The organism is Nonomuraea guangzhouensis (assembly GCF_019396345.1).
Lineage (GTDB): Bacteria > Actinomycetota > Actinomycetes > Streptosporangiales > Streptosporangiaceae > Nonomuraea > Nonomuraea guangzhouensis.
The window spans coordinates 1-115,343 of sequence record NZ_JAHKRM010000001.1 but is presented as its reverse complement, the minus strand read 5'-3'; the positions used below and the strand labels follow the sequence as shown (position 1 = coordinate 115,343).

General features: G+C 69.5%; 101 protein-coding genes and 1 pseudogene. 64 read left to right on the top strand and 38 right to left on the bottom strand.

Annotation, left to right across the window (positions count from 1 at the left end; genetic code table 11):
* Positions 1–50 precede the first annotated feature (50 nt).
* From KME78_RS00505 to KME78_RS00480, 6 genes are all read left to right on the top strand, one after another.
* On the top strand, positions 51–1,334 hold the full coding sequence (locus tag KME78_RS00505; RefSeq protein ID WP_219526681.1) for a glycosyltransferase: 1,284 nt from the start codon (positions 51–53) through the stop codon (positions 1,332–1,334).
* On the top strand, positions 1,327–2,724 hold the full coding sequence (locus KME78_RS00500) for an aminobutyraldehyde dehydrogenase (protein ID WP_219526680.1): 1,398 nt from the start codon (positions 1,327–1,329) through the stop codon (positions 2,722–2,724). The genes KME78_RS00505 and KME78_RS00500 overlap by 8 nt, the downstream gene beginning before the upstream one ends.
* A 174-nt stretch (positions 2,725–2,898) precedes the next feature.
* Entirely contained in the window at positions 2,899–6,198 is a 3,300-nt protein-coding gene (locus KME78_RS00495; RefSeq protein ID WP_219526679.1) for a sensor histidine kinase, read from the top strand.
* Complete coding sequence (locus KME78_RS00490; protein WP_246650111.1) at positions 6,195–6,617, top strand: roadblock/LC7 domain-containing protein; 423 nt, start codon at positions 6,195–6,197, stop codon at positions 6,615–6,617. Before KME78_RS00495 ends, KME78_RS00490 begins: the two co-directional genes overlap by 4 nt.
* 26 nt (positions 6,618–6,643) lie before the next feature.
* On the top strand, positions 6,644–7,045 hold the full coding sequence (locus tag KME78_RS00485) for a DUF742 domain-containing protein (RefSeq protein WP_219527172.1): 402 nt from the start codon (positions 6,644–6,646) through the stop codon (positions 7,043–7,045).
* Positions 7,026–7,601: a GTP-binding protein gene (locus KME78_RS00480; RefSeq protein ID WP_219526678.1), complete on the top strand. Its 576-nt coding sequence runs from the start codon at positions 7,026–7,028 to the stop codon at positions 7,599–7,601. The genes KME78_RS00485 and KME78_RS00480 overlap by 20 nt, the downstream gene beginning before the upstream one ends.
* 94 nt (positions 7,602–7,695) lie before the next feature.
* Here KME78_RS00480 and KME78_RS00475 read toward each other — a convergent pair whose 3' ends face one another.
* From KME78_RS00475 to KME78_RS00455, 5 genes are read right to left on the bottom strand one after another with little or no spacing between them, the layout of a single operon-like run.
* Complete coding sequence (locus KME78_RS00475; RefSeq protein ID WP_219526677.1) at positions 7,696–8,463, bottom strand: ABC transporter ATP-binding protein; 768 nt, start codon at positions 8,461–8,463, stop codon at positions 7,696–7,698.
* Positions 8,464–8,485: 22 nt separating this feature from the next.
* Positions 8,486–9,943 (bottom strand): dihydroorotase, encoded by a 1,458-nt coding sequence (locus KME78_RS00470; protein ID WP_219526676.1) that lies wholly within the window; start codon positions 9,941–9,943, stop codon positions 8,486–8,488.
* Positions 9,944–9,952: 9 nt separating this feature from the next.
* Positions 9,953–10,729 (bottom strand): ABC transporter permease, encoded by a 777-nt coding sequence (locus KME78_RS00465; RefSeq protein ID WP_246650110.1) that lies wholly within the window; start codon positions 10,727–10,729, stop codon positions 9,953–9,955.
* The gene (locus tag KME78_RS00460; protein ID WP_219526675.1) at positions 10,726–11,535 is read right to left on the bottom strand and encodes an ABC transporter permease; all 810 of its coding nucleotides are present in this window, start codon (positions 11,533–11,535) and stop codon (positions 10,726–10,728) included. The genes KME78_RS00465 and KME78_RS00460 overlap by 4 nt, the downstream gene beginning before the upstream one ends.
* Positions 11,532–12,521 (bottom strand): ABC transporter substrate-binding protein, encoded by a 990-nt coding sequence (locus tag KME78_RS00455; RefSeq protein WP_281428573.1) that lies wholly within the window; start codon positions 12,519–12,521, stop codon positions 11,532–11,534. Before KME78_RS00455 ends, KME78_RS00460 begins: the two co-directional genes overlap by 4 nt.
* Positions 12,522–13,041: 520 nt before the next feature.
* Between KME78_RS00455 and KME78_RS00450 the strand changes: the two genes are divergently transcribed.
* From KME78_RS00450 to KME78_RS00380, 15 genes are all read left to right on the top strand, one after another.
* A complete protein-coding gene (locus KME78_RS00450) occupies positions 13,042–15,801 on the top strand; it encodes a sensor histidine kinase (protein ID WP_219526673.1) in 2,760 nt (919 codons plus the stop codon).
* Positions 15,798–16,220: a roadblock/LC7 domain-containing protein gene (locus KME78_RS00445; protein WP_214641568.1), complete on the top strand. Its 423-nt coding sequence runs from the start codon at positions 15,798–15,800 to the stop codon at positions 16,218–16,220. Before KME78_RS00450 ends, KME78_RS00445 begins: the two co-directional genes overlap by 4 nt.
* 65 nt (positions 16,221–16,285) lie before the next feature.
* Positions 16,286–16,633 (top strand): DUF742 domain-containing protein, encoded by a 348-nt coding sequence (locus KME78_RS00440; protein WP_214641717.1) that lies wholly within the window; start codon positions 16,286–16,288, stop codon positions 16,631–16,633.
* The gene (locus tag KME78_RS00435; RefSeq protein WP_214641567.1) at positions 16,614–17,204 is read left to right on the top strand and encodes a GTP-binding protein; all 591 of its coding nucleotides are present in this window, start codon (positions 16,614–16,616) and stop codon (positions 17,202–17,204) included. The genes KME78_RS00440 and KME78_RS00435 overlap by 20 nt, the downstream gene beginning before the upstream one ends.
* A gap of 149 nt (positions 17,205–17,353) precedes the next feature.
* Positions 17,354–18,901 carry a signal recognition particle protein gene (gene ffh / locus KME78_RS00430; RefSeq protein ID WP_219526672.1) on the top strand — a complete coding sequence of 516 codons (1,548 nt, stop codon included), beginning with the start codon at positions 17,354–17,356 and terminating at the stop codon, positions 18,899–18,901.
* A gap of 219 nt (positions 18,902–19,120) precedes the next feature.
* A complete protein-coding gene (rpsP, locus tag KME78_RS00425) occupies positions 19,121–19,567 on the top strand; it encodes a 30S ribosomal protein S16 (protein ID WP_219526671.1) in 447 nt (148 codons plus the stop codon).
* A gap of 2 nt (positions 19,568–19,569) precedes the next feature.
* A complete protein-coding gene (locus KME78_RS00420; RefSeq protein WP_020546537.1) occupies positions 19,570–19,815 on the top strand; it encodes an RNA-binding protein in 246 nt (81 codons plus the stop codon).
* A gap of 68 nt (positions 19,816–19,883) precedes the next feature.
* Positions 19,884–20,384: a ribosome maturation factor RimM gene (rimM, locus tag KME78_RS00415; protein ID WP_219526670.1), complete on the top strand. Its 501-nt coding sequence runs from the start codon at positions 19,884–19,886 to the stop codon at positions 20,382–20,384.
* Positions 20,384–21,163 (top strand): tRNA (guanosine(37)-N1)-methyltransferase TrmD, encoded by a 780-nt coding sequence (gene trmD, locus KME78_RS00410; RefSeq protein ID WP_219526669.1) that lies wholly within the window; start codon positions 20,384–20,386, stop codon positions 21,161–21,163. Before rimM ends, trmD begins: the two co-directional genes overlap by 1 nt.
* 137 nt (positions 21,164–21,300) lie before the next feature.
* Positions 21,301–21,663: a 50S ribosomal protein L19 gene (gene rplS / locus KME78_RS00405; protein ID WP_214641562.1), complete on the top strand. Its 363-nt coding sequence runs from the start codon at positions 21,301–21,303 to the stop codon at positions 21,661–21,663.
* Between the two features lie 141 nt (positions 21,664–21,804).
* Positions 21,805–22,665, top strand: coding sequence for a signal peptidase I (lepB, locus tag KME78_RS00400; protein ID WP_219526668.1), 861 nt, complete (start codon positions 21,805–21,807; stop codon positions 22,663–22,665).
* On the top strand, positions 22,665–23,255 hold the full coding sequence (gene lepB / locus KME78_RS00395; RefSeq protein ID WP_219526667.1) for a signal peptidase I: 591 nt from the start codon (positions 22,665–22,667) through the stop codon (positions 23,253–23,255). The genes lepB (KME78_RS00400) and lepB (KME78_RS00395) overlap by 1 nt, the downstream gene beginning before the upstream one ends.
* A 53-nt stretch (positions 23,256–23,308) precedes the next feature.
* On the top strand, positions 23,309–23,977 hold the full coding sequence (locus KME78_RS00390) for a ribonuclease HII (RefSeq protein ID WP_219526666.1): 669 nt from the start codon (positions 23,309–23,311) through the stop codon (positions 23,975–23,977).
* Between the two features lie 39 nt (positions 23,978–24,016).
* Positions 24,017–24,340, top strand: a complete 324-nt coding sequence (locus tag KME78_RS00385) for a DUF2469 domain-containing protein (RefSeq protein WP_026215037.1) — start codon at positions 24,017–24,019, stop codon at positions 24,338–24,340.
* An 869-nt stretch (positions 24,341–25,209) separates the two neighbouring features.
* A complete protein-coding gene (locus KME78_RS00380) occupies positions 25,210–25,326 on the top strand; it encodes a YraN family protein (RefSeq protein ID WP_219526665.1) in 117 nt (38 codons plus the stop codon).
* Positions 25,327–25,398: 72 nt separating this feature from the next.
* Here KME78_RS00380 and KME78_RS00375 read toward each other — a convergent pair whose 3' ends face one another.
* On the bottom strand, positions 25,399–26,145 hold the full coding sequence (locus tag KME78_RS00375) for a hypothetical protein (RefSeq protein WP_219526664.1): 747 nt from the start codon (positions 26,143–26,145) through the stop codon (positions 25,399–25,401).
* Between the two features lie 492 nt (positions 26,146–26,637).
* Here KME78_RS00375 and KME78_RS00370 point away from each other — a divergent pair, with 492 nt between their 5' ends.
* Positions 26,638–26,916, top strand: coding sequence for a hypothetical protein (locus tag KME78_RS00370; protein WP_219526663.1), 279 nt, complete (start codon positions 26,638–26,640; stop codon positions 26,914–26,916).
* 38 nt (positions 26,917–26,954) lie between these two features.
* Here the strand turns inward: KME78_RS00370 and KME78_RS00365 are convergent, their stop codons facing one another.
* From KME78_RS00365 to KME78_RS00350, 4 genes are all read right to left on the bottom strand, one after another.
* A complete protein-coding gene (locus tag KME78_RS00365) occupies positions 26,955–27,440 on the bottom strand; it encodes a hypothetical protein (RefSeq protein WP_219526662.1) in 486 nt (161 codons plus the stop codon).
* On the bottom strand, positions 27,437–29,581 hold the full coding sequence (locus tag KME78_RS00360) for a hypothetical protein (protein WP_219526661.1): 2,145 nt from the start codon (positions 29,579–29,581) through the stop codon (positions 27,437–27,439). The genes KME78_RS00365 and KME78_RS00360 overlap by 4 nt, the downstream gene beginning before the upstream one ends.
* On the bottom strand, positions 29,578–31,281 hold the full coding sequence (locus KME78_RS00355; protein WP_219526660.1) for a hypothetical protein: 1,704 nt from the start codon (positions 31,279–31,281) through the stop codon (positions 29,578–29,580). The genes KME78_RS00360 and KME78_RS00355 overlap by 4 nt, the downstream gene beginning before the upstream one ends.
* A gap of 113 nt (positions 31,282–31,394) precedes the next feature.
* On the bottom strand, positions 31,395–32,900 hold the full coding sequence (locus KME78_RS00350) for a tyrosine-type recombinase/integrase (protein WP_219526659.1): 1,506 nt from the start codon (positions 32,898–32,900) through the stop codon (positions 31,395–31,397).
* A 23-nt stretch (positions 32,901–32,923) separates the two neighbouring features.
* Here KME78_RS00350 and KME78_RS00345 point away from each other — a divergent pair, with 23 nt between their 5' ends.
* From KME78_RS00345 to KME78_RS63750, 5 genes are all read left to right on the top strand, one after another.
* Complete coding sequence (locus tag KME78_RS00345) at positions 32,924–33,229, top strand: YraN family protein (RefSeq protein ID WP_308126749.1); 306 nt, start codon at positions 32,924–32,926, stop codon at positions 33,227–33,229.
* Position 33,230: 1 nt separating this feature from the next.
* Positions 33,231–34,766, top strand: coding sequence for a YifB family Mg chelatase-like AAA ATPase (locus tag KME78_RS00340; RefSeq protein WP_219526657.1), 1,536 nt, complete (start codon positions 33,231–33,233; stop codon positions 34,764–34,766).
* Between the two features lie 658 nt (positions 34,767–35,424).
* Positions 35,425–36,459: a DNA-processing protein DprA gene (dprA, locus tag KME78_RS00335; RefSeq protein WP_308126748.1), complete on the top strand. Its 1,035-nt coding sequence runs from the start codon at positions 35,425–35,427 to the stop codon at positions 36,457–36,459.
* A gap of 975 nt (positions 36,460–37,434) precedes the next feature.
* Complete coding sequence (locus KME78_RS00330; protein ID WP_219527169.1) at positions 37,435–38,301, top strand: tyrosine recombinase XerC; 867 nt, start codon at positions 37,435–37,437, stop codon at positions 38,299–38,301.
* A 467-nt stretch (positions 38,302–38,768) separates the two neighbouring features.
* A complete protein-coding gene (locus tag KME78_RS63750; RefSeq protein ID WP_246650108.1) occupies positions 38,769–39,047 on the top strand; it encodes a hypothetical protein in 279 nt (92 codons plus the stop codon).
* Positions 39,048–39,785: 738 nt separating this feature from the next.
* Here the strand turns inward: KME78_RS63750 and KME78_RS67805 are convergent.
* Positions 39,786–40,631 (bottom strand): annotated as a pseudogene (locus tag KME78_RS67805) (M23 family metallopeptidase); the annotation flags it as partial.
* 133 nt (positions 40,632–40,764) lie between these two features.
* Here KME78_RS67805 and KME78_RS00320 point away from each other — a divergent pair.
* On the top strand, positions 40,765–41,238 hold the full coding sequence (locus tag KME78_RS00320) for a GNAT family N-acetyltransferase (protein WP_372454863.1): 474 nt from the start codon (positions 40,765–40,767) through the stop codon (positions 41,236–41,238).
* A gap of 80 nt (positions 41,239–41,318) precedes the next feature.
* On the opposite strand, the gene KME78_RS00315 is transcribed toward KME78_RS00320, so the two are convergent.
* Positions 41,319–42,800: an MFS transporter gene (locus KME78_RS00315; RefSeq protein WP_308126747.1), complete on the bottom strand. Its 1,482-nt coding sequence runs from the start codon at positions 42,798–42,800 to the stop codon at positions 41,319–41,321.
* Positions 42,801–42,902: 102 nt separating this feature from the next.
* Between KME78_RS00315 and KME78_RS00310 the strand changes: the two genes are divergently transcribed.
* From KME78_RS00310 to KME78_RS00285, 6 genes are all read left to right on the top strand, one after another.
* Positions 42,903–43,517 (top strand): helix-turn-helix domain-containing protein, encoded by a 615-nt coding sequence (locus KME78_RS00310; RefSeq protein ID WP_219526654.1) that lies wholly within the window; start codon positions 42,903–42,905, stop codon positions 43,515–43,517.
* Positions 43,518–43,736: 219 nt separating this feature from the next.
* On the top strand, positions 43,737–44,666 hold the full coding sequence (rpsB, locus tag KME78_RS00305; RefSeq protein ID WP_219526653.1) for a 30S ribosomal protein S2: 930 nt from the start codon (positions 43,737–43,739) through the stop codon (positions 44,664–44,666).
* A gap of 267 nt (positions 44,667–44,933) precedes the next feature.
* A complete protein-coding gene (tsf, locus tag KME78_RS00300; protein ID WP_219526652.1) occupies positions 44,934–45,767 on the top strand; it encodes a translation elongation factor Ts in 834 nt (277 codons plus the stop codon).
* 123 nt (positions 45,768–45,890) lie between these two features.
* Positions 45,891–46,589 (top strand): UMP kinase, encoded by a 699-nt coding sequence (gene pyrH / locus KME78_RS00295; RefSeq protein WP_246650107.1) that lies wholly within the window; start codon positions 45,891–45,893, stop codon positions 46,587–46,589.
* Between the two features lie 43 nt (positions 46,590–46,632).
* On the top strand, positions 46,633–47,190 hold the full coding sequence (gene frr / locus KME78_RS00290) for a ribosome recycling factor (RefSeq protein WP_219526650.1): 558 nt from the start codon (positions 46,633–46,635) through the stop codon (positions 47,188–47,190).
* A gap of 70 nt (positions 47,191–47,260) precedes the next feature.
* Positions 47,261–48,100 (top strand): phosphatidate cytidylyltransferase, encoded by an 840-nt coding sequence (locus KME78_RS00285; protein WP_308126746.1) that lies wholly within the window; start codon positions 47,261–47,263, stop codon positions 48,098–48,100.
* Between the two features lie 421 nt (positions 48,101–48,521).
* Here the strand turns inward: KME78_RS00285 and KME78_RS00280 are convergent, their stop codons facing one another.
* Entirely contained in the window at positions 48,522–49,544 is a 1,023-nt protein-coding gene (locus KME78_RS00280) for a suppressor of fused domain protein (protein ID WP_219526648.1), read from the bottom strand.
* Positions 49,545–49,676: 132 nt separating this feature from the next.
* Between KME78_RS00280 and rlmN the strand changes: the two genes are divergently transcribed.
* Positions 49,677–50,777, top strand: a complete 1,101-nt coding sequence (gene rlmN / locus KME78_RS00275; RefSeq protein ID WP_219526647.1) for a dual-specificity RNA methyltransferase RlmN — start codon at positions 49,677–49,679, stop codon at positions 50,775–50,777.
* Positions 50,778–50,812: 35 nt separating this feature from the next.
* Here rlmN and KME78_RS00270 read toward each other — a convergent pair whose 3' ends face one another.
* From KME78_RS00270 to KME78_RS00260, 3 genes are all read right to left on the bottom strand, one after another.
* A complete protein-coding gene (locus tag KME78_RS00270; RefSeq protein WP_219526646.1) occupies positions 50,813–51,514 on the bottom strand; it encodes an SGNH/GDSL hydrolase family protein in 702 nt (233 codons plus the stop codon).
* Between the two features lie 80 nt (positions 51,515–51,594).
* The gene (locus KME78_RS00265; RefSeq protein WP_219526645.1) at positions 51,595–52,266 is read right to left on the bottom strand and encodes a hypothetical protein; all 672 of its coding nucleotides are present in this window, start codon (positions 52,264–52,266) and stop codon (positions 51,595–51,597) included.
* The gene (locus tag KME78_RS00260; protein WP_308126745.1) at positions 52,263–52,916 is read right to left on the bottom strand and encodes an ABC transporter ATP-binding protein; all 654 of its coding nucleotides are present in this window, start codon (positions 52,914–52,916) and stop codon (positions 52,263–52,265) included. Before KME78_RS00260 ends, KME78_RS00265 begins: the two co-directional genes overlap by 4 nt.
* 149 nt (positions 52,917–53,065) lie before the next feature.
* Between KME78_RS00260 and KME78_RS00255 the strand changes: the two genes are divergently transcribed.
* The gene (locus KME78_RS00255; RefSeq protein ID WP_219526643.1) at positions 53,066–53,614 is read left to right on the top strand and encodes a DivIVA domain-containing protein; all 549 of its coding nucleotides are present in this window, start codon (positions 53,066–53,068) and stop codon (positions 53,612–53,614) included.
* A gap of 43 nt (positions 53,615–53,657) precedes the next feature.
* Here the strand turns inward: KME78_RS00255 and KME78_RS00250 are convergent, their stop codons facing one another.
* The 5 genes from KME78_RS00250 to iolC are packed head-to-tail and all read right to left on the bottom strand — an operon-like array spanning position 53,658 to position 58,865.
* A complete protein-coding gene (locus KME78_RS00250) occupies positions 53,658–54,311 on the bottom strand; it encodes an HAD-IA family hydrolase (RefSeq protein ID WP_219526642.1) in 654 nt (217 codons plus the stop codon).
* A 39-nt stretch (positions 54,312–54,350) separates the two neighbouring features.
* The gene (gene iolD, locus KME78_RS00245) at positions 54,351–56,207 is read right to left on the bottom strand and encodes a 3D-(3,5/4)-trihydroxycyclohexane-1,2-dione acylhydrolase (decyclizing) (RefSeq protein WP_219526641.1); all 1,857 of its coding nucleotides are present in this window, start codon (positions 56,205–56,207) and stop codon (positions 54,351–54,353) included.
* The gene (iolB, locus tag KME78_RS00240; RefSeq protein WP_219526640.1) at positions 56,204–57,043 is read right to left on the bottom strand and encodes a 5-deoxy-glucuronate isomerase; all 840 of its coding nucleotides are present in this window, start codon (positions 57,041–57,043) and stop codon (positions 56,204–56,206) included. Before iolB ends, iolD begins: the two co-directional genes overlap by 4 nt.
* Positions 57,040–57,945, bottom strand: coding sequence for a Cgl0159 family (beta/alpha)8-fold protein (locus tag KME78_RS00235; RefSeq protein WP_246650106.1), 906 nt, complete (start codon positions 57,943–57,945; stop codon positions 57,040–57,042). The genes iolB and KME78_RS00235 overlap by 4 nt, the downstream gene beginning before the upstream one ends.
* Positions 57,942–58,865 (bottom strand): 5-dehydro-2-deoxygluconokinase, encoded by a 924-nt coding sequence (iolC, locus tag KME78_RS00230; RefSeq protein WP_219526639.1) that lies wholly within the window; start codon positions 58,863–58,865, stop codon positions 57,942–57,944. The genes KME78_RS00235 and iolC overlap by 4 nt, the downstream gene beginning before the upstream one ends.
* Positions 58,866–59,138: 273 nt before the next feature.
* Between iolC and KME78_RS00225 the strand changes: the two genes are divergently transcribed.
* From KME78_RS00225 to KME78_RS00185, 9 genes are read left to right on the top strand one after another with little or no spacing between them, the layout of a single operon-like run.
* Positions 59,139–60,506, top strand: coding sequence for an extracellular solute-binding protein (locus tag KME78_RS00225; protein WP_246650105.1), 1,368 nt, complete (start codon positions 59,139–59,141; stop codon positions 60,504–60,506).
* Positions 60,481–61,407 carry a carbohydrate ABC transporter permease gene (locus KME78_RS00220; RefSeq protein WP_219526638.1) on the top strand — a complete coding sequence of 309 codons (927 nt, stop codon included), beginning with the start codon at positions 60,481–60,483 and terminating at the stop codon, positions 61,405–61,407. The genes KME78_RS00225 and KME78_RS00220 overlap by 26 nt, the downstream gene beginning before the upstream one ends.
* Entirely contained in the window at positions 61,404–62,222 is an 819-nt protein-coding gene (locus KME78_RS00215) for a carbohydrate ABC transporter permease (RefSeq protein WP_219526637.1), read from the top strand. The genes KME78_RS00220 and KME78_RS00215 overlap by 4 nt, the downstream gene beginning before the upstream one ends.
* On the top strand, positions 62,222–63,292 hold the full coding sequence (locus KME78_RS00210) for an ABC transporter ATP-binding protein (RefSeq protein ID WP_219526636.1): 1,071 nt from the start codon (positions 62,222–62,224) through the stop codon (positions 63,290–63,292). Before KME78_RS00215 ends, KME78_RS00210 begins: the two co-directional genes overlap by 1 nt.
* Positions 63,289–64,473: a CehA/McbA family metallohydrolase gene (locus KME78_RS00205; protein WP_246650104.1), complete on the top strand. Its 1,185-nt coding sequence runs from the start codon at positions 63,289–63,291 to the stop codon at positions 64,471–64,473. The genes KME78_RS00210 and KME78_RS00205 overlap by 4 nt, the downstream gene beginning before the upstream one ends.
* Positions 64,464–65,357 (top strand): TIM barrel protein, encoded by an 894-nt coding sequence (locus KME78_RS00200; protein ID WP_246650103.1) that lies wholly within the window; start codon positions 64,464–64,466, stop codon positions 65,355–65,357. The genes KME78_RS00205 and KME78_RS00200 overlap by 10 nt, the downstream gene beginning before the upstream one ends.
* A 34-nt stretch (positions 65,358–65,391) precedes the next feature.
* Positions 65,392–66,480 carry a Gfo/Idh/MocA family protein gene (locus tag KME78_RS00195; protein ID WP_219526635.1) on the top strand — a complete coding sequence of 363 codons (1,089 nt, stop codon included), beginning with the start codon at positions 65,392–65,394 and terminating at the stop codon, positions 66,478–66,480.
* The gene (locus tag KME78_RS66955; RefSeq protein WP_219526634.1) at positions 66,477–69,161 is read left to right on the top strand and encodes a glycoside hydrolase family 38 N-terminal domain-containing protein; all 2,685 of its coding nucleotides are present in this window, start codon (positions 66,477–66,479) and stop codon (positions 69,159–69,161) included. Before KME78_RS00195 ends, KME78_RS66955 begins: the two co-directional genes overlap by 4 nt.
* A 37-nt stretch (positions 69,162–69,198) precedes the next feature.
* Positions 69,199–70,056 (top strand): hypothetical protein, encoded by an 858-nt coding sequence (locus KME78_RS00185; RefSeq protein WP_219526633.1) that lies wholly within the window; start codon positions 69,199–69,201, stop codon positions 70,054–70,056.
* Positions 70,057–70,109: 53 nt separating this feature from the next.
* Here KME78_RS00185 and KME78_RS00180 read toward each other — a convergent pair whose 3' ends face one another.
* Entirely contained in the window at positions 70,110–70,604 is a 495-nt protein-coding gene (locus KME78_RS00180) for an Lrp/AsnC family transcriptional regulator (RefSeq protein ID WP_219526632.1), read from the bottom strand.
* Positions 70,605–70,805: 201 nt separating this feature from the next.
* Between KME78_RS00180 and KME78_RS00175 the strand changes: the two genes are divergently transcribed.
* From KME78_RS00175 to KME78_RS00140, 8 genes are all read left to right on the top strand, one after another.
* A complete protein-coding gene (locus KME78_RS00175) occupies positions 70,806–72,239 on the top strand; it encodes a gamma-aminobutyraldehyde dehydrogenase (protein ID WP_219526631.1) in 1,434 nt (477 codons plus the stop codon).
* A 17-nt stretch (positions 72,240–72,256) separates the two neighbouring features.
* The gene (locus KME78_RS00170) at positions 72,257–73,324 is read left to right on the top strand and encodes an ABC transporter ATP-binding protein (RefSeq protein ID WP_219526630.1); all 1,068 of its coding nucleotides are present in this window, start codon (positions 72,257–72,259) and stop codon (positions 73,322–73,324) included.
* A gap of 3 nt (positions 73,325–73,327) precedes the next feature.
* Positions 73,328–74,557 (top strand): polyamine ABC transporter substrate-binding protein, encoded by a 1,230-nt coding sequence (locus tag KME78_RS00165; RefSeq protein WP_219526629.1) that lies wholly within the window; start codon positions 73,328–73,330, stop codon positions 74,555–74,557.
* Between the two features lie 3 nt (positions 74,558–74,560).
* Positions 74,561–75,412: an ABC transporter permease gene (locus KME78_RS00160; protein ID WP_219526628.1), complete on the top strand. Its 852-nt coding sequence runs from the start codon at positions 74,561–74,563 to the stop codon at positions 75,410–75,412.
* Positions 75,409–76,191 carry an ABC transporter permease gene (locus KME78_RS00155; RefSeq protein ID WP_219526627.1) on the top strand — a complete coding sequence of 261 codons (783 nt, stop codon included), beginning with the start codon at positions 75,409–75,411 and terminating at the stop codon, positions 76,189–76,191. The genes KME78_RS00160 and KME78_RS00155 overlap by 4 nt, the downstream gene beginning before the upstream one ends.
* Before the next feature lie 22 nt (positions 76,192–76,213).
* Positions 76,214–77,608 carry an NAD(P)/FAD-dependent oxidoreductase gene (locus KME78_RS00150; RefSeq protein ID WP_219526626.1) on the top strand — a complete coding sequence of 465 codons (1,395 nt, stop codon included), beginning with the start codon at positions 76,214–76,216 and terminating at the stop codon, positions 77,606–77,608.
* 25 nt (positions 77,609–77,633) lie between these two features.
* A complete protein-coding gene (locus KME78_RS00145; RefSeq protein WP_219526625.1) occupies positions 77,634–78,506 on the top strand; it encodes an alpha/beta hydrolase in 873 nt (290 codons plus the stop codon).
* Positions 78,507–78,577: 71 nt separating this feature from the next.
* Positions 78,578–79,489, top strand: coding sequence for a serine hydrolase (locus KME78_RS00140; protein WP_219526624.1), 912 nt, complete (start codon positions 78,578–78,580; stop codon positions 79,487–79,489).
* Between the two features lie 9 nt (positions 79,490–79,498).
* Here KME78_RS00140 and KME78_RS00135 read toward each other — a convergent pair whose 3' ends face one another.
* The 8 genes from KME78_RS00135 to KME78_RS00100 all read right to left on the bottom strand — a co-directional run bounded on the left by KME78_RS00135 (position 79,499) and on the right by KME78_RS00100 (position 88,952).
* A complete protein-coding gene (locus tag KME78_RS00135) occupies positions 79,499–81,007 on the bottom strand; it encodes an MFS transporter (protein WP_219526623.1) in 1,509 nt (502 codons plus the stop codon).
* Positions 81,008–81,042: 35 nt separating this feature from the next.
* Complete coding sequence (locus KME78_RS00130; protein ID WP_219526622.1) at positions 81,043–83,853, bottom strand: AfsR/SARP family transcriptional regulator; 2,811 nt, start codon at positions 83,851–83,853, stop codon at positions 81,043–81,045.
* 60 nt (positions 83,854–83,913) lie between these two features.
* A complete protein-coding gene (locus KME78_RS00125; protein ID WP_219526621.1) occupies positions 83,914–84,666 on the bottom strand; it encodes an isocitrate lyase/PEP mutase family protein in 753 nt (250 codons plus the stop codon).
* Positions 84,663–85,448, bottom strand: coding sequence for a cytochrome P450 family protein (locus tag KME78_RS00120; protein WP_219526620.1), 786 nt, complete (start codon positions 85,446–85,448; stop codon positions 84,663–84,665). The genes KME78_RS00125 and KME78_RS00120 overlap by 4 nt, the downstream gene beginning before the upstream one ends.
* Positions 85,449–85,499: 51 nt before the next feature.
* Positions 85,500–86,198, bottom strand: coding sequence for a DUF998 domain-containing protein (locus tag KME78_RS00115; RefSeq protein WP_219526619.1), 699 nt, complete (start codon positions 86,196–86,198; stop codon positions 85,500–85,502).
* Positions 86,195–87,406 carry a glycosyltransferase gene (locus KME78_RS00110; protein ID WP_372454858.1) on the bottom strand — a complete coding sequence of 404 codons (1,212 nt, stop codon included), beginning with the start codon at positions 87,404–87,406 and terminating at the stop codon, positions 86,195–86,197. The genes KME78_RS00115 and KME78_RS00110 overlap by 4 nt, the downstream gene beginning before the upstream one ends.
* Positions 87,407–87,494: 88 nt before the next feature.
* Entirely contained in the window at positions 87,495–88,298 is an 804-nt protein-coding gene (locus tag KME78_RS00105; protein ID WP_219526618.1) for a DMT family transporter, read from the bottom strand.
* A 36-nt stretch (positions 88,299–88,334) separates the two neighbouring features.
* Positions 88,335–88,952: a DedA family protein gene (locus KME78_RS00100; protein WP_219526617.1), complete on the bottom strand. Its 618-nt coding sequence runs from the start codon at positions 88,950–88,952 to the stop codon at positions 88,335–88,337.
* A 435-nt stretch (positions 88,953–89,387) separates the two neighbouring features.
* Between KME78_RS00100 and KME78_RS00095 the strand changes: the two genes are divergently transcribed.
* The gene (locus KME78_RS00095; protein ID WP_219526616.1) at positions 89,388–90,359 is read left to right on the top strand and encodes a hypothetical protein; all 972 of its coding nucleotides are present in this window, start codon (positions 89,388–89,390) and stop codon (positions 90,357–90,359) included.
* On the opposite strand, the gene KME78_RS00090 is transcribed toward KME78_RS00095, so the two are convergent.
* The 3 genes from KME78_RS00090 to KME78_RS00080 form a co-directional block, all read right to left on the bottom strand.
* Positions 90,267–90,896 carry a VC0807 family protein gene (locus KME78_RS00090; protein ID WP_219526615.1) on the bottom strand — a complete coding sequence of 210 codons (630 nt, stop codon included), beginning with the start codon at positions 90,894–90,896 and terminating at the stop codon, positions 90,267–90,269. The two genes, KME78_RS00095 and KME78_RS00090, sit on opposite strands and share 93 nt — an antisense overlap.
* Before the next feature lie 261 nt (positions 90,897–91,157).
* A complete protein-coding gene (gene leuE, locus KME78_RS00085) occupies positions 91,158–91,820 on the bottom strand; it encodes a leucine efflux protein LeuE (RefSeq protein ID WP_219526614.1) in 663 nt (220 codons plus the stop codon).
* Between the two features lie 46 nt (positions 91,821–91,866).
* Positions 91,867–93,072 carry a serine hydrolase domain-containing protein gene (locus tag KME78_RS00080; RefSeq protein WP_219526613.1) on the bottom strand — a complete coding sequence of 402 codons (1,206 nt, stop codon included), beginning with the start codon at positions 93,070–93,072 and terminating at the stop codon, positions 91,867–91,869.
* A 197-nt stretch (positions 93,073–93,269) separates the two neighbouring features.
* Between KME78_RS00080 and KME78_RS00075 the strand changes: the two genes are divergently transcribed.
* Entirely contained in the window at positions 93,270–94,364 is a 1,095-nt protein-coding gene (locus tag KME78_RS00075; RefSeq protein WP_219526612.1) for a YeiH family protein, read from the top strand.
* 88 nt (positions 94,365–94,452) lie between these two features.
* Entirely contained in the window at positions 94,453–98,049 is a 3,597-nt protein-coding gene (locus tag KME78_RS00070; RefSeq protein WP_219526611.1) for an AfsR/SARP family transcriptional regulator, read from the top strand.
* Here the strand turns inward: KME78_RS00070 and KME78_RS00065 are convergent.
* The 3 genes from KME78_RS00065 to KME78_RS00055 are packed head-to-tail and all read right to left on the bottom strand — an operon-like array spanning position 98,022 to position 101,259.
* Positions 98,022–99,593 carry a CocE/NonD family hydrolase gene (locus KME78_RS00065; protein WP_219526610.1) on the bottom strand — a complete coding sequence of 524 codons (1,572 nt, stop codon included), beginning with the start codon at positions 99,591–99,593 and terminating at the stop codon, positions 98,022–98,024. The genes KME78_RS00070 and KME78_RS00065 overlap by 28 nt on opposite strands.
* Positions 99,590–100,351, bottom strand: coding sequence for an ABC transporter permease (locus KME78_RS00060; RefSeq protein WP_219526609.1), 762 nt, complete (start codon positions 100,349–100,351; stop codon positions 99,590–99,592). The genes KME78_RS00065 and KME78_RS00060 overlap by 4 nt, the downstream gene beginning before the upstream one ends.
* A complete protein-coding gene (locus KME78_RS00055) occupies positions 100,348–101,259 on the bottom strand; it encodes an ATP-binding cassette domain-containing protein (protein WP_219526608.1) in 912 nt (303 codons plus the stop codon). The genes KME78_RS00060 and KME78_RS00055 overlap by 4 nt, the downstream gene beginning before the upstream one ends.
* A 192-nt stretch (positions 101,260–101,451) precedes the next feature.
* Between KME78_RS00055 and KME78_RS00050 the strand changes: the two genes are divergently transcribed.
* The 3 genes from KME78_RS00050 to KME78_RS00040 all read left to right on the top strand — a co-directional run bounded on the left by KME78_RS00050 (position 101,452) and on the right by KME78_RS00040 (position 107,082).
* A complete protein-coding gene (locus KME78_RS00050) occupies positions 101,452–103,284 on the top strand; it encodes a M14 family metallopeptidase (protein WP_219526607.1) in 1,833 nt (610 codons plus the stop codon).
* Between the two features lie 383 nt (positions 103,285–103,667).
* Positions 103,668–105,353 (top strand): fibronectin type III domain-containing protein, encoded by a 1,686-nt coding sequence (locus KME78_RS65855; protein ID WP_219526606.1) that lies wholly within the window; start codon positions 103,668–103,670, stop codon positions 105,351–105,353.
* A 76-nt stretch (positions 105,354–105,429) separates the two neighbouring features.
* Positions 105,430–107,082, top strand: a complete 1,653-nt coding sequence (locus KME78_RS00040; RefSeq protein ID WP_219526605.1) for a carbohydrate binding domain-containing protein — start codon at positions 105,430–105,432, stop codon at positions 107,080–107,082.
* A 3-nt stretch (positions 107,083–107,085) separates the two neighbouring features.
* On the opposite strand, the gene KME78_RS00035 is transcribed toward KME78_RS00040, so the two are convergent.
* A complete protein-coding gene (locus KME78_RS00035) occupies positions 107,086–108,669 on the bottom strand; it encodes a molybdopterin-dependent oxidoreductase (protein ID WP_219526604.1) in 1,584 nt (527 codons plus the stop codon).
* Positions 108,670–108,786: 117 nt separating this feature from the next.
* Between KME78_RS00035 and KME78_RS00030 the strand changes: the two genes are divergently transcribed.
* A complete protein-coding gene (locus KME78_RS00030; protein WP_219526603.1) occupies positions 108,787–110,178 on the top strand; it encodes a putative hexosyltransferase in 1,392 nt (463 codons plus the stop codon).
* Here KME78_RS00030 and erm read toward each other — a convergent pair.
* Positions 110,167–110,988 (bottom strand): ErmE/ErmH/ErmO/ErmR family 23S rRNA (adenine(2058)-N(6))-methyltransferase, encoded by an 822-nt coding sequence (gene erm, locus KME78_RS00025; RefSeq protein ID WP_219526602.1) that lies wholly within the window; start codon positions 110,986–110,988, stop codon positions 110,167–110,169. The genes KME78_RS00030 and erm overlap by 12 nt on opposite strands.
* A gap of 228 nt (positions 110,989–111,216) precedes the next feature.
* Between erm and KME78_RS66950 the strand changes: the two genes are divergently transcribed.
* From KME78_RS66950 to KME78_RS00005, 4 genes are all read left to right on the top strand, one after another.
* Entirely contained in the window at positions 111,217–112,473 is a 1,257-nt protein-coding gene (locus tag KME78_RS66950; protein ID WP_308126744.1) for a DUF2201 family putative metallopeptidase, read from the top strand.
* A 110-nt stretch (positions 112,474–112,583) separates the two neighbouring features.
* Entirely contained in the window at positions 112,584–113,264 is a 681-nt protein-coding gene (locus KME78_RS00015; protein WP_219526600.1) for a response regulator transcription factor, read from the top strand.
* Positions 113,261–114,649 (top strand): sensor histidine kinase, encoded by a 1,389-nt coding sequence (locus tag KME78_RS63720; protein WP_219526599.1) that lies wholly within the window; start codon positions 113,261–113,263, stop codon positions 114,647–114,649. Before KME78_RS00015 ends, KME78_RS63720 begins: the two co-directional genes overlap by 4 nt.
* A gap of 44 nt (positions 114,650–114,693) precedes the next feature.
* Positions 114,694–115,221, top strand: a complete 528-nt coding sequence (locus tag KME78_RS00005) for a hypothetical protein (protein ID WP_219526598.1) — start codon at positions 114,694–114,696, stop codon at positions 115,219–115,221.
* Positions 115,222–115,343 lie beyond the last annotated feature (122 nt).

Here is a 115,343-nt window from a genome sequence, read left to right as displayed (position 1 = left end):
GATGAGTATTTGAATTCCTCTTCAATTGCTAGTCCACCTCGGAGTCTGCGATGTCCCTCACCATCCTGTTCATGCCGGAAAGCGCCTACGGGCCCACGAACAACAGCATCGGTATTGGCGACATCCTGCGTCGCCGCGGTCACCGCGTCGTCTTCGCCGCAGAGTCGTCGTGGAAGGGCAAGCTCGAAGCGCTCGGTTTCGAGGAGGACCTGGTCGACCTGGCGCCGCCGGCCGAAGGGGCCGAGGAGCAGGACGCGGGGCAGTTCTGGAAGGATTTCATCCGGGAGACCGCCCCCGAATACCGCAAGAGCACGCTGGAGCAGCTCGAGACGGTGACCAAGCCCATCTGGGACTCGCTCATCGACGGCGTCAAGTACTGCGAGCCGCAGCTCAAGGCCATCATCGAGCGGGTCCAGCCGGACGTCATCGTCGAGGACAACGTCATCACCTTCCCGGCGCTGCTCACGACCGGCAAGAAGTTCGTCCGCATCGTGTCCTGCAACCCGCTGGAGGTGCGCGGCGACGACATCGCCCCGGTGTTCTCGGGGCTGCCCGCCGACCACCGCGGTGAGTGGGACGCCTTCCGCGCCGAGTACGACCGCACCCACCGTGAGGTCTGGGCGGCCTTCAACGAGTGGTGCGTCGAGCAGGGCACCGAACCGCTGCCCGACCTCGACTTCATCCACGAGGGCGACCTGAACCTCTACGTGTTCCCGGAGATCCTCGACTACACCGACGCCCGGCCGCTCGGCCCCAGCTGGCACCGGCTCGACTCCTCGGTCCGTGAGACCGACGAGGACTTCCAGCTGCCGTTCCAGCGCAACAACGGCGCGCTGGTCTACTTCTCGCTCGGCTCGCTCGGCTCCTCCGACGTGGAGCTGATGCAGCGGGTGATCGACGTGCTGGCCACCACCCCGCACCAGTTCATCGTCTCCAAGGGCCCGCTGCACGAGGAGATCAAGCTGGCCGACAACATGTGGGGCGCCGAGTTCCTGCCGCAGACGAAGATCATCCCGCTCTGCGACCTGGTCATCACGCACGGCGGCAACAACACCACCACCGAGGCGCTGCACTTCGGCAAGCCGATGATCCTGCTGCCGCTGTTCTGGGACCAGTACGACAACGCCCAGCGCGTGGACGAGCTCGGCTACGGCGTGCGGCTGTCGACCTACACCTTCACCGACGAGGAGCTGACGGGTGCGCTCGACCGCCTGCTCGGCGACTCGGAGCTGCGCGCCAGGCTGGCCGCCGCGGGCGAGGAGATCCGCGGCCGCGACGGTCTGCGCAAGGCCGCCGACCTGATCGAGACCCTGGGCCTGAAGTCCGATGCGTGAGCTGATCAACCCGGCGACCGGGCTCGTCTGCGACCTGGTCCCCGACACCCCGGTGGAAGACGTGGCGGGGGCGGTGCGGACGGCGCGCACCGCCTTCGAGGAGTGGTCGCAGGCCACCCCGGGAGAGCGCGCGCGGGTGCTGCTGCGGCTGGCCGACCTGGTCGAGGCCGACGCCGAGGAGCTGACCCGGCTGGAGGTCGAGGAGACGGGCAAGCCCGCGGCCGTCTTCAGGGACGGCGAGCTGCCGTTCGCGGTCGACAACCTGCGCTTCTTCGCCGGGGCCGCCCGTTCGCTCGACGGGTCGGGCGCCGGGGTGTTCAGCCGCGGCTACACCTCGGTCATGCTGCGTCGCCCGCTCGGTGTGGTCGGCTCGATCGCGCCGTGGAACTTCCCGTTCGTGATGGCCGTGTGGAAGCTCGGCCCGGCCGTCGCCGCGGGCAACGCGGTGGTCATCAAGCCCGCCCCGCAGACGCCGCGCAGCACGCTGCGCCTGGCCGAGCTGTTCGTCCAGGCGGGCGCGCCGGCGGGCCTGGTGCGGGTGGTCACCGGCGGCGCCGAGGTTGGCGAGGCGCTGGTCACCGATCCGGGTGTGGACATGGTCAGCGTCACCGGTTCGACGGAGACCGGCAGGGCCGTCATGACGGGCGCGGCCAAGACGCTCAAGCGGGTGCACCTGGAGCTCGGCGGCAAGGCGCCCGCGCTGGTCTTCGAGGACGCCGACCTGGAGGAGACGGCCCGCGGGGTGGCCATGGGCGCCACCTACAACACCGGTCAGGACTGCACCGCCGCCACCCGCGTCTACGTGGCCCGGCAGGTGTACGACGACACGGTGGAGGCCATCAGGCAGACCCTCGCCGGCATCACCGTGGGCGACCCGTGGGACCCCGCCACCGACGTCGGCCCGCTGATCTCGGCGGCGCACCGCGACCGGGTGCACGGCTTCGTCTCCGGCTCCGGCGGCCACGTCGTGCAGGGTGGCATCCCGGTCGAAGGGCCCGGTTCGTATTACCTACCCACACTTGTTAACGAAGTGTCACAGAACAGCGATATCGTCCAGGGTGAACTCTTCGGCCCCGTCCTCGTGGTCCTGCCGTTCGACACCGAGGACGAGGCCGTGATGCTGGCCAACGACACGCGTTACGGTCTGGCCTCGTCCGTGTGGTCTCGGGACGTGGCCAGGGCGATGCGGGTCTCGCACCGCCTCGACGTGGGTGTGACCTGGATTAATGATCATCTGCCGATCGCCAGCGAGGCCCCGCACGGTGGGGTCAAGGGCAGTGGTTTCGGCAAGGACATGAGCCAGGAGGCGGTGCAGGAGTACTCGGTGACTCGTCACCTGATGGTCAAGCACGCGGCGCCGGTGGAGCGCGACTCCTTCCGGCCCGCCTGAAAACACGCACGGCGATATGCGACCTCGAAGGCACGTTTGGTCGCATTTGATGGGATATGTTCGGTTGGCCGATCTGGTACGGGTTGTGTTCCAATTACCCGGCCCGCAGAAATCCCATGCGCCCCAAGCGTGTCAGATTTTCGAGCACGTAACGGCGAGAGGTTGCGAGAGTCAGTGAGGACGGATAACCCCAGGCACACCAGGTCCGGGGAGCACACAGGCGGACGGTTCCGGCTGGCGAACTGGCGCGTGCGCTCCAGGCTGGTGGCGCTGATCCTCATCCCCACCATCGTGGGTGTGCTGCTCGCCGGGGTCCAGCTGGCGAACGCCATCGGCACCAGCTCCGAGTACCGCCGGCTGACCACGGTCGCCGAGCTGGTCCAGCGCGTCGGCGCACTGTCGCACGAGCTCGCCAAGGAACGCACGCTCACCGCGTGGTACATGGCCGACCGCCGGCGCCCCAGCCGGCTGAGTCAGCTCAAGGCGCAGCGCCAGGCCTCCGATGCCGCCAAGCAGCGGGTGCTCGCCGGCATGACGGCCATCGACGCCACCTACACCGCCCGCGTCATCGAAGAGGTGTCGGAGATCCGCCGATGGCTCACCGGCCTCGACGGCCTGCGCAAGTCGATCGCGGGTGAGGCGAGCGTGCCGCCCCGAGCCGCGCTCCGCACCTACTCCTCCATGATCGACGTGCTCGAGAACCTCCAGGGCGACCTGGGTGACGGCATCAGCGACGACCGCCTGCAGGGCGACGTGGCCGCGCTGACCGCCCTCGACCGGACCAAGGAAGAGGTCTCGCGTCAGCAGGGCATCCTGATCGTGGCGCTGATCGAACGCCGGCTCGACTACGACGACCTCTCCGACTTCCTCGGTTCGTGGAACAACCAGCAGGCCGAGCAGGCCACCTTCGAGGCGGAAGCCACCCGCCCGGATCTCCAGGCGTTTCAGAAGGGCGTACGAGGTCAGCAGATCGACCGCGCGGACGCGATGCGTCAGCGCGCCCTGGCCCAGCTGCGAGAGTTCCAGACCATCAAGGACCTGGACATCACCACTCGCCGTGACATCCAGCTCTGGTACGAGAGCACCACGCTGGCCGCCAACGCCATGCGCAAGGTCGAGGACGGCCTGGCCACCAGGATCGTGGCCACCACCCGCGACCTGAGCGACACCGAGCAGCGCAGCGCCATCATCTCCGGCGCGACCATCCTGGTCCTGCTGCTCCTCGTCCTGGTGATCACCACCCGGGTGGCCGGTTCGCTGGTCCGCCCGCTGCGCCGGCTGCGTGCCGAGGCGCTCCAGGTGGCCACCACCCGGCTGCCCGAGACCGTCCGCCTGCTGCGCGAGTCCGGCGACAGCGCGGAGGTGCCCGACGTGCCCTCCGTCGGTGTCAACACCCGCGACGAGATCGGGGAAGTGGCCCGGGCCTTCGACGAGGTCCACCGCGAGGCGATCCGGCTGGCCGGCGACGAGGCCAAGCTGCGTGCCAACGTCAACTCGATGTTCGTCAACCTCTCCCGGCGCAGCCAGACGCTCGTCGAGCGGCAGCTGCAGCTCATCGAGGGACTGGAGCAGGGCGAGGAGGACGAGAACCGGCTGGCGAACCTGTTCCGGCTCGACCACCTGGCCACCCGCATGCGCCGCAACAGCGAGAACCTCCTGGTCCTCGCCGGCCAGGAGGCCGCCCGCAAGTGGAGCGAGCCGGTGCCGCTGGTCGACATCGCCCGCGCCTCGCTGTCCGAGGTCGAGAACTACGAGCGGGTCCAGATCCAGATCCCGTCCGGCATCGAGATCGCCGGCCCGGCCGTCACCGACGCCGTGCACCTGCTCGCCGAGCTGATCGAGAACGCCATCTCCTTCTCCCCGCGCGAGAGCAAGGTCCAGGTCACCAGCACGCCCATCGAGGGCGGGATCCAGGTGATGATCAGCGACCTGGGCATCGGCATGTCGGCCGACGAGCTGGCCGAGGCCAACTGGCGGCTGGCCAACCCGCCGGTCGTGGACGTGGCCGTCTCGCGCCGCATGGGCCTGTTCGTGGTCGGCCGCCTGGCGCTGCGCCACGGCATCAGGGTCCAGCTCGGGATGAAGGAGCCCGGCGGCCTCGCCGCGCTCGTCATGCTGCCCGACATGCTCATCGCCGGTCCCCAGGGCGCGGTGCCGCAGCAGCGCGGCAGCCAGTACGAAGCCTTCACCACCTTCGACCCGAGCATGATCGAGCCGTCCTCGACGAACGGCTCGGGCGTCTACGGCGGGCCGAAGACCGACACCCCCGACATCCGCACGTCGGACGACGCGCCGGTCGACACGCAGTGGCCGGGCTCGCTGCCGCTGCCGGGTGGCGGCGGCAACTGGCCGCCGTTCGGCGAGGAGCAGCCGCCGCGGCAGCAGCCCGACGAGCAGCGCTGGCCGTCCTTCGCCGAAGAGCCGCCCGCGGCCGCCGCGCCGGAGCAGCGCTGGCCGTCGTTCGCCGAGGAGCCGCCGCGGCAGGACGAGCAGCGCTGGCCCTCCTTCGCCACCGAACCGCCACCGCCCGCGCAGGACGAGCCCCGCTGGCCGTCCTTCGCCACGGAGCCGCCCCCGCCGGTGCCGGCGCAGGAGTCGAACTGGCCGCCCTACGGGTCGGTGGAGGAGCAGCCGCCCAGGTCGCCGTTCGTCGAGCAGCCCAAGTCGCCCTACGGTGGCGACTCGCAGCCGGGCTTCGGGTTCGAGGAGCACCGCTGGCCGTCGTTCGCCGACTCGCCCATCCCGCCCGTCGAGCCGTTCACGCACAACGGGCGCGGCGCGTTCAACCCGTTCGGCCCCGGCGAGTACTCCTCGAAGGATCTGACCGGCCCGCTCCCGGTGGTGCGCAACTCGCCGATGGAGCAGAGCGACGACTTCCTGCCGATCTTCTCGTCGGTCGGCTCCGACTGGTTCCGCCGGCCGGAGCCCGAGCAGGTCAAGCCGTACCAGGAGCCGATCTCCGAATCCTCCGCGCAGGAGGAGACGCAGATCGGCGGGATCCCGGCCGTGCCGCCCGCCGGCCCGCTCACCACGCCGCACGCGGCCCAGCCCTTCGCGCAGCCGCCCGCTCAGCCGTACGCGCAGCCCTATGCCCAGCCCGCCGCGGCGCCCCCGCCGGCGGCGACGCCGGCCGCCGCGTCCGCCGCGACGACGGACAAGCCGGCGCTGCCGCAACGCGTGCCGGGCGGGTCCGGCGTGAGCGCGTCGTGGTCCTCGCCCGCCGACACCGGCTGGCAGGCCGCGCAGGCCGCCGCCGAGCCGGCCAAGGGCGGTACGACGGCTTCCGGCCTGCCGCGGCGGGTGCCGAAGGCCAACCTGGTGCCCGGTACGGCCAGCCTGGCGGAACCGCAGGCGACGTCACCGGCACCGCAGATCTCCCCCGATCGCCTGCGGAGCCGGCTGTCCAGCTTCCAGCAGGGGGTTCGGCAAGGCCGCGCGTTCACCCGCGGAGATGACAATGAGGAGGAGCAATGAGAGAACTGAGCCAGGGAGCGCGTGGCATCAGCTGGCTGATCACCGACTTCGTCAACAACGTGCCCGGTGTCGCGCACACCGTGGTGGTGTCGTCTGACGGCTTGCCACTGGCCTTCTCCGAGGGTTTTCCCAAGGACCGGGCCGACCAGTTGGCCGCGGTCGCCTCGGGTGTGATCAGCCTGACGCAAGGCGCGGCTCGTGTGTTCGAAGGCGGTATGGTCACCCAGACCGTCATCGAGATGCAGCGCGGACTTCTGATGATCATGTCCATCAGCGATGGCTCCTGCCTCGCTGTGCTCGCCGCGCCCGATTGTGACATGGGCCTGGTCGCGTACCAGATGACGCTGCTCGTGGAGCGGGCGGGCCAAGTGCTCACCCCGGCCGTACGCGCCGAGCTGCAGGCGTCCCGTCCGCGTTAGCCGGACGGTGACAGGAGAAGAACATGATGTCAGGTCAGGGTTGGGCTGGTGATAGCACTCCGCCGCATCCGTCGGCTCCCCGTCCGCAGAAGCCGAGTTCCCTTGTCCGGCCGTATGCCGTGACAGGGGGCCGTACGGCCCCGCGGATGAAGTTCGCCATGGAGGCGCTCGTGTCCTCCGTGACCTCGGAATATCAAGACATTTCACTTCTAAGTCCGGAGTATCAGGCGATCATTCAGCTCACCCGGAACGTCAGGTCGGTTGCCGAGATCTCCGCCCTTTTACGGCAGCCTCTTGGGGTGGTCCGGGTGCTGATCGCCGACATGGCGTCGGAGGGCCTGATCCGCGTGCACCAGCCTGCGCTGGACGCGGGAAAGCCGGACCTCAACTTGCTCGAAAGGGTGCTCAGTGGACTTCGCAGGCTCTAGCCCCGGCCTCACGTCGACGAAGATCGTCGTCGCGGGCGGGTTCGGCGTCGGCAAGACGACGTTCGTGGGGGCGGTGTCCGAGATCCTGCCGCTCACCACGGAAGCGGTGATGACGGACGCGTCGGCGGGTGTCGACGACGTGTCTCTCACGCCCAACAAGACGACCACGACCGTGGCGATGGACTTCGGCCGGGTCTCGCTCGACCGTGACCTGATCCTCTATCTGTTCGGTACGCCCGGACAGCACCGGTTCTGGTTCATGTGGGATGACCTGGTGCGCGGCGCGATCGGCGCGGTGGTGCTGGTGGACACGCGCCGGCTGGCCGACAGCTTCCCGGCCATCGACTACTTCGAAGAGGCCAAACTGCCCTTCGTCATCGGCATCAACGGCTGGGACGGGAGCTTCCAGCACCAGGAGGAGGAGATCCGGGAGGCGTTGTCGCTCAACCCGCACATCCCGATCGTCCGCCTCGACGCCCGAGTCCGGGACTCGGTGAAGGGCACCCTGATCACTCTGGTCGAACACGCCCTGACCCGCCACTCCGCGCCGGCCTGACTTCCTCTGCACCAGTGCCGCCGGGCGAGACGCCCGGCGGCACTGGTGATTCCGGCTTCGACCGCCGTGCGGGAAGCGGTTGGCGAAGGCGCGCTCAGACGGACGCCACGCCGCGCACCAGGCGTCCCACCTCGGCGCGGAGATGGACGAAGTCCGGGTGCTCGCGGGTGGTGATCTGGTCGCGGGGGCTGGGGAGCGCCACCTTCAGGTCGCCCACGACGTGTGCGGGCGCCTTGGACAGCACGACGACCCGGTCGCCGACGTACACGCTCTCGTCGATGTCGTGCGTGATGAGCACGATGGTCATCTGGTGATGCCCGCGTACCTTCAGCACGAGGTCCTCGAGGTCCTCACGCGTCTGCGCGTCGACCGAGCCGAACGGCTCGTCCATGAGCATCAGCGCCGGCCGGTAGGCCAGCGCCCGGGCGATCGCCACGCGCTGCTGCATGCCGCCTGACAACTGGAAGGGGTACTTGCGCCCGGCGGCGGCCAGCCCCACCGACTCCAGGGCCTCGTGCGCGGCCTCGCGGCGCTGCTCCTTGGTCATGTCCTTGCGGCGCAGCGGCAGCGCGACGTTGTCGGCCACCGACATCCACGGGAACAGCGAGCGGCTGTAGTCCTGGAAGACGACGGCCAGATTGGCGGGCGTCTGGCGGACCAGCTCGCCCTCGACCCGGATCTGTCCGCCCGTTGGCTTGATCAGGCCGGCGATGGAGCGCAGCAGGGTCGATTTACCGCACCCGGAGGGCCCGACGATGCACAGCAGCTCGCCTTCGGCGACGCTCAGGTTCAGTCCGTCGATGGCGTGGTGGCGTGTCGGCCCGTCGCCGTAGACGTGCGTGAGGTTGTCTATCTCAAGCAAGAGGTTTCCTTGGGGGAGAAGGTCAGCCCAGCGGTCTGGAGATGTACTGGCCCACCGGACGGCCCACGATCTTGCCCGCGTCGAGGACGTGATTGCCTCTGACGAACGTATCGGTGACCTTCGCGGTCAGTTCGAAGCCCTCGAAGGGGGTGTACTCCTGCGTCGACTCCGACTCGGAGGCGCGCACGGTCCACGTGCTCCCGGGGTCGACCAGGCAGATGTCGGCGTCGAAACCGGGCGCGATCGTGCCCTTGGTCCGCAGGCCGTACCTGCGGGCGGGGTTCCACGCGGTGAGGGCGGCGATGCGCCCGTAGGGCAGGCCGCGGCGGCGGCCCTCGGTGATCAGGCCGGGCAGCAGGTATTCGGCGCCGCCGAATCCGGCCTTGGCCACGAAGACGTCGTCGGCCGGAGTGCCGAACTTGAGCTCCTCCCGGCAGCAGGCATGGTCGCTGACGACCCAGTCGACGGTGCCGTCGAGCACGTACTCCCACAGCGCCTCGACGTCCTCGCGCGGCCGGATGGGCGGGTTCACCTTCGCACCGATCCCGTTGGCCGTCTCGATGTCGGCGAGAAGATGTCCGATCGTGACCTCGCGGCGGAAGTCGATGTGCGGGAAGGTCTTGGCCATCCGCACGGCCGCGTCGAGCGCCTTGCGGGACGACAGGTGCAGCAGGTTGATGTTGGCCAGGCCGGTCTCGTGGGCGAGGTAGGAGGCGATGAAGACCGCCAGCCCCTCGGAGTGCGGCGGCCGGGAGGCGCTGTAGGCGGCGAGCCCGCTCAGGTCACCGGCCTCCTCCACCAGCTTGGTGTAGGCGGTCATGATCTCGGCGGTCTCGCAGTGCAGCGACAGCGAGATCTCGTCGGCCAGCTCGGGGAAGCGTTCCCTGGCCTCCTGCACGCCGCGCATCACGAACTCGAAGTGCCCGTAGTCGTAGCGCTCGCCCTCGGGCAGCATCAGGAACTTGCTCTGGTCGGCCGAGCGGCCGTGCAGCCCGTGGCCGCCGTAGAACATGAAGATCTTGAACGAGGAGACCCCGAACTTCTCGATCAGGTCGGGCAGCTCGCCGATGTGCGTGCTCGACATGGGCGCGAGGTGGAAGCCGTAGTCGATATACGCCTGCCCCTCCGCCTGCTCGCGCACCTGGGGGAAGAACTCCGCGTAGGGACCGCCCTTGTTGAGGTAGTACTGGCCGGTCCGCATGTAGGTGAGTGCCGTGGTGACGCCACCCTGGGCGCTGGCCATGCTCTCCGAGGCGGCATCGGCGGGCAGCGGGTTGTAGATGCCCCAGTGCTGGTGGGCGTCCACGACGCCGGGGAAGGCCAGCTTCCCGTCGCCGTCGAGCACCTCCGCCACACCCTCGGCGGACAGGCCGGGCCCGACCTGCTCGATGCGCCCGCCGGTCACGGCGATGTCCGCGACGACCGGTTCGTCCCGGTCGTGGGTAACAACTCGCACGTTCTTCAGCAACAGGTCAGTCACATCCGCCTCCTACGCGGTACGGCGAGCGCCACGGTGCCATGTGAGCATCGGGCGTTCGACCATGAGGAACAGGGCGTTGAGTACGTAACCGAGCACACCGAGCACGACCACTCCTCCCCAGAGGGCCGGCATGTCGGAGTGGGCGCTCGCGTCGGACAGCAGGTAGCCGATACCGTCGGTGCTGCCTTTGAGCTCGGACACGATCATGAGGATCAGCGCCAGCGAGACGCTCAGCCGCAGCCCCGCGAAGATCTTCGGTGAGGCGGCGGGCAGGATGATCCTGAACAGGCGCAGTCTCGCCGGGACGCCGAAGACGCTCGCGGTCTCGATCTGGAGACGATCCACGTTACGCGCGCCATCGATTGAATTCAGCAGGATCGGCCAGATGATGCCGAAGACGATGGTGGCCACCTGGAGCTGCGTGCCCATGCTGAAGAGCACCAGGAATACGGAGAACATCACAGGTGGCGGCACCGCCCGGCCGAACTCCACCAGCGGGTCGATGTAGTCGGCCAGCCAGGCGGCCCTGCCGATCGCGACACCGAGTGCTACCCCGACGGCTACAGCCAGGCTCCACGAGCCGATCAGCCTGATGATGCTGGGGACGAAGTTGTTCACCGCCTCGTCGGTGAGAATGAGCGGTCCGGAGAACCACATCTCGTACATCCGCGCCACGATGACCGTGGGCTGGGGAAAGTACGGGCTCGCCACCGACTTGGTGATCAGCTCCCACGCGACGAGGACCACCGGCACCAGCCAGAGGCGTTTGACCAGGGTCTTGATCATGCGTTCCGCCACTTGAAGAGCCGCCGCTCGGCACGCAGCAGCAGGGTGTTGACGATCAGCCCGATGACGCCCGACCACAGCAGCACCGCGATCACGTCGATCATCGCCTGGTCGCCCAGGCCGGTGCCCGCCTCGATGAGGAAGGCGCCGATCCCGCCGGAGCCGCCGATGACGTACTCCACGCTGATGGCGAGGATGAGTGTGATCGAGGCGGCCAGCCGGATGCCGGTGAAGATGAACGGGGCGGCGCTCGGCAGCGACACCCGCCAGACAACTGCCGCCGAGCCGAAGCTGAACGAGCGCAGTGTCTCTGCGGCCAGGGGGTCGACGTCACGCACGCCGTAGAGGGTGTTGATGAGGATCGGCCAGGACGCGGCGTAGACGATGAGCGCGACCTTGGCGTTGATCTCGGGCTGGAAGATGAACAGCGCCAGCGGGATCAGCGCCACCGAGGGGATCGGCCGCAGGAACTCGACGATCGCGCGGGTCATCTCCTCGACGACGGGGACGGTGCCGAGCAGCAGGCCCACCGGGACGGCGATCAGGATGGCGAGCGGCAGACCGATCACGGCGGCGAGCAGCGTGGAGGACAGGTCCGCGAGATACTCCGGATCGAACGCCAGGCTCACCACCCTGGCCAGGCAGGCCGAGGCCGGCGGCAGCCACTTGAACAGCCCGGTCCTGCTGGCGAGCTCCCAGACAAGCAGAAAAACCGCCACGCCGATGGCGTGGCGGACGAGTTTTCCGACCCTGGCGCGGGCGAGCGGGGAACGCCCGCCGCGCGTCAGTGTTGTGGCAGCGGTCATCCCTGCGAGGTAACGATCATCGAGGCGACGTCGATCTTGTTCGGGATGAAGCCGTACTCGACCATCAGGTCCGCGACTCGCTGAATGCGCTGGGCGTTGAGCGAGGTCGGGTAGTTGCCGAGGTTGAGCGTGGCAGCGACGTTCGGCGGGATCTTCGTGTAGGTCGGAAGGATCTTCGTCACGGCACTGCGGTCGGTGGCGGCGATGTTCTGCGCCTTGGCCATGGCCCGCTGGAAGGCGCCCATGGTCTTGGGGTTCTTGCCCACCCACTTCTCCGTCGCGGCCCAGCCGGTGATCGGCAGACCCTCCGTGGGACCGGACATCGTGTCGAGCAGCATGGACGCGCCGAGCTGGCTCTTGGCCTGGCTGACGTACGGGTCGGTCATCCAGACCGCGTCCACGCTGTGCTTGTCCAGTGCCGTGAGCCAGTCAGTGGTCGGCACCTCGACGTACGTGACATCGGTCTTCGGGTCGAGCCCAGCGATCTTCAGGTGGGGGTTCATGGTGAGAACGCCCAGACCGACCTTGGCGTTGACGCCGATCTTCTTGCCCTTGAGGTCGCCGACGCTCTTGATGGGCGAGTTCTTCGCCACCATGATGCCGAAGGCACCGGGGGCTCCCTGGTAGGAGTCCGCGATGTACTTGAACTTCTCCAGGCCGGAGCTCTGGATGGACAGGATGGTGGCGTAGCTGCCCAGCACCACGTCCATGCTGCCGTTGCCGAGCTTGGGCAGCACGGCCTGGGGTGCCTGGATGGCCTCTGTCTTGACGTTGAGGCCCTGCTCCTTGAAGAAGCCACGCTCGATCGCGATGAACAACGGGGCCGAGTCCGCCCCGGGGAACTGCCCGATCAGGAGTTCTGTCTTCTCAAGACCATTGGCATTGGTGGTGCCTCCGGTCTTGCTATCTGAGCTGGAACACCCCGTAATGACAAGGGTGGCCACAAGTCCAATCAGGGCGGTGCGCCCTAGTGCACCGAACCTCATGTCGCGTCTCCTTCGAACGGGGGGTGATCGACGACGGTCGCACCCTAGCGCAGCTAACTCTTGCGCATGGTCCCCCGATTCTGGAAATTAACAATATATATGTGGAAATGATGATCACCATGTAGGTTTGAGATGATTGTCCGAATCGACGGAGTGAGACCCGGGCGTCCACCAGGAACATGTGGGAAATGTCCGGTTTGGTACGTTTTGCGAAGAGATAGGTTGACTGCGACCTTTGCGGTATTGGCCGATCTCCTGTTGTTGTGCTCAAATAAGCTCTCGCCCCATGGGTGCGTCGGCGTCACAGCGGCAAACACAATGCATGACGTGATCCTCTTGCACCAGACCATCAGAGGAGAGGTTGCGGAGGCCAGTGAGGAACGCATTCCCCCCAGCAGGTGGGGATCCCGGCTTAACTGCTGAAGCGCCCGCTCCTGCGGCACTTCACGCCAAGTCAAAGCCCAAAGCACGGGCCGGGCGTGCGAAGAAGACGGGTGGCTTCGCGCTGCGCAACTGGCGTGTGCGTTCGAAGCTGCTCGTCCTGGTCGTCATTCCCACCTTGGCGGCCCTGGTCCTGGGCGGCTTCCGCGTAGCCACCTCGATCAGCAGCGCCACCGAGTACGAGAGAGTCAACGACGTCGCCATCCTGGCGAGCCAGCTCACCGCGCTCGCTCATGAGGTCGAGCTCGAACGCGACCTCACCGCCAGCTATGTCGCCCTCGGCCGCACGGCGGCCGGCAAGGCCAAGGTCAGCGAGCAGTACGGCACCGTCAACAAGCTTCGTGACGAGGTGCGCGCCGGTGTCGACAAGCTCGCCACGTCCGACAGCCCGCAGCGCGCTCAGGCCGTCCGCGTCAAGAACCGTCTTGACGAGATCGACCAGTCGCGTAGGGCGTCGGTGGAATCGCAGCTGAACGTCAGCTCCGTCATCGACCTGTACGACCGGAGCATCTCCGACTTCGTCGCGCTCAATGACAACATCGACCAGGGTGCCGCCGACAAGGAGCTCGCCGACAGCGTCTCCGGCTTCGCCGCTCTGTCCAGGGCCAAGCAGTTCGTCTCCAAGCAGCGCGCGCTCCTCGTGGCCGCTCTGGCCGCCAAGCGGTTCGGCAAGGAGGACCTCGACGCCTTCATCGCCGCCCGCGCCCAGCGCAACAGCGAGCTGGCGACGTTCCGGGCCCAGGTGCCGCTGAACATCCGCCAGGCGTACGACGACATCGTCAGCGGCCAGGCCGTCGACAAGGCCGAGCTGATCCAGGCCCGCGCCCTGTTCCTGCAGGACTCGGGTGCGCTCCTGGTCGACCCGGCCCTCGGTCTCCAGCGCAACGGCGCGGACTGGTTCGACGCCGTCAGCAAGACGATCGACGGCATGCGCAAGGTCGAGCAGCAGGTCTCCGACTCGATCCTGCTGCGCAGCCGGACCCTGCAGGGCCAGGAGCAGCAAGGCGCGATGATCATCGCGATCGCGATCGCCATCCTGCTCATCCTGGTCCTCGTGGTCACCTCGCTCATGGCGCGCTCGCTCAGCGGCCCGCTGCGCCGGCTGCGCAGGGAGGCGCTGTTCATCGCCGGCCGCCGCCTGCCGGAGACGGTCCAGCAGCTGCGCGAGTCCGAGGCGACCGGCCCACCGGAGGTCGAGCCGATCGGCGTCATGTCCGAGGACGAGATCGGGGAAGTCGCGCGGGCGTTCGACGAGGTACACCGCGAAGCCGTACGGCTGGCCGGTGAGGAGTCCAGACTCCGTAGCAACGTCAACGCGATGTTCGTCAACCTGTCCCGCCGAAGCCAGACCCTGGTCGAGCGGCAGATCACCCTCATCGACGGGCTGGAGCAGGGCGAGCAGGACGAGAGCCGGTTGGCGAACCTGTTCAAGCTCGACCACCTGGCCACCCGTATGCGGCGTAACAGCGAGAACCTCCTGGTTCTGGCCGGTCAGGACCCGCCGCGGCGCTGGAGCCAGCCGGTCAAGCTCGTCGACGTGGCCCGCGCCTCCCTGTCGGAGGTCGAGAACTACGAGCGGGTCGTCCTGCAGGTGCCCGACGGCGTGTCCGTCGCCGGTCAGGCCGTCAACGACGTCATCCACCTGCTCGCCGAGCTGGTGGAGAACGCGCTGTCGTTCTCGCCGCGCGAGACCCGCGTGACGGTCTCCGGCAGCCGGATCGACGGCGGCGGCGTCATGCTGTCGATCACCGACTCCGGCATCGGCATGACCGTAGAGGAGCTGGGCCAGGCCAACGACCGCCTGATCGACGCGCCCATCGTGGACGTCTCGGTGTCGCGCCGCATGGGCCTGTTCGTGGTCGCCAGGCTGGCGCACCGGCACGGCATCCGGGTGCAACTGCGCCCGCACGGCTCCGGCGGCCTGACCGCCATGGTGCTGGTGCCCGAGAGCCTGCTCGGCAGCCAGTCCCCGGCCTACGCCGGCACGCAGGGCGGCATGCCCGTGCGCGAGGAGACCTACGCGGCCCCCGCACCGGCTGCTCCCGCCCCTCCCGTCACTCCTCCGCAGTGGCAGGGTGGCGGCTACCAGATGGGCCCGGGACATCCGTCGTACCCGTCCAACCCTCCGGAGTCCGCGGGCGCCTGGCCGTCCATGCCTCAGTGGCCGTCCGACGTCAACGGCTGGCCCGCCGACCCGCGTGCCAGCAGCGGCGGCTACGACACCGCCGACGTCTGGGTGCCGTCGCGAGGCCAGGGCGGTGGCGGCGGTGGCAACTGGTCCGGCGACAACGGTCTGCTGCCGAAGCGGCCGACCGACCAGCCGCCGTTCCAGCCGCCGCAGAACTGGAGCTTCGGCGACAGGCCGGTGGAGTCGAGCCCGCCGCCCAGGCCGAGGTACGACTTCCCGGAGACGGAGTCGGCGGCCACCGGTCCCATCCCGGCGGTGAAGCCGGCGTCCTCGGGTGACGAGTACCTGCCGATCTTCGCCTCGGTGGAGTCGGCCTGGTTCGAGCATGGTGAAGGCGGCGCGAGCTGGGGTTCCTCCAAGGCCGACGCCGGCTGGAGCGCCGCGGAGGCCGTGGTCGAGCCGGTACGTGACGGCGCGACCGCCTCCGGGCTGCCCAAGCGGGTGCCCAAGGCGAACCTCGTTCCGGGTTCCGCCGACACCGCCTCCGCGCCGAAGGGCGTCACCCCGATGCCCTCTGTCTCGCCTGACCGCGTCCGTAGCCGCCTGTCCAGCTTCCAGCAGGGCTTCCGCGCGGCACGTGACGACATCAGCGAGGGCAGGGCGTACCCCGCCGGCTCGAGGCCCGTTGATAGCAGGGAGGAGGGCGCATGAACGATCTGAGCCACGCGGCACGCGGAGTCGACTGGCTGATCACCGACTTCGTCAGTACCGTTCCAGGCGTCGCTCACGCGGTCGTTGTTTCGTCCGATGGTCTGCCGCTCGCGGCCTCCTCGGGCTTCCCCGTAGACCGGGCTGATCAACTGGCCGCGATCGCGTCCGGGCTGGTCAGCCTGACGCAGGGAGCGGCCAGGGTCTTCGAGGGTGGTGCGGTCAATCAGACCATCGTCGAGATGCAACGCGGGCTGATGCTGATCATGTCGATCAGCGACGGCTCCTGCCTGGCGGTGCTGGCGGCTCCCGACTGCGATATGGGGCTGGTCGCGTACCAAATGACGCTCATGGTCGATCGTGCCGGTCAGGTACTTACTCCGGCGGTGCGCGCAGAGCTGCGCGCCAGCCAGACCAGGTGATGTAGGTGACGGACCCAAGGTGGAACAGCGGTGGCTGGGAGCCCCAACCCCATCCCCAGCCGCAGCTGAGTTCAGATCCCGCGTCGCCGGTCCGTCCTTACGCTGTGACGGGAGGACGGACCGCGCCCCGGGTCAAGCTGGCGATGGAGGCCCTGGTCTCGTCCGCGACGGCCGAGCACCGGGAGTTCTCCCACATCACGCCGGAGTATCAGGCGATCAGCCAGCTCTGCCGGCAGGTCCGGTCGGTGGCCGAGGTGTCGGCCCTGTTGCGGATCCCGCTCGGTGTGGTGCGCGTGCTGATCGCCGACATGGCGGCCGAAGGTCTGGTACGCGTACACCAGCCAGCGCTGGAGTCCGGACGACCAGACGTAAACCTGCTCGAAAGGGTGCTCAGTGGACTTCGCAGGCTCTAGCCCCGGCCTCACCTCGACGAAGATCGTGGTGGCCGGTGGCTTCGGGGTGGGCAAGACGACGTTCGTCGGCGCGGTGTCGGAGATCATGCCGCTGACCACCGAGGCCGTCATGACGGACGCCTCGGCGGGCATCGACGACCTCGGTATGACGCCGCTGAAGTCCACCACGACCGTGGCGATGGACTTCGGCCGGGTCTCGCTCGACCGTGACCTGATCCTCTATCTGTTCGGTACGCCCGGACAGCACCGGTTCTGGTTCATGTGGGATGACCTGGTGCGCGGTGCGATCGGCGCCGTGGTGCTGGTGGACACGCGCCGGCTGGCCGACAGCTTCCCCGCGATCGACTACTTCGAAGAGGCGCAACTGCCGTTCGTGGTGGGTGTGAACGGGTGGGACGGCTCGTACCCGCACAGTGACGCGGAGGTGCGCGACGCTCTCACGTTAGCGCCGCACATCCCGCTGGTCCGGCTGGACGCCCGGTCGAAGGACTCGGTGAAGAGCGCGCTCATCAACCTGGTCGAGCACGCGCTGACGGTCCGGATGGCGGTGCCGGGCTGGAGCGGTAGCTGACCTCGCCTGCCGCCTGGCAGGCCGCCGTCCGGGATGTCGCCGTCTGGGGCATGCTGACAGACCGGATGGCCGAGCCAGGCTGGAAGGGCTGCCGGAGCGGATAGGCTGAACCATTAGACCAACATTCGCTTCGAGGACTGGCCTACCACGTGTTCGAGACGCTTTCCGACCGGCTGACATCGGTCTTCTCCTCCCTCCGCTCCAAGGGTCGGCTGTCCGACGCCGACATCGACGCCACCACCCGCGAGATCCGCATCGCGCTGCTTGAGGCCGATGTCGCACTGCCGGTGGTCAAGGCGTTCGTCGCCCAGGTCAAGGAGCGCGCCCGCGGCATCGAGGTCTCCCAGGCGCTCAACCCGGCGCAGCAGGTCGTCAAGATCGTCAACGACGAGCTGATCGAGATCCTCGGCGGCGAGACGCGACGGCTCCGCTACGCCAAGACGCCGCCGACCGTCGTCATGCTCGCGGGCCTGCAGGGCGCCGGTAAGACGACGCTGGCGGGCAAGCTCGCCAAGTGGCTGCGTGAGCAGGGCCACGCGCCCATGCTCGTGGCCGCCGACCTTCAGCGCCCCAACGCCGTGCAGCAGCTCCAGGTCGTGGGTGAGCGCGCGGGGGTGGTCGTCTACGCGCCCGAGCCCGGCAGTGGCGTCGGCGACCCGGTCGCGGTCGCCCGCCGCTCCATCGAGGAGGCCAAGCGCGCCCAGCACGACATCGTCATCATCGACACCGCCGGCCGCCTGGGCATCGACCAGGAGATGATGCGGCAGGCCGCCGACATCCGCGACGCGGTCTCGCCCGACGAGGTCCTGTTCGTGGTCGACGCCATGATCGGCCAGGACGCCGTGACCACGGCCCAGGCGTTCATGGAGGGCGTCGGCTTCGACGGGGTGGTGCTGACCAAGCTCGACGGCGACGCCCGCGGCGGCGCCGCGCTGTCGGTCAGGCACATCACCGGCCGGCCGATCATGTTCGCGTCGACCGGTGAGAAGCTCGAGGACTTCGACGCCTTCCACCCCGACCGGATGGCGTCCCGCATCCTCGACATGGGTGACATCCTCACCCTGATCGAGCAGGCCCAGAAGACGTTCGACGAGGAGCAGGCCGCCAAGATGGCGGGCAAGCTCACCTCGGGCGAGAACTTCACGCTCGAGGACTTCCTCGAGCAGATGATGATGGTCCAGAAGATGGGGCCGATCAAGAACCTGCTCGGCATGATGCCCGGCATGGGGCAGATGCGCGATCAGCTCAACTCCATCGACGACCGCGACCTCGACCGCATCGCGGCCATCATCCGCTCGATGACGCCGGGTGAGCGCCAGGACCCGAAGATCATCAACGGTTCCCGCCGGGCCCGCATCGCCGCCGGCTCCGGTGTGACGGTCAGCGCCGTCAACAACCTGGTGACGCGGTTCTTCGACGCCCAGAAGATGATGAAGCGGATGGCGGGGGGCATGGGCATCCCCGGCATGCCGGGCGGCCGGGGCAAGGCGGTCAAGGCTCAGAAGAAGACCAAGAAGGGGCGGCGCGTGAGCGGCGACCCGCGTAAGGCCGCTCTGGGCAAGCCGGACTCGGCGCCCGCCGAGCCGCAGGCACCCAAGGGCGGTCTGCTCGGCAACCTGGGCGGGAAGCTGCCTCCGGGTATGGAACTCCCGCCGGGCTTCGACCCCAGCAAGTTCAATCTCCCGGGCGATAAGTAGCAACTTTCCGGATATTTCGGGTTTACGAATGCGGCGACCCGCGCGTGCGGGTCGTGTGCAGTGCCGCGCGTCTGGCACAATGACATGTTGGAACACCGTGGCCAGGTGGGTGCCCTCTCACCTCCCGCCGGTCATGCCTGTCCCTGGAGCGGACTCCCATCGTGCCCCACTCGATGAGATGCCGTTCACCCACGCTCGAATGCAGGAGAGACCACACCCGTGGCAGTCAAGATCAAGCTCAAGCGTCTCGGTATGATCCGCAACGCTCAGTACCGCATCGTCATCGCCGACAGCCGCACCAAGCGTGACGGCCGGGCGATCGAAGAGATCGGCGTGTACCGCCCGAAGGAAGACCCTTCGGTTATCCAGGTCAACGCCGAGCGCGCGGCCTACTGGCTCGGCGTCGGCGCGCAGCCGACCGAGCCGGTGCTCAAGCTGCTCAAGCTGACCGGTGACTGGCAGAAGTTCAAGGGCGAGGCCGCCCCTGCGCCGCTGAAGGTCGCCGAGCCGGCGCCCGACCGTCACGCCATCTACGAGGCCGCGGCCAAGGAGGCGCTGTCCGGTGGCGACACCGGCACCGCCGCCACCACGCCGCGTAAGGCTCGCAAGAAGGACGAGGCGACCGAGGCCGCTCCCGCCGAGACCAAGACCGAGGGCGAGGCCTGAAGATGCTCGAGGAGGCTCTCGAGCACCTCGTTAAGGGCATCGTCGAACATCCAGACGATGTCCGGGTCCGCGCACGCCGCATTCGCAGCGGGCGCGTCCTGGAGGTCCGGGTGCACCCCGAGGACCTGGGCAAGGTCATCGGTCGCGGCGGGCGCACCGCCAAGGCGCTGCGCACTGTCGTGAATGCCCTGGCCGACGGGAAGTACGTCCGGGTCGATCTGCTCGACCTGGACGAAGCCGTCCGTTAGCGTCAGGTTCCCGCGCCCTCATCGGTTCTCGCCGATGGGGGCGCTTGCGTTAGAAAAGGTAGGTACAAGTGCAGTTGGTCGTCGGCCGGATAGGCCGCCCGCACGGCGTACGCGGCGACGTGACCGTGGAGGTGCGCACCGACGATCCCGAGCTGCGCTTCGCCGTCGGCGCCACCATCGCCACCGATCCCGCCGACAGGGGGCCGCTCGTCATCGAGAGCCGCCGCTGGCACAAAGGCGCGCTGCTCATCACCTTCGCCGGGATCAAGGCACGCGACGCCGCCGAAGACCTCCGCGGCACGATGCTGGTCATCGACTCCGCCGAGGTGACGCCTTCTGACGACCCCGACGAGTTCCACGACCACCAGCTCATCGGGCTCACGGTCGTGACCGCCTCGGACGAGGCCGTCGGCGAGGTCACCGACGTGCTCCACCACGGCCAGGACCTTCTGGTCGTACGGCGCAGCGGCCAGGACGACGCGCTCATCCCGTTCGTCAGGGCGCTGGTGCCCGAGGTCGACCTCGAAGGCGGCCGGCTCGTCGTCGACCCGCCCGAAGGGCTGCTGTGATGCGGCTCGACATCGTCTCGATCTTCCCTGAATACTTCGCGCCGCTCGACGTCTCCCTCATCGGCAAGGCCCGCGAGCGCGGCACCCTCGACGTACGGGTGCACCAGCTCCGCGACTGGGCCCACGACGTGCACAAGACCGTCGACGACACCCCCTACGGCGGCGGCCCCGGCATGGTCATGAAGCCCGAGGTGTGGGGCGAGGCCATCGACGCGGTGACCGAGGGCGGCTCGCCGCGCCTGATCGTCCCGACGCCGAGCGGACGGCCGTTCACCCAGGAGCTCGCCCAGGAGCTCGCGGCCGAGCCCTGGTTGCTGTTCGCGTGCGGGCGCTACGAGGGCATCGACTCGCGCGTCATGACCGAATACGGCACGCGCCTGCGCGTCGACGAGATCAGCATCGGCGACTACGTGCTGGGCGGCGGCGAGGTCGCGACGCTGGTGATGGTGGAGGCCATCGGCCGGCTGCTGCCCGGTGTGCTGGGCAACGCCCATTCGGCCGTCGACGACTCCTTCGCGCCGGGGGCCATGCGCAACCTCGTCGAAGGGCCCGTCTTCACCAAGCCGCCGGTCTGGCGGGGGCACGAGGTGCCGCCCGTGCTCCTGTCCGGGCATCACGGGAAGGTCGCGCGGTGGCGGCGTGACGAGGCGCTCCGCCGTACCGTCGCCAACCGGCCCGAGCTGGCCTCGGCGCTCGATCCCGAGACGCTCGACAAGCACGACCGGCGGCTGCTGGAGGAGCTCTCGTTTCGCTTCCAGCCGGAAGATATGGCAAACTGAAGCGCTACCGACCATCATGTGGTTGGTCTGCCATGCCCGGGGGACAGTCCCGGGTTCATCGAATCAGCAGGCGCGTCCGCCGCGAGCTCAGGCCGGGTGGACCTCCGCGTGCTCGCGAGGACTTGAGGACAGCTCTCATGCACACGAAGATCCAGGAGCTCGAGAAGGCGACCCTGCGCGGAGACGTGCCGGACTTCCGCCCCGGTGACACGCTCGAGGTTCACGTCCGCGTCGTCGAAGGAAACCGCTCCCGCGTCCAGGTCTTCAAGGGCTTCGTGCTGCGCAGGCAGGGCAGCGGCGCCCGCGAGACCTTCACGGTCCGCAAGGTCAGCTACAGCGTCGGCGTCGAGCGGACCTTCCCCGTGCACAGCCCGATCATCGAGAAGATCGTGCTCGTGACCCGCGGTGACGTGCGTCGCGCCAAGCTCTACTACATGCGCGATCTGCGCGGCAAGGCCGCCCGCATCCGCGAGAAGCGCGAGGCCGTACCCGCCAAGTGACACAGACCTTTCCGAATGGCCCGCGTCCTGCGCGGGCCATTCGGCTTTGCGGGGGCATTTCTTTTATGTGGAGCGACTCGGGCGCGGGTGTAACGTCGGTCGAGACTTGTCGAGCCGATGCATCATCTAGGCTCGTCAGCGATGACTAGCGAGAGCCAGGAGCACGGCGCGCCGCGCCGCCCTGTCAAGGACGAGGTGGACGTGGTCGCCGAAGAGACTGAGAAGCCAGCAAAGGGCGGCAAGAAGGACAAAAAGGGGTCGTTCTGGAAAGAACTTCCCGTCCTGGTCGTCGTGGCGCTGGTGCTGGCCCTGATCATCAAGACGTTCGTGATCCAGGCCTTCTACATCCCGTCGGAATCGATGGAGAACACTCTCCTGAAGAACGACCGGGTCCTGGTCAACAAGATCGTCTACCACACGCGCGACATCGAGCGCGGCGACGTGGTGGTGTTCTCGGGCGTCGACTCGTGGGACGGCGAGTTCGAGATGGAGGAGCCGTCCAACCCGGTCGCGGCGGCCCTGCGCTGGGTCGGCACCGCGTTCGGCGTGGTGCCCGGCGAGAAGGACTACATCAAGCGGGTCATCGGCGTCGGTGGCGACCACGTCAAGTGCTGCGACTCCAAGCAGCGCATCACGGTCAACGGCGTGGCGATCGACGAGGGCGGCTACCTCTATCCGGGCAACGTGCCCTCCGACAAGTTCTTCGACATCACGGTGCCCAAGGGGCGGCTGTGGGTGATGGGCGACCACCGCTCGGTGTCGCTCGACTCGCGCTCGCACACGGGCGATCCGGGTGGCGGCTCGATCCCCGTGGGCCAGGTGGTCGGGCGGGCGTTCGTCATCGTGTGGCCGTTCAACAGGGCGACCACGCTGTCCATCCCCGACACGTTCGGGCAGCCGGCGCTGCAGGCGCTGGGCGACTCCGTCCCGCTGGTCGCCGGGTTCGCGGGAGCCTTCCCCCTGGTGCTGATCCGTCGGCGCCGCCGCAGCCGGAGGCACTGATGTCCTTCACGAAGAAGGCGGCGCCGGTGGAGAAGAAGAAAAAGGGCGGCTTCCGCGAAACGATCCTCCTGCTGATCCTCGGCGTCGGCATCGCGCTGGTGCTGCACACGTTCGTCATCGGCTCGTTCTACATCCCGTCGGAGTCGATGGAGAACACCCTGTTGATCAACGACCGGGTGTTCGTCAACAAGCTCTCGGGCAAGCCCGAGCGCGGCGACATCATCGTGTTCAAGGGCTGGAACGGCGAGGACACCATCAAGCGGGTCATCGGCATCGGTGGCGACAAGGTGGCCTGCTGCGACGCCAAGAAGCGGGTGACGGTCAACGGCACGCCGCTGGACGAGGAGTCCTACCTCTATCCCGACGACTTCCCGTCGGGCGACACGTTCAAGTACACCGTGCCGTCCGGCAAGTTGTGGCTGATGGGCGACCACCGCAGCGCCTCGGCCGACTCGCGCAGCCACGTCGAGGAGCCCGGGGGCGGGTTCATCTCCGAGGACGCGGTGATCGGAAAGGCGGTCATGCGCTACTGGCCGCTGTCGCGCGGGCTGATCTTCATGCGTCCTGACACTTTCGACAAGGTCAAGTAGAGCCGCCTTCCGGTCGCGGTTTGCGGCGATTGGGGCGTACGCTGCCTCTTGTCATGACAGTTGCGTTCCGTCCTCGGCCCAGCGTTGTCCGGCGTGATTCCGGGCTCTATGCCTACGAGCGGGCCCTGGCCCGCCGGGGCCTGACCCCGATCGCCGGGGTCGACGAAGCGGGCCGGGGGGCCTGCGCCGGTCCGCTGGTGGTCGCCGCGGCCATCCTGCGCAGGCCGATCGAGGGGCTGAACGACTCGAAACTGCTGGTGCCGGCCGTACGAGAACGGCTCTATGACCTGATCATGGACTCGGCGCACGTCGGGGTGGTCGTCATCCCCCCGGCCGAGATCGACGCGCGAGGGCTGCACAAGAGCAACGTGGCCGGAATGCGGCGAGCCGTCGCACGGTTGTCCTGTGACCCGGGGTACATCCTCACGGACGGCTTCCCCGTCCCGGGCCTGCCCGCGCCCTCGCTGGCGGTGTGGAAGGGGGACCAGGTGGCCGCGTGCGTGGCCGCGGCCTCGATCGTGGCGAAGGTGACCAGGGACCGCATGATGGTCGCGCTGGACGCGGAGTTCCCGGGCTACGGCTTCGCCGAGCACAAGGGGTACGTCACTCCAGGACACAGACTGGCGCTGGAGACGAACGGCCCTTGCTCCCACCACCGTTACTCCTTCGTCACGGTGGCCAGGGAGATGGGGGAAAATGAAATGGGGGCCGGGGTTGCCTGACCAGGCGAACCGGAAGACCGGTACGACAGGAGGACCGCGATGAGCGCAGAGGATCTCGAAAAGTACGAAACCGAGATGGAGCTGCAGCTTTACCGCGAATACCGCGATGTCGTCGGGCTGTTTACGTATGTCGTGGAGACGGAGCGGCGCTTCTACCTGACCAACTCGGTAGATCTCGACGTCCGGACCGCGGAGAACGGGGACGTGTTCTTCGATGTGAAGATGCAGGATGCTTGGGTTTGGGATATGTACCGGCCTGCACGGTTTGTGAAGAATGTGCGGGTTGTTACGTTCAAGGACGTCAACGTCGAGGAACTGGCCAAGGCCGACCTGGAGATGCCGAAGGAGGGCTTCTCGGGGTAGCTGGTTGAGGGGCGTTGGGGGCTGGCCCTTGGTTTGAGGGGCTGGGGTTGCTGTGGTGGTTGTTGGGTGGGGCGGGTGGTTGCGGTCAGGCGCCACCTGTGAAGGGCCTGGACCCACGGCCATCTACGGGTTTGTCTGGCCGCATGCTTGGCCATCCACTGGCCCGCTTGGTCATCCGCTGCCCTGCTGGCGCGGCTGCCCGCTGTGCTGCCCCACCCCATAGGACCCTTGCCCGGCCCGTCCGCCGGTCCGCCCGCGTAGGACCCCTGACCCCGGCCTGGGCCCACCCGCCGAGTCGCCCACAACGATCCTCGACCCACAGTTCATCCGTCGGGGGCCAAACGCGGGCACCCACCAGAGCCTTTCTCGTAGCCCAGCCCACCGAGCCGCCCACGCGCGATTAACCAGCCGTCATCAGCCGCCATCCCGGACCGCGCCCCTGATCAGGCGCAATACGGCTTCGCAGGATCAGCACCTCGCGTCCGTGGCGGCGTCTCGCGTCAAGTAGCACGGCTCCCTCCCGTCCGGCCCTCCCGTCCGGCCCTCCCGTCCGGCCCTCCCGTCCGGCCCTCCCGTCCGGCCCTCCCGTCCGGCGCACTCAGCAGGGCGGACCCAGCACGGCGGACCCAGAGACGCTCACCCAGCATGGCGCACCCAACACGGCGGACCCAGCACGGCGGCCCCAGCACGGCGCACCCAAGGACCCTCACCCAGCGCAGCGCCGTTCACTCAGCGCGGTGCCGGACACCTGGATCCGCTCCGCACTTATCCACAACCCCGCCCCCACCACCCCGGCCTATCCACAGAACCTCGCTCGGCCCGACCCCCTCCACCCCCGATACGCGAAAGTCAGGGCCCGGAGGTGCCACATGGCCACGAGGAACGACCTCGGCAAACACGGCGAGCAACTCGCCGTCAACTACCTGGAAGCCGAGGGAATGACCATCATCGAACGCAACTGGCGCTGCCGCCACGGCGTTATGTGATCTGTCAAGCTGTCTCGGCCGAGAGTGTCTCAGCCGAGACCAGGCGGGTTCGAGTGTGAGTAACGTCGCGTCTTAGGGGGCTTTGAGGGCCTTCGTGATCGTGGCCGCTGCGGGCTCGTCGAATCCGTCGGGCAGGAGGCGGAACGCGTGCAGCCGGGCTTGTCCGCCTTTGCCGTAGTTCATTACTCTTCCGTCCTCGTGGCGGCTCTCGTCGATATCGACGTCCAGCAGGCCGAAAGCTTCGAGCGTCTTGTGCGCTTCGTAAGCGTCCCGTCCGAGGCCGTAGTGGAGGAGCCGAGTCCCGCTTTCGATCTTGACCCGCTCTTCCGGGTCGGTTCGCTGGGAGGCGTGGGCGACCATCATCAGGAACGCGAGTTCGGTGTCTTCCAGCAGATGGATCCAGCCGTTCGTGAACAGCCCGAGGGGCAGTTCAAAGGTGAGGTCGGTCGCCCTGGGCACGGAATAGTCAGGAACCTCGCCGTCGGCCCTGACGCCCCCTTCGTCGCAAAGCTGAAAACCTTCAAACTTGCCCGACTTCTTGCCCGCCTTGGGCAGGCGGACCAGCTGGACGTCGGGGTCGGAGAGATGGTGGAGAGCCGAGATCACCTGCCGGTGCTTCTTACTTGATGGGCTGGCGCTGAAGTTGCCTGACCGCTGCGGTTTGACGGGCACGGCGATCAGGTCGATCCACCCTGTTTCGTCGCCTCCGGCGATCAGCGGTAGATCGTTGCGGGGCCGGCCACCGGCCTTGGTCCGCATCTGGGCGGCGCAGAGGGCGATCAGGTAGAAGCGAAGAGCGATGCCCCTCGGGCTGAGCATGCGAGTCGCCGGCGGGCGATCCGACGGCGGCGGCAGTCTGCGATCCGAGGCGTCTCCTGGAGCGGGCTGGGACTGGTAGACGAATCGGGACCGCACTCGCACTGTCCTATGCCGTCCCAGGGCCTTCAGCTTGGCTGCCGCCCCCTCGATGAGCGGCTCGGTCACAACCAGTCGGTCGAGACGGCGGGCGAGTCGTGCCCGCTCCTTCGCCGGGAGCGAGAGGAGGAACAAATTTAGTTTGAACAAAATCATGACCTCTTGATCTGAACGTCTTAACCCGCCAGTGACTCACCCTCACAACTTGATATCTGCTGTATCCCTGGCGGGTTAGAGCGTGCTCCCAGCCTACTCGCCATCGCGGTGTTTGCGCCGAATGATGGAGAGCGAGGCGCCGAACCGAGCCCGTTCATTAGGGGGAGCGGTCCCCGGGTGGAAGCCGGGACCCGCTCCGTGTGGTGCCTCATCGCCTGTTCGACTGAGAGGAAACACCGCATGTTCAGAGTACGACCTCCCGCAATACGGCCTGAGAACCCGGCGGAGGCGAACGCCGCGCTGTTCTCCACGCGCACCTTCATGATCGTCGTGTTGTCGATGACGGCGGCGTTGATCATCGGCTTGGGCGCCGGGCTCACCGCCGGGCTCGTGGCGCATGACGCGGGCCCGGCGGCGGCGACGGCCATCGGCTGTGTGGTCGGCCTGGCCGCCGCCATCACGGGGGGCCTGACGGTCATCAGTGTGCTGAACCAGTTAGTGGCCAACAAATCCGATTAACCGGACAGCCGGGACGGCGCCGTCGACACGTGCAGACCTCAGCGGTCCTTCAGCGGGGTGACGTTGTCGGCGGCGCGTTCCAGCCGCTTGCGAAGGAGCCCGTTCTCTTCTTCCAGAGCGGCGTTGCGCAGCGTGAGGACCTGGATGTGGTCGGCGTAGGTGTTCACCGTGTCGGTCAGCTCGCGGAGCTCGGTGGCCTTGTCCGAACGCAGCTTGCGCTCGGCCTTCTTCAACCGGCTGATCTCAGCTCGCAGTTCCTCGACCTCGGGCCGGGCGACCGTCGGGGCCACCATAAGCTCCTTGATCACGGCAGCGACCGGCGAGCGGTAGTAGGAGGCGCGGGACACGCCGGCCTCGACGCAGATGTTGGTGACGGTGACGGTGCCGTCGCTGATCTCGGGCCGGCCGAGCATGAGCCGTTCGAAGCCGTTCATGATCTGCCGGTCGAGGTCGGTGAGAGCGTGTTCGCGGGCCAGGCGCGCGAACGCGGCCTGAACGGTCCGGTCGCTGTCGGTGCCGGTCATAGGCAGGATGCTCCGTCCTCGTGAAGCTCGGCGATGAGCTGGTCGAACCCGGTGACGTAGTCGGTGAGCGCGATCTGCTGCAGAGGCGGCAGCTCGGCCGGAGCGTCGAGGGCGTCCCGGGCCTGATCGCGGGCCGTGACGAGACGGGGCAGGTGAAGTGCGGTCCGCCGGGAGTTGGGGCAGGCGGAACACATGTTGATCATCGGCAGTGGTCGGCCGAGAGGCTTGGCGCGTTTGGCGCAGACGGCGGTGGAGGACTGGAAGAAGCAGTCGTTGAGCGTGCCCGGGTGAAGGATTTTGGTGAGGTGCTGCAACATCGTGCGCAGCCGGGACGGGCTGGCCACGACACCGGGCAGGTCGCCGAGTTCACGCCGGATGCGGTCGAACTCCGCATCGATGCGACGGGCCGCTCCGCCGCTGGAACGGCCGCCGTCGTTCCAGTCGCGATAGAGGTCTTCCAGGTAGTCGAGGTTGGCGACGGCTTCTTCCGCAGCGACCTCGGCGGCGAACCCGGACGCTGAGGTGCCGGCGTATCCCTCGAACATGATCGTTTTGGTGTGGTGGAACTGCCGGGCGCCGGCCACGATCCCGAAGGGTTGGTGGGCGATGTGCCAGGCCAGCGTGCGGCGGAACTGCCGAGTGTTGAAGGTCCAGGCAAGTCCGTCCGGTGGGCGGGCATCGGCGGAGTCAGCGAGGTCGTCGGTGTCTTGAGTGACGGGCGTGTTGGGGATGAACTGGTCGCCGGGCGGGCTGAATAGGTCGTTGACGTGGTCGCGGAATCGGGCGAGTTTGAGGTTGACGGCGCCCAGCAGTCTGTATCCAGCGTTGTCGCCTTTGAGGTGCCCGAACAGATGGGTCGGGTCGTCGTTAAGCTCCAGGAGGATGTCGACAGCTTGGTGCACCACGTCGAGGACAACCCACTCGGCTTCATCGCCGGTGAGCTTGCGCCCTTTGAAAACGCGGCCGCGGAGTTTGTAGCGAGGACGGCCATCGTCCGCGGTGTCGACGAAAGCGCAATCGCGCTGGAGTTCCCGTATTTCGACGTCTCTGGCGCCTGACAGGAAGGCGATCACGATCCAGCAGGCGGTTCGCAGGTAGGTGAGTTCCAGGCGCAGGGTCCAGGGGTCCAGCCAGGTTCGCCATGGGCGACCGGTGTCGGGCCAGATCGACATGGAGGTGTCCAGGCCTCCGGGTTCGTAGCCGAGTTCGTCGCCCGCCTGGCGGAGAAGGTCCCGATAGCGCTTTCCCATCATGAAGGCTCCGACCAGCAGGCCGATCATGCTGTTGTTCGGGCGCTGCACGACTCTGTCGACGATCGCCGCGTCCGGGCAGGTGTGTGCGTGCTCGATGTTCAACGCGGGGATGCCCCGGCCGCTGGCCCGGCGTTCGGCGATGAAGGAGCGGATCAGGGCTTCAGTCCGGCCATGACCTCGCCGGGGGAAACCCGCGCGGGCGACGTGGAGGGCCTGGACCTCGTGACGGGCGGCCAAGAGGTCCTTGCCGGCGTGCTGAACGTAAAACACTGCAGCCTTGATCAATGGGCTGCTGACCTCCTCGGGGATGCGGTCGGTGACGTTCTCTCGGCTCCTCCTTATGCCTGCGACTGCTGTGGCGGAGCGGCCCGGCCAGGGCAAGATGAGCAGGCGGTCCTGGCTGAGGAACGGGCCGTGGGCGGCCAGGTGCTTCAGCTCATTGACGTAGGTCTGCGCCAAATTCGGTGACTTGGCCATCCAGATCATCAAGGCATCCTGCAGATGCTCTGCGGTGACCTCTGACAACCGGTTGGCACCGACTTGCCGCAGCGTCCTCAGGGCAGACTTGATCCTGAACGCCGTGCTAGAAAGCGAAGTGATCTTGAGAGGTCGGCCGACAGACCTGCCCGAGCCGTCAGCCGCAGGACCTCGCCGGATCCTGGAATAGAGAAACTCCCGGAGCGTGCGCTGGGTGACGTCGTCCAGGTCAGCGAAATAGCAGGCGGTCTGCCGCTGTGTGCGGGGAACGAAGGGGCGCAAATCCCAGACCTCGTCGGCAAAGCGGGGGCCGCGGGCTGGCGCGCCTTCAGTGAGTGCCTCGGGCAAGACGTAGGCGTCATCGGGGATCGGCTCGGCAGCGATGGGACCGAGCTGAGGCGCTGTGCTCACGTGATGATCTCCAAGAACTGAACGGGCAGGGCCAGGCTCGGGCCGTTGGCCTCGGCGATGGCCTGGGCGGTGACGATCTGCTGGTCGCTGAACTTGGGCCGGATCCCGTGGACGATCCGTTCCCAGGCCAGCCCGTAGCGGGCCTTCCATTCCTGGATCGAGTACTCCTCCCGCTGCTCTTCCAGGAAGGCCAGGAAGCTCAGGATGCTGGGCAGGTGCCGGGTGGTGAACACCGCGTTGGGGCACTCCAAGCAGCCCCAGACGGCCACCGGGCAGCTTGACCCCTTCTTGAGCGCGTAGGGCGAGGCGTAGAAGTCTTTGCAGGAGGCCAGCCAGACGTCGTTCGCGCCGGACAGAGCCGTGCGAACCTCGTCCGGAGGCAGCGGTTCGCCATCGTCCAGACGGTCACCATCGTCGTCCAGGACGACAGGCGGATCCAACGCCGTCGCCAGAGCCTCCCGAAGCCCGCTCTCCACCGCGTCGTCGTGCAGCTCGCGGTGGGCCTCAATGTCGGCGTAGTGGCGGGCGGCGACCCCCTTGGTATGGCCCTCGGCGAAGTCCTCAAGGACGCCAGATGTTTGCAGGTAGCGGCGCGACTTGTAGGTCTTGCGCAGCCGCCGCATGTCCAGATGGGCAGGACCTCCGTCACGGTCGGTAAGTTCCTCCAGCCCATGCCGCCGCATCCACCCGGTCATGAAAAGGTTCAGCGAACGCCGGTACTCGAACGAGAGCTCTGGGCCGTCGTAGTGAACATGGGTCCAAAGCTTGTCGGTGCCAAGCAGATCGCGGCCGCGCTGGGTGAGCCTCAAGGTGAGCCGGAGCAGCCCGCCCGGGTAGTGCAGGGCGCCGCCGTCGGCCACCCGCATCGTCTTGTGTGTGGCCCCGCGAGCGCGGTTCTTGACGTAGGCGATGCTCACGAACCCGCGGCCGGGGTTGATCAGGCAGTCCGCTCGCAGACTCTTGACGCACTCGGGCTCCAGTCCGGTCTGGCAGATCAGCAGCACCAGAAGCGGCACCAGGTCCGCAGAGATCAAAAACAGCCTGCTGTTCACCCCGCGAATGCCGCCGTGCCGGTTGATCATGCTGCGAAAGTCCGGCCTGTCCAGATCCCCTCTGGTGAGTGGCCCTCGATGGGCGACGTGCCAGAGAATGTTCTCCAGCTGGCGCCAACCACCGACCTCAGGATCCTGACCGGACGCGGCCAGGCGTTCGCCCTCCAGAATGCGGTCACGGATCGCGCGGACGTCCGACGAGGCGGCAGCCTCGATGGCTTCGAAGACCGGGAACGGATAGGAGTCCAACGGGCTGTAGGCCCACCCTGTCGTCGTGGTGGTGAAGTCCAGCCGGACCCGCATCTCCAAGCCGACCTTGTCCGCGTTCGCTTCAGCTGCAAGGCGCAAGAGCTTGATCACCGCGACGACCATGATGTAAGGGGTCGAGCTTTTGTCCCCGTGTCGCGCCAACAAATGGTGTTCGTAGCCCTCCAACAGCTCAGGCGTAAGGTCCTCCAGCCCGAACTCCCCGGCCGTGGCAGGGTTGACCGCGGCGACGAACTGCACGAACGACCGCACTGCGCGCAAGCTGTCTTCCGTGGTGCGATGAGAGCGCTGGCTGCCGGTGTCGCCTGCGATACCGGCCAAAGCCCGTGCCAGGTGCCTGACCAGTCGCGGGCAAGGCAGGTCCGACAGATCGAAGGTCACCTCCCGTCCTTGGAACCGGGCCGAGAAGACGATGGGCCCGATCGCCGGGATCGCGACCGGCTCGGCTGGCATGTTCGCCGCCGTGGGGAAACGAACACGGCCGCGTCGCGGACTCATTCGGCCGCCTCGGCACCGGGCTTGACCGCCTCCAGCGCCGCGATCTGCGCGTCCCATTCGGCCAGCGCGGCCAGCACGATGTCCTGGGCGTCGTCGAGAACGTCCAGGTAGGTGTAGACGGTCGACTCCTGGCTGTGGCCCAGCAGCAGCTGCAGCCTGCGCATCGGATTGCCGATCAGCAGCCGCCGGATCTCAGCCCGCGCGAGGCTGGCGTTCTCCGGCCGGCCGAGCTCCCGCAAGGTCTGCCGCAGCAGCAGCCCGAGCATGTGAACCGCATAGACGTGGCGCAGGGTATGCGGATGGATCTCCGTCGGGATGCCGAACTTGGCGCACCGCTGGTTGGCCCGCCGGAACGCCGACTGCCAGGTCGACGGCTGCAGCGGCTGCCCCTCATCACCCAGCCATAACCACAACGGCCCAGCCGGCACCCCGTCGCTATCCACGCGCAGCAGCCGCTGCCGATCCGCGGCGCCGATCGCGTTGTAAGACCACGCCTTGCTCGTGTCGAGCAGCCGCAGCGCGTGACGCCCGGCCCGCGCCACCAGCAGATCACCCTCGAGCACCGGGTAACCGCCCTGGGACAGCACCCGCTGCACCAGCTCGTCCCGCTCGATCTCGACAAAGTGGTGCAGCGCGCGCAGCACGCGTTTGGGCAGGTAAACCGTCCTGCGCTTGCCGCGCTTGGTCACCGCGGCTGACAGCCTCACATCCCCGACCAGCCGGGCGCCGTGCAACGGCGGCACCTCGCTGATCAGCAGACTCGCGCCCTCGCCCAGCCGCATGCCGGTATGCACCAGTGTGTCGGCGAACATCGCGTTGCGCTCGCCGTGCCGCCCGCGCCAGCTCGGGTCCGGCCGGCCCTCGGGCAGCTCACCGCGTAGGCCGACGTCCCGCCAGAGCAGGTAGTCCTCCATCGACACGAACTCCGGTGGCGCATCTTCCGGGTCGTCCTCATGCTGATCGTTCACCCGGACCTGCTTGAGTCCTTGCGGCGTGAGCACCGTCTTGTCGACGTAGCGGAACGGCTCGCCAGCCAGCAGCCCTTCATAGATCGCCCACTGCACCCACTTGTCCAGCGCGGCGATCGACCGGTTCCAGGTGCCCACCGTCACCTGGTGCGGGCCCGGAGTGCGCAGCCGCACCACCTTGTAGGCGCGCAAGTCGGCGCCGTCGCACTCCCAGATCGACTTGCCGCCGCGTGACTCGTGCAGAAACCGGCAGAACAGCATGATGTCCCGGCTGTAGGCCAGACGGCCGTTCTCCGAGCGCACGCCCCAGCCGTCGAGCTCGCGCAGGCACCGATTGAGCTGAAGGTCGTAGGAGCCGTCGGGCCCCAGGATGAACGGCTGGTCCTCGTCGACGTTGGCACGCCTGAGGACGTCTGCCGCGTCCGGGACGCCAGGAGCATCGCTTGCTCGCGTACGCGACGTACGACGAAGTTGAACAACCGCTTCAAGCGGTTCGGGGGAGGAAGCCGCTGCTTCTGTAGTTGTGGGGGGCACTGCTCATCTCTTTCGTGAGACAGGTGTGCAGCAGACATATCTGCCAGACCTGTGAGACAAGATCAAGTGCCAAGATAAACGGCGAGATCGACGTCATCGCCGAAGACGGCCCCAACCTGGTCGTAGTAGAGGTCAAGACCAGATCCAGCCGATCACACGGCACAGCGTTGGAGTCGGTAGGGCAGGCCAAACTGGCCAGACTCCGCATGCTGGCCGCCAAGTGGCTCACCACCCAACCCCGCACCTTCGACACGGTCAGAGTCGACGTGATCGCCCTGGAGCGTTTCGCCGGCGACTACTCCCTGCGCCACGTACGGGGGGCGATCTGAGATGGCAGTTGCGCGAACCCGCAGCGTGGCCCTGGTCGGCGTCAAAGGCCGCAGCGTCGAGGTGGAAGCCGACGTGGGCAACGGCCTGGCGGGGATCCACCTCATCGGCCTCCCGGACACGGCACTCAGCGAGGCCAGGGAACGGGTCAGGTCGGCGATGGTCAACAGCCATTATCCCTGGCCCGACGCCCGCATCACGGTAAGCCTCTTCCCCGCGAGCCTCCCCAAGCGGGGCAGCCAGTTCGATCTCGCGATAGCCATCGCGATACTTGGCGCAGCCGGCGTGGTTCCCGCTGACCGGGTCGCAGAGCCATTCTTCCTCGGCGAGCTCGGCCTCGACGGACGCCTGAGACCCGTACGAGGCGTTCTCCCGTCGGTGCTGGGCGCGGCCGAGCACGGAGACGTCACGGTGGTCATCCCCGCCGCCAACTCGGCGGAGGCGGCACTGGTGCCCGACGTCAAGGTGGCACCCTTCGCCGACCTGCGCCAGCTCGTCGAGTGGCTACGAAGGGGAGACGATCCGCCAGAGCTGTACATCCACGACATCCCAGAGCCGCAGCCGTCGACCATCCAGCCGACGGTCGACCTGTCCGACGTGGCCGGCCAGCCGGTCGCCCGCCGAGCGCTCGAGATATGCGCCGCCGGAGGCCACAACATCTGGATGCTCGGCCCGCCCGGCACCGGCAAGACCCTGCTCGCCGAACGCCTGCCCACGCTCCTGCCCGACCTGGAGCTCGACCACGCGCTCGAGGTGACGGCCATCCACTCGGTGGCAGGCATTCTGCCGGCCAGCAGCCCGATGCTGAGCAGACCGCCGTTCGTCAGCCCCCATCACACCGCCACGGCGGCGGCCATCGTCGGCGGCGGCAGCACCGCCATACGCCCAGGCGCAGTCTCCCTCGCTCACCGGGGAGTCCTTTTCATGGACGAAGCTCCCGAATTCCCGCGCCACATCCTCGACTCCCTCCGCCAGCCCCTTGAGACCGGTCGCGTCACGGTGTCCAGGTCATCAGGCTCCGTCACCTTCCCGGCCCGCTTCATGCTCGTACTGGCCGCCAACCCATGCCCCTGCGCCCAGCCCCAGGACCAGGGGGAAAACTGCCAGTGCTCCCCGACGATGAGACGCCGCTACCTGGCCAGACTGTCCGGCCCGCTTCTCGACCGCATAGACATGAAGGTCACGGTCGCCCGTACGTCCAGACGCGAACTCATGGCAGACCGCCAGTTCGTCGAACCAAGCAAAACCGTTGCCCAGCGCGTACTGGCAGCCCGCGAACGAGCCGCCAAACGCCTGGCCGGCACCGCCTGGCGTACGAACGCCGAAATCCCGTCCGCCGCCCTCCACGCCGACTACCGCCCTTCAGAGGCCGCCATGAAGTGCATGACGACCGCCCTGGACGCGGGCACCCTCAGCGCCCGCGGCCTCGATCGCGTCCTCCGAGTCGCATGGACCCTTACGGACCTGGCAGGGAAATCCCACCCCGAATACGCGGAAACATCGACGGCACTCGCCTTGTGGCTGGGGGTGAACACGTGACCACCCCATCCACCCCGCAACAGCCACCGCATTCCAGCGCCCACCCCCACCTCCACCTCCGGGGTCCAGAAATCCGCCTTACCCCCATGCGGTGCGCGCCCGTCATGAAGGCGTCCCCACCGCCGTTCACCAAGATTCCCAACCCTCAGGAGCGCCGATGACGAGAGCAGAAGTGGTGGCAAGAGCCGCCCTCATGCGTGCGGCCGACGCCGGCGACCCCACCATGGGCCGTCTCATCGCCTGCTGTGGGATAGAGGCAGCAATCGACGCCGTACGCACGGAGACCCTCCCGCCCGACTTCATCACCCAGGAAACCCAAGACCTACACCTCACAGCCCCCACGCAACGAGAGACAGCAGACCAAAACTGGCAACAAGTCACAGAACTCATTCCGCACCACACCGCAAACCTCAACCAGCGACTCCCAAACCCAAGCCAGCAATGCAACGAGGGCTCCACCCAGGAACGCAAGGAGGGCCCCACCCAGGAACACATCACGAACCCCGGCGAGCAAGGCGGAACGCCCCTCACCCAGCAACGGAGCTCAAAACCCACCCAGCGGCACATAACAGACTCCGGTCATCAACTCGGAGCAACCCTCGCCGAGCGCCGCATTACAGACCTCACCCAGCGACTACGCGCCTGGCACGCCCGCCTGGTGTCCGCCGACCCCATAGCCGACCTCGCCGAGGGCGAACGAAGCGGAGCCAGATTCATCATCCCCGGCAGTCCCGAATGGCCCACCCAACTGGACCAGCTCGGACCCCGCAGCCCCCTCGGCCTGTGGCTCCACGGCTCGGCCGACCTGCGCTTCTCCTGCCTGCGATCGGTCGCCGTCGTCGGCGCACGGGCCGCCACGGCGTACGGCGTGCACGTCGCGGCCCAGTTCGCCGTGGGATTCAGTGACTCAGGCTGGACGGTGGTCTCAGGCGGCGCATTCGGCATAGACGGCGCGGCGCATCGCGGTTCCCTGGCCGCGGACTCTCCCACGGTCGTCGTCCTGGCCTGCGGCGTCGATGTCACCTACCCGACCGGACACCACGACCTGTTCGCCGCCGCCCGCGACCAGGGCGTAGTGGTCAGCGAGTGCCCTCCCGGCGTCCACCCCACCCGAGCGCGCTTCCTCATCAGGAACCGCTTGATCGCCGCCCTGTCCCGAGGCACCGTCGTGGTGGAGGCGGCACTCCGCAGCGGCGCACTCAACACAGCCGGTCACGCCTTGTCACTCCAACGCCACCTGGCGGCTGTACCAGGCCCGATCACCTCCACCATGTCGGCCGGCTGCCACCGCCTGCTTCGCGAACGCAAGGCCGTCTGCGTCACCTCACCCGAAGAAGTGATCGAACTAGTCGGCGCGATAGGAGACGACCTGGCCCCCCAATCACGAGGCCCGGCCGTCCCACGAGACACGCTGAACGAAGCGACCAGCCGCGTCCTCGACGCCATCCCCACACGCGGCGCCGCGGGCCCCGCATCCATCGCGGTAGCGGCAGGAGTCTCCCTGGACGCGGCTTTGAGCGCACTGGGCGGCCTGGCCGCCGCAGGCTACATCGAAAGAGTGGACAAGGGCTGGCGCACCCGCAAAACGCTGTCGAGCACGTACCAGAAGGCCAACGAAACGGCCCCACTACGGCAGTACCCCTCAGACCAAAACGACTATGACGATCTCCCCCCATCCCCCGACGACCCGTGAACTTCCCGAACAGCCCACACCAACGCCCCGCTGAGCCCCACGGCGGTAACCGGGCCGTCCGGCGATCGTCGGAATCGCGACCCCAGCCGGGATCGGTCAGTGCCGTCACTCGCGGAAAGCATTCTTCTCCTACCGGCTGGCCGTCGATCGGTTGGAACTCCCGCCCCGATAGATGACATCCCGCCAAGTGGCGCAATTTCCAAGGCCAAGATCCAAAGCGCCAGCTGATCGTCCCTCAACGCCTCGCCCACGCGGGGGACGTCATCCTCCCGAACAACCGCAGACCGGTGTGCAAAGCTGGAGAAACGAGGCAGAGGCAAGACGAGATACGGGTACAAACCCACACCGTGGCACCGAAAGGGACGAACCCGAAACAGCAGACCGCAGGTACGGCGCGATGAGCGAACCCAGGTAGGTTCGCGCCGCTTGGGCGGGCTGGCAGAAGCCCATGAGGCCGGAGGAGATCGAGCAGATCGGCACATACAGGCCACCGAAGCTCGTCAGAGGACACGAACCGCAGAGACGGATCAGCGGGCAGGACCATCAAGGTCGGCTGGTGGACGCGGCCTATCTGCCGGGTCGGCGGCTGCAGGCTTGTCAGCGAACCCTGAACTATGGCATGACACCCTGACCGCGGCTGGCATCACGCAACACCGCGGACACACCGCTCTGAACGGCCGGCCACCCGCTAGCCGCGTACCCAACCTCACAGGACAAAACACCTAGTGGGTTAGGGGGTCTACCCGCATCAATGGACCAATCGATGGGCACCCGTCGCGCTGGGTTGGCGACGAGGCGTGCGTGGGCTGGTAGCGAAGAAACGTCAGTAGGGCTTGCTTCACGAACACCAGTAGGGCTGCATGAACAGAAGGCAGGGCGCGCTTGACGCCGATCACCTGGTGTGCGGCTCCGGGAGTGGTCGGCGTCTACGAGAGGGAGGCGAATGTGGCCGACGGGCGGCTGGAAGCTGACGAGGTGATAGCCGAGTTCGGCAGATACTTGCGGTTCGAGAGAGACCTGTCTCCGCACACAGTCCGCGCGTACCTCTCCGACGTCACGGCCCTGTTCGACCACCTGAGCAACCGACTCCACGGCCTCGACATCAGTACGTTGCGCGAATGGCTGGCCGAACAGCATGCCGACGGTAAGGCGAGGGCCACGCTGGCGCGCAGGACCGCGTGCATCCGTACTTTCACGGCCTATTGCCATCGCAGAGGCTGGTTGCCGGATGACCCCGGGTTGCTGTTGGGCAGCGCCAAGGCGCCGCGCCCGCTGCCTGCCGTACTCGATCAGCAGCAGGCACAGGCTGTCCTCGAAGCGCCGTCAGCCGGAGAGCCCAAAGAACTGCGAGATCAGGCCATCCTGGAGCTGCTGTACGCCACGGGCGTGCGGGTGAGCGAGCTGTGCGCGTTGGACGTCGATGATGTCGACCGGGACCGGCACGTCATCAGAGTGCTGGGCAAGGGCCGTAAGGAGCGATCGGTCCCATTCGGACTGCCCGCACTCCGGGCTCTGGACAAGTGGTGCGTACACGGACGGCCTCTGTGGATCCGTGCCGGCTCAGGGGCGGCGGTGTTCCTCGGGGTACGAGGCGGTCGGATAGACCCGGGCACGGTACGACGGGTGGTGCACGCTCGGCTGCGCGAGGTCGAGGGAGCGCCGGACATGGGCCCGCACGGGCTGAGACACAGCGCGGCGACGCACCTACTCGAGGGTGGCGCCGACCTCCGCAGCGTCCAGGAACTCCTCGGGCACGCATCCCTGCACACGACCCAGATCTACACGCATGTCTCAATCGAGCGACTCCGCACGGCATACCGCCAGGCACACCCCAGGGCGTGAACGGACACCGGCTCGACGCCCAACCGAGCTACCGGAGCCCGGAGCCCGGAGCCCTGCTCCGCTTGCTCCGCCCTGCTCCGCGCGATCCTCGGATGGCTGACCAACGGCGACTGCATAGTTTGCGCGCGCACCATCGGTTTAACCCACTTCACCCTGATCCGCCTCCGCAACAGGCCAGGTGGGAAGACCGGGGCGGTCCGACGGCGGTGGAGACGGTATGCACAAGCTCTACCTGCGCGCCAACGGGATCCCGTCGAGTGTCGATCGCCTACAGCAGCGGACGATGCGGGTCGTGGGCGTCCATGTGCCGCGCCAGGCCGGGTGGAGGTGTCGATCAGCCGCCGGGTCATCACATCGGTCATTGCCCAGTACACGCGTGTTTCGCACTGATCGGGCGGTGCTCGTAATCGCGCACAAGGCGGCGGTGCAGGGCGAGCGTGCCGTAGGTCTGCTCGACCACCGATTGCTTGGGCTGGGGCACGAAACCCCTGGCCCTGGTCGGCCAGGTTGCGCTGAATGATCTGCGGGTCGATGCCAAGATCGCCTCAACAATGCCGGCTTTCCGCTCCTCGGGCCTACTTTGCGCGTTTCTTACCGACAGCCCTTCTTCGATAGCGCCGCTTACGCTGCTGTTTGCGGTGCTGGCCCCTCGCGGCTCCATGTTGCTGCGTTCGCGTACATCGATTACGGCGGATCAGGGTGAACAGCAGCAATGCGCCGAAGAGCGTGCCCACGCTGATGGCTGAGATGGCAACTGTTGAGACGAAACCTGCCACGAAGCGGAGGGCCGGTTTGAGGACCGCATGCTCGGGGGCTTGGCCCAAAGGGGTGGGGGCGGGAGCAGGGATGGGATCTGACCGAATCGCCGATGTCGAGGGGAGGGCAGTCGAAGATGCTGTCGCTGAGGGAGCTGCGCTGATGGGTGCCTTCTGGAGGTGCGCGGTGCTCGGGAGTGATGGGTGCGTTGAAAGGGTGACCGCGTTCAGATCGCTGGGACCGTCAAGTGCGTAGGGGCCATCCGGGGTCTTCAGAGTGTTAGGACCGTCAAGGTCGTTCAGGGCGTTCGGACCGCCCAGGGTGTTGCGGTCCAAGGTGTTTGGACCGCTTGTGCCGTCCGTGGCGCCGGGCTCGTCTGGACCGCCGGGACTGTCTGGATCGCCGGGCTCGTCTGGACCGCCGGGACTGTCTGGATCGCCGGGGTCGCCGGGACCGCCCGGACTGTCTGGATCGCCGGGGTCGCCGGGACCGCCGGGACCGCCCGGACCGCCGGGGTCGCTGGGGCCGCCCGGACTGCTCGGACCGTCTGGACCGTCTGGATCGCCGGGGTCGCCCGAACCGCCCGGATCGCCCGAATCGCCCGGACCGCCCGAACCGCCCGGACCGTTCGTGCCGTCCGGGGTGTTCAGAGCGTTAGGGGAATTCAGGTGCCAGTACGGGAGTAGGCGGATGTGGGCTTGGCCTAGGAGGAGCAGAGGGTCGAGGTAGTGAGCGCCGCGCAGGAGGCCCCAATGGAGACAGGATTCTTGGCAATGACCCGTTGGGCGTTCGATGAATCCGAGGCGGGTGCCGGGGGATACATGTTGGTTTCGGCGTACTGATGCGTTGACAGGCAGGTACGTCGTGCGTAGGCCGTTCGCGTGTTCGACGGTGACCACGCCCCGGCCGGCGAGAGGGCCGGCGAAGCGGACGATGCCTGGGCCTGCGGCTACGACAGGTGTGGTTGGTGCGGCGGCGAGGTCGATGCCGCGGTGGCCTGACAGCCATGGCTCGGGTGGAGGCGTGAAGTGACGGAGGACTCTGGGGTGTCCGTCCAGTGGCCATCGCCAGGTGGGACGGTCCGCGACAGCGGGGCTTGCGGATGCCAAGGGGATGGCGAAGGCGAAGAGGGCGGCCAGAAGAGTCAGCGGGCCTGAGGGTGCTACTCGCAGAGGGGAGTTCGTTGGCGGGGGATGGGTCGGCGTGCTGCCGCTAGAGGGATATGGGCCGATTGTGGAGTTTTGGTGGGTGGGGGACGGCGGGGAGTTGGGACTGGGGTGGGTGAAGGGAAATGGCGGCGGGGGCTTTGAGTGAGTGCATGGAGGTGACGGCTGGGGCTTTGAGTGAGTGCATGAAGGTGATGGCGGGGGCTTTGAGTGAGCGCACGGGGATGGCGGGTGAATGCGCGGGGATGGCTGCTGGGGCTTTGAGTGAGCGCAAGGAGGTGGTGGCGGGGGCTTTGGGTGAGTGCACAGGGGTGGCGGATCGGGGTTTGGGTGAGTGCACGGAGATCGCGGATTGGGGTTTAGGTGGGTGAAGGGGGATGGGGAATCGGTGGTGGGGGGAGTGGGCATGCGGTGAGTTTGTGGGAGGGCGGGGGGTGTTCGGCGGGGTGAACGTAATTCTGTGGAGGAAGCGCGCGTGAGTCGGTAAGCCTGTGGATAGCCGCCGGCATCGGGGCCGGGGCGGGTTTGGGGAGGCGGCATGATTGAGCTACGCGGATCTCGGGTGGTACTGCGAGGCGTCGTACAGGACGACGAGGCGCGGCTCCGGGAGATTGTTGCGACGCCTGAGGTGGCTCAGTGGTGGGGGCCTGTCGACGAGTTCGACGACATGCTGGCCATAACGGTCGGTGGTGAAGTGATCGGGGCGATCCAGTACGAGGAGGTGGAGGATCCGATGTATCGCAGTTCGGGGATCGATATCTTCCTCGGGCCTCAGTGGCATGGATGCGGATTCGGGCAGGACGCCGTTCGCACGTTGGCACGATGGTTGATTGAGGATCGGGGGCATCACCGGCTGACGATTGATCCTGCTGCGCACAACACGGTCGCCATCAACGCCTACGAGCGCGTGGGATTCAAGCGGGTGGGGATCATGCGGGCTTATGAGCGGGATCCGGTGACTGGGGAGTTTCACGACGGGCTGCTGATGGATCTGTTGGCGGGCGAATTGATCTAGCGCAACGGGCGGTTGTGCCTGGCCGAGTGAGCGTTGCGTCTATACAAGCGGGCGGTTGCGTCTAGACAAGTGGGTCGTGCTCAGCCAAGTGGGTCGCGTTCAGACGAGCGAAAAGGTTGTAGGTCGTCGGGAACTTGAGGGGAGAGTTGGGGCGGCGTCGGACCTGTGGGATCCGACAAGCGGCGGTGACGGCGGGGGCGCAGGGGAGAGGCCCAGATCCAGATCGTGCTGAGCGCGATGCCGGCCGCGGAGGCGATGATGACGGGACGCAGGCCCGCGAGCTCTGCCAGTGCGCCGCCTGCGAGGCCGCCCAGAGCCAGAACCCCCTGTACGGCGAAGGTCAGGGTGGCGTTGACGCGGCCGCGGAGTTCGGGGGCGGTTTCTCGTAGGACGATCGCGCCCATGCAGGTGGCGAACGCGACCACGATGCCGCCCGTGATCGTGCCGGTGAGCGTGAGCAAGGTCAGTTTCCACCAGAGCGGGCCGCTCAGCAGGCCCACGGCCAGGATTTCGATCGGGAAGAAGAGTACGGAGACGAGCAGCACGCGGTTCTCGCCGTAGCGTTTGGCGGCGCGGGTGGTGATCCAGGCGCCAAGGAGGCCGCCGACGCCGCCGAGGGCGATGAGGGCACCGATGAGGCCCCGAGGGATGCCGAGGGTGTTCACCATGTAGAGCATGTACACGGCCGTATAGGCCATGGCGAAGAAGTTGATGGTGACGCCCGCGCCGAGGAGGGCGCGCAGGACGGGGTGGGTGATGCTGGCGCGGAGTCCTTCGGTTACGTCTCGCCACATGCCTCGGGAGGGGGCGGGGTCGTTCTGCTCCGGGGCGCGGATCGAGCGCAGCAGCAGGGCGGAGGCCAGGAACGACAGTGCCTCCGTGAGCACCGCCAGAGGGGCCGTCAGGAGTTGTACGAGGAGTCCGGCCAGGCCGGGGCCGCCTACTGAGGCGACCGAATAGGAGGCGTGGAAGCCTGCCATCGCCTCCGTTCGCTGTTCGGGGGAGACGATCGCGGCCACGTGGGGGAAGTTCGCGGCTTTGAAGAGTACGCCTGCTGAGCCGATGACCAAGGCGACGACGATCAGCCAGAACGCGTTGAGTACGCCCAGGAGCCAGGCGAGGGGGACCGTTAACGCGGCGGCGCAGGAGACGAGTTCGCAGGCGATCATGAGCGGGCGGTGGCGGGAGAGGCGGTCGGCGATCGCGCCTGACTGGAGGCCGAGGAGCAGGGCGGGCAGCGAGGCGGCGGCTGTTAGGAGGCCCATCTCCATGGGGGAGGCGGCGAGGAGAGTGACGGCGGTCAGTGGGACGGCCAGCTTGGACACTTCGGAGCCGGTGATGGAAATGGTGCGGGCCGTCCAGAGCAGGCGGTAGTCGCGCTGCTTGCGGAGCGGGGTGAGGTCTGGCGCTGACAGAGGGTCCTTCGAGGACGCCATGCCGCGGGGCGGGGGAGGGGCTGTCGTGTCCTGCGGCGGTGAAGAGACGGCCGTCCCATGCGGTGAGGTGGCGGCGGACGGCATGGCGGCGGACGGGCTGGAGGTGGACGGGACGGGGGCGGGCACGCGGGGGCTCCTATTCGTGAAGGGAATGCTTCATAACTATGAAAGTAACCCTTCAGAGTTATGAAGGCAATGCTTCACGCCTCTTCCGGGTACCTTTGGGCCATGACGCGGGAGAGGGAGAGCCTCAGCGACCCCAAGGCGATGCGGGCCCTGGCGCACCCGGCCCGGCTGGCGATCCTGAATCGCCTGGGTGTCGAGGGCAGTGCCACCGCCACCGAGGTCGCCGAGGTCGCCGGCATCACTCCGAGTGCGGCCAGCTATCACCTGCGCATGCTGGCCAAGTACGGATTCGTGGAGGACGCGCCGCCGCGCGGTGATGGGCGGGAGCGGGTCTGGAAGCCGGTGAGTACGCCCCTGTCGGTCGGTGTGCAGCCCGGCGATCAGCCGGAGGTGCGTGAGGCCAAGAACCTGCTGATCCAGGCATTTCGCAGGGAAGCAGACGAAGAGGCCCGGCGGGCGCTGGAGAACATCGATCAGGAGCCCGAGGAGTGGCGGGCGGTGACCACCTTCAGCCGCCTGATGCTGCGGCTCGACGCCGAGGAGATGGCGCGGCTCAATGTGGAGGTCGAGAAGCTGTTCGAGCCGTACCTGGCGCGCGGTCGCGATGAAAAGGCGGCGCCTCCCGGTGCGCGGATCGCCGAGGCTCAGGTCAATCTTTTCCCGCATGTGAGGCGGGCGGCGCCGGGGCTGCCCACGGAGGACCACGACGCGGGCTGACCCGCGACGGTCAGGCCGGGGCGGCGTGGGAGGTAGACTTTTGGGTGGCCTGTTATCACAGGCCGACTTCGCATGCCCCATCGCGGACCGCGCCCTCGGTCCGAGCCACGGCTCGGCTGGAGCGGTTTCGGGGCATCAGGGCGGCAGCCACTGGGCTACCGCGGCACAACCGAGAACTGCGCTCGCCCGCACGGGCGCCCAGACCTGGAGGACCATCACATGGCCCCCGTCGTCACCATGCGACAGCTGCTCGAGAGCGGCGTTCACTTCGGGCACCAGACCCGCCGCTGGAACCCGAAGATGAAGCGCTTCATCTTCACCGAGCGCAACGGCATCTACATCATCGACCTGCAGAAGTCGCTGTCCTTCATCGACCGTGCCTACGACTTCGTCAAGGAGACCGTCGCCCACGGCGGCACGATCCTGTTCATCGGCACCAAGAAGCAGGCGCAGGAAGCGATCTCCGAGCAGGCGGCCCGCGTCGGCATGCCGTACGTCAACCAGCGCTGGCTGGGTGGCATGCTCACCAACTTCTCCACCGTGCACAAGAGGCTTCAGCGCCTGAAGGAGCTCGAGGAGCTCGACTTCGACAACGTCGCCGCATCCGGGCTCACCAAGAAGGAGCTCCTCATGCGCCGGCGCGAGAAGGACAAGCTCGAGCGCACGCTCGGCGGCATCCGTGACATGGGCCGCGTGCCCAGCGCGGTGTGGATCGTCGACACCAAGAAGGAGCACATCGCGATCAGCGAGGCCAAGAAGCTTGGCATCCCGGTCGTCGCGATCCTCGACACCAACTGCGACCCCGACGAGGTCGACTACCCGATCCCCGGCAACGACGACGCCATCCGCGCCGTCGGCCTGCTGACCAGGGTCGTCGCCGACGGTGTCGCGGCCGGTCTGATGGCCCGTTCGGGCGCCGCCCGTGGCGACGAGAAGCCCGCTGCCGCCGAGCCGCTGGCCGAGTGGGAGCGCGAGCTCATCGAGCAGGGCGCCGCCGAGCAGGCCGCTCCCGCTGAGGCCGCCGCTCCCGAGGCTGAGGCCGCCGCCCCTGAGGCCGAGACCGTCACCGAGGCTCCGGCCGAGGTCACGGCCGAGGCTGAGGCCGCGCCGGCCGCCGCCGAGGGCGAGACCGAGCAGCAGCAGGCCTGATCGCTCACGCCTCGGGTAAAGCCGAGGCGACGAGCAGCCGCGTGCACAGCCGAACCGCAGAGGCTCAACCCGGCGGCGGGGCGAAAACCCCGCCGCCGGGAAGAGCCGGGCAAGGCCGAAAGAGCCGGGCAAAGGCCGCGAACGGCAGGGCTGCTGCCCGGTAAGAACCGAGCTCCTGTACGGCAGCCGCCGGCCGTACGAACCATAGGGTGGGCGCCGGATCGCCGACACCACCCGATCCACGACGAAATCCCACAAGGAAAAGCAATGGCTTCCGTGAACATGGCCGACGTCAAGCGGCTTCGCGAGATCACCGCTGCCGGCATGATGTCCTGCAAGAAGGCGCTCGAAGAGGCTGAGGGCGACATCGACCGCGCCATCGAGCTGCTGCGCCTCAAGGGCGCCAAGGACGTGGGCAAGCGCGAGGCGCGCACCGCCTCCAACGGCCTGGTCGCGCTTCAGCAGGACGGCGACTCCGCCGCGGCGCTGCTGGAGCTCAACTGCGAGACCGACTTCGTGGCCAAGGCCGAGCGCTTCCAGGAGCTGGCCGGTCAGGTTGTCGCGCACACCCTGGCCACCAAGCCGGCCGATGTGGCGGCGCTGCTCGAGTCCTCCTTCGACGGCAAGAGCGTCAAGGAGCACCTCGACGAGGCCAACGTCGCGCTGGGCGAGAAGATCGAGATCCGCCGCTTCGCGGTGCTGGAGGGCGGCTACGTCGGCGCCTACATGCACCGCACCGACCCGGCGCTGCCGCCGGCCGTCGGCGTGCTGGTCCAGCTGGACAAGCCGAACGCCGAGGTCGCCAAGGACATCGCGCAGCACGCCGCCGCGATGGCCCCCCAGTACCTCAACGCCGCGTCCGTGCCCGCCGACGTCGTCGACAAGGAGCGCAAGCTCTTCGAGGAGATGACGCGCGAGGAGGGCAAGCCCGAGGCCGCCATCGGCAAGATCGTCGAGGGCCGCGTCAACGGCTGGTACAAGGACTTCACCCTGCTCCAGCAGGCGTTCGTCAAGGACAACAAGAAGACCGTCGGCAAGTACGCCGAGGAGAACGGCACCGAGGTGCTGGCCTTCGTTCGCTTCAAGGTCGGCCAGGCTTAGGCTTGAACGAAATTCCAGCCCATCGAACCGCCTAAGAGGGAGGCCGCCGCCGTGCAGGAGAACCAGGAGCCAGCTACGTCGGCGGCTTCTTCATATCAGAGCCCGCTCCGGTGGAAGCGGGTCATGCTGAAGCTGTCAGGTGAGGCGTTCGCCGGTGGCGATCCGCTGGGGATCGACCCGCTGGTGGTCGATCACCTGGCCGACTCGATCGCCGAGGCCGTACGCGAGGGTGTGCAGGTGGCGGTGGTGGTCGGCGGCGGCAACATGTTCCGCGGCGCGGCGCTGTCCGAGCAGGGCATCGACCGCGCCCGCGCCGACTACATGGGCATGCTGGGCACGGTCATCAACTGTCTCGCGCTGCAGGACTTCCTGGAGCGGCGGGGCGTCGAGACCCGCGTGCAGACCGCCATCACCATGCAGCAGGTCGCCGAGCCGTTCCTGCCACGCCGCGCGATCAGGCACCTGGAGAAGCAGCGCGTGGTCATCTTCGGCGCCGGGCTCGGCTCGCCGTTCTTCTCCACCGACACCGCGGCGTCCCAGCGCGCCCTGGAGATCGGCGCCGAGGCGCTGCTCAAGGGTACGCAGGTGGACGGAGTCTACGACTCCGACCCGCGGAAGAATCCCGACGCGGTCAGGTTCGACCACCTCGACTACGGCGAGGTGCTGATCCGCGACCTTCAGGTCATGGACGCCACCGCGATCAGCCTGTGCAAGGACAACGACCTCCCGATCGTCGTCTTCGACTTGATGGGCGAGGGCAACATCCTGCGAGCGGTCCGTGGTGAGAAAATCGGCACGCTGGTGAGTCCCGCAGGCAAATGAGGGAGTGCGCCCGACATCGCCAGCTAGAAGACAGGGAGCCGCTGTGATCGACGAAACCCTCCTCGAAGCCGAGGAAAAGATGGACAAGGCCGTCGCGGTCGCGAAGGATGACTTCGCGAGCATCCGGACGGGCCGGGTCACCCCTTCGATGTTCAACAAGATCAATGCCGAGTACTACGGCACGCCGACCCCGATCCAGCAGTTGGCCTCGTTCCACGTACCCGAGGCTCGCATGGTCATCATCCAGCCCTACGACAAGGGTTCGATGGCCGCGATCGAGAAGGCGATCCGTGACTCCGACCTCGGCGTCAACCCCGGCAACGACGGGGCGGTGATCCGTGTGTCGTTCCCCGAGCTGTCGGAGGAGCGCCGCAAGGAGTACATCAAGGTCGCCAGGAACAAGGGCGAGCACGCCAAGGTGTCCGTGCGCAACATCCGCCGCTCCGCCAAAGAGATCCTCGACAAGATGATCAAGGACGGAGAGGCGGGCGAGGACGAGGTCCGCCGCGCGGAGAAGGAGCTTGACGACATCACCCAGAAGCATGTCGCCAAGATCGACGATCTGCTCAAGAACAAGGAAACCGAACTGCTCGAGGTCTGAGCGGCGCGCCGCACGGCCCTCGCCCCAGGGCGGGGGCCGTGGCACAGGGAAGGCCCAGGGAAGAGACTCTGTGGAAGAACGTACGGCTGGCTCCAGCCCGAGCGGCGGCAGCCGTACCGGACGGAACCTACCTGCCGCGATAGCGGTGGGCGTGGGGTTGGGCGCGCTGGTCATCGGCACGCTCTACACCGTCAAGGAGCTCTTTCTCCTGGTGCTGGTGGGTGCCGTGGGCGTCGGGGTGGTGGAGCTGACCCAGGCGTTCGGCAGCCGTGGCATCAAGGTGCCGACCGTGCCCGTGCTGGGTGGCATGACGGCGATGCTGGCCGGTGCCTACTGGGGTGGGCCCGTCTGGCTGCTCGGCGCGTTCGTGGTGGTCGTCTTCGTGCTGCTGATCTGGCGGATGTTCAGCGACGGCACCGCCGGATATGTGCGTGACGCGACCGCCTCGGTGTTCATCCTGGTTTATCCGCCGTTGCTGGCCGGGTTCGCGGCGCTGCTGCTGGCGCCCGGTGATGGCCGGGAGCGGGTGGTCATCTTCATCGCGGTGACCGTGGCCAGTGATATCGGCGGCTACATCGCGGGTGTGCTGTTCGGCAAGCACCAGATGACCGTCATCAGCCCCAAGAAGACCTGGGAGGGGCTGGCCGGGTCCGTCATCGCGTGCGTCGTGGTGGGAGCCTGGCTGGTGAGCTGGCTCATGGGCGGGCAGTTCTGGCAGGGGGCCCTGATCGGTGCGCTCGCGGCGCTGCTGGCGACCGTCGGGGACCTGATCGAGTCGATGATCAAGCGCGATCTCGGCATCAAGGACCTGGGCTCGATCCTGCCGGGTCACGGCGGACTCATGGACCGGCTCGACTCGCTGGTGACCACACTGGTGCCGGTCTGGCTGCTGATGACGCTGTTCTTCTGACATACCCCGCCCGCCGAGCCCCGCTGGTGACGCGAACGCGCCCGCCTGAGACACACGCGCTCGCCCGTTACGCGACCGTGTCCGCCTGGCTCTGGTCCCGTATTCCGCACGTCATCACAACTGACCCATGTTTCCGCACTCCCCGCCACACCTCGGCTGAGGTCCTTCTGGGGAGCAGGAGCGGTGATCGCTGAGGTTCTGTGGGGGAGGGGAGCGGTGATCGCTGGAGGGCCTTTTGGGGAGCGGGAGTGGTGATCGCTGGGGTCCGTCTGCGGAGCGGGAGTGGTGATAGCTGGTGTCCGTTTGCGGAACGGGAGCGGTGATCGCTGGGGTTCTGTCGGGGAGGGGAGCGGTGATCGCTCGGGGCCTTCTGGGGAGCGGAAGCGACGCTGATGACGAAGCGGTACGTCTGGAAACGCGGCTAGTGGCGGTGTTCGTCCATCGCCTCGATGGTGACCGGCTGGAGCCAGAGCCAGCGGACGGGCTCGCCCCCGAAGGCGAATCCTGACAAATCGGGCATGGCGGGTGGGTCGGCCATCATCACCACCCCCGCGTACTGCGGGCCCAGCGGGAACGTGGCCGGCTCGTGATACCACTTGGCCGTGTGCCCGTGCCCCAGCCACGTGACCGAGTGCCACGGATACTGCGACAGCCACACGAGCAGCAGCGCCGCCTCGCGCGGATCCTCGCGGGTCGCCACGGCCAGCTCGATCCGGGCGTAAGCGCCCGGCCGGTCGATCCACTGCTCCACGGTGGGCATCCGCTGGCAGCTCATCCCGACCGTTGACAGCACCGTGAACTCCCGATGCCCGTACGGCGGCCGCTCGGTGATGCCGACGGTCGGCATCCGCTCCCCGCTCGCGTCCCAGTAGCGACCCGCAGGTCCGAGCGCCCGCTCCAGGTGCCCCATGACGAACTGCTGGAACGACGCCCACGACCCATCCCCATGCCGCCACCGCCAGTACGATCTGGCGTTGGCGATACGCGGCCGCAGCCCTTCGAGCGCCTCGGACAGCGCCCAGGCGAATGGCGTCTCGCCGACGGCGTCACGGGCGTAGCCGGGCATGCCCCTGCTCATGTCGGCCCATCCGGGGATGACCGCCAGCAGATCGTCGTCCTCGTACACCGCGACCCCGTCGCCCTCCTCGAACCACAGCGCGGTGAGCTGCCCGAGCGGCCGGCGCCCGGTCGGGTGGGTGGTGTTGGCCCTGGGCATGAGCGGCGGCAGCCCGGAGTTGAGCCGGGCCAGATCGACGACCGGGGGCGCGGGACGGTGGTTGGCCAGCCAGACGGCGCCGTGCACGGCGCCGTCGGGCGAGCACAGGTAAGCTACCGAGGCGTCCTCGTCCCGCTCGACCACGAGCGTCCGGCTGCCATACGGGTTGCCGGCGGTGAGGACGACCTCGGTCTGCCCCTCGCCAGACGCCGACCGGAAAATCGCCATACGAGATGCACTCTAGATCGGCCCCCACCCTCATGCGAGGGCTACCGCCACCGGGAGCTCCCTCATGGAATGTCACTTGGGAGCCGAGCGTTCACTACCCTGGTCGGTAACCACCCAAGCAAAGGCAGAAACGTGTCCCAGCAGCCAGGTCAGCTCACCTTCGTCGCGCCGCGCAGGGCCAAGCCGGCTCGGCACCTGGCGGACCTGTCCATGCCTGACCGGCGTGCCGCGGTGGCCGAGCTCGGCGAGAAGGCGTTCCGCGCCGACCAGCTGTCCCGCCACTACTTCGAGCGCCTGAACGCCGACGTGCACGCGATGACCGACCTGCCCGCGGCGGCCCGTGACAAGCTGTCGGTGCTGCTGCCGTCGCTGCTCACCCCGGTCAAGGAGCTGACCACCGACGGCGGCACGACCCGCAAGACGCTCTGGCGGCTCTTCGACGGCGCGCTGGTCGAGTCGGTGCTCATGCGTTATCCCGACCGGGCGACGATGTGCGTGTCGTCGCAGGCCGGCTGTGGCATGAACTGCCCGTTCTGCGCGACGGGCCAGGCCGGGCTGACCCGCAACATGTCCACCGCCGAGATCGTCGAGCAGGTGGTCTCCGGTGCCCGCGCGCTGGCGGCGGGCGATGTGCCCGGCGGCCCGGGCCGGGTGAACAACGTGGTCTTCATGGGCATGGGCGAGCCGCTGGCCAACTACAAGCAGGTCATCGGGGCCGTGCGCCGCATGGTGGAGCCCGCCCCGCACGGTCTCGGCATCTCGGCGCGCGGTGTCACGGTCTCCACGGTCGGCCTGGTGCCCGCCATCGCCAAGCTGGCCGACGAGGGCCTGCCGGTGACGCTCGCGCTGTCCCTGCACGCGCCCGACGACGAGCTGCGCGACACGCTGGTGCCGATCAACACGCGCTGGAAGGTGTCGGAGGTGCTCGACGCCGCCTGGGCGTACGCGGCCAAGACCAAGCGCCGGGTCTCGATCGAGTACGCGCTGATCAAGGACATCAACGACCAGGAGTGGCGGGCCGACCTGCTCGGCAAGCTCGTACGCAACAAGCTGGTGCACGTCAACCTGATCCCGCTCAACCCGACGCCCGGCTCCAAGTGGACCGCCTCCCGGCCGGAGGACGAGCGGGCGTTCGTGCGCCGGCTCGAATTCCACGGCGTGCCGGTGACCGTCCGCGACACCCGCGGCCGCGAGATCGACGGCGCCTGCGGCCAGCTCGCCGCCACCGAATAGCCGCAAAATAGCCGCCGAGAGGCTGCCGAGTAGCCTCAGGAAGCGCGCACGAACCCCTCGATCAGGTCCGCGATCATCCCGGCGCCCCGGCTGTTCAGGTGGACGGTGTCGGTGGTCAGCAGCAGGCCGCGGCTCTTGGCGATCGAGTCGAAGCCGCGCCCGAGAAAGAAGTGCTGCATCGCGGCCGTAGGCGCCAGCAGGCTGTCCGGCCGGTAGTGGACGCGCGGCGCGTGCTCCGTCTTCTCCAGGTACTCCACCATCTGCTCGTTGAGCGGAAGGTACGTCACGAACTGCTCGGCCGCGACCTTGCGTACGATCTCCCCGAACTCCGAGGTCCGCCGCAGCGCCACGGAGTCGAGGTCCTCCCCGAGCACCGGCGGGGAGATCAGCGCGATCCGTGCCCGGGTCTCGTCCTTGAGCCGGGCGGCGATGGCGGCGAGGTTCGCCGCGTACCCGTCGAGGGTCGGGTCTTCGGTGAGCTTCCACCGGTTGCGTAGCTTCTGGGCGGTCTGCTCGCCCAGCGTGGCGGTGGCGTCGTTGGTGCCGATGAGCACGGTGACCACGTCGGGGTCCTGGTCGACGACCTCGGAGAGCCGGTCGAGCACATGCGCGGAGACGTCGTAGTTGACGCCCGCGTTGAGCACGGTGTCGCCCGTCAGCCGGGACTCCAGCAGCTTCACATAGTTCCCGCTGACCTGACCACGCGTTATGCTGTCGCCTACACAGATCACCTTCATGACGCCTGCTCCTCATAGGTGGGTGAGTGCTCACTAACCTACTGGCTCAAAGCGGCGCGTGTGACGTTCTCCCGGGTTTTTCAGGGCCGGGTACGACGCAGCCAGACGTAGCAGGCCAGGCCGAGCAGGCACCAGAACAGCGAGATGGCCGCGAGTTCCGGCAACTGGGCCGTCAGGTCGGCGGAGTTCGCGGACTTCATCCAGCTGACGAGAGGGATCGTGAGCCAGTACAAGGGCGAGGCGCTGAGCACCAGCATGGCCAGGAAGCCCAGCAGCAGCGCGATGATGGAGATCGCGGGGGAGCGCAGGATCACCCGGCTGGTGAGCGCGCCGAACACGACGCCGGCCAGCGCGGCGATGCCGTACAACGCCAGTACGCCGGCGAACTCCCCTGGCGCCGGGACAGCGCTGACGCCCAGCGCCAGCCCCCAGCCCAGGGCCAGCGCGACCAGCACCAGCGACGTCATGAGCGCCGCCAGCAGGCCCGCGCCCAGCTCGCGCAGCCGGCCGCCCACACTGATCTCCGACAGGGCCCGCTGCTGGTCGGGCTCGGTGTCGAGCAGGCTCCTGCTGGCCCAGGCCAGGATCGGGATCGCCAGCACCGCGGCGTCCGCGAGGACGGCGGTCTCGGCGCCCTTGGGCGCGCGACTGCCATAGGTGATCGCGACCAGCACGAGCAGGAACAGCAGTGCCTGATAGACACGGTGCGACCGGACGTAGGCGGCGACCCGGAAAACGGTCAGCGCGATCATGGCTGCTCCTCAGCGACGATGTCGTGCACCCGGTAGCCCTCGTCACGCATCCTGGCGATGAACGACCGGACCTCGTCCACCGGCAGATCCACCCGTACGGTCGCCCGCTGCCCCACCGTGCCCTCCTTGACCCTGCCGTCCACCACGGTCCAATGCCGGATGGAGGGAAGGTGGCGCAGGCCGCCCTGGTGGTCGCTGACCACCACGATGGCGCCGCCCTCGGAGAGTTCGGTGACGATGGACGGCAGGGCCTCGCGGGTGTCGGCGTCGAGCCCCGCGAACGGCTCGTCCAGGATGAGCAGACCGGGGCCGCACATCAGCGCCTGAGTCAGCCCGACCTTGTGGGCGCTGCCCTTCGATAACTCGCTCAGCCGCAGGCCGAGCAGGTGGGCCATGCCGAGGCGCTCCGCCCAGGGCTCCCAGCGCGCGCCGCCGCGTACGCGGGACATGTGGCGCAGATAGCCGGAGACCGTGAAGGGCTGCTCCATCGGGAAGCGGTCGGGGGCGAAGCCGACCACCGGGGGACGCTCGGTGATCGTGCCCGAAGAGGGCTGGGTGAGCCCGGCCAGCAGGCGGAGCAGCGTGGACTTGCCCGCGCCGTTGACGCCGGCGACCTCGATCACGTCGCCGGGATCGAGGTGCGCGTCCACGTCCTGAATGACGGAAGGGTCACGTCTTCGATAACGGAAAGAGACCTTAGACAATCGCATGGTGCAGAAACGGTATATCTCGGTTCGCATTGTCGGCATAAAGAGCCCCACAATATGAGCAACCCCAGCACACCGCAGAAGGAGTGAGCTTGAACCGCTTTCCACGCGTCATGGGCATGCGTTCAGGCTATGACCCAGTCGAGGTCGACGCCCTGATCGGGCGGATCGAGGCGACTCTGGGCCGGGGGCCGCGCGAATTAGCGCAGGTCACGGCCGACGATGTGCGCGGGGCGACGTTCCGGGCCAAGCGCGGCGGCTATCAGGAGACCGCGGTGGACTTCGCGTTGGAGGCGTTCGTGGTGGCGCTGGAGACGCGGGCCAAGAGTCCCGTACGGCTGGCCATGACCGAGCCGACCGGTGAGATGCTGCGCGAGGAGTGGTTCGAGGCGCAGGCGGCGCGGGTGGAGCGGGTGGCCTTCCGGCCCGGGCGGATGGGCACGGGCTACAACGAGGACGAGATCGACGCTTTCCTGGACCGGATCGTGGCCACGCTGCGCGGCACCACGGACTACCCGGTGACGGCCAAGAACGTCCGCGAGGCGAAGTTCTCGACCGTGCTGCTGCGGGCCGGCTACCTGATCGCGGACGTCGACTCCTTCCTGGCCGGCATCGCCGACGTCCTGGAACAACGAGCCTGACTCAGCGAGCAACGAGCCTGACTCAGCGAGCGGCGCGACCGGCTCAGCGGGCGGCCTTCTCCACGACGGCCAGCAGCCCGTGCAGGTCGGGCAGCACCTCCTGCGGGATCGACGGGTCCTTCGGCCGTTCGGCCTGCCGGTTGATCCAGACCCGGCGGATGCCCAGCCGGTGCGCCGGCTCCATGTCGTGCATGTAGCTCTGCGCCACGTGCACCCACGGGTCGGGCGCGTGCGCCCGCCGGAACCGGTCGAAGTGCGCGTCGGCCGGCTTGTAGGCGCCCACGTCCTCGGAGGTCACCACCGCGTCGAACGGCACCGGCAGCCGCCGCTGCGTCTCGGCGATGAGGTCCCGGTCGCAGTTGGTGAGCAGCGCCAGGTTCCAGCCGGCCGCCCGCAGCGCCGACAGCTCCGCGCCCACCTCGGGAAAGACCGGCCAGTACGGGATCGTGGCGGCCAGCACCGAGACGTCGTCATCGCCCAGCGCCACGCCCTCCTGAGCGCACGCCCGGCGCAGCGACTCCGCCAGCACCTCGCGGTAGCGCAGGCCGGGTGACTCCTTCTGGACCACGGCTTCGTGCCGGATGTAGGCCGCCAGTAGCCGCTCTCCCTTACCGGGAGCCACCAGCTCGGCGCTGGTGGAGATGCCGTGCCGCCAGTCGACGAGTGTGCCGAAACAGTCGAACGTTGCCCATTTCATGCCTCCCATCATGCGGCATGGCGATCTCCGGCCAACCGGTCAACCGGGGGTGATGTGCGGCTTCTGGGCGCTCTTCTCGGACTCGTACGAAGCGCGGAGCGTACCGCCTTCCGGTGCGGCCGAGACCTCGGCGACCGGGACGTCCCACCACGCCTCCGACGACGGGCTGTCCAGCAGGGGGTCGGCACGGACGTAGACGACGGTCGTCTCCTCGGCCGCGCGGGCCGCCTCCAGCGCCTTGCGGAAGTCGGTCAGCGTGTCGGGCCGCAGCACCGTGGCGCCGAGGCTGGCCGCGTTCGCGGCGAGGTCCACCGGCAGGCCGGCGCCGTCGTAGCGGCCGGAGCCCCGGTAGGCGTAGGAGGTGCCGAGCCGTTCGGCGCCGACGCTCTCCGACAGGCGGCCGATCGAGGCGAAGCCGGAGTTGTCCACCAGCACCACGATCAGCTTGACGCCTTCGGCGACGGCTGTGACCAGTTCCTGGGCCATCATCAGGTAGGAGCCGTCGCCCACCATGACGAAGACCTCGCGGTCGGGGACGGCCATCTTGACGCCCAGCCCGCCGGCGATCTCGTAGCCCATGCAGGAGTAGCCGTACTCCACGTGGTAGCTGCCGGGACCGCTCGGCCGCCAGAGCTTGTGCAGGTCGCCGGGCATCGAGCCGGCCGCGCAGATCACCACGCCGTCGTCGCCGGCCGCGGCGTTGACCGCGCCGATCACGGCCGACTGCGGCATCGGCCGGCCGTCCAGCGCGTACGCCTCGTCCACCACCGCGTCCCAGGCGGCCGACAGCTCGGCGGCGCGCGAGCGGTACGACTCCGTGGTGCTCCAGCCCGCGCAGGCCCCGGCCAGCTCGGTCAGGCCCTCACGGGCGTCGGCCACCACCTGGAGCCCCGAGAGCTTGGCCGCGTCGAAGCCGGTGATGTTCAGGTTGACGAACCGCGTCCCGTCCGCGAAGAGCGTGCGGGAGGCCGTGGTGAAGTCGCTGTAGCGGGTGCCGATGCCGATGATCAGATCGGCCTCGCGGGCCAGCGCGTTGGCCGCGGTGGTGCCGGTCGCGCCGACCGCGCCCATCGCGAGCGGGTGCCCGTAGGGCAGCGCGCCCTTGCCCGCCTGCGTTTCGGCGACCGGGATGCCGTACGTCTCCGCGAAGGTCCGCAGCTCGGCCGTGGCCTCGCTGTAGATCACCCCGCCACCGGCGATGATCAGCGGGCGGCTCGCGGACCTGATCAGCTCGGCCGCCCGCGCCAGGGCCGCCCGCTCGGGGCGGGGCCGCGGCACGTGCCAGAGGCGGCGTTCGAACAGCTCCTCCGGCCAGTCGTACGCCTCCGCCTGGACGTCCTGGGGCAGCGCCAGCGTCACCGCGCCCGTGTCGGCCGGGTCGGTGAGCACCCGCATGGCGGCCAGCAGCGCCGACGGGAGCTGTTCGGCCCGGTTGATCCGGTCCCAGTAGCGCGACACCGGCTTGAAGCAGTCGTTGACCGAGATGTCGTAGGAGCGGGGGTCTTCGAGCTCCTGGAGCACCGGATTGGCGACCCGGGTGGAGAACACGTCGCCGGGCAGCAGCAGCACGGGCAGGCGGTTGATCGTCGCACCCGCCGCGCCGGTGATCATGTTGGTCGCGCCGGGCCCGATCGAGGTGGTGCAGGCCAGGGTGGACAGCCGGTTGCTGGCGCGGGCGTAGGCGGCGGCCGTGTGCACCATCGCCTGTTCGTTGCGGCTCAGGCGGTAGGGCAGGTCCTCGGTCGAGGTGGCCAGCGCCTGGCCGAGCCCGGCCACGTTGCCGTGGCCGAAGATGCCGAAGCAGCCGCCGAACAGCCGGTGCTCGACGCCGTCGCGCTCGCTCCACTGCCGGGCCAGGAAGCGCACCACGGCCTGCGCCACGGTCAGGCGGGTCATGAGGTCCTCCCGAACGGCAGTCGCGGGTCGATGTCCTGGCCTGCCCAGGAGGAGCGGATCCAGGCGTGCCGGGGGTCGTCGCAGAACGCCATCGACCGCTCGTCGGCGGGTCCGGCCAGGACGTTCAGGTAGTACAGGTCGTAGCCGGGCGCGGCCATCGACGGGCCGTGGTAGCCGTAGGGCACCAGCACCACGTCACCGGACGAGACCTCGGCCAGCGTGTCGATCTGGCCCCGCTCGGAGCTGTAGACGCGCTGGTAGCCGAGGCCGTCGTCGGCCACCTCGAAGTAGTAGATCTCCTCGAGCACGGCCTCGCCCTCATGGAGGGTGTCGTGCTTGTGCGGCGGATAGGACGACCAGTTGCCGCCCGGCGTGAGCACCTCCACGGCCACGAGCTTGTCGCACTCGAAGACGTCGGGGGCGCAGAAGTTGTTCACCTGTCGGCTGGCCTGGCCCGCGCCGCGGATCTCGATCGGCACCGCCGAGGCCGGGACGTACCGGGGAGCAAGTCGCCGGGTCGCCCGAGCGGACGGGAACGCGATCTGTCCCGACCCCTCCACCGTCACATCCGTAGAAATCGGGATATAGGCGAAATCGGAGGGGCCGGCGAACACCGACGCGCGGCCCGTCAGCTCGAACCGCTCGGCACCACACGTCACCGTGCACGAGCCCGACAGCGGCAGGATCAGCATCTCCTCCTCGCCGGTGGAGAAGGAGACCGGGTCGCCGCCGAGGTGGGCGACGCGCAGCCCCGAGTAGGTCCAACCGGCCAAGGAGGGCGTGATCTCCACCGACCACGGCCCGCTGGCGGCCTTTCCGTACGGAAGGTATGTCATGAGCGCACCTCTCGAACCAGGGCGGCCGCACCGTCCACGGCGCCGGCGACGTCGTCGTCCGGAGGGTAGAGCAGCGCGCGGCCGATGACGAGCCCGCGCACACCCGGCAGGCGCAGCGCGCGGTCCCAGCTCGCGTAGGCCGCGTCGATGTCGGGCGGGTCACCGCCGAGCAGCAGCGCGGGCAGCGTGGTGGCGGCCATGACGCGTTCCATCTCGGCGACCACGGGGATCTTCAGCCAGGTGTAGGCGGAGGTGGTGCCGAGCGCCTGGCAGACGCTGATCGACCTGATGACCGCGTCGGGCGACAGGTCGTTGCGCAGGACGCCCGTCTCCGTGCGCGCCGACCAGAACGGCTCGACCATCGCCAGCAGCCGCCTGCGGGCCAGGTCGCTGACCGCGTGGGCGCACGACTCCAGCGTGGTGACCGTCGCGTGGTCGGCCGGGTCGATGCGGCAGAGCATCTTGCCGCCGTCGAGGCGCATGGCGTCGATGGAGGCCGCGTCGAAACCGGTGAACCGGTCGTCCAGCTCGAACACCGAGCCCTGCAGGCCGCCCCGGTTCATCGAGCCGAAGGCCAGCTTGTCCTCCAGCGCGCCGAGCAGCAGCAGGTCCTCCAGCACGTCGGGGGAGGCCAGGATGCCGTCGACACCGGGCCTGGCCAGCGCCGTCTGGAGCCGGTCGAGCAGGTCGGTGCGGCTGGCCATGGCCAACGGCCGGTCACGGACGGCCAGCGAGCCACGGGCCGGATGGTCTGCCGCGATGATCAGCAGCCGCTCGCCCTCGCCCGGCAGCCCGCGCCGTTGCCGCCGGGCGGCGGCGCGCTCGATCTCCTCCGGCCTGGTGGCCCGGATGTCGGTCAGGTGGGCGTAGCGGGCGGCTCGGGACAGCGTGATGTCGCTCATAGGAGTGCCAGCACCTCGTCAGTCGTGGGCATCGCGTCGGCGCAGGCCAGGCGGGCGGCCACGAAGGCGCCCGCCGCGTTGGCGAAGCGGACCGTACGCTCCAGCGTCCAGCCGCTGAGCAGGCCCAGGCACACGGCGCCGCCGAACGCGTCGCCCGCGCCGATGCCGTTCACCACGTCGATCTTGACCGGCTCCACCACGGCGTACTCGTCCTTGCTGCGGGCCAGCACCCCGTGCGGGCCCATCTTGACGATCGCGACGCGCATCCCGGCGTCGAGCAGCGCCTGCGCGGCCGCCTCCGGGTCGCGGGTGCCGACCGCGTTCTCCACCTCGTCGAGGTTGCCGACGGCGACGTTGGCGTACGGGAGCGCCTGGCGTACCGCCTCCTGGGAGGCTTCGGGCGACTCCCAGAGCATCGGGCGGTGGTCCAGGTCGAACACGGTCCAGCCGGACGTACGCGCGGCCAGCGCGGCGGCGTGCGCGGCTCGGCTCGGCTCCTTGCTCAGACCGGTGCCGGTGAACCAGAACAGCTTCGCCTCGCGGATCGCGGCCAGGTCCAGCGATTCGGCGGTCAGTCGCAGGTCCGGCGGATGCTCGCCCCGGTAGAAGTAGAGCGGGAAGTCGTCAGGCGGGAAGATCTCGCAGAACGTGACAGGCGTCGGGGGACCGTCGACGGTGGCCACGAAGGAGTCGTCCACGCCGAACCCGCGGATCGCCTGCCGGACGAACTCTCCGAAGGGGTCGGCGCCCACCGCGGTGATCACCGCGGCGCGCAGCCCGTGGCGCGCGGCCGCGACCGAGACGTTTGTCGGGCTCCCGCCGAGGAATTTACCGAAGGTCTCGACGTGGGCCAGCCCTACGCCGGTCTGCAGCGGATAGATGTCGACACCGGAGCGGCCGATCGTGATCAGGTCGTACAACGCACCTCCAGAGACGGAGCCTTATTGCCTACTAAGGCATATTGTCATGACATTCGGATGTCCGCTATGTGGGGGATTGTGTGCCAACCGAATCCCCGTTTGAGTGGGTCGCCGGCACCGAGACCTCCTCGTAACAAAGATGCAGCATGTGGACACATGGGCGAAATATCGGCGGACCTTTACGTCATCTGGATGTCATGACATATTGGCCACCGTCGTGCCTTTAGGACGTGTCGGAGGGTTTGCATGGGATTGCGGAATAGGTCGGTTGGCATGGTCGCGGTCCTCGCCGTGTCCACGCTGGGGCTCGCCGCGTGCGGCCAGTCGTCCGGCGGCGACGGAGGGGACACGATCGAGTTAACCATCGCGCAGAACGCCATCGCGGGTGGCAAGAACGCGGCGGCGGCCGACTTCCTCGCCAACTGGGTCGTCCCCAAGTTCGAGGCGGCCGAGAAGGCGAAGGGGAAGGACGTCAAGGTCAAGTTCGTCCCCAGCGGTGTCGACGACGAGCAGTACAAGACCAAGCTCTCCCTCGACCTGAAGTCGGGCAAGGGCGCGGACGTGATCGACATCGACGGCATCTGGGCCGGCGAGTTCGCCGAGGCGGGCTACATCAAGCCGCTGTCCGACGTCGTCGGGGCGAGCGCCGACAGCTGGGACGGCTGGCAGCAGATCCCCGAGTCGGTGCAGGGGCTGGCCACGTTCAACGGCAAGAAGTACGCGCTGCCCGTCGGTACGGACGGCCGGGTGCTCTACTTCAACAAGACGCTCTTCCAGAAGGCGGGCCTGCCGGCCGACTGGCAGCCGAAGAGCTGGCAGGAGATCCTCGACGCCGGCACCAAGCTGAAGTCGTCGGGCGTCCCGGTGCCGATCCAGATCAACGCGGGCACCGCGATGGGCGAGGCCACCTCGATGCAGGGCGTGCTCCCGCTGCTGGCGGGCGCGGGCGGTGAGGTCCAGAAGGACGGCAAGTGGACCGGCGCCTCCCAGCCGCTCAAGGACGCGCTCGGCCTCTACCAGAAGATCTACGGCGGCAGCGGCCTCGGCGACCCCAAGCTCCAGCAGGAGGCCAAGGGCCGCGACAAGTCCTTCCAGCAGTTCGCCGGCGGCAAGATCGGCATCCTGATGGAGGGCGACTACTTCTGGCGCGGCGTCGTCAACCCCCAGACCGGCGTGGCCAAGATGGCCGACCGCGACCAGACCGTGGGCTACGCCATGATCCCGGCTATGGAGCCGGGCAAGGGGCTGCGCGGCCAGGACTTCGTCAGCATGTCGGGCGGCGCGCTGCGTACCGTCAATCCCAACAGCAAGCATCCGAAGGAGGCCTTCGACCTGCTGGCCTTCACGCTCTCGCCGGAAGGGCTGAAGGAGGAGACCAAGAACGGCAACGTGCGCATCACCCCGCGTACGGACGTCAACAAGGAGATCCTCGCCGGGGAGCCGCTGCTGACGTTCATCTCGGAGAAGGTGCTGCCGCTGACGGCCTACCGGCCGCCGGTCGCCGTCTACCCGCAGGTGTCGGCCGCGCTCCAGGAGGCCACGGCCGCCGTCGTCGGGGGCACGGCACCCGACCAGGCCGCCGCCGACTACCAGAAGAAGCTCGAAGGAATCGTCGGTGGCGCAGGCAACATCGCCTCCTGAGGTCGTCGATGACGCGCCCGCCCGCCGCTACAGCTCTGACGCGGCGGGCCTGGGCAGGCTGAGAGCGGGCGCCTTCGTGGCGCCCGCGCTGGCGCTGATCGCGGTGTTCCTGGTCTTCCCCGCGCTCTGGGTCCTCTACCTCGGCCTCACCAACTACCGCCTCACGGGCACCGCCGCCGCCGAGCCCAAGCTCGTCGGCTTCGACAACTTCGTCAAGGCGGTCTCCGATCCCGCGTTCTGGGACTCCACCTGGCTGACCGTCCAGTTCGTGCTCGGGTCGGCCGTCATCGGCCAGGTCGTGCTCGGGTTCACGATCGCCTGGCTGATGCGTGATCGCACCGGGCCGCTCAAGCGGGCCGTCGAGGGCCTGGTCATCCTGGCCTGGATCCTGCCCAGCGCCGTCGTCTCGTTCCTGTGGGTGGCGCTGCTCGACCGCGACGGCGGCACGCTCCAGGCGCTGCTCCACCTGCCGGGCTTCGCGCCGCTGCTCGACCACCCGATGCTGTCGATCGTCGTCTTCAACACCTGGCGCGGCGCCGCGTTCTCGATGATGCTGTACGGCGCCGCGCTCGGGAACGTGCCGCCCTCGCACCTGGAGAGCGCCCGCCTGGCCGGGGCCTCCGGCTGGCAGCAGTTGCGTGACGTGGTGTTCCCCCACATCAGGGGACACATCCTGACGAACCTCCTGCTGATCAGCCTGTGGACGTTCAACGACTTCACCCCGTTCATGCTCACCGCGGGCGGGCCCGACGGTCAGACCGAGGTGCTGGCCGTCCACGTCTACAAGGTCGCGCTGCTGGGCCAGGAGCTGGGCTACGGCGCCGCCGTCTCCACGGTGATCCTGCTGATCAACCTGGTCGTGGCGGTGTTCTACCTGCGCCTGCTCAGGAGTAAGAAATGACGCGGTTCGTGCTGGGCCGGATCGGCTTCTACACGCTGATCGCGGTGCTGCTGGCCTTCTTCACCATCCCCTTGCTGTGGCTGGCCGCCGCGCCGTTCACCTCGGACCCCACCTACGAGGTCCGGGTGCCCGACTTCACCATGGACAACTTCACGGCGATCCTGGAGCACCCGTACGCGCTGCCGTCGCTGGTGAACTCGCTGGTGCTGGCGGTCGGCACGGCCCTGCTCGTGGTGCTGTTCGCGGCGCTGGCCGCGTACGCGCTGAGCCGGGTGCGGCTGCCGGGACGCGACGCGCTGCTCTACGCGCTGCTGCTGCTGTCCTCGATCATCACCGGCACGGCCGCGATGGTGCCGCTGTTCCAGCTGGCCGTCGAGCTGAACCTGATCGACTCGCAGTTCGGGCTGATCCTCATCCTGACCGGTGGCCTGCTGCCCGCGGCGATCTTCATGCTCAAGGACTTCATGGACTCGACGCCGAAGTCGTACGAGGAGTCGGCGCGGGTCTTCGGGGCCTCGCCGCTGCAGATCGTCCGCCACGTGGTCGTTCCCCTGGTACGGCCGGGGCTGGCGACGATCGCGGTGTGGGCCGTGGCCAACGTGTGGGGCAACTTCCTGATGCCGTACCTGCTGCTGAGCGATGTCGAGAAGCAGCCCGCGGCAGTCATCATGTACACGCTGTACACCGAGGGCGGCCAGGCCAACCTCACCCTGCTGTCCACGTTCGGCCTGCTCTATTCGGTCCCTGTGGTGCTCATGTACCTGTTCGTCAGCAAGAAGTACGGCTTCCGCTTCCACGGAGGGATCAAGCGCTGATGGCCGCAATCGAACTGCGAGGACTGACCAAGGTCTATCCCGGGGGAGTCAAAGCGCTCGACTCGCTCGACCTGGCCATCCCCGACGGCGAGTTCTTCGCCCTGCTCGGCCCGTCCGGCTGCGGCAAGACCACGCTGCTGCGCACGATCGCCGGGCTGGAGACCGCCACCGGCGGCGCCGTCGTCATCGGCGACCGCGACGTCACCGGCGTCCAGCCGGGCGGTCGGGACATCGCGATGGTCTTCCAGGACTACGCGCTGTTCCCGCACATGGACGTCACCGACAACATCGCCTACCCGCTGCGCATCAAGAAGGTCGGCAAGGCCGACCGGCAGCGCAAGGCCCTGGAGGTCGGCACCCGGCTGGGCCTGGACCAGCTCATGGACCGGCGCCCCGGCCAGCTGTCCGGCGGCCAGCAGCAGCGGGTCGCGCTGGCCCGCGTCATGGCGACGCAGGCGAAGGCGTTCCTGTTCGACGAGCCGCTGTCGAACCTCGACGCCCGGCTCCGGCTGGAGGCCCGTACGTTCCTGAAGAAACTCCAGCGCGAGCTCGGCGTGACCACCGTCTTCGTCACCCACGACCAGGCCGAGGCCTTGGCCATGGCCGACCGGATGGCCGTCATGGAGGCCGGGCACATCCGCCAGATCGGCACCCCGGCCGAGGTGTTCCAGCGGCCCGCCAACACCTTCGTCGCGGGGTTCATCGGCTCGACGCCGATGAACCTGCTCGACGGGACCGTCCGCGGTGACACGCTGGAGGTGGCCGGGTGCAAGGTGCCGGTCCCCGTCTCGGCCGAGGGCTTGCTGGTCGACGGCGAGCGGATCGTGTACGGCGTGCGGCCCGAGTACAACACCTACTCGGCCGAGCCCGCTGAGGGCTCCCTGGGCGGAAAGGTGGCCATCGTGGAGAACCTGGGCGCGTCCCACCTGGTGACGCTGGAGGTCGGCGACGTGCTCGTCCAAGCGGTCGTGCCCGAGGGCGACGAGCCCGAGCTGGGCGTCGACGGCTTCGCCACGCCCCGCCGCGACCGGGCCCTGGTCTACCGCGACGGCGAGCTGGTGTCGGCATGACCCTGATCCGCGGCCACTGGAGCCTGGACGACCGGCTGGAGCGGATCCTGCGCGAGGTGCCCTTCGAGGTGCCCGGCGGCACGGCCGCGCTGACCGTGCGGCTGAGTTTCGACCGGTCGCAAGGGGTGCTCGATCTCGGGTGCGGCTCGCCCGAGGGGTTCCGGGGCTGGTCGGGCGGCGCGCGCGACGAGTACACGATCACCACCGACTGGGCGACGCCCGGCTACCTGCCCGGCGAGCTGAAGGCGGGGACGTGGCAGGTGTGGCTGCGGCTGCACCGGGTGCCGCCGCAGGGCCTCGACTACACGCTGGAGATCATCACCGAGTCCGCCGTGCCGCCGCGGCCGGTGGTCGAGGAGCCGCCGCACGGGGAACGGCCGCCGCGCCGCGACCTGCCCGGTGTCGACGGCCTGCGCTGGTTCGCCGGCGACTTCCACGCCCACACCGTCCACAGCGACGGCGTGCTGACCGTCCCCGAGCTGGCCGAGCTGGCCAAGGGCCGCGGCCTCGACTTCCTGGTCGTCACCGACCACAACACCGTCAGCCACCACCCATGGCTCGGGGACGACCGCGGCATCGCGCTGCTGCCCGGCCAGGAGGTCACCACCGACCGGGGGCACGCCAACGTGTTCGGCGACGTCGGCTGGGTGGACTTCCGGCAGCCCGCCGACTCCTGGGTCCGGCACGCCGCGCGCGAGGGCGGGCTGATCTCGATCAACCACCCGCTCGGCGGCGACTGCGCCTGGCTCCAGCCGGTGGCCGAACGGCCGCGGATCGCCGAGGTCTGGCACTCCGGCTGGTGGGACCGGCGCTGGGGCGCGCCCCTGGCCTGGGCCGACGCCTGGCACCCGGACCTGGTCGCGATCGGCGCCAGCGACTTCCACCGGATCGGCGACGACGGCCTGCCGGGCGCGCCCACCACCTGGGTCCTGGCCGAGGACACCAGCACGATCTTCGATGCCGTCGCCGCGGGCCGTACCGCGATCTCCGCGGGGCCCGGCGAGCCGCTGCTGCTCCGGCTGGGCGACGAACTGCTCGCGCTCGACGCCGACGGCCTCGTCCTGGTGCGCCCTGGGGGCGATCGCCAGGTCATCCGCGGTGAGCGGGTACGAGTCCCTGTGGGAGAGGGACGGCATCGCCTGGAAACGTATGAGAACGAGGTAATAGCGCTATGCGAGTGATACGAGTCGCCAACGCCCCCGTGAGTTTCGGTGTGTTCGAGCTGGCCGACGCGCCGCCGCCGCTGACCGCCGACCGGATGGTCCGCGCGCTCGCCGACGCCGGCTACGCGGGCATCGACCTGGGACCCATCGGCTACCTGGGCACCGGCGCGGACCTGGTGAAGCGGCTCGACGGGCTGCTGCTCGCCGGCGGCTGGGCCGACCTGCGCTACAGCGACCCCGTGGAGTTCGAGAAGGGGCTGGTCGCGCTGGAGGCGACGCTCGACGTGTTCGCCGCCGCTCCGGCCGCTCCCGAACACCTGGCGCCGCGGCCCACGCTCGGCTGCTCGGGCTCGCCGGCCAGGTTCGCCAGGCCGGGCGGGAACGCTCCGGGGCTGGCCGCCGCCGACTGGCCCGGCTACGCCTCCCGGGTGCAGATCGCGGCCGACCGCTGCCGGGAACGCGGCTTCGAGCCCGCCTTCCACCACCACCTGGGCACGTACGTCGAGACGCCCGAGGACGTCGAACGGCTGCTGGAGCTGACCGACGTGCAGCTCTGCCTCGACACCGGCCACCTGCTGCTGGCCGGCGGCGACCCGGTGACCGCGCTCCGCGACTGGTCGAACCGGGTCGGCCATGTGCACATCAAGGACGGCGACACCGCGATACTCGGCCAGGCCCTCGCCGACGGCGTGGACCTGCGCGAGCTCATGGGCCGCGGCGGGTTCGCCCCGCTGGGCGAGGGCGAGCTGGACCTGCCGGGTGTCGTCCGCGTGCTCGACGAGATCGGCTACCAGGGCTGGGTCATCATCGAGCAGGACACCCTGCCGGGCCGCCGGTCGGTTGAGCGGAACATCGCCGATCAGGCGGCCAACCGCGAGAAGCTGAGAGAGCTGGGACTGTGACCCCCAGACTGACCCCACGCTGGAGGATCGGGCTTTGAAGATCGCGCTTGTCGGGTGCGGTGCCGTCACGCAGGCGGTGTACGTGCCGCTGCTGTCGAGGCGCCGTGACCTGTTCGAGGTGACCGCCGTCTGCGACCTGTCACGGACCGCCGCGGACGCCGTCGGCGACCGGCTGGGGGCGCCGAAGCGCTTCACGGTCGTGGAGGGCATGCTGGCCGAGGGCGGGTTCGACGCCGTGCTCATCCTCGCCTCCGGCTCCCACGGCGAGCCGGTACGCCAGGCGCTGGCCGCGGGCTACGCCGTGCTCTGCGAGAAGCCGCTCGCGCTGACCAGGGCCGAGGTCGAGGCGCTGCCCGAAGGGCGGCTGATGGTCGGCTACATGAAGCAGTACGACCCGGCCGTGCGCCGGGCCGAGGAGCTGCTGGCCGAGCTGGGCGGTCCGGCCGCGATCCGGTCGGTCGAGGTGACCGTGCTGCACCCGAGCGCCGGGTCCCAGCTGGCCTTCGCGAACCTGACGGCGGGCCGTGACGTGGACCCCGAGCTGCTGGCCTCGCTGCGTGCGGCGGAGGACGCGCTGGTCTCCCGGGCGCTCGGGGACTCGGCTCCCGACTCGGTCCGGGCCCTCTACGGGGTGGCCCTCGGCTCGATATGCCACGATTTGTCGCTCTTGAGGCGCTTTACCGGGTCGCCTGCCGATATTTCGGCAGTTGAGACGTGGGGGCCGGGTCCGGGGTCCATCGAGGTCTCCGGGACGCTGCCCGTCAGCGGGCGGTTCTCGATCCGGTGGCACTACCTGGAGGACTACACGGCCTACCGGGAGACCGTGGCCATCCACCACGACAAGGGCTCGCTGGAGCTGGTCTTCCCCTCTCCCTACCTGATGAACGCGCCCACGACGCTGACCGTGGTCTCGGGGGTCGCCGGTGCGGAGAGCCGGACCGAATGGCGGGACGTGACCGAGGCGTTCGAGGTGCAGCTGGCCGCCTTCCACGCCTACGTCAACGAGGGCGAGCCGCCGCTCACCGCCGCGGCCGGTGGGCTGGCCGACATCGTCACGGCCCAGAGCATCGCCGCCTGCTTCGCCGTACAGCATGACCTGCCGATCGGAGGGGAAGCCGCGTGAGCGCCGAAATCGTCGTCGTCCCGCACACGCACTGGGACCGGGAGTGGTACGAGCCCTTCCAGCGGTTCCGGCTGCGGCTGGTGGCGCTGCTCGACGAAGTGCTCGACACGATGGAGCGCGAGCCCGACTACCACTTCACTCTCGACGGTCAGCTGGCCTGCGTCGACGACTACCTGGAGGTCCGGCCGGAGAACCGCGACCGCATCGCCGCCCTGGTGGAGTCCGGGCGGCTGGCGGTCGGGCCGTGGCAGATCCTGCTCGACGAGTTCCTGTGCTCGGGCGAGAACATCGTGCGCAACCTCGAACTGGGCATGAACCGGGCCGACAAGCTCGGTGGGGCCATGGCGGTGGGCTACCTGCCTGACATGTTCGGGCACACGGCGCAGATGCCGCAGATTCTGCGGCGGGCCGGGCTGCTGCACGCCTGCGTCTATCGCGGGGTGCCGTCGTCCGTGGTGACCGACGCCTTCGCCTGGGTCGCGCCTGACGGCACGGCTCTGCGGACGCAGTACCTGCCCGCCGGTGGATATGGCAACGGGGCGCACCTGTTCGAGGATCCGGCGCAGTTGCCGGAGCGGGCCGCCGAGTTCATCCAGCGGATGCGGGAGTGGCACGGGCCCGAGGGCGCGCTGCTGGCGATGTACGGGACCGACCATTCGGCTCCCGTACGCGGGCTGCCCGGCATGGTGGCCGACATCGGCGCCCGCATGGACACTTTGACCGGCTATATCGGGGCTTATTCGGGTTCTGTGGAGGGGCTGCCCCGGGTCTCCGGGGAGCTGCGCTCACACGCCCGCGCGAACATCCTGCCCGGCGTCATCTCCGTACGCGCCCACGTCAAGCAGGCCATGGGCCGGGCCGAGCGGATGGTCGAGCGCTACGCCGAGCCGCTGGCCACGCTGTGGGGCGGCGACTGGCCCGGCCGGTTCCTCGACATGGCGTGGTGGCGCCTGGTGGACGCCAGCGGGCACGACTCGGTGACCGGCTGCGGCGTCGACGACACGGCCCAGCAGGTCGCCGCGCGCATCGCCGAGGCCGAGCAGCTCGGGCAGGCCGTACGCGACATGGTGACCGCCAGGCTGTCCGCCGCCGTACCGTCGGACGGGGTGCTCGTCGTCAACCCGACACCCGCCGCCCGGCGCGGCGTCGTGCTGGTGGACGTGGCGGGCCGGGACCCGCTGGTGGACCCTGACGGCGCGCCGGTGCCCGCGCAGACTCTGGAGTACGCGCCCACGCTGCTGCTGGACGCCGAGATGGACCCGGCCACCGCGCTGACCTTCATCCACGGCACGGAGCTGTATGGTCAGCACATCACCGGCTGGTCGGTGGACGACGGCACGCTGACGTTCACGGTGGCGCGCGAGTCCGCGGTGGCCTTCAACGTGGCGCAGGTACGTGGGGCGCTGGACGGGGTGACCCGGGTACGCATCGTCGCCGAGCCCCGCCGCACGGTGGCCGCGCTCGTCGAGACGCCGCCCCTGGGACACACGAGCGTCCGCCCGGCGCCGTACGACCCGTCGGCGTCGTCCGTGAGTGCGCCGGTCGCCGGGGTGCGGGCCGAGGAGCGGGCGCTCGACAACGGGCTGCTGCGGGTCGAGGTGGCGGCGGACGGGACACTGACGCTGACCGGCGCCGACGGCACCACCCTCACGGGCGCGGGCCGCATCGTGGACGGCGGCGACGTGGGCGACACCTACAACTACGCGCCCCCGGCCGATGACCGGATCGTGTCGGACCCGGAGTCGGTCGAGCTGACGCCGGTCTACTCGGGGCCGCTGCTGGCCGCCTTCGACGTCCGCCGCACCTACCGCTGGCCCGCCGCGGGCCAGGGCATCGAGGGCACCCCGGAGATCCCGGCCGCGGCCAGGACCGGGACGACCGAGGAGATCGTCGTCGACACGCGGGTCGAACTGCGGGCCGGCGAGCCGTACGTCAGACTGCACGTCTCGTTCGACAACCGCTGCTCCGACCACCGGGTACGCCTGCACGTACCGCTGCCCGCGCGGGCGGCGGCCTCGTACGCGGAGGGCCAGTTCGCGGTCGTCACCCGCGGCCTGACCGCGGAGCCGGGCTGTGGCGAGGAGCCGCTGCCCACGTTCCCGGCCTCCGGGTGGGTGGCCGCCGGCGGGGTCGCGGCGCTGCTGGAGCACGTCACCGAGTACGAGCTGGTCGACGGCGGCGCGGAGCTCGCCCTCACCCTGCTGCGCTCGGTCGGCTACCTCTCACGCAACCTGCACGCCATGCGCCCCGAGCCGGCGGGCCCCCAGCTGCCGACCCCGGCCGCCCAGTCACGCGGCCTGCGCACGGTTAGCCTGGCGCTCATGCCGTACAGCGGCTCGTGGGAGGCGGTGCCGCCGGCGGCCGAGACGTTCCGGCACGACCTCCTCGCGGTCCCCGGCACCGGCGACCCGTCACTCACCCTGCCCCCGGCGGCCCCCGGTCTGTCGGTGACGGGCGACGGCGTGGTCATGACCTCGCTCAGGGTCCGCGACGGCCGGCACGAACTCCGGGTCGTGGCTTTGTCGGACAGCTCCGCGGAGGCGGTCATCTCCGGCTCGTTCACCCAGGCCCGCCACGCCGACCTCCGAGGCCGCCCAGGCGACCCGCTGCCTGTCTCCTCCGGAACTGTCCGCCTTGCACTGCGCCCTTGGGAGATCGCCACCGTTCAATTGGCCAACTAACAGTAATGTAACGATCGCAGAGAGTAATATCTCGGCCATGATCACCCCATTGCATGAGGGGCTGGTCGGGATCACTACTCTCGACCCTGGACACACGGCGCACATGTTGCGCGCCCTGTTTGCCCTTCCGATACCCGTCGAGTCCGAGGCCTCCCGGGTCTGTAGCGACTTGTCGGAGGCTGTGCCTGCCCCCTTTCGGGCGGACGCGGCGCTGCTGTACGGCGATGAGCCCAGCACCAAGCTGGGCGTCATCGTCGAGGTTCAACTGAGCGACGACAAGGAGAAGCACTGGTCGTGGCTCTCCTACATCGCCAGCCTCCGCGCCCGTGACGAGTGTCCCGTGTGCCTGGTCGTCATCTGTCCCGACCGGGCTACGGCCCGCTGGGCCTCGCGTCCCATAGAGACGGGTCACCCTGGCCTGACCCTGACCCCGCTGGTGGTCGGCCCCGACAACACCAAGGCCATCACGGACGTCGCGGAGGCCGTCGGCAACATCGGTCTCGCGGCGGTTTCGGCGATCACCCAGAGCAATCATCCAGAGATAGCGGAGATCCTCGCCGCGCTTACGGAGGCTTTGGACAGCCTCGATACGGGCGTGGCGCGACGCTACGCTGAATATGTCACCGTGGCGCTGAAAGGCAACGCGCAGAAGGAAATGGAGCGACTCATGGCCACAGAGACCTACCGCTACCAGGGGGAGTACGCCCAAAGTCTGCGGGCCGAGGGGCGCGCCGAGGGCGAGGTTAAGTTGCTGCTCATTTTCCTCGAGTCGCGAGGGATAGCGCTGTCCGATGGTGACCGTAAGCGCATCACGACCTGCGGTGACGTCGCACGCCTCGAGCTGTGGGCGGAGCGAGCAGCTCTGGTCTCCACGGTGGAGGAACTCTTTGCCTGACCCGCAGGCGAACGATGACTCGAGGCGGACCTACGGGCCCGCCTTGAGTCAGCTCAGCGTGTCCCCCACGAATAAGTCTGCTTGCGTAGCTTCAGGTATACGAACGACTCGGTGGCCCGCACCGCCGGAATGGCCCGGATCTTGCTGAGGATCTCCAGCAGGTGGCCGTCACCCTCGCAGACCACCTCGACGATGACGTCGAAGGACCCGGCCGTCAGGACGACGTAGTCGATCTCGTCGATGGCCGCCAGTTCGTCCGCGATCGAATCCAGATCGCCCTCGCAGTTCACCCCGATCATCGCCTGGCGCGGGAAGCCGAGCGTGAGCGGGTCCGTGACGGCGACGATCTGCATCACCCCGGCGTCCTGCAGGCGTTGCACGCGCTGCCTGACCGCCGCTTCCGAGAGGCCGACGGCCTTGCCGATCGCCGCGTACGGCATGCGCCCGTCGCCCTGGAGCTGCTCGATGATCTGCTTGGAGAGATCGTCGAGCGCGAACGGCGCGGGGGAGGCGTCATTGCTGCGGCGTACGCGGGGCGGCGTGGACATCGTGTGGGGGCCTCCTAGCGGTCCGGCGTTGCGGGCGCATTCCCGCTGCGTTGCCGTCCTGGTGCGACATGGTGTCAGTTATTGGGCCTCTGTCAAGCGATTTCGTAGCAATTTGATATATTCACCACGAAATCCCTTGTCGTGATGCATGTGCTCTGTAAGAGTCTCGGCATCTCAGCCACCTCACGAGGAGGTCATACCTTGACCACCCGTCTGCAGAACTTCATCAACGGTGAGTTCGTGGACGCCAAGAGCGGCCGATTCTCCGATGTCATCGACCCGTGCACGGGCGAGGCCTATCTGCAGGCCCCGATCTCGGGCACCGAGGACGTCGACAACGCCTTCGCCGCCGCGGCCGCCGCGTTCGAGTCATGGGGACAGACCACCCCGGGGGAGCGGGCGAACCTGCTGCTCAAGGTCGCCGACGCCATCGACGCCCGGGCCAACGAGATCAACGAGGCGGAGTGCCTGAACACCGGCAAGCCGCGTGCTCGCATGGCCGAGGACGAGACCCCGGTAGCGTCCGACCACTTCCGCTTCTTCGCCGGCGCGGCCCGTACGCTGGAGGGCCCGACGTCGGGTGAGTTCCTCGCCGAGCACACCAGCGTCATCAGGCACGAGCCGATCGGCGTGATCGGGCAGGTCACGCCGTGGAACTACCCGATGATGATGGCGGTCTGGAAGATCGCCCCCGCGCTGGCCGCGGGCAACACGATCGTGCTCAAGCCGTCCGACACCACCCCGGCCTCCACGCTCAAGCTGGCCGAGATCCTCGGTTCGGTGCTGCCCGCCGGGGTCTTCAACGTGGTGACGGGTGACCGGGACACCGGCGCGCTCGTCGTGGGCCATCCGACCGCGGCCATGGTCGCCATCACCGGTTCCGTCGGCGCGGGCATGGCGGTGGCCAAGACCGCCGCCGAGGACGTGAAGCGGGTTCACCTGGAGCTCGGCGGCAAGGCGCCCGTCGTGGTCTTCGAGGATGTCAAGGACCTGCGCAAGGCCGCCGGCGACATCGCCACCGCGGGCCTCTACAACGCGGGCCAGGACTGTACGGCCGCGTGCCGCGTGCTGGTCCACGAGAGCGTGCACGACGAGTTCGTCGCCGCTCTCACCGAGGCCGCCGCGGGCACCGTGACCGGTGACCTGTCCAACGACGAGGCGCTGTACGGCCCGCTCAACAACGAGACCCAGCTGGCCAGGGTGCAGGGCTTCATCGAGCGCGTCCCGGCGCACGCCAAGGTGCTCACCGGCGGTAGCCGGGTCGGGGAGAAGGGCTACTTCTTCGCCCCCACCATCGTCGACGGGCTCAAGCAGGACGACGAGATGGTGCAGAACGAGGTGTTCGGCCCGGTCATCACCGTCCAGACGTTCTCCGACGAGGCCGACGCGCTGTCCAAGGCCAACGACGTCAGGTACGGCCTGAGCGGCTCCGTCTGGACGTCCGACCACGGCCGCGCCATGCGCATGTCCAACAGGCTGGACTTCGGTGTGGTCTGGGTGAACACGCACATCCCGTTCGTGTCGGAGATGCCACACGGCGGCTTCAAGCACTCGGGGTACGGCAAGGACCTTTCGGTGTTCGGTCTGCATGACTACACCCGGGTCAAGCACGTCATGCACTACATCGGCGACTAAGAGGACAGTGCCTGGACATGGCCGAGCTGAACGCGATCGAACTAGATGACGTCGTCAAGGAGTACCTCTCACACGGCGAGGTCGTCCAGGCCGTCAAGGGCATCACGCTGGGCATCGCCGAGGGGGAGTTCTTCTCCCTCCTCGGCCCGTCCGGGTGCGGCAAGACCACGACCATGCGGATGATCGCCGGGTTCGAGGACCCGTCGCGCGGCGTGGTCAGGCTGCACGGCAGCGACGTGACGGACGTCCCGCCGAACAAGCGGGACGTGAACATGGTTTTCCAGTCCTACGCGCTGTTCCCGCACATGAGCGTGTGGGACAACGTGGCCTTCGGGCTCAAGCAGCGCAAGGTCCCGCAGCAGGAGATCCGGCAGCGCGTGGGCGAGATGCTGGAGATCGTCGATCTCACCGGCCGGGAGAAGCGCCGGCCGCGCGAGATGTCCGGCGGCCAGCAGCAGCGGGTGGCGCTGGCCCGCGCCCTGGTCAACAAGCCGCGGGCACTTCTGCTCGACGAGCCGCTCGGCGCGCTCGACCTCAAGCTCCGTCAGGCCATGCAGATCGAGCTCAAGCGCATCCAGCGCGAGGTCGGCATCACGTTCGTGTACGTGACGCACGACCAGGGCGAGGCGCTCACCATGAGCGACCGGATCGCGGTCATGAACGACGGCCTGGTCGAGCAGCTGGGCGGGCCGCGCGAGATCTACGAGCGGCCCGCGACGACCTTCGTGGCCGGGTTCATCGGCACCTCCAACCTGCTCGCGGGCACGGCGACCGGCGGCGTGCTGCCCGTCGGCGGCGGCCGGGTGCTGGTGCCGGAGCAGGACGGCCAGGTCAGCGTGACCGTCCGGCCGGAGAAGATCACCATCTCGACGGAGAAGCCCAACGGCGACGTGAGCGTCGTGCCGGGCACCGTGGCCGAGGTGGTCTACCTGGGGACTTACACGAGTTATGCCGTGAGCCTCGCGGATGGCGCGGAGATCACGGTGTTTCAGCAGAACGCGCTCGACTCGACGACCACCGCAGAGCGGGGCGACCCCGTCTGGTTGTCGTGGCGGGCGCAGCACTCTTATGCGATTGGAAGTTGAGCCATGAACCACTCGCTCAACCCGGCCCTTCTGCGGGGCATGACTCAGGCCCGCACGCGTCGAGACGCCTTCAGGATCGCCGGTCTGTCCGCCGCCGGCCTCGCCCTCGCCGCCTGCGGCGTGCAGGGCAAGAAGGCGGAGGCGCCCAAGACCGACGCCGTCAAGGACTACTGGGCCAAGCAGACCAAGCACGGCCGCGTGGTCTTCGCCAACTGGCCCGAGTACATGCCCGAGGACCAGGAGCCGCTGAAGAAGTTCCAGCAGGCCACCGGCATCTCGTACCAGTACAAAGAGGTCATCAACGAGAACGCCGAGTTCTTCGGCAAGCTCGACCCCGTGCTGCGGGCGGGACAGTCGTCCGGCTACGACATCGTCGTGATGACCAACGGCATCCAGCTCCAGCACATGATCGAGCTGGGTTACGCCACGCCGCTCGATCACTCGAAGATGCCGAACTTCCTGGCCAACGCCGGTGACAAGTACAAGGAACGCAGCTACGACCCCGGCAACGTCTACACGATGCCGTACACGTCGGGCGTGACCGGGATCGCCTACAACACCAAGTACGTCGAGGACGACATCAAGAGCATCGGCTCGCTCTTCGACTCGAAGTACAAGGGCCGCGTCGGCATGATGAACGACGCCCAGGAGATCGCCAACTTCGGCATGTTCGCCCTGGGCCTCGACCCGGAGAAGTCGACCGAGGCCGACTGGAAGCAGGCCGGGGAGAAGCTCAAGGCCCAGCGCGACGCCGGAATCGTCCGGAAATATTACGACCAGAGCTATATCGATGCCGTGTCCAAGGGCGACGTCTGGATCACCATGGCCTGGTCGGGCGACGTCTTCCAGCGGCAGCTCGCCGGTGAGCCGGTCAAGTTCGTCGTGCCCGAGGAGGGCGGCACGATCTGGACCGACAACATGCTCATCCCCAAGAACGCCGCCAACCCGGTCGACGCGATCACGCTCATGGACTACCTCTACCAGCCGGCCGTAGCCGCCGAGCTGGACGAGTTCATCCAATACGTCACGCCGGTGCCGGCCGTACAGGATCTGCTGCGCGAGAAGGCCACGAAGGCGACGGGCGAGGGGAAGCAGTCGCTGGAGCAGATGGTCGAGAGCCCGCTGATGTTCCCGTCGGAGGCCGAGTACGCCAAGCTGCGTACCTACGTCAAGCTGAGCACGGCGCAGGAGCAGGTCTTCAACCCGATCTTCCAGTCGATCACGCAGGCGTAGCGGATGAAGCGGCTCACCCCGTATCTGCTGGCGCTGCCGAGCTGGATGTGGCTGGCGATCTTCCTGGTCGTGCCGATGGCCGCCATGGCGTCGGTGTCACTGCAGACCGGCAACGCGATCGACGGCTTCGCCATGACGTTCAGCGTCTCCAACTACACCGACGCGATCAGCCGCTACAGCACGCAGCTGGTGCGCTCCCTCCTGTATGGCGGGCTCGCCACGGTGGCGATGCTGATCATCGGCTACCCCGTGGCGTACTGGATCGCCTTCAAGGGCGGGACGCGTAAGTCGGTGTACCTGTTCCTGCTGCTGCTGCCGTTCTTCGTGTCGTTCGTGCTGCGGACGATCTCGTGGGGCTTCCTGCTGGCCGACGACGGCGTGCTGTTCGGCCCGCTGAAGAGCTGGGGCCTGCTGAGCCCTGAGTTCCACGTGCTGGCCACCACGTTCGCGGTGGTGGGCGGACTGACCTACAACTTCCTGCCGTTCATGATCCTGCCGATCTACGTGGCGCTGGAGCGGGTCGATCCGCGGGTCATCGAGGCGGCCTACGACCTGTACGCGACGCGGCTGTCGGCCTTCCGCCGGGTGGTGCTGCCGCTGTCGCTGCCGGGAGTGTTCGCCGGGGTGCTCATGACCTTCGTGCCCGCCACGGCGGACCCGGTCAACGCGCAGATCCTCGGCGGCACGGCGAACACGATGATCGGCAACATCATCCAGACCGAGTATCTGACGAACCTCAACTACCCGACGGCCTCAGCACTGTCGTTCACGCTGATGGCTGTGCTGCTCATGGGCATCTTCATCTACGCCAGGGTGCTCGGCACCGAGAACGTCCTCGAGGCGGTGGCACGATGAGGGGCAGGCTCGGGGACAAGCTGCTGCACGCCTACACCTGGCTGGTCATCGTCTGGCTGTCCTCGCCGATCGCCGTGATGATCCTGTTCGGGTTCAACGACAAGAAGAGCAAGTCGAACACCACCTGGCAGGGCTTCACCCTCAAGTGGTACGACCGCCTCTTCGACATCTCCGACCTGACCGTCGCGCTGCGCAACTCGCTGGTGATCGCCCTGGTCAGCACGCTCATCACGGTCGTGATCGGCACCATGCTGGGACTGGCCGTCGGCCGCTACCGCTTCCGGGGGCAGGGGACGACGAACTTCCTGGTCTTCGCCGCGATCTCGACGCCCGAGCTGGTCATGGGGGCGTCGCTGCTGTCGTTGTTCGTCTCGGGCAATGTGCCGCGCGACGCGACCACGATCATCATCTCGCACGTGCTGTTCTCGCTGTCGTTCGTCGTCGTCACCGTACGGGCCAGGGTGATCGTGCTGGACCCGTCGATGGAGGAGGCGGCCAGGGATCTCGGGGCGACCGCCTGGGGGACGTTCCGGCAGGTGACGCTGCCGTCGATCCTGCCGGGTGTGGTGGCGGGGGCGATGCTGGCGTTCGCGCTGTCGATCGACGACTACGTGGTGACCAGCTTCGTGAACGGCTCCACCATCACCTTCCCGCTGTGGATCGTGGGGTCGGTCAAGACCGGCATTCCACCGCAGGTCAACGTCATGGGCACACTGATCTTCGGCGTCGGCGTGCTGATCGCCATCGCCACCTCGGTCTCGGCACGCCGCCGGACCTGAACACTGTAGGGAAGTGGAATGTGTGGATCCGCTGAAGGCGCTTGCTGACGCGGAGCGCAAACCGTACTGGCTGGACAGTCCGGCCAGTCCAGAACCAAGGCCACGGCTCATCGGCGACACCAGCGCCGACCTCGTCGTGGTCGGGGGCGGCTTCACGGGGCTGTGGACCGCCCTGCTGGCCAAGGAGCGCGACCCCGAGCAGGACGTCGTCCTGCTCGAAGGCCGCAGGATCGGCTGGGCGGCCTCCGGCCGCAACGGCGGCTTCTGCATGGCGACCCTCACCCACGGCCTGTCCAACGGCCTCGAACGCTGGCCCGACGAGATCGGCCGCCTCGAACACCTCGGCGTGGCCAACCTCGACGAGATCGAGCTGACGCTGGAGCGCTACGGCATCGACTGCTCCTTCGAGCGCACCGGCGAGCTGAGCGTCGCCACCGAGCCGTGGCAGCTCGACGCGCTGAACGAGCACCTCGACCTCATCTCCGAGCTCGGCCTCGACTACGTCCCGCTCGACCAGGACCAGGTGCGGGCCGAGGTCAACTCGCCCACCTACCTGGGCGGGCTCTGGGAGCGCAGCGGCTGCGCCATGCTCGACCCCGCGCGGCTGGCCTGGGGGCTGCGCGAGGCCTGTGTCTCGCTCGGCGTCCGGGTCTACGAGCGCAGCCCGGTCCGCTCGCTCGACGACGACGGCGTCACGATCAGCCTGCGCACCCCGCACGGCGTCGCGACCGGCCGCCGCGTCGCGCTCGGCACCGGCGTGTTCCCGCCGCTGCTGCGGCGGCTCAAGCACTTCGTGGTGCCGGTGTACGACTACGCGCTCATGACCGAGCCGCTGACCGAGGCGCAGCTCGCCGAGGTGGGCTGGCGCAACCGGCAGGGCGTCGGCGACGGGGCCAACCAGTTCCACTACTACCGGCTGACCGACGACAACCGGATCCTGTGGGGCGGCTATGACGCCGTCTACTACAACGGCGGCCTGGTCAAGCCGGAGTACGACCAGCGCGACGAGACGTTCGTCAAGCTGGCCGGCCACTTCGCCACCACGTTCCCGCAGCTCGCGGACCTGCGCTTCACGCACCGCTGGGGCGGCGTGATCGACACCTGCAGCCGGTTCAGCGCCTTCTACGGTCAGGCGCACGCCGGCCGGCTGGCCTACGCCGTCGGCTATACCGGCATGGGCGTCGGCGCCACCCGCTTCGGCGCGAACGTCATGCTCGACCTGCTCTCGGGCGAGCGCACCGAGCGGACCGGCCTGCGGATGGTACGGGAGAAGCCGATGCCGTTCCCGCCGGAGCCGGTGCGGTCCGGGGTGATCCAGTTCACCCGGTGGTCGATCGCCCAGGCCGACCAGCACCAGGGCAGGCGCAACCTCTGGCTGCGCGCGCTCGACCGGATGGGTCTCGGCTTCGACTCCTGACCGGCACAGGCGGGATCATGGGGACATGAGGGTTGAGTTCACCGCAGACGGGATCGTGCTGGCAGGGGACCTCCGGGTGCCCGAGGGAGAGGGGCCGAGGCCGGGTCTGGTGTTCACCGGGCCGTTCACCGGAGTGCGTGACCAGGTCGCCGGGCTCTACGCGGAGCGGCTGGCCGCGCGGGGCTACGTGACGCTGGCCTTCGACCACCGAAACTGGGGCGAATCGGGCGGTGAGCCGCGCCGCCACGAGGACCCGCAGGCCAAGCTGGGCGACCTGCGGGCCGCGGTGTCGCTGCTGCGGTCGAGGCCCGAGGTGGATCCGGAGCGGATCGGCGCGGTCGGGATCTGCCTGGGCGGGGGGTACGCGCTGCGGTTCGCCGCCTTCGATCCCCGGGTGAAGGTCTTCGCCGGGATCGCCGGGGCGTACAACAACCCCTACGCGATGCGGTCGGGCATGGACTACCAGGCGGCGCTGGCCTCCTTCACCGAGGTGCTGGAGCGGCAGGACCTGGGCGGGCCGGTGGAGTACCTTCCCGTCGTGGCGGAGGAGGGCGAGGCGGCCATGCCCGGCGACGAGCCGCACGCCTACTACGGCGGCGCGCGCGGGGCGTCGGCGACCTGGGCGAACGAGGTCACGCGGGCCAGTGTGCGCGAGCTGATCACCGTGGACAACATGATGGGCGCCGACTTCCTGTCCCCCAAACCGGCGCTGATCGTGCACGGCGTGGTGGACCGGTTCTGCTCGCCGGAGGGCGCGGAGGAGGCGTTCCGGCGGCTCGACCAGCCCAAGCAGCTCGTGTGGGTCGACGCCAAGCAGCACATCGACCTCTACGACCGCGAGCCGTACGTCACGCAGGCCGTCGACGCGACCGCGGACTTCCTGCGCGAGCACCTGTGATGGGTGTGGCGGGCTGATCCGCCGGGAAGAGACCGTTTTATACCCCCGGTGATTTTCCTGGGGGTTTGTAGATGCGTGCGACATGGTGGGTGGGTGCCGCCCTGGCCGCGGCCCTGACGACGGGGTGCGGGGCTGAGCGGCCCGCGCCGGTGCCGGTGGCGGCGCGGCTGCCCTGGGTGCGGGTCGAGCGGTGCCTGCTGACCATCCCCGACCCCCGGGCGGGGGCCGCGGCCAGGGCCGAGCTCGTCCGCGACATCGACCGCTACCTGGCCAGGCAGCCGGGCCGCATCGTGTACGCCGCGCGCGACCGGATCACCGGCATCACCTTCGGCCGTGGGGAGCACCAGCACGACATGATCACCGCCAGCGGCGTCAAGGTCGACATCCTGACCGCGCTGCTGCTCCGCCGGGCCCGGCTGGGCGCGGACGAGCGGGACCTGGCGTCACGCATGATCAGGGAGAGCGACAACTCCGCCGCCGACGCGCTGTGGTGGCGGGTCGGGGCGGGGGAGGGGATGAGCGGGTTCTACCGGAAGCTGGGTCTGAACGAGACGACTCCGGGGCCGAGCCGCTACTGGGGCGGCACCACCACCAGCCCGGCCGACCGCCTGCGGCTGCTGAAGGTGCTGATCAGCGGGGACAAGGGGCTGGGCACCGATCGTGACCTGGTGCTCGGCCTGATGGGAGACGTCGTACACGACCAGGCGTGGGGGGTCAGCGCCGCCGCCCGGCGAGGCGACCGGGTGGCGTTGAAGAACGGCTGGACGCCGCGGCCGTTCATCCACAACACCTGGGCGGTGACGAGTTACGGCCGGATCGTCGGGCCGGGGCGCGATCTGCTGCTGTCGGTCCAGACGGACCAGCAGCCGGGCGAGGGCTCGGGCATCCAGGCCATCGAAGGGCTGGCCCGGATGATCGGCACCCGCCTCGACAGCCTGTCACCGGTGCGGATCAGACCCTGCGCAGCAGAGCCCACGGCCTGACCGGCCGCGTCAGTGGACCGCGGTCAGCTGCTCCTCGGGGATGACCTTGGGCACGCCACGGAGCCCCACCAGCGCGAGCGCCGCCACCACGGCCAGGATCGCCGAAGTGGAGAGCGCCGTGAGGTGCATGGCCTCGATGAACGCGCCCCGGGCCGCCTCGATGACCTGCCCGGCCAGCGCCGGGGGCAGACTCTCGGCCGTGTGCAGCGCGCCCGCGATCGACTCCCTGGCGGCCTCGCCGGGCACTCCGGCGGGCAGGCGCAGGCCGGCGCTGTAGGAGCTGTTCAGCACGGTGCCCAGGATGGCGATGCCCAGCGCCCCGCCCAGCTCGAACGCCGTCTCCGACACCGCGGCCGCCGCCCCGGCCCGTGCCCTGGGCGCGGTCGCCAGCACGTTGTCGTTGTTGACGGTGAAGGTGAACCCGACGCCGAACCCGCCGATCAGCTGCGGAGCGATGACCGCCAGCAAGCCCGTGTCGAGCCCGATCATGCTGTAGGACAGGAAGGAGCCCGCGGTCATCGCCAGGCCGAGCGCCACGACGCCGTTCCTGCCCAGGAGCCCGATGAGCCGGGCCGCCAGGATGCCGCCGACCGCGCCGCCGAGCCCGCCCGGCAGGGTGGCCAGCCCGGCCTGCAGCGCCGTCCAGCCGAGCACGAGCTGGAAGTACCAGGAGAGGATCAGCGACATGGCCGTCATCGCGAAGATCGCCAGCGTGTTGGTGCCGATCGACGCGCTGAACGCCCGGTTCCCGAACAACCGCATGTCGATCAGCGGCTCCGCCAGCCTGCTCTGCCGCCGGACGAACAGCCCCAGGCACGCCATGCCCAGCACCGCGGCCACCGGCACGCCGGCCTGCCCGAACCCCTGGTGCGCCGCCTCCTTGACCGCGTAGACGGCCGTCACGATGCCGGTGAAGGAGAGCGCCACGCTCGGCAGGTCGATGCGACCGGCGTCGGGGTTGCGCGACTCCGGCAGGACGAGCCGCCCGGCGACCAGCACCAGCGCCATGATCGGCACGTTGATCAGGAAGACCGAGCCCCACCAGAAGTGGTCGAGCAGCAGCCCGCCGACGACCGGGCCCACGGCGAACCCGACGGCGCTCATCCCGCTCCAGATGCCGACGGCGGCGGTCCGCTCGCCGGGGTCGGTGAAGACGTTACGGATGATCGACAGCGTCGACGGCATGATCGTCGCCGCGGCCACACCGAGCAGCGCCCTGGCCGCGATGAGCAGTTCCGGGTTCGGCGCGTACGCGGTCAGCACCGAGGCCGCGCCGAACGCGGCGGCTCCGATGAGCAGCAGGCGCTTGCGGCCGATGCGGTCGCCGAGGTTGCCCATGGTGATGAGCAGGCCCGCGAGCGCGAAGCCGTAGCTGTCGCCGATCCACAGCAACTGCGTGGCGTTGGCACCGAGATCGCCGACCAGCCTGGGCAGGGCCAGGTGCAGCACCGTCATGTCGAGCGAGAGAAGGAGAGTGGCCAGGCACGCGACGGCCAGGCAGGACCATTTGCTCTTCATGGTGCCCAGGATGATCAGGAGCGCTGACCGGCCGCCTACCGCTCGCTGACGATCTCCGCCAGACCGGTCAGCCCGGTCTGAATGCGGGCGCGGACCTCCTCCGAGCTGTACCAGTCGCCGGAGCACTCGGCCAGGGCCTGCTCCATGAGCGCGCGGGCCTCGCCGAGGTCGCCGCGGAGCACCGCCAGCTCGCCCAGCCCGACGTGCGCCTTGGCCAGCGTGTCGCCGGAGCCGATGCGCCGGGCCATCTCGGCGGCCCGCAGATAGCCGGCCCGCGCCTCGTCGAGATCGCCCAGGCGGGCCACGGAGTCCGCGCTCAGGCACAGGCACTCGGCCATGTCGGCCACCGAGCCCAGCTCCTGAGAGGTCCGCAGGCCCTGGTCGGCCAGTGCCCGGGAGACCGCGTAGTCGCCCTGCTCGTAGGCCAGCTCGGCGAGCCCGCTCAGCGCCAGCGTGGTGCCCCAGCGCTCGCCGACCGCCCGGAACTCGGCCAGCGACCGCTCGAACTCGGCCCGGGCATCGCCGCCCCGGCCCATGATCTGCAGCATGAACGCGACACCGCAGTGCGTCAGCGCCTGCGACCAGGGCGGCAGGGCGCCGGCGTACTGGGCCATGAGCTTCCGGACGCCCTCGTAGTCGTCCGGCGGCCCGGTGAACATCGGCAGCATCATCGTCAGGAACTCCAGACGCGTCGACAGGTATTCGGCCGGCAACAGGCGGTGGAGCGTCTTCAGCCGGGCGCGCAGGTCGTCGCCGGGCTGCCTGCCCCAGGCCGCGACCAGCACGCACAGCGCGTACTCCTCTTGGAGACCGGCGGGCGGGGTCTGTCCCATGCCGGCGAGCAGCCCGTGGGCCAGGTCCGCGCTGGTGCCCCGGTGGCCGCGCATCCACCAGTAGCAGGCGGAGTAGGCGAGGATCCGCAGGCCCAGCGCCGTCCGGCCGGTCTCGGCCGACCAGCGTATGGTGGCGGCCAGGTTGCCGCTCTCCTCGTCGAGGCGCGACAGCCACTCCAGTTGCTCGGCCGTGCGCAGGTGGCCGTCGGCCTCGACGGCCAGCGCCAGGTAGTGGGCGGCGTGCGCCTCGCGCATCGCCTCGGTCTCGCCCGACTCCGCGAGCTGCTCGGCGCAGAACGCCCGGATCGTCTCCAGCATCCGGTAGCGGCCGTCGACGACCTCCACCAGCGACTTCTCCGCCAGCGAGAACAGCACCTCCTCCGGCAGCCCGCACACCCGCTCGGCCGACGCGGGCGTGGCGCCGCCCACGAACACCGTCAGCCGCCTGGCCATCCGCTGCTCACGCTCGTCCAGCAGGTCCCAGCTCCACGCCACCACCGCGCGGAGCGTCTGGTGCCTGGGCAGGGCCGTACGGCTGCCGCGGGCCAGCAACCGGAACCGGTCGTCGAGCCGCGCCGCCACGTCGCCGACCGACATCGTACGCAGCCGCGCGGCCGCCAGCTCGATCGCGAGCGGCAGCCCGTCGAGCGCCCGGCAGATGCCGGCCACCTGGGCCAGGTTCGTCTCGTCGACCGGCTGCCGGACCGCGGCCGCCCGGTCGGCGAACAGCCGGACGGCGGGGTAGTCGAACGGGTTGGCGGCGTCGGGCGGCGGCAGCCGCAGCGGCGCGACGGGCAGGATGGACTCGCCGGTGATGCCCAGGGCCTCACGGCTGGTCGCCAGCACGCGAAGCGCGGGGCAGGAGGCCAGCAGCAGGTCGGCCAGCTCGGCCACTGCGGCGATGAGATGCTCGCAGTTGTCCAGCACCAGCAGCAGCCCGCGGTCGGCGAGCGCGGCGAGCAGGTGGGAGACGGGATCGACGGCCGGCGGCCGGTCGTGGCCGGACAGCCGGGTGTCGCGGATGCCGAGCGCCGCCAGCACCGCCTTCGGCACGTCGGCGGGTGAGGTGACGGGCGCGAGCTGTACGAAGCAGACGTCGCCGGTGGCCTGCTCGGCCGCCTCCAGCACGAGCCGGGTCTTGCCCGCTCCGCCGGGGCCGATGAGTGTGACCAGCCTGGCCGCCGTGAGCTGGGCGCCGACCTGGCGGAGCTCCTCGGCCCTGCCGACGAAGCTGGTGAGCTGGGCGCGCAGGCCCTGCCTGCTGACGGGCGCCGCGGTGGCCGCCAGCGACGGGTCGGCCCTGAGCACGGCCAGCTGAGCGGCGGCCAGCTCGGCTCCGGGCTCGACGCCCAGCTCCTCGTCGAGGATCCGCCGGGCGTCGTCGTAGGCGGTCAGCGCCTCGGCCTGCCGGCCGCTGCCGTACAGGGCCCGCATGAGCTGCGCCCGCATCCGCTCGCGCAGCGGGTGGGCGGCCGTCAGCCGCCGCAGCTCGGCGACCAGCTCGCGGTGGGCGCCCAGCTCCAGGTCGGCCTGGACGCGGTCCTCGACCGCGGCCAGGCGCAGCTCCTCGAGCCCGGCGGCGGCGGCCTCCGCGTGCGGGGCGTCGGCGAGTGGCGGGCCCTGCCACAGCGCCAGCGCCTCACGCAGCAGCGGCGCCGCTCGGCGGGGGTCGCCGGCGTCGAGAGCCTGCCTGCCCGCGCCGGCCAGCCGCTCGAACCGGTGCGCGTCGACGTCCTGCGGGTCGGCCGCCAGCCGGTAGCCCGCCGGGTGGAACTCCACCTGATCCCGGCCCAGCGCCCTGCGCAGCCTCGACACCTGCGCCTGGAGCGCGTTGGCCACGCCCTCGGGCGGCTCCGGACCGTAAAGGGCGGCGGCCAGCCGCTCCGCGCCGACGACCCGGCCCGCGTCGAGCGCCAGCAGCGTGAGCAGCCCCCGCACCCGGGGGCCGCCGAGCACGACCGGCTCGCCGTCCTCGTCCAGCACCCGGGCCGGGCCAAGGATCTCGAAGCGCATGCCTCGATTATCGCGGTCCCGGCGGCCCCGGCGGCCTCGTGACGGCTGCCGCGTGCGCGGCTATCGCGGCTCCGGCAGCATCGCGGCGATCTCCGCGTACGTCGGCGCCGGGGGCGCGGCCTTCCCCTGTACGGCCAGGAGACTCGACAGCGCCCCGTGCAGCGAGGCCCGGTACAGCAGCGACCCGGTGCTCACCCTGGCGACGCCCGCCTCGGCGAGCTGGGCCAGTGTGGGCCCGTCAGGCAGGTACAGCACGTTGAGCGGCAGCGGCGTGCTCGCCACCACCTCGGCGATCTCCCCCAGGTCGCGGAGGCCGGGCACGAAGATGCCGTCGGCGTGCCCGTAGGCGTTCACCCGCTCCCGCGTGTCGCCCGTCTTGAGCCACTGTGTGTCGGTCCTGGCGTTGACGAACACGCCGTGCCCCTTGGCCGCCTCGATGATCCGCTGGTGCAGCTCGATCGGCCGCAGCGTGCCGTCGGGCCGGCCGTCCTCCAGGTTGACGCCCGCGACGCCCAGCGACGCCAGCGCCGCGACCAGGTCGGACACCTGCGCCGGGTCATCGCTGAAGCCGCCCTCGATGTCGACGGTGACCAGGACGCCGAGGTCCTTGATCAGTTCGGCCAGCTCGATCGTCTCCGCCTTGGTGGCGCCCGCGGCGTCCGGTTTGCCGTGTACGGCGGACACGCCGAGGCTGGTGGTGCCGATCGCCGGGAAGCCGTGCGCGGCCAGCACGGCGGCCGACCCGTAGTCCCAGGCGTTGGGCAGCAGCAGCGGGTCGCCCGGCCGGTGCAGGTCACGGAATCGGGTGCTCATCGGGCATCCTCCGGTCGCAGGACCGCTTCCAGCACGCCGGCCGCGAGGGCGAGCGCGTGGGCGGAGGCGGGGCAGGGGCGCACACCCGAGCCGAACGTCAGGTGGGGCGCTGGACCGCGCGTGAGGTCGAACCGCTCGGGCTCGGCGAATACGGCCGGGTCGCGGTTGGCGGCCACCAGGTCGATGGTGACCTCGTCGCCCGTCTGACGGTCGAGCCTGCGGCTGGCCTTGAGCGGCGGATCGTGGCGGAGCGTCTCCCGCAGCAGGCCGTCGATGTCATCGCCGGGCTCGGCGTGGGTGAGCGCGTTCGCGATGAGGCCCGCCGTGGCCGCGTGGGCCTGCAGGAGGATGGTGATGCGGGGGATCGGGTCGCCCTCGCCGGACAGGAGCTCGACCAGGTCGGCCACCGCGGCGTCGGCCTCGGGCCCCGCCTCGCCCGACAGGTAGCCCGCGGCGGCGGCGGCCACCGCTCCCACCAGCCGTTTCTCGTCGGTGATCCCGAGCGCGGCGCCGAGCACCGCCGTCGGGACGTCCGGCCAGTCGCCGCCCCGCTCCAGCGTCGCCGCCGTGGCGGCCTGTCGCAGCGCGGCCGGGTCGAGCGTGGCGAGCCGTTCGGTGACCAGGCGGCGCCGCTCCGCGTGAACCTCGCCGGTGCTGAACCGGGACACCTGGGCGCGGAGCCAGGAGAGCGTCCCGGCCGGCGCGTCCTGACGCACCGGAGGCGGCACGTACCTGGTGTCCGACAGCACCGCGACGGCTTCGGCATGGCGTGTGATGAGCATGGACCCACGCTATGTCCGAATTCCTTCGACGCCGGGCGAAGTGTCGGCGCGTCAGGCCGCCAGGCGTTCGGAGCTCTCGGCCGGGGCGGGGACCACCGGGCGGACGGCGGGACGCCGTTCCACGACGGTCATGGCCATGAACACGACCAGCGCGATCTCGGCCAGCACCACGCCGCGCTCCAGCAGCCCGTAGTAGGAGGCGCCGCCGATCAGCGGCGAGGTGATGGAGGCCGGGTGCGCGGCCAGGTAGGCGGCCAGCGCCACGCCCGAGGTCACGCTGAGCGCCTTGACCCGGTTCCACTTCGGCAGGGGCACGCGGCCCCTGGCCAGGATCCAGCCGGCCACGGGCAGGGTGGTGAAGACGACGGCCGAGGACCAGCGGTGGATCTCGCCCGGCAGCGTGCCGATCGCCGCGTTGCCCGGATCGGTGGGGAAGACCGCGCTCAGCATCAGCCCGGCCGCGGCGGCCAGCAGAAGCACCCGGGCGGCGGCGCTGCGGGCGGGCTCGCGGGCCGCCAGCCCGTACGCGAGGGACACGCAGCCCCAGGCCAGGGCGAGCATGCCGATCAGCACGGGCAGCATCCCGCCGGGGACCAGCGCGTAGTCGCTCAGCAGCGGCTGGCCGGGCAGCGCGACCTGCGCGTAAACGAGCGCGGCGGCGGCGGTCACCGCACCGGTCACCGCGCTCACCACCGGGACCGTCACCGGCACGGGCTCCATGCCGCGACCGGGGAGTGCCGTCTGGGTCATCGCGTCACCTCGTCATAGATCTTCTCGAAACGGGCCAGGGAGGTCTGGTGGTCGTGCGTGAGGGCCAGGTCGCGGCTCGCCTTGCCCAGGCGGGCGCACAGGTCCTCGTCGGTGAGGATGGAGGTCATGTGGCGGGCCAGCGACATGACGTCGCCCGGCTCGAACAGGTAGCCGTTGCCGTCCACCAGGTGCGGCAGCGCCATGGCGTTGGCCGCGACCACGGGCAGCCCGCTGGCCATGGCCTCCAGGGTCGCGATGCTCTGCAGCTCGGCGACGCCCGGCATGGCGAACAGGTCGGCCGCGGCGAAGGCCTGCGGCATGTTCTCGTCGGGCACGAAGCCGAGGAAGAACACCCGGTCGCCGACCCCGATGCGGGCGGCCAGCCGCTCCAGCTCCGCCCGCTGGTTGCCCTGCCCGACGAGCGCGATCTGCGCCTCGGTGTCGTTGAGCACGAACGGCAGCGCGCGTACGAGCTCGTCCAGGCGCTTCTCCTCGTCCAGGCGGCCGACGAACAGGGCGGTGGGCCGGTCGGGCAGGCCGAACAGCTTGCGGGCCCAGGCCTTGGGCTCGGCGTGCGGGTGGAAGCGGGTCAGGTCGATGCCGCAGGACACCGACTCCACCTCGCGGGCGAAGCCCTGGTCGGCCAGCAGTTTGGCGGCCAGCGGGGTGGGCGTGGTGATGTGGTCCGCGCGGTTGAAGATGCGGCTGAAGTCACGCCAGGCCAGCTGCCCGGCCTTCTGCCTGAGCCGGTCGGGGATGTGGCCGAACTGGAAGAGGTTGTCGGGCATGAAGTGGTTGGTGGCCACGATGGGCACCCGGCGACGGCGGGCGGCGGCGATGGCGGCCCGGCCGACGACGAAGTGGCCCTGGGTGTGCAGCACGTCGGGTTCGATGGCGGTCAGCAGCCAGTCCAGCCGGGTGGGGACGGTGACCCGCATGCTGGGGTGGACCAGGAGCGGCGCGGAGCGCAGCCGGTGCACCACCACGTCGTCGACCACCTCGGCCGTGGCCGGGCCCTGGTCGGACTGGCAGACGACGTGGACCTCGTTGCCGCGCGCGGCCAGGCCGGTGGCCAGGCGATAGGTGAAGACGGCGGCGCCGTTGACGTCGGGCGGGTAGGTGTCGGTGGAGATCAGGATGCGGCGCGGGCGCCTGGGGAGGGGTGCGAGCTCGGTGGGGTCGGGGGCGGTGCGCAGGGGCATGGCCATGACAGGGGACTCCAGTCGAAAGTGTGGACGCTGACCGGCTGGGGAAGGCCGGGGCGGGGGGTTGAGTAGGGGATCCGGTGGCGGGGGGTCAGTGGCGCGCCTCCATCGGGCTGGTGCGGGCCAGTGCGAAGGTCCCCGCCGCGGTCAGCGCCGCCGCCGCGATCGGGACCAGCCCGCTGGGCAGCGGCTCACCCAGCAGCAGCGCGCCGAAGGCGACCGCGGTGAGCGGGTCGGTGATCTGCAGCGAGGCGAACGAGACACCGAAGTGGCCGACGGCGTAGGCCCGCTGGAGCATCACCAGCGCCAGCAGCGCGGGCACCGGCAGCGCCAGCAGATACCACCAGTTCCAGGAGCCGTCGACCAGCGCCCGCATGAGCGTGGCCGTGGCGCCGTACAGCACGCCCGCACTGGTGGCCAGCAGCGCCGCCCGGCCCGCCGGAGAGGCGATCTTCGAGCCCGCCCAGAGCAGCACCGACGCGATGCCGGCGACGGCCAGCAGCGTCAGCACGCCGTTCGGGCTCAGGTACGTCGGGCCTTCCGACTCGGGCACCAGCAGGACCAGGCCGATCAGCCCGGCCGCCACCAAGCCCGCGGCGGACAGCTCTTTACGGGTGGGCCTGCGGCCGTGCAGCGCGGCGGCGATCGGCAGCGCGAACAGCAGGCTCGCCACCCCCATCGGCTGCACCACGGTCAGCGGGCCCAGGCCCAGGGCGACGATGTGCAGGCCACCGCCGGACAGGATCGACAGGCCGCCGAGCAGCCAGCGCGGCCTCCGCAACAGGGTGAGCAGGGTGGGCTTGGCCGTACCGGCCGCTTCGAACTGCTGAAGCGCGGCGCCGAGCGCGAAGAACAGGGAACCGACCAGGGCGATAACAGCGGCCAGGACAGTCATGCCCACTCCTCTCAAACAGATGGTTACCGGGCGAGGTCAAACAGACGTGTCCACCGGAAGGCGCTCCGGGGAAGCCTGGGTGGCGCGTCGCTTCCGCGACCACCTGACGGCCTCGACGACCCCGGTGATGGACAGTGCGATGCCCAGACCGAGCAGCAGGCCCTTGATCGGGTCGTTCTCGAACGCCATCCCGCCGAAGAAGCCGATCAGGCCGGAGTAGACGGCCCACGAGGAGGCGGCGATCGCGTCGAAGAAGGTGAAGGAACGCAGTGGATGGCGTACGGCGCCCATGGTCAGCGTGGTCGCGGTGCGCCCGCCGGGGATGTAGCGGGCGACCACGAGGACCATCCCGCCGCGCTCGGCCAGCGCGTTCGCGGCCCACACGAACGCCTTGCGGTCGCGGAAGCGACCGCCGGACTTCTTGCCGATGAGGTAGGAGACGTGGTCGCCCGCGAAGGCGCCCAGCGCGGCCACCACGATCACCAGCGCCAGATTCGTCTGGCCGGACGCGGCGAACACCGCGGCGGTGATCACCGCTGTCTCCGCCGGCACGACCGGGAAGAACCCGTCGAGCAGCGCCAGCGCGAACAGCGCCAGGTACAGCCAAGGCGACGACATCATCTGCTGGACCAGGTCCAGAATGGCGTGCGACATTGCGTGTACTCCGATCGTTGGGGCGCCTTCACAGCGTGTCGGTGTGAGGTGCCGTGAGACATCGGGGATCACCCCGGTCGAACGCGGGCCCCACCCCGATAGGGGTCGGGGCCCGCTCCCTTTGAAGCTAGAAACCCCGCAGGTCACGGCACATCGGTCGATCGGCACGCATGACCCCCGACTTTCGTCGGGGGCGGTCAGCTGACCTCCGGACGACTCCCTTCGATCAAAGCGGGCTGGTCCAGCCAGCGCAGGAGTGCGTGTAGGCGACTTTGGGGTGGGGTTAGCACTACCGGGGAGGGTTTGCCTGGCACCACCCTGACTCCCTTGTCAGGGTTGTCCCTTACCTCCGGCCGGTGCGGTTCCCTCGCGCGGGTGAGGCGGATCCCCTCGTGGCGGGAGGGCGGGCGGAGCCCGGAGGCGCACGGTTGGCACATGACTCCGCAGCAGGCCGGAATCGGCCGCATCACGGCGGCGATCGTGGCGATGGCCGCCATGCTCCCGTACCTCACCTTGAAGATCTTCTGGCTGACCGGCCATCCGGTGGGCGTCTCCGACCCGGCGTTCATGAACGACCCGGCGATGGTCGGGCTGAACGCGATGACGTTCGGCATGGACGCGGTCGCGCTGCTCCTGGCGCTGGCGTTCACCACGCGGCAGGGCATGCGGCTGCCCGCGTGGCTGGTGCTGCCGCCCCTGTGGGTCGGCACCGGCCTGCTGTCCGTGGTGGTCGTCACGGCGCCGATCGGCGTCCTGATGGAGGGCGTGTCGGTCTTCTCGACGGACGGACCGATCGCGCCCTGGGTCTACATGACGGTCTACGGCGGGTTCGTCGGGCAGGGCGTGGGGTTGATGGTGGCGTTCGTCCTGTATGCCAGGGATCGGTGGCCGGACGTCTTCTCCACCACGCTCGGCCAGGTGGGCCCGACCGGGCCGTTCCAGACCGTCGTCGCACGAGGGGCGCTGCCGGTGTCGGCGCTGCTCGGCGTGACCCGCCTGTACTGGGCGGCCGGCGACCCCTCGCCGGTCCAGGCGCTACAGGACGGCGTCAAGGGCCTGCTCGCGCTCGGGGCGGGGATCGCGCTGGTCCTGCTCGTCAGGGGCCGGGGCGCCGGGCCGTTCTGGCCGCCGCTGGTGGCAGGCTGGCTCGGCACGGGCGTCATGTTCGGCTGGGGGCTCTACGCGATGATCCTCACGGTCACCGGCGGGCCGCTCGGCGGGCGGATGACCGGCGTGGTGGGGCTGGTGGAGCTGTTCGGCACGCTGACCGGGCTGGTGATGGCGATGTGCGGGGCGTTCCTGCTGGCCGAACGGTCAGGTGTGGGCCACGTGCAAGCGGCGCAGCACCCGCTTGAAGGCGAAGATCGAGAAGACGATCGCGAGACCGCTGATCACGGCCACCGTTGACGTGCGGATCAGCATGAACGCGCTGAGCGACTCGTGCAGCGCGAGCCAGATGCTCACCGTGGAGTTGGCCATCAGCACGAACGCCCACAGCAGGGTGATCCTGGCGAAGAACCTGCGGACCCGCTCGTGCTTGAGCACCGCCGACGGCAGGTGGATGTAGTCGAGCGTGAGCTTCTGCACGAGCGGCTTGTTGAGCCGCACCGAGGCCAGGAAGGCCATGCTGATGCAGAGCGTGCCCAGCTCCGGCTGGATGAAGTAGACGACCCAGCTGCCGGTCCAGAAGCCCACGGCGGCCCGCGCGGTGATCGCGATCGCGGCCAGGATCATCGTGGCGGGCACCCGGATGCCCCTGATCAGCCGCCAGGCGACCCCGAGGTAGACCCAGGACACGGCTGCGGCCAGCGCCCCGTTGAGCCCCAGCACGGCCAGGGCGGCGTAGAACACGGCGAGCGGTGCGACCACACCTTCGAGCAGCCGGGGAACCGCCTGGCGCAGCAGAGCTGTCAGACGCGGCAGGGTTACGGGAGGGTGATTCAAGACTGCTCCGCAGATTGGCCGACGATCAGCGAACTACCCGGGGTTCGGGAGACCAGGCTTTCCGGATGGGTCAGTCGAGGTTACGACTTGGTTACTCCAGGCTTGCCGGTGGCTTACCGTACCCGATGGCGTGGTATGCCACTGCCTCTTTTGACACGTTCCATGGATTTGTGCCTGTCCGAGTAGCTGCGACGCGGGTGGCGCGTCGCCGCCAGTCGTCACTCAACCAAAGGGTGCTTGCGCGTCGCCGTCGAGGTGGTTTCAGCTCAGCGACGTGGTGGCCAACTTGGCGCCGAAGCCCAGGAACAGGGCGCCGACGCCCGAGGTCAGGCCCGCGCTGAGCTTCCTGCGGGCGCGGAACTGGGTGGCCAGGAAGGTGCCGCCGAAAATGAGCCCGGTGAGGTAGAGCAGGCTGAAGACCTGGATGATCGCGCCCAGGATGAGGAACGACAGGACGGGCGTGCCGTACCCCGGATCCACGAACTGGATGAAGAACGAGACGAAGAAGAGAATCGCCTTGGGGTTGAGCAGGCTGATCGCCAGCGCCTTGCGGAACGGGTTCGGCGGGCGGCCCGGGGTCGCGGCCTCAGCGGCGACGGGCTCGGCGGTGTCGGGCCGGGAGCGCCAGGCCCGCCAGGCGCCGCGCAGCATCTGGAAGCCGATCCAGGCCAGGTAGCCGGCGCCCGCGTACTTGACGATGGTGAACAGCAGCGGGCTGGAGCGCAGCAGCGACGCCGCGCCCGCGGCCGTGAGCGCCATCAGGACCGTGTCGCCGACGAAGACGCCCGCGGCGGCCCGGTAGCCGTGCCGCACCCCGTGCTGGGCCGCCGAACTCAGGACGTACAGGGAGTTCGGGCCGGGCAACAGGATGATGAGGAAGGCGCCGATGATGTAGGTCGACAGATTCGTGATACCGAAGAACATGCGGCTGGCTCCAGAAAGCGTGATGACATGTCACGGTACCGCGTGATTAATCCCTTGGCGCGTACCAAATTCCCCCATGGGCTTGCCGGTAGCCGAGCGACAGATAGGTGGCGTCCGTCAGGGCCTGGCCGCGTGGGTTGACGCCGAGTCCGATGCCCTGCTTGTTCATCGTGTAACCGAAGGCCAGCCGGGCCGCCGGGTCGCAGAAGCCGAGCGAGCCGCCCATGCCCGCGTGGCCGAACGCGGTCGCGGACAGCAGCGCGCCTTCGCTGTCGGCGGGCGGCAGGTACCGGTTGTCGGCCGCCTTCATGAAGCCGGTCGAGAACCGGGTCGGCACGGCCAGCACCGCGTCGGTCCCCGCCGAGGCGGTCAGCCCCATGACGGCCACCTGCTCCTCGGTCACCAGCCCGCCGCCGCCGAGGGAGAGCGGCCGGTACATGCCGGCCAGGCCCCTGGCGTTCGTCACCGCGCCGACGGCGCCGAACTCCGCCGCGTGCGCCTCGCGGCTGTCCGACTCGCCGGGCGTGGTCATGTAGCCGCCCTGGTTGGCCAGCAGCAGCGCCGGAATGGAGCCGGGGTCGGTGAACGCCTTGACGTAGAACGTGGGCGGGTCCGTCGGCGGGTCGGCGGGGATCGTGGGCGCGACCCGGCCCTCGTGCTCCTCGGGCAGGCCCAGCCAGAAGTCCAGGCCGAGCGGCTCGGCCACCTCCTCGCGGAAGAACGTGCCGAGCGAGCGCCCGCTCACCCTGCGGACGACCTCGCCGACCAGGTAGCCGAACGTCAGCGCGTGATAGCCGTGCCGGGTGCCCGGCTCCCAGAACGGCTGCTCGCCGGCCAGCCGGTCGGCCATCAGCTTCCAGTCGTAGAACGCGCCGTCCGGCAGCGGCTCACGCAGCGCCGGAAGCCCCGCCTGGTGTGAGAGCAGGTGCCTGACCAGCGTCGGACCCTTGCCGTGTGTGCCGTACTCGGGCCAGTAGCGGGTGACGGGGGCGTCGAGATCCAGCTCGCCGCGCGCGCTCAGCATGTGGGCGCAGAGCGCCGTGGCGCCCTTCGTACATGACCAGACATGGCCGATCGTGTCGTGCAGCCAGGGGACGCCGGGAGCGGCCTCGCCGCCCCAGAGATCGACGACGACCTCGCCGTCGAGAACCACGCACACCGACGCGCCGACCTCGCCGCGAAGCGCGAGGTTGCGGTCGAACTCCTCCGCGACCTGGGAGAACCGGGGGTCGCACGTCCCTTGTACGGTCATTGCCCGAATCCATCATGAAAGGCGGACGGTGTAAACCGCTCCTGGGTCGTCGGAAAATTCTGCTTTACCTTAATTCTATGTAGGTTTAGCATGAAACCCATGCGGTCGATCAACGAGGACTGGGCGGCGACCATCGTCGGCCTGGCGCTGGTCGTGCTCGTCATCACAGGCGTGATCCCAGCCGGGCTGGTGCCGTGATGAGCGCCGAAACAACCGAAGGCCGGACGACCACCGGCCTGGACGTCGCCGGAGGAGTGCTGGCGGTGCTGGTGCTCGGCGCCGCCACCAGATTCCTGGAGCAGAGCGTGCCCGCGGCCACGAAGGGCGGGCCGTTCGAGCAGCTGGGCGCGGCCATCGAGTATCCCGTGTACGCCATCGCCCTCGGCCTGATCGGCAATGCCGTGCTGACCGCCACCGGGCTGCGGGAGCGGCTCTCCGGTGGCTTCAGGACCGAGTTCTTCATCAAGACCGGCCTGGTGCTGCTCGGTGCGTCGATCAACCTCAAGGTGATCGTCACCGCCGCGGGACCGGCCATCGCCCAGGCGGTCGTGCTGATCAGCTGCGTCTTCCTGTTCACCTGGTGGCTCGGCGGGCGGCTCGGGCTGGACGACAAGCTGCGGGCGCTCCTCGCCTCCGCCGTGTCGATCTGCGGCGTCAGCGCGGCCATCGCCGCCGCCGGGGCCGTACAGGCCAAGAAGGAGCAGCTCGCCTACAGCGCGAGCCTGGTGATCGCGTTCGCGCTGCCGTCCATCTTCGTGCTGCCCTGGCTGGCCGGGGCGCTGGGGCTGAGCCCCGAGGTGGCGGGCGCGTGGATCGGCGGCAACATCGACACCACGGCGGCCGTGACGGCGGCGGGCGCGATCGTCGGCGAGCAGGCGCTCCAGGTCGCCACCATCGTCAAGGTCACGCAGAACGCGCTCATGGGCGTCGTCGCCGTCGCGCTGACCGCCTACTTCGCGTTCAAGGTCGAACGCCGCCCCGACGCCCCTCGGCCTCGGCCGGCCGACCTGTGGCATCGCTTTCCGAAGTTCGTGCTCGGCTTCGTGGCCGCCTCGGTGATCGCCACCTGGTATCTGGGGGTGGGCGGCGACAAGGCCGCCATCGGGGTGGTGAACGACCTTCGAATCTGGTTCCTGATCCTGGCGTTCGTCAGCATCGGGCTGGAGTTCCGCGTCTCCTCACTGAGGGAGGCGGGCTGGCGTCCGGTCGGCGTCTTCGCCGCCGCGACGGCGGTGAACCTGCTGCTGGCGCTGGGGCTGGCCGCGCTGTTGTTCGGCGGGTTCGCCGTTTGAGAGTGGGTACGGCTCGCGCGGCTAGGGGTGGTCGCGCGAGCCGTCCCGCTTGAGCGTTCACTCCGCGGGACGCGGCAGGATGGGTTTTGTGCGGATTTCCATCCTTGGGACGCTGGAAGTGGCGACGGCCGACGCGGAGCCGGTCGCGGTCGGTGGGTTCCGGGTTCGGGCCCTCCTGGCGGTCCTCGCCCTGGCAGCCGGCCGGACCGTCACGTCGGAGCGGCTCATCGACGCGCTGTGGCCGGACGAGCCGCCGGTCAACGCCGCCAACGCGCTGCAGACGCTGGTCAGACGGTTACGGGTGGCGCTCCGGCCGTACGAGATCGTGCGGAGCCGGCCGGGCGGCTACCTGCTGGCCATCGACCCCGACCAGGTCGACGCCCTGCGCTTCCGCCACCTGACCCGAGCCGCGACCTCGCCCCTGGACGCACGCCCTGCCCAGGACCCGAGCCCGACGTGGCAGGCACGCCCGACGTGGGAGACGCCCGAGACCCAGGACACCCGCCCTGCCCAGACCCCGGGCTCGTCCCGGGACGAGCGCTCTCCCCGGGAGGCGGGCTCTTCCTGGGAGGCGAGTGTGGCCTGGGCGGCGGCGGACTCTCCCCGGGAGACGGGCTCTTCCCAGGAGGCGCGCACGAGCGGGACGGTGATGCTCGATGAGGCGCTCGCGCTCTGGCGTGGGGCGGCGCTGGCCGATCTCGGTGCTGTGCCGTACTTGGCGAATGTGGCGGCGGGGCTCGAGGAGGACCGGCTGGCCGCCGTCGAGGCTCGGGCCGAGGCGCGGCTGGCGGCGGGGGAGCCTGCCGATCTGGGCGCGGAGGTGAGCGCGCACCCCCTCCGCGAGCGGCTGTGCGCGCTGGAGATGCGCGGCCTCGCCGCCGCCGGGCGGCAGGCCGACGCGCTGGCCCTGTTCGAGCGCACCCGCGGGACGCTCGCCGACGAGCTCGGCGTCGACCCCGGGCCCGAGTTGCGCGCCGCGCACCTGGCCGTCGTGTCAGGCGACGTTCCCGTACGGCAGCCTGCCCCCAGGCGGCGCGACCTCCCCAAGGGCAACATCCGGGTCCCTTTGACCACGTTCATCGGCCGGGAGGACGAGCTGGACCTGCTGACCGCCGTCCTCGGCCACGCCCGGATGGTCACGATCGTCGGCCCGGGCGGCGCGGGCAAGACCAGGCTGGCCGGTGAGACGGCCCTGCGCATGGGCGCGCGGTTCGACGGCACGTGGATGGTCGAACTGGCCCCCGTCACCGACCCGGCCGCCGTTCCCGGCGCGCTGCTCGACGCCCTCGGCCTGCGCGACGACCGCCCCGGCTACTCACGCAAGGAACCGGACCTGCCAACCATGCCCGGCACCCCTCACCGAGGACCGGACGTGGCCGGTCGTCAGGAGCGGGCCGCGGCTGGTGGCCAGGGGCCGGAGGTGGCGGGTGGCCATGGGCGGGACGTGGCGGGTGGCCAGGGACCGGAGGCAGCCGGTGGTCAGGGGTGGGACGTGGCCGGTGGCCCGGGAGCGGGTATGGCCGGCTATCCGCGCCAAGGGCCGGACACGCAGGCCGGGTGGCCGGTAGCGGGCGGACCGCTGCAGCAGGTGGTCGAGGCCCTGGGTGAGCGCCGGGTGCTGATCGTGCTGGACAACTGCGAGCACCTCGTCGACGCCGCCGCCCGCCTGGCCGACGACCTGCTCACCGGCTGCCCGGGCGTGCACGTGCTGGCCACCAGCCGTGAGCCGCTCGGCGTGCCGGGGGAGCGGCTGGCGCCCATCCCGCCGCTGGAGCCGCCCCCGACGGGGGTGGGCGCGGCGCGGGCGGCCGAATACCCGTCGGTTCGGCTGCTGCTCGACCGCGCCACCGCGGCCCGCCCCGCGTTCGCCCTCGACGAGGAGAACGTCGCCGCCGTGGTGGCCCTGTGCCGCAGGCTGGACGGCATGCCGCTGGCCATTGAGCTGGCCGCGGCCCGGCTGCGCACGATGACGCCGCGGCAGCTCGCCGACCGCATCGACGATCGCTTCAGGCTGCTGACGGGCGGCAGCCGTACGGCGTTGCCCCGCCAGCAGACGCTCAGAGCGGTCGTCGAGTGGAGCTGGGACCTGCTCGACGAGCCGGAACGCGAGCTGGCCCGCAGGTTCGCGATCTTCGCGGGCGGCGCCACGCTCGAGTCCGTCGAGGCCGTGTGCGGTGGCACCGCCGACGTGCTGGGCGCGCTGGCCGACAAATCGCTGGTCCAGGTGTCGCCGGAAGGCCGCTATTCGATGCTGGAGACGATCCGCGCGTACGCCGCCGACCGGCTGGCCGAGGCGGGGGAGGCGGACACGTACCGGCGGCGCCATGTCGTACACCTGCTCGACCTCGCCGAACGGGCGGTTCCCGAGCTGCGGACCGGCGCGCAGATCGAGTGGATCGAGCGGCTCTCGGCCGAGCGCGACGACTACTCGGTGGCGCTGCGCTGGGCGCTCGACCGGCGCGACGTGGAGCTCGCGCTGCGGCTCTGCGCGGCACTCAACTGGTACTGGTGGATGTGCGGCTACCGGCGCGACGGCGCGACCTGGGCGCGGCAGGTGCTCGACCTGGCGGGCGACACCCCGCCGGAAGGCCTGGTGCGGGCGTACACGGCCTGCCTGTTCGCGGACGGGGTGGACCGGTTCGCCGAGATCGTCGGCGATCGGCCCGCGATGGAGACGCTGTCGACGTACATGGACGAGTTGATCGAGGCGGCGGAGCGGGAAGGCCCCACCCACCCGCTGCTGCTGATCAGCCGGGCCGTCATGGCGGGCGCGGGCGGGCGGGACGAGCACGCCGCCGCGCTGCTCGACCGGTACGCCGCGAGCGACGATCTCTGGTTGGCCAGCTCGGCCAAGATGATCGGCGGCCCGCACCGGTCAGAGGAGGCACTCGAACAGGCGGTGGCCGGTTTCCGGAAGCTGGGCGACCGATGGGGGCTGAGCGAGGCGCTGCTGGGCCTCGCCGCGCTGCGCGCCGAGCGCGGCGAGCGTTCGGACGCGCTGATCGCCGAGACCGTCTCGCTCACCAGCGAGTGGGTGAGCCCGGAGGAGACGATCTCGACGCTGACGCGGCTGGCGACGCTCCGCGCGCAGAGCGGCGACCTCGACGGAGCCGCCGCCGACCTGGCCAAGGCCCGCCTGGACGCGACCACCGGCCCGGCCAGGGCCCGGATCGGCGCTGGCGAGGAGATCTCGGCGTTCACCCTCATCCAGCTCGGCCTGGGGGAGGCGGCGCTGGCCTACCGGCTCGGTGACATCGAGGAGAGCCTGGCCGCCTATCGCGGCCTGTTCGAGCTGCTTCCCGAGGCCCCGGCGATCCCGCAGCTCGCGGTCGCGGTCCGGACCGGCTACGGCAGGGCGCTGGCGGTCGGCGGCGACCCCGAGACCGGGCTCGAACAACATCGTCTGGCGCTCGGCCTGCTGGGGCCCACACCCGATCTGCCATACCTGTCGGTGGTGCTGGCCGGTTGCGCGCTGGCCGAGCTGGCGGGCGGCGCCCCGGAACGTGCGGCGGTCCTGTTCGGCGCGTCGGCCGCGGTCGAGCCGCCCGACATCGCGGCCGACACCGTCGCGGGGACGGTGTCGGCCAGGACCGCGCTCGGCGACTCGCGCTACGACGACCTGTACGGCAAGGGCGCCGCCATGACCAGGCAGGAGGTCTACGAGATGATCGGCAGCATCACGTAGGACGGGTCGTGGATCGTGGTCGTGCCCTTCTCGGGGTTCCTGCCGAACCTGGGGAAGTTCGAGCCCGCCACGTCGATCCTGATCCGGTGCCCCGGGCGGAAGAGGTTCGAGATCGCGCCCAGCTCGACCTTGACCTCGCGCACCTCGCCGGGCACCAGGTCCGTCACCCGGGTGACGGCGTCGGTCAGCAGCTCGGCGCGGCCGTCGGGGTGCACGTCGATCAGCTTGGCCGCGACGTCCGTGCCGGTCGCGGTGGACGACACGAGCACGACCAGCTCGGCCGCCCCCGTCACCTCCAGCGCGTCGTCGAGCGGCTCGCTCCGGTAGCGCAGGACGTCGTCGCGGTCGTCCAGCGGGCGCTGGTCGAGCGGCCCGAACGCGTCGAACGTCATCACCGCGCCACCCACCGTGGGCACCGGGTGGTCGGGGTCGCAGCCGAACTCGCCGCCCCCGCCGCCCGCCGGGACGGTGCCGAGCGTGCCGTCCGGGCCGAGATGGTAGGCCACGCGCCGGGCGGCGGGCGGCGGCCAGTCCGCCGCGGTGCGCCACTCGTCGGCGCCCATCAGGAAGTACGTCACCCTGGCCCGCTCGGGCGCCGGCTCGCCGCGCAGCCACTGGCCGAACCAGTCCAGGTGCAGGCCGGTCCAGTCGATCGCGTCCTGGCTCGCCCGCTCCCCGAAGTCCCGCCCGCACACGTCACGGTCCTGCGTGAAGTGCGCCCACGGGCCCACGACGAGCCGGGACCCGCCGCGCAGGTGCTGGTAGTGGCCGATGGAGGCGTCGCGGAAGTAGTCGTACCAGCCGGTGCCCACCAGCGCCGGCACCTCGATCCTTTCGTAGTGGACGACGCCGTCCCGCCACAGCTCCGCGGCCGGATCGGGGTGGTCCATCCAGCCGGCGTAGAAGGGCACGAGGTCGGCCAGGAGCGGCTGGTCGCTGAGCGGCAGCCGTTCGGCCATCGCCTGCACGTTCTCGGGGAAGCCCAGCGCCGCCAGATAGGCGTTCTTGTCGGATTCCTGCGCCGTACCCCGGTTGATGCGGCGGTCCAGCTCGTTGACCGCGAGCACGACCGAGCTGACGGTCAGCACGATGTTGAGGTTGGGCACGCCCGAGCTGTACACGACCTCGTGCAGTCCCCCCGGCGCCACGTGCGGCGCGATGGCGCGCAGGCCCTCCGGGCGCTCCTGCGCGGCCAGGAGCTGGGTGATGCCCAGGTAGGAGTCGCCGAACATGCCGACGTTCCCGTCCGACCAGGACCGCGTGGCCGCCCATCGCACCGCGTCATGGCCGTCGGCGGCCTCCCCGGCGATGAACCGGAACGTGCCGTCCGAGTCGCCGGTCCCGCGTACGTCCTGGACCACGACCGCGTATCCGGCGGCCACCAGCCGGGGCAGATCCAGGTGCAGTCCGGGTCCCTGCTCCGCCCTGCCGTACGGCGTGCGGGACAGCAGCACCGGAAAGGGACCGGGCCCGGCGGGCCGCCAGAGTGTGGCGACGAGCGTGACGCCGTCGCGGGTGGTCATGGTCTCGGTGGTCTCGATCATCGAACTCTCCTGTTGTAGGCCCGCAGCGCGAGCGGGGTGAAGACGGCGAGCAGGGCGGCGGTCCAGCCGAACGTGATCCACAGGTCCGTGGCCCGCAGGCCGCCGACCATGAGGCCGCGGATCGCCCCCGCCAGGTGTGAGACCGGGTTGACGCCCATCCACCAGGTCAGCCAGCCGGGCAGGTCCGTCGCGGGGATGAAGGCGCTGCTGCCCAGCGTCAGCGGGAGCAGCACGGCCGTCGAGATGCCCTGCATGGACGTGACGGACTTGGCGATGAGGCCGATCCAGGCCGATCCCCAGCTCAGCGCCATCGCGAACAGCAGCACCAGGCCGACCCCGGCCAGCGTGCTCAGCGGATCGGTGTGTACGCGGAACCCCACGGCGTACCCCACGATCAGCGACATGATGACCGTGACCAGCAGCGTCAGCAGGTCCGCCAGCACCCGCCCGGCCAGGGGCGCGGATCTGGCGATCGGCATGGTCCTGAACCGGTCGAACACCCCGTTGCCGATGTCGGTGGCCAGGTTCATGCCGGTGCCGATCGTCGCCATCAACGCCACCTGGACGAGCACGCCGGGCAGCATGTACAGCACCGCGCCGTCCCGGTCACCGCCCGCCGCCCCGCCGAACAGATAGACGAAGACCACGATCATGAAAACCGGCTGCAGCAGCATGCCGATGAGCTGGCCGGGGCTGTTCTTCAACGGGATGAGGCTGCGCCAGGCCAGTGTCAGGCTCTGAGAGATGGCGGTGGTCATTTCTCGGCTCCGGTCAAGGTACGGAAGACGTCATCCAACGAGGGCAGTCGCAGGGCGTGCTCGGCGAGCACGATGCCCGCGTCGTCGAGCGCCCTCAGCAGGGCGGGCGGCACCGACAGGTCATGGACGGGGACGCTCAGCAGCCCGCCCTCGGCCCGGGTACGCAGGATCGACTCGGCCTTCTCCACATCGGCGGCCAGCAGCGGCCTGACGTCGAGCCGGTGCCCGCCGGCCAGGGACTTCAGCTCTCCGGGGCTCCCGCTCGCCGCCGTCCGGCCGGCGTCTATCACCAGCAGGTCGTCGGCGAGCTGGTCGGCCTCCTCCAGGTACTGGGTGGTCAGCAGCACGGTCACCCCGTCGGCCACCAGCTCCCTGACCGCGTCCCACAGCTCGCCGCGGGCGTGCGGGTCCAGGCCGGTGGTCGGCTCGTCGAGGAAGAGGATCCGCGGCCTGCTCACCAGGCTCACGGCCAGGTCGAGACGGCGGCGCATGCCACCCGAGTAGCCGCCGGCCAGGCGGTCGGCGGCGTCCGTCAGCCCGAACCGGGACAGCAGCGCCGCGGCCCTGGCCCGCGCCTCGGACCGGCTCAGGCCGAGCAGGCGGCCCATCAGCACCAGGTTCTGGACGCCGGTCAGTTTCTCGTCCACCGAGGCGTACTGGCCGGTCAGGCCGATCAGCTCGCGCACCTTCCCGGCCTGGCGGGTCACGTCGAACCCGCCGACGAGGGCCCGGCCCGCGTCGGGGGCCACCAGCGTGGCCAGGATCCGTACCGCGGTGGTCTTGCCCGCCCCGTTGGGACCCAGCACGCCCAGCACGGTCCCGGTTCGCACTCGCAGGTCGATCCCGTCGAGCGCGGCCGTTTCGCCGTACCTCTTGACGAGTCCTTCCGCTTCGATCGCGTAACTCATGCCGCTCAGCGTGTCTGGAAGCCCTGGTAACGGCCTGGCAGTAACCTGTCACCTACCTGTCAGGCGCTGGCACCGGCAGGAAACGGGCCCACTGGACGGCCGGAAAGTTGGGCCTTTCCCAACCACCATGACGTCCTCACCCTCAGTTCAGGCGCGTGTCAACCACTAGCCCACGCGCTCGAGGAGGACGAGGTGAAACGCCGATTTGTCATCCTGCTAGCCGTCCTCGGCCTGGTCTGCCTGACCGGCATGACCGGGGCCGGGGCCGCCGCCGAACCGCCGCCGAACCGGCAGTATCGCGTGGAGGGACCGGCGAACGCCCAGCAACGCAGCGCAGTCGCGGCGACCGGCGCCGCGATCGACGAGGTGGCCAAGGACTCGGTCCTGATCACCGCCACGCCGGCCGAGGTGGACGCGATCAGGAGCCTCGGCTACCGGGTGGCGGAGGTTTCGCGCCCGTTATCCCCGTCCGACGAGGCCGGAACCTTTGACTTCCCGTCCGCGGACTCCGGCTACCACAACTACGCGGAGATGAACACCGACATCAACGCGCTCGTCGCCGCCCACCCCGGCATCGCGACCGTGTCCAATTACGGCACGTCGTACCAGGGCAGGGCGCTGCGCGTCGTCAAGATCAGTGACAACGTCGCGACCGACGAGGCCGAGCCGGAGGTGCTCTTCACCGCGCACCAGCACGCCCGCGAGCACCTCACGGTGGAGATGGCGCTCTACCTGATGCACCTGCTGGTGGACAACTACGGTACCGACACCCGGATCACGAACCTGGTGAACTCCAGGGAGATCTGGATCATGCCGGACCTGAACCCGGACGGCGGCGAGTACGACATCGCCACCGGCAGCTACCGTTCCTGGCGCAAGAACCGCCAGCCGAACAGCGGCTCCTCGGCCGTCGGGACCGACCTGAACCGCAACTGGGCCTACAACTTCGGCTGCTGCGGCGGCTCCTCCGGCTCGGCCTCCAGCGAGACCTACCGAGGCGCGTCGGCCGAGTCGGCACCCGAGGTCAGGAGCACGGCCAACTTCGTCCGCAACCGGGTCGTCGGCGGTGTCCAGCAGATCAAGTCGAACATCGACTTCCACACCTACTCCGAGCTCGTCCTGTGGCCCTACGGCTACACCTTCAACGACACGGGCCCTGGCATGACCCAGGACGACCATGACGCGTTCGCCGCGCTCGGCCGGAACATGGCCGGCACCAACAGCTACACCCCCGAGCAGGCCAGCGACCTCTACATCACCGACGGCACCATCGACGACTGGCTGTGGGGCGCCTACAAGATCTTCAGCTTCACCTTCGAGATGTACCCCAGGGGCTCCAGCCCGGGCTTCTACCCGCCGGACGAGCAGATCGTGCCGCAGACCACCCGCAACCGGGAGGCGGTCCTCCGCTTCCTGGAGTACTCCGACTGCGTCTACCGGATCATCGGCAAGCAGACCCAGTACTGCGGCACCGGCACCCCGCCCGTGACCGTCTACGCGGACACCTTCGAGACCGACACCGGCTGGGCCACCAACCCGGGCACCGCCGACACGGCCGGCACCGGCGCGTGGGAGCGCGGTGACCCGGAGGCCACCACCTCCTCCGGAGCCAAGCAGCTCGGCAGCACGGTCAGCGGCACCAACTGCCTGGTGACGGGCCGTCTGGCGGGCACCGCCGCCGGTGACTTCGACATAGACGGCGGCACCACCTCGATCCAGTCGCCGCCCATCACGCTGCCGTCCACCGGCTCGCTCAGCCTCTCGCTGTCGTGGTACCTGGCGCACGGTTCGAACGCCTCCAGCGCCGACTACTTCCGGGTCAGCGTGGTCGGCAACACCACCACGACCGTCTTCCAGCAGGCCGGCGCGGCGGCCAACCGCAACGGCTCCTGGGCGACGGCCACGGCCGACCTGACCGCGTACGCGGGGCAGACGGTCCGCATCCTCGTCCAGGCCGCCGACGCCGCCGGCTCGTCCCTGGTCGAAGCAGGCGTCGACGACGTCCGCATCACCCAGCAGAACTGATTTCGCGGGTCATTTCGGCGGAGCGCCACGTTTCGGCGCTCCGCCGTTTTGGGTCTTGTAAGACCCGGATGTCAAGGCTACGATCGCGACAACTCTTAGGAAACTTTCCTAAAAGAAATCTTGAATCAGGAAGCCATGTCGCGGTCGCCGCCCCCCTCGTCCGCTCAGGCCCGGCATCTCCGACGCGTTCCGGGCCGTGGGAACGAGCATCCGGCGTGGCCGTTCCCTGCTCATCCTGACTGACCGAGCAAACCCCTGCTGCCATCCCCCAGTGGCCCGTCACACCTCGCGGGCCGGTGCCGTACGGCTTGCGCTCTCACCCCCCGGCGCAAGCCGTACGGCACGACACAAGGACATGACCCGTCGCACCACCAGGGAATGCCATGAGATTTCGCCGCATGTTCCTCGCCTTACTCGCCGCTCTGGCCATGCTGGGCACCGGGCTCACCACGGCCATGCCCAGCGCCTACGGGGCGGTGGCCTTCGCCTACCCCGAGTGGACGGCATGGACGGCCTACACCGTGGGCACCCGCGTCACCTACAACGGCGCCGACTACGAGTGCATCCAGGCCCACACCTCCCAGCCCGACTGGACGCCGCCGGCGGTGCCCGCCCTGTGGAAGCCCGTCTCCGGCGGCGGCACCGACACCACCGCCCCCTCGGTGCCCGGCAACCTCCGCTCGACCGGCGCCACCTCCAGCAGCGTCTCGCTGGCCTGGAACGCCTCCACCGACAACGTGGGCGTCACCGGCTACAACGTCTACCGCGGCTCGACGCTGGTGACGACGGCCACCGGCACCACGTACACCGACGGCGGGCTCGCGGCCTCGACCAGCTACACCTACACGGTCCGCGCCCGTGACGCCGCCGGGAACCTCTCGGCCGCCGGCAACTCCGTCACCGCGACCACCTCGGCCGGCACCGGCGCCCCCGGCCAGCCGGGCTCGCCGAGCGTCACCGGGTCCACCAGCAGCTCGCTCTCCCTGTCGTGGGGCGCGTCGTCGGGCACGGTCACCGGCTACCGCGTGTACGAGGGCAGCACGGTCAGGGCCACGGTCACCGGGACGTCGGCCACCATCGGCTCCCTGGGCGCCTGCACCTCGCACACCTACACCGTCAGGGCCTACAACTCGGTAGGCGAGTCGGCCTCCAGTGCCTCGGTCACCGGCACGACCACCGGCTGCACCAGCGGCTCCAGGCTGCCCGGCGCGCCGTACCTCTACATGGGCTGGGGCGACCCGCCCGCGCCCGCCACGGTGATGAGCGCGACCGGCGTCAAGTCGTTCACGATGGCGTTCATCCTGTCCAGCGGCGGCTGCAACGCGGCCTGGGACGGTAGCCGTCCCCTGACCGGCGGCGCCGACGCGCAGGCCATCTCGGCCATCAAGTCGGCCGGCGGCAGCGTGCAGGTCTCGTTCGGCGGCTGGTCGGGCAACAAGCTCGGCCCCAACTGCTCGACGCCCGCCGCGTTCGCCGGCGCGGTGCAGACGGTCATCAACGCCGTCGGCCCCGCCGCGGTCGACTTCGACATCGAGAACACCGACGAGTTCGAGAGCGAAGCCGTCCAGGACCGCATCCTGAACGGCCTCAAGATCGTCAAGCAGAACAACCCCAACGTCAAGGTCGTCGTCACCTTCGGCACCTCGACCACCGGCCCCACCTACTGGGGCACCCGCCTGATCAACCGCTCGAAGGAGCTCGCGGTCCCGATCGACAACTACACGATCATGCCGTTCGACTTCGGCGGCGGCTCGAACATGTACCAGAGCACGGTCAACGCCTCCGAGGGGCTGAAGAACACCCTCAAGACGGCCTTCGGCTGGTCGGACGCCCAGGCGTACGCGCACATGGGCATCTCGGGCATGAACGGCCTGTCCGACCAGCAGGAACTCACCTCCACGGCCACCTGGACCCAGATCCGTGACTACGCCAGGAACAACGGGCTGACCAGGCTCGCGTACTGGGCCGTCAACCGCGACCGGCCGTGCCCGGGTGGCGGGGTCGTGTCGAACTGCAGCGGGATCGCCCAGTCGAACTGGGACTTCACCAGGATCACGGCCGGCTTCTGACCGAGCCCGGCCCGCCGCCCCGTCGCACCGGCACCTCGCCGCCGGTGCGGCGGGCGGCTTCGAAGGGGGAACCTTCATGAACCTGCGAAAACTCGCGGCGACCGCCGCCATCGCCCTGGGGCTCATCGCCCTGCACGCCACACCCGCCGCAGCCGCCAACATCCTGACCAACCCCGGCTTCGAGTCCGCCTTATCCGGCTGGACCTGCTCGGCCACGGCCGCGGCCCAGGCGGTTTCGCAGCCCGTTCACGGCGGCACGAAGGCCCTGCAGGCCACCCCGGCGGGCAACGACTACGCCAGATGTGCTCAGACCGTGACGGTCAAGCCCAGCACGACCTACCAGTTGTCGGCCTGGGTGCAGGGCAACTACATCTTCCTAGGGGCCACGGGCTCGGGGATCGACGTCAGCACGTGGGGCGCCCCGGGCGGTCAGTGGCAGCAGCTGAAAACCTCCTTCACCACCGGTGCGGGCGTGACGAGCGTGACCGTCTACGTCAACGGCTGGTACGGCCAAGGCGCCTACTACGCCGATGACGTGGTGCTGGACGGACCGGGCGGCACCCCGGACACCCAGGCGCCGACCGTGCCGGGCAGCCCGGCGGTCGGCGGCGCCACCAACTCCAGCCTGACCGTGACGTGGTCCGCCTCCACCGACAACTCCGGCAGCATCGCCGCCTACGAGGTCTCCAGGGACAACGCGGCTCCCACGGCGGTCACCGGCACCAGCTACACGGCCACCGGGCTCAGCGCCAACACGACCTACGGGTTCCGCGTCCGGGCCTGTGACGCCGCCGGCAACTGCTCGGCGTACACGGCCTCGGTCAGCGGGAAGACCACCAACGACACCACGCCGCCCACCGGCGACATCCGCTACGCGCCGTACATCGACATCACCATGAACACCCCGTCCCTGGCCGGCGCCGCCGCCGCGACCGGGGTGAAGAACTACACGCTGGCCTTCGTGCTCGGCGACAGCACGGGCTGCAACCCGGCCTGGGGCGGGGTCATCCCGCTGGCCGACTCCAGGATCATCAACGACGTCAAGGCACTCCAGGCCCAGGGCGGCCAGGTGGTCGTCGCGAGCGGCGGCGCCCAGGGCCCGTACCTGGAGCACAACTGCGGGACCACCGCGACCCTGCTCGCCGCCTACAAGAAGGTGCTCGACACCGTCGGCACGAACCAGCTGGACGTCGACGTCGAGGCGTCCATCGATGTGAACAAGGTCAACAGCGCACTGAAGCAGTTGCAGGCCGAACGCGGCACCGTCGTGCGGTACACACTGCGCGTGCAGGCACAGGACTACGGGCTCGACCCGTTCTCGGTGCAGATCCTGCAGGACGCCGCCGCCAAGGGCCTGAACGTGATCGTCAACCCGATGGTCATGGACTTCGGCTACACCGGAAACTGGGGCGACGCGATGGTCTCAGCCGCCCAGGCGACGCTCGGCCAGATGAAGGGCGTGTGGCCGTCGAAGACCGACGCTCAGCTCAAGCGCCTGCTCGGCGTCACCCCGATGATCGGCAAGAACGACACGGGCCAGACCACCACCCAGGCGGACGCCCGCAAGCTGCGCGACTGGGCCAACACCAACCACATCGGCTTCGTCGGCTTCTGGTCGGCAGGCCGGGACAACGGCGGCTGCCCCAACGGCAGCGTCTCGCCGACGTGCAGCGGGATCGCTCAGTCGGCGTACGAGTTCACCGGCATCTTCAAAGGATTCACCGGATAGGGCTCAACGCACCAGTTGAGTCGGCTTCACGGGGAGGCCCAGCCCCGGCGGGCGATACGTCGGCAGGGCCTCCCCGTACTCGTGCATCCACGCGTGATCGACCAGCAGCCGCATCCGCCCCCCGTTGACGACCGCCACCGGATCCGGCGCGGCGGGCTCCGCGTGGTCGACGGTCAGCTTGGCCACCGCGTCCGCCACCAGGTGGGCGTCGGGCGGCGCCAGGTCGCACCGGTCGTCGGGCCCGATGAGCAGCTCGATCTCGGGCGGGAGCGGATAGATCGGCCGCGGGATGGCCAGCACGCGCGGCGACGGTGCCATCGGCAGTCCGTCGCGCACCGCTTCGAGCAGCACCGACCGCGACGACCGCCGGTCGAACAGCCCCGCGGCCAGCGGCCAGCTCAGCGCCCCCACGTCCATGCCGTCCTCGCCGCAGGCGTGCAGGCACAGGTACGGCACCAGCGGGACGGCCGACCCCGCCCCGGCCTGCGCCCACCCGCTCCCGCAGCCGGTCAGCACGAGCAGCGCCAGCATGGCCCGGTAGGCGGTGTCGGCGTGGTTGGTCTCCAGCCGCCCCGGCACGATCATGCACCGCCCACCGGTCTTCTCCGCCGTCACCCCCAGCTCCCGCGCGATCTTCAGCGTGCGCGAGGCGGCCACCCCCGTGTACGTCTCCTGCCAGGCAGGCGTGTACGGCTCGCCGCGATCGTCATAACCGCCGGGCCAGTGGCCGGGCAGCCCGTCGCGGGCCACCCCGTACACCGCCAGCAGCAGGTCGAACACGGTCGTCGCCAGCTCGTCACCGTCGCTGACCACCGGCACCCCGCGCCGCAGCAGCCCCGGCCCGTCGTCGAAGCGCGGCAGCAGCACCTCCACCGCGTCGCCGCCGTACACGCTCAGTCCCTCGGCCGGCCGCCCGACCAGGCCGCCGGCGACGAAGGCGTCGCCGTGCTCGCGCAGCCGGACCAGGAACGGCAGGTCCGTACGCTCCATGGCGTGCCCGGCGAACGCCGCCCGGTCCAGGAAGAACTCCTTGAGCAGCACATGCCCCATGGCCATGGCCAGCGCGCCGTCGGTGCCCGGCCGGACGACCAGGGTCTCGTCCGACAGGCGCGTCGGGTGCGGCCCGATCGCCACGACCTTCTGTCCCTTGTAACGCCCGGCGATCACCAAGGGCATGCCGGGCGTACGGACGAGCCTGTTGTTCTCCCCCCACAGCAGCACGTACGCCGCGTGCGGCCACTCCTCCGGCAGCGTCCCGGGGAACCCGTGGCCGAGCAACTGGTCCGGCACGTTGGACTGCTCGGTCAGCACCGCGCCGCCGAGACCGGCGACCAGCCCGGCCAGCGGCGAGGTGGACAGCGCGGCCACCCGGTCCGCGCCGTGCTCGGCGGCCGTGTGCACGATCGCCGCTGCGGTCAGTTCGGCCGCGGTCCCGTCGTCGAGCGGCACCCGTCGCCCGCCCCTGGCCTGCTGGTAGAGCTGCGAATTTCCTGTGAGTTTCGCCCAGGCGGCAACCGGGTCACGGAGCCCGCCTTTCACCTCGAAATAGAGCCTTACCAGAGCCTGGTTGACCTGCGATCCCCCCATGCGAAAAGTTCAGCACAGAGGGTCATGTTCTATCGCGTTACGACCCGCCATGTCAGGGATAAGAATCGGAACCCTCGGTGGAAGTACTCAGATGAGTACGGCAGGCTAGAAGCCGCCATGGAATACGCAGTTCTCACGGGGACCATCCTCGTCGCAGGTGTCCTGCTCGCTCTCATCGCCCAGTGGCGTGACTGGCGGCCTCCGCTGCTGGTGTCCGTCCTCGTGGGCGTTGCCGTGCGATTGCTCCTGATGTTCACGGCCGCCAACGACGCCTGGCAGCCCGTCGACTTCATGGAGAGCTTCCAGCCGGCCGGCCAGGCGGTGCTGAACGGCCAGGACCCGGTCCTGGCCAGCGAGGGCGGCTGGCACTTCCTGCCGACCATCCCCTACGTCTACGGCATCCTGCTGTGGCTGGGCATCCCGTGGGTCTACGCCGGGCGCCTGGTCACCGTGGTCGCCGACATCGTGCTGATCCCGCTGGTCGCCAAGCTGGCCGGCGGCCCCAAGGCGTCGCTGCGCGCCCTGCAGTACGCGCTCAATCCGCTCGCCCTGCTCGTCGCCTGCATCCATGGCCAGGTCGAGCCGGTGGCGCTGGTCTTCGGCGTGGCCGCCTTCGTGGTGGCGCGCGGTCCCGGCGCGCCCGAACGGACCGGCGTCACGACCCGGGTGGTGGCCAAGGTACGCCGCGGCATCGCGATCTACGGCTGGCGGGCGTCGCTGCGCCGGATCGTGGGCCCCGGCGGCATGCTCCACCGCGCCCTGCTGCCCGGCCCGAGCGACCGCCTGGATCTCAGGCGGGGAGCGCTGGCCGGCCTGCTGATGGGTCTGGCGCTGTGCGCGAAGAGCTGGCCGATCTGGCTGATCCCCGGCATGCTGCTCCTGCTGCCCAACCTGCGGGCCAGGGTCGCCGCGCTGTTCATGACCGGCGCGCTGCCGGTGTTCTTCCTGGTCACGCTGCCGGTCTTCGCGGGCACGTCGCTCAAGCAGATCCCCGCGGTCATCGACACCATCCAGGACATCCGGCCGATCATTGGAGAGTGGGGCTGGACACCGCACTTCACCGGCGGCGACTGGGCGCTGATCCCCAGCTTGGCCAAGATCGGCACCTACCTGATCTACATCTGCGTCGTCCTCGCGGTGCTGCTCTGGCGGCGGGCCGACCCGATCGACATGACCCTGGCCATTCTGCTGATCTTCATGGTCGTCACGCCGCGCCTGGGCGCCCAGTACCTCCTGTGGTTCATGCCGTTCCTGATCGCCCGGCCCACGAGGTTCGCCTGGCCGGCGATCATCGGGGTCTCGCTGTGGTCGGCATACGGCTACCTGTACATGACCCAGTTCGGCGACAACGAATGGTGGCTGCTGCACCGCGACTGGTCGAGAGCATCGATCGTGCTGCTGCCGATCCTGCTCATGGCGATGCCCTGGGGCCGCCGTTCCCCGGCGCCCCAGGTGCTCGCCCCACCGGTCGAGCCGGTGGGGAAGGCCACCGTCACGTCAGCGGCATAGCCGCTCCCACAACATGATCCACTGGTCGGGATGGACGTGACCCACCACCGCGTCGCGGGCGATGCCCGCCGCGGCGACGGCCGCGTCCACCCCCTCGTAGCGGCGTCTGAGCGAGGCGCGCAGCGAGCCGCCCACCCCGCCGAACCCCAGTTCGACCAGCTCCTGGTAGCTACGGCCCGCCCCGATCAGCGGCGTGGGCCGCCGCTCGATCCGCAGGATCGCCGAGTCGACCGACGGGACCGGCCGGAAGCTCTCCCTGCCGACCCGGTCGCCCAGCCGCCAGCGGAACCACGGCCACGACTCCACCGTCACCAGGCTCCAGCGGCCGTAGTCGCCCGAACGCTTGCGGGCGTACTCCCGCTGCGTGAGCAGCGTCGCCGACGTGAGCCCCCGCGCCCGGAGGCACCAGCCGACGATCCCCGACGTGACCGAATAGGGGATGTTGCCGACGACCGCGAACGGCTCCCGCGGCGCCCGCACGGTCGTGAAGTCGGCTCTGACCACGTCGATCCGGGGATCGTCGCGGGTCCGCGCAGCCAGCCGACCGGCCAGCCGAGAGTCGATCTCGTAACCGATCACCCGGGCGCCGGCCTCGGCCAGCGCCCAGGTCAGCACGCCTTCGCCCGGCCCGGGTTCGAGCACGAGCCCTTCGGGGGCGGCCGCCTTGACCACCAGCTCGACGGCATGCCGGTCGACCAGGAAATTCTGCGACAGGGTGCGCCTGGCCCGGTTTCTGGGCGTGCGACCGCCGCTGTTCCTGGCGTTCTTCTGAGTGTGTGAATGGTTTCCGTGCGCGAAATTCTGCGCCACAGCCGCCCTCTCGGGTCTTCGAGATGAATGGGTCTCTCGAAGGGCCCGGGGCGCGCCAGCGGACGCCTAGGTCGTCACCGCGTCAGCTAACGGGCCCGAGCCCGGTCGCTGCGCAGACGCATGAAGCAGAGGCAACACATGCGCTCGATGCTAGGGACGCCGTCGTCGACGGTGCAACCGGATAAAAACCGGATGCGCGCCCCGCCCGGCGTTCGTCACTCTGAAGACGTGCAGGCGACGGTGACGGTACAACGGCCCGACCCTTGGCGCGCCGAGGTGCGCAAGGGCTGGCAGCTCGTCGACCGGCACCCGCTGTTCTCCGTCCACCACTGCTGGCTCTATGCCGCGGAGGAGGGCGAGCTGTCGCCGGACACGTGGGCGGTGGTGACGGAGGACGGGGACATCCGCCACCACCCCCGCCGCCGCGCCGAGGCGGCCGAGTGGGCGTGGGTCTTCGCCCATCTGCTGCTCCACCTCGGCTTCGGCCACGCCGACCCGCGCACCTGTACGCCGAAGGACCTCGAAGGCGACCGCCCCGAGCCCGCCTACCGGGCCGCGTGCTGCCTGGCCGTCGACCGGTTCCTGCGCACGCTCGAGATCGGCCGCCGCCCCACGCCGCTGCCCGCCGAACTGCCCGAGCAGGACGAGGTCACGCTGTCGGAGCGCTGGCGCAGGCTCGGCATCCCCGAGGCGTACCAACCGCTCGGCGAGGAGGACTTCCGCGTCTGCTCGGTGGAGATGGCCGAGCACCACGATTTCCCGGCCATGTTCGCGGTCGGTGTCGCCGAGGCGGCCACCGCCGCGCTCGACCGGGCGGGCACGCCGCGCGCCACCGCCGGCAAGCACCTCGACGAGCCGTGGGACCTGGCGCTGCGCTGGTTCGTCTCCTCCTACCCGCTGCTGCGCGCGCTCGCCGCCGGCCTGAACATCGTCGCGGAGGTGGAGCTGGCCAGAAGCTGGGGGATCTCCATCGCCGCGGTCAGCGCCGAAGCCGGCGAGATCTACATCAACCCGCTCGCCCGGCACTCCGAGGAGGAATGGCGGTTCGTGCTGGCCCACGAGATGCTGCACGCCGCGCTCCGCCACGGCGAGCGGGTCGGCGTGCGCGAGCCGTACATCTGGCACGTCGCCTGCGACTACGTGATCAACGGCTGGCTCGTCGAGATGGGCGTCGGCGAGCTGCCGGAAGGGCTGCTGTTCGACCCGACGCTGTCCGGCATGTCGGCCGAGGCGGTCTACGACACGATCGTCACCGACCTGCGGCGGATGCGGAAGCTCGCCACGCGGCGTGGCCGCGGCATCGGCGACGTCCTCGACCGCCCGCCGCGCCCCGCCCGCGGCGGCGTCGACCTCGACGAGTACTACCGTGGCGCGCTCCGCACGGGCCTGGCCCGCCACCAGGGCAACGGCCGTGGCCTCGTGCCCGCCGGGCTGGAGCGGGAGATCCGGGCGCTCGACCAGACGCCGCTGCCGTGGGGCGCGTGATCGCGTACGACGCCGCAGGGCGCGGCGCTGCCGTTCCGGCCGCGCGGGCCGATCTTCTTCGTGCGGTGACTTTGAGCTGGCTTTGAAGTGGCTCGGGTAAACCTTTAACCATGGACCGACCGGCCAGGGTGCTCGTCGTGGACGACGAGCCGAACATCCGTGCCCTGCTCTCGCAGACGTTGCGACTGGTCTCGTACGAGGTCAGGACCGCCGAGTCCGGCACCGAGGCGGTACGCGCCGCCAGGGAGTTCGAGCCCGACATCGTGGTGCTCGACGTGATGATGGAGGACATCGACGGGTTCGAGGTGGCCAGGCGGCTCGGCGAGCGCGTCCCGGTGCTGTTCCTGACCGCGCGCGACACGGTCGAGGACCGCGTCCAGGGGCTCACGCTGGGCGCCGACGACTACGTGGCCAAGCCGTTCAGCCTGGAGGAGGTGGTGCTGCGCATCCGGGCCATCCTGCGGCGCAGCCGTACCGAGGCCGCGCGCGAGGACGTGCTGCGCTACGCCGACCTGGAGCTCGACACGGCCGCCCACGAGGTGCGCCGCGGCGGCGTGCTCGTCGAGCTGTCGCCCACCGAGTTCAACCTGCTCGCCTACCTGCTGACGAACGCCGGCCGGGTGGTGAGCAAGGCGCAGATCCTCGACAGCGTGTGGCGCTACGACTTCGACGGCGACTCCAGCATCGTCGAGTCGTACGTCTACTACCTGCGCAAGAAGATCGACAAGTGGGAGCCGCAGCTGATCCACACCGTGCGCGGCGTCGGCTACACGCTCAGGACGCCGAGGTGAGGCCGAGCCGGTGGACGCTGCGCGCCCGGCTCGTCATGGCGATACTCGGGCTCACCACGGTCGCGCTCGTCCTGACCAACGTGGTCGGCATCGCGCTGCTCAGCGACAGCCTGCTGCGGCGCGTGGACAGCCAGCTCAACACGATGAGCGGCGCCGTCCAGAAGCTGCCGATAGTGGCCGGCCTGATCTCCCAAAGCCAGACCATGGACTGGCAGAAGGTGCTGACGAAGCGGGTCGCCTCCGTGGCCAGAATCTACGTCTACTCCGCCGACGGCAGGCTGGTCAGCGCGGTGCCGAGTGGTGCGGACCCCGGGCCGGTGCTCGACGACGTCCACACGGGCGACCCCTACACCGTGAGCGGCACCACGGGGCCGTCCTGGCGGCTGAAGGCGACCGCGATCGGCGGCGGTGGCACCGTGCTGGTGGCGCAGTCCCTCGACGAGCTGGAGGCGACCCGCGCCTCGTCGAGCGCCATCGCCTTCGCCGTCAGCGCGCTCGTGCTGCTCCTGCTCGGCCTGGCCGCCGACGCCGTCGTACGGCTCGGCCTGCGCCCGCTGACCAGGATGGAGCGTACGGCCGGCCAGATCGCCATGGGCGACTTCGCCAGCCGGGTCCCCGCCCCCGACCCGCACACCGAGCCGGGCCGCCTGGGCACGGCCATGAACGTCATGCTGGACCGCGTCGAGCACGAGATCGCCGCCAGGACCGACTCCGAGTCCCGCATGCGCCGCTTCCTGGCCGACGCCTCCCATGAGCTGCGTACCCCGCTCACCTCGGTCCGCGGCTTCGCCGAGCTCTACCGCCGGGGCGGCGGCGACGAGCCGGAGCTGATGCGCCGGATCGAGGAGGAGGCCGGCCGGATGGGCGTGCTCGTCAACGACCTGCTCACCCTGGCCCAGCTCGACCAGGAACGCCCCATGGACCACCACCCCGTCGACCTGCTGGAAGTGGCGGCCGACACCATCCGCGACGCCCGCGTCCGGGTGCCCGGCAGGCAGGTCAGGCTGAGCGGCCTCGGCGGGGCGTTGACGCCCGTCTCGGTCATGGGCGACGAGGCCAGGCTGCGCCAGGTCGCCGCCAACCTGGTCGGCAACGCGCTCACCCACACCCCGCAGGACGCGTCGGTCACCGTCAGCGTGGGCACCTCGCGCGGCATGGCGGTCTTCGAGGTGGCCGACACCGGCCCTGGCGTGCCGCCGCAGCACGTCCCGCACGTCTTCGACCGGCTGTACCGCGTCGGGCAGGGCAGATCCAGGACCGACGGCGGCGCGGGCCTGGGCCTGGCCATCGTGGCCGCCATCGTGCGGGCCCACGACGGCAAGGTCGAGCTCGACTCGGTGCCGGGGCAGGGCGCCACCTTCCGCGTACTCCTACCGGGCTCCTAGGCGGCTCCCAGGCTCCTCTGAGCGGCGCTCGGCACATTCGGAGCATGAAGCCAAGAATCCTCATCGCCACCGGTGTGCTGGCCCTGGCCGCCGCCGGATGCGGTTCGGCGCCCAGCTCCGCCGGAGTCGCCTCCGTCACAACCGCCTCGGCGGCCCCTACGGCCAGTCCGTCACCCTCGGCCAGCGTGGACAAGGGCGAGCAGAGCAGGAAGTTCGCCGCGTGCCTGCGCGAGAACGGCCTCGACGTTTCCGACCCCGATCCGAACGGCGAAGGCATGTTCCAGGCGCTGCCCAAGTCGGAGATGGACTCGGAGAAGGTCAAGAAGGCGATGCAGGCCTGCCGGTCCGTCGCCCCCGTCAGGGACGCCAAAGAGCTCAGCCCGGAGGACCAGGAGAAGATGCGCCAGTTCGCCGCCTGCATGCGCAAGAACGGCGTCGACATGCCCGACCCCGACGCCAGTGGCGCCATGGCCAAGGGCACGGCCCGCAACTTCAAGCCGGACGACCCGGCGTTCAAGAAGGCGTACGAGGCGTGCCGGGGCACGTTCCCGAAGCTGGGCCAGGCGAAATGACCCAGGTGAAGGAGGCGAAGGCCGATCCCGGGATCCTGGCCATCCGGCCGCGCCGCCGCCGGCCGCTGCGCGCGGTCGCCTGGGCCGGCGGCGCCGCCCTGCTCGCCGCCGCCGTCGCGGCC

What these genes read in the sequence shown, in the direction of transcription:
- KME78_RS00505 (WP_219526681.1), top strand. Translation starts at nt 51, where the DNA reads ATGTCCCTCACCATCCTGTTCATGCCGGAAAGCGCCTACGGGCCCACG.
- KME78_RS00500 (WP_219526680.1), top strand. Translation starts at nt 1,327, where the DNA reads ATGCGTGAGCTGATCAACCCGGCGACCGGGCTCGTCTGCGACCTGGTC.
- KME78_RS00490 (WP_246650111.1), top strand. Translation starts at nt 6,195, where the DNA reads ATGAGAGAACTGAGCCAGGGAGCGCGTGGCATCAGCTGGCTGATCACC.
- KME78_RS00485 (WP_219527172.1), top strand. Translation starts at nt 6,644, where the DNA reads ATGTCAGGTCAGGGTTGGGCTGGTGATAGCACTCCGCCGCATCCGTCG.
- KME78_RS00465 (WP_246650110.1), bottom strand. Translation starts at nt 10,729, where the DNA reads ATGATCAAGACCCTGGTCAAACGCCTCTGGCTGGTGCCGGTGGTCCTC.
- KME78_RS00460 (WP_219526675.1), bottom strand. Translation starts at nt 11,535, where the DNA reads ATGACCGCTGCCACAACACTGACGCGCGGCGGGCGTTCCCCGCTCGCC.
- KME78_RS00455 (WP_281428573.1), bottom strand. Translation starts at nt 12,521, where the DNA reads ATGAGGTTCGGTGCACTAGGGCGCACCGCCCTGATTGGACTTGTGGCC.
- KME78_RS00445 (WP_214641568.1), top strand. Translation starts at nt 15,798, where the DNA reads ATGAACGATCTGAGCCACGCGGCACGCGGAGTCGACTGGCTGATCACC.
- KME78_RS00420 (WP_020546537.1), top strand. Translation starts at nt 19,570, where the DNA reads ATGCTCGAGGAGGCTCTCGAGCACCTCGTTAAGGGCATCGTCGAACAT.
- trmD (WP_219526669.1), top strand. Translation starts at nt 20,384, where the DNA reads ATGCGGCTCGACATCGTCTCGATCTTCCCTGAATACTTCGCGCCGCTC.
- rplS (WP_214641562.1), top strand. Translation starts at nt 21,301, where the DNA reads ATGCACACGAAGATCCAGGAGCTCGAGAAGGCGACCCTGCGCGGAGAC.
- lepB (WP_219526668.1), top strand. Translation starts at nt 21,805, where the DNA reads ATGACTAGCGAGAGCCAGGAGCACGGCGCGCCGCGCCGCCCTGTCAAG.
- lepB (WP_219526667.1), top strand. Translation starts at nt 22,665, where the DNA reads ATGTCCTTCACGAAGAAGGCGGCGCCGGTGGAGAAGAAGAAAAAGGGC.
- KME78_RS00390 (WP_219526666.1), top strand. Translation starts at nt 23,309, where the DNA reads ATGACAGTTGCGTTCCGTCCTCGGCCCAGCGTTGTCCGGCGTGATTCC.
- KME78_RS00385 (WP_026215037.1), top strand. Translation starts at nt 24,017, where the DNA reads ATGAGCGCAGAGGATCTCGAAAAGTACGAAACCGAGATGGAGCTGCAG.
- KME78_RS00380 (WP_219526665.1), top strand. Translation starts at nt 25,210, where the DNA reads ATGGCCACGAGGAACGACCTCGGCAAACACGGCGAGCAACTCGCCGTC.
- KME78_RS00375 (WP_219526664.1), bottom strand. Translation starts at nt 26,145, where the DNA reads ATGCTCAGCCCGAGGGGCATCGCTCTTCGCTTCTACCTGATCGCCCTC.
- KME78_RS00370 (WP_219526663.1), top strand. Translation starts at nt 26,638, where the DNA reads ATGTTCAGAGTACGACCTCCCGCAATACGGCCTGAGAACCCGGCGGAG.
- KME78_RS00365 (WP_219526662.1), bottom strand. Translation starts at nt 27,440, where the DNA reads ATGACCGGCACCGACAGCGACCGGACCGTTCAGGCCGCGTTCGCGCGC.
- KME78_RS00340 (WP_219526657.1), top strand. Translation starts at nt 33,231, where the DNA reads ATGGCAGTTGCGCGAACCCGCAGCGTGGCCCTGGTCGGCGTCAAAGGC.
- KME78_RS00310 (WP_219526654.1), top strand. Translation starts at nt 42,903, where the DNA reads ATGACGCGGGAGAGGGAGAGCCTCAGCGACCCCAAGGCGATGCGGGCC.
- rpsB (WP_219526653.1), top strand. Translation starts at nt 43,737, where the DNA reads ATGGCCCCCGTCGTCACCATGCGACAGCTGCTCGAGAGCGGCGTTCAC.
- tsf (WP_219526652.1), top strand. Translation starts at nt 44,934, where the DNA reads ATGGCTTCCGTGAACATGGCCGACGTCAAGCGGCTTCGCGAGATCACC.
- pyrH (WP_246650107.1), top strand. Translation starts at nt 45,891, where the DNA reads ATGCTGAAGCTGTCAGGTGAGGCGTTCGCCGGTGGCGATCCGCTGGGG.
- KME78_RS00280 (WP_219526648.1), bottom strand. Translation starts at nt 49,544, where the DNA reads ATGGCGATTTTCCGGTCGGCGTCTGGCGAGGGGCAGACCGAGGTCGTC.
- KME78_RS00270 (WP_219526646.1), bottom strand. Translation starts at nt 51,514, where the DNA reads ATGAAGGTGATCTGTGTAGGCGACAGCATAACGCGTGGTCAGGTCAGC.
- KME78_RS00265 (WP_219526645.1), bottom strand. Translation starts at nt 52,266, where the DNA reads ATGATCGCGCTGACCGTTTTCCGGGTCGCCGCCTACGTCCGGTCGCAC.
- KME78_RS00250 (WP_219526642.1), bottom strand. Translation starts at nt 54,311, where the DNA reads ATGAAATGGGCAACGTTCGACTGTTTCGGCACACTCGTCGACTGGCGG.
- iolD (WP_219526641.1), bottom strand. Translation starts at nt 56,207, where the DNA reads ATGACCCGCCTGACCGTGGCGCAGGCCGTGGTGCGCTTCCTGGCCCGG.
- iolB (WP_219526640.1), bottom strand. Translation starts at nt 57,043, where the DNA reads ATGACATACCTTCCGTACGGAAAGGCCGCCAGCGGGCCGTGGTCGGTG.
- KME78_RS00235 (WP_246650106.1), bottom strand. Translation starts at nt 57,945, where the DNA reads ATGAGCGACATCACGCTGTCCCGAGCCGCCCGCTACGCCCACCTGACC.
- KME78_RS00225 (WP_246650105.1), top strand. Translation starts at nt 59,139, where the DNA reads ATGGTCGCGGTCCTCGCCGTGTCCACGCTGGGGCTCGCCGCGTGCGGC.
- KME78_RS00215 (WP_219526637.1), top strand. Translation starts at nt 61,404, where the DNA reads ATGACGCGGTTCGTGCTGGGCCGGATCGGCTTCTACACGCTGATCGCG.
- KME78_RS00210 (WP_219526636.1), top strand. Translation starts at nt 62,222, where the DNA reads ATGGCCGCAATCGAACTGCGAGGACTGACCAAGGTCTATCCCGGGGGA.
- KME78_RS00205 (WP_246650104.1), top strand. Translation starts at nt 63,289, where the DNA reads ATGACCCTGATCCGCGGCCACTGGAGCCTGGACGACCGGCTGGAGCGG.
- KME78_RS00200 (WP_246650103.1), top strand. Translation starts at nt 64,464, where the DNA reads ATGCGAGTGATACGAGTCGCCAACGCCCCCGTGAGTTTCGGTGTGTTC.
- KME78_RS00185 (WP_219526633.1), top strand. Translation starts at nt 69,199, where the DNA reads ATGATCACCCCATTGCATGAGGGGCTGGTCGGGATCACTACTCTCGAC.
- KME78_RS00180 (WP_219526632.1), bottom strand. Translation starts at nt 70,604, where the DNA reads ATGTCCACGCCGCCCCGCGTACGCCGCAGCAATGACGCCTCCCCCGCG.
- KME78_RS00170 (WP_219526630.1), top strand. Translation starts at nt 72,257, where the DNA reads ATGGCCGAGCTGAACGCGATCGAACTAGATGACGTCGTCAAGGAGTAC.
- KME78_RS00165 (WP_219526629.1), top strand. Translation starts at nt 73,328, where the DNA reads ATGAACCACTCGCTCAACCCGGCCCTTCTGCGGGGCATGACTCAGGCC.
- KME78_RS00160 (WP_219526628.1), top strand. Translation starts at nt 74,561, where the DNA reads ATGAAGCGGCTCACCCCGTATCTGCTGGCGCTGCCGAGCTGGATGTGG.
- KME78_RS00155 (WP_219526627.1), top strand. Translation starts at nt 75,409, where the DNA reads ATGAGGGGCAGGCTCGGGGACAAGCTGCTGCACGCCTACACCTGGCTG.
- KME78_RS00145 (WP_219526625.1), top strand. Translation starts at nt 77,634, where the DNA reads ATGAGGGTTGAGTTCACCGCAGACGGGATCGTGCTGGCAGGGGACCTC.
- KME78_RS00140 (WP_219526624.1), top strand. Translation starts at nt 78,578, where the DNA reads ATGCGTGCGACATGGTGGGTGGGTGCCGCCCTGGCCGCGGCCCTGACG.
- KME78_RS00135 (WP_219526623.1), bottom strand. Translation starts at nt 81,007, where the DNA reads ATGAAGAGCAAATGGTCCTGCCTGGCCGTCGCGTGCCTGGCCACTCTC.
- KME78_RS00130 (WP_219526622.1), bottom strand. Translation starts at nt 83,853, where the DNA reads ATGCGCTTCGAGATCCTTGGCCCGGCCCGGGTGCTGGACGAGGACGGC.
- KME78_RS00125 (WP_219526621.1), bottom strand. Translation starts at nt 84,666, where the DNA reads ATGAGCACCCGATTCCGTGACCTGCACCGGCCGGGCGACCCGCTGCTG.
- KME78_RS00120 (WP_219526620.1), bottom strand. Translation starts at nt 85,448, where the DNA reads ATGCTCATCACACGCCATGCCGAAGCCGTCGCGGTGCTGTCGGACACC.
- KME78_RS00115 (WP_219526619.1), bottom strand. Translation starts at nt 86,198, where the DNA reads ATGACCCAGACGGCACTCCCCGGTCGCGGCATGGAGCCCGTGCCGGTG.
- KME78_RS00110 (WP_372454858.1), bottom strand. Translation starts at nt 87,406, where the DNA reads ATGGCCATGCCCCTGCGCACCGCCCCCGACCCCACCGAGCTCGCACCC.
- KME78_RS00105 (WP_219526618.1), bottom strand. Translation starts at nt 88,298, where the DNA reads ATGACTGTCCTGGCCGCTGTTATCGCCCTGGTCGGTTCCCTGTTCTTC.
- KME78_RS00100 (WP_219526617.1), bottom strand. Translation starts at nt 88,952, where the DNA reads ATGTCGCACGCCATTCTGGACCTGGTCCAGCAGATGATGTCGTCGCCT.
- KME78_RS00095 (WP_219526616.1), top strand. Translation starts at nt 89,388, where the DNA reads ATGACTCCGCAGCAGGCCGGAATCGGCCGCATCACGGCGGCGATCGTG.
- leuE (WP_219526614.1), bottom strand. Translation starts at nt 91,820, where the DNA reads ATGTTCTTCGGTATCACGAATCTGTCGACCTACATCATCGGCGCCTTC.
- KME78_RS00080 (WP_219526613.1), bottom strand. Translation starts at nt 93,072, where the DNA reads ATGACCGTACAAGGGACGTGCGACCCCCGGTTCTCCCAGGTCGCGGAG.
- KME78_RS00075 (WP_219526612.1), top strand. Translation starts at nt 93,270, where the DNA reads ATGAGCGCCGAAACAACCGAAGGCCGGACGACCACCGGCCTGGACGTC.
- KME78_RS00065 (WP_219526610.1), bottom strand. Translation starts at nt 99,593, where the DNA reads ATGATCGAGACCACCGAGACCATGACCACCCGCGACGGCGTCACGCTC.
- KME78_RS00060 (WP_219526609.1), bottom strand. Translation starts at nt 100,351, where the DNA reads ATGACCACCGCCATCTCTCAGAGCCTGACACTGGCCTGGCGCAGCCTC.
- KME78_RS00055 (WP_219526608.1), bottom strand. Translation starts at nt 101,259, where the DNA reads ATGAGTTACGCGATCGAAGCGGAAGGACTCGTCAAGAGGTACGGCGAA.
- KME78_RS65855 (WP_219526606.1), top strand. Translation starts at nt 103,668, where the DNA reads ATGAGATTTCGCCGCATGTTCCTCGCCTTACTCGCCGCTCTGGCCATG.
- KME78_RS00040 (WP_219526605.1), top strand. Translation starts at nt 105,430, where the DNA reads ATGAACCTGCGAAAACTCGCGGCGACCGCCGCCATCGCCCTGGGGCTC.
- KME78_RS00035 (WP_219526604.1), bottom strand. Translation starts at nt 108,669, where the DNA reads ATGGGGGGATCGCAGGTCAACCAGGCTCTGGTAAGGCTCTATTTCGAG.
- KME78_RS00030 (WP_219526603.1), top strand. Translation starts at nt 108,787, where the DNA reads ATGGAATACGCAGTTCTCACGGGGACCATCCTCGTCGCAGGTGTCCTG.
- KME78_RS00015 (WP_219526600.1), top strand. Translation starts at nt 112,584, where the DNA reads ATGGACCGACCGGCCAGGGTGCTCGTCGTGGACGACGAGCCGAACATC.
- KME78_RS00005 (WP_219526598.1), top strand. Translation starts at nt 114,694, where the DNA reads ATGAAGCCAAGAATCCTCATCGCCACCGGTGTGCTGGCCCTGGCCGCC.